This is a genomic window from Streptomyces sp. NBC_01352 (assembly GCF_036237295.1).
Classification (GTDB): domain Bacteria; phylum Actinomycetota; class Actinomycetes; order Streptomycetales; family Streptomycetaceae; genus Streptomyces; species Streptomyces plumbiresistens.
This window is the reverse complement of the sequence record NZ_CP108354.1, coordinates 2,903,078-3,018,420: the sequence shown is the minus strand read 5'-3', so window position 1 is coordinate 3,018,420 and position 115,343 is coordinate 2,903,078. Positions and strand designations below refer to the sequence as shown.

100 protein-coding genes and 4 pseudogenes (2 of these 104 running past the window's edge) are annotated in these 115,343 nt (G+C 71.6%); 40 read left to right on the top strand and 64 right to left on the bottom strand.

The features are described from left to right. A protein-coding gene (locus tag OG252_RS14250) for a DUF4349 domain-containing protein (protein WP_329336399.1) crosses the window boundary here: on the bottom strand, positions 1–819 show its 5' portion. 195 nt of this gene lie to the left of the window's left edge; the window shows 819 of its 1,014 coding nt (coding positions 1–819); the start codon lies at positions 817–819; its stop codon lies beyond the left edge, outside the window. A gap of 158 nt (positions 820–977) precedes the next feature. Between OG252_RS14250 and hemG the strand changes: the two genes are divergently transcribed. After that, entirely contained in the window at positions 978–2,429 is a 1,452-nt protein-coding gene (gene hemG / locus OG252_RS14245) for a protoporphyrinogen oxidase (RefSeq protein ID WP_329336397.1), read from the top strand. A gap of 4 nt (positions 2,430–2,433) precedes the next feature. Then, positions 2,434–3,165 carry a hydrogen peroxide-dependent heme synthase gene (hemQ, locus tag OG252_RS14240; protein ID WP_266432507.1) on the top strand — a complete coding sequence of 244 codons (732 nt, stop codon included), beginning with the start codon at positions 2,434–2,436 and terminating at the stop codon, positions 3,163–3,165. A gap of 19 nt (positions 3,166–3,184) precedes the next feature. Here the strand turns inward: hemQ and OG252_RS14235 are convergent, their stop codons facing one another. The 6 genes and pseudogenes from OG252_RS14235 to OG252_RS14210 form a co-directional block, all read right to left on the bottom strand. Further along, complete coding sequence (locus OG252_RS14235) at positions 3,185–4,810, bottom strand: alpha/beta hydrolase (protein WP_329336396.1); 1,626 nt, start codon at positions 4,808–4,810, stop codon at positions 3,185–3,187. A 127-nt stretch (positions 4,811–4,937) separates the two neighbouring features. Continuing rightward, positions 4,938–5,720, bottom strand: a complete 783-nt coding sequence (locus OG252_RS14230) for a TIGR04222 domain-containing membrane protein (RefSeq protein ID WP_329336394.1) — start codon at positions 5,718–5,720, stop codon at positions 4,938–4,940. Positions 5,721–5,817: 97 nt separating this feature from the next. Beyond that, positions 5,818–6,618, bottom strand: a complete 801-nt coding sequence (locus OG252_RS14225) for a DUF4142 domain-containing protein (protein WP_266432502.1) — start codon at positions 6,616–6,618, stop codon at positions 5,818–5,820. Positions 6,619–6,973: 355 nt separating this feature from the next. Next, positions 6,974–7,147, bottom strand: a pseudogene (locus OG252_RS14220) (integrase core domain-containing protein); the annotation flags it as partial. Between the two features lie 337 nt (positions 7,148–7,484). Beyond that, positions 7,485–8,789: a DUF692 domain-containing protein gene (locus tag OG252_RS14215; RefSeq protein ID WP_266432500.1), complete on the bottom strand. Its 1,305-nt coding sequence runs from the start codon at positions 8,787–8,789 to the stop codon at positions 7,485–7,487. Positions 8,790–9,003: 214 nt separating this feature from the next. Next, positions 9,004–9,720, bottom strand: coding sequence for an aminoacyl-tRNA hydrolase (locus OG252_RS14210; RefSeq protein WP_266432498.1), 717 nt, complete (start codon positions 9,718–9,720; stop codon positions 9,004–9,006). 44 nt (positions 9,721–9,764) lie between these two features. Here OG252_RS14210 and OG252_RS14205 point away from each other — a divergent pair, with 44 nt between their 5' ends. Continuing rightward, the gene (locus OG252_RS14205; RefSeq protein WP_266432496.1) at positions 9,765–9,944 is read left to right on the top strand and encodes a hypothetical protein; all 180 of its coding nucleotides are present in this window, start codon (positions 9,765–9,767) and stop codon (positions 9,942–9,944) included. Here the strand turns inward: OG252_RS14205 and OG252_RS14200 are convergent. The 9 genes and pseudogenes from OG252_RS14200 to zapE all read right to left on the bottom strand — a co-directional run bounded on the left by OG252_RS14200 (position 9,886) and on the right by zapE (position 19,506). Then, on the bottom strand, positions 9,886–10,797 hold the full coding sequence (locus OG252_RS14200) for a polysaccharide deacetylase family protein (protein WP_266432494.1): 912 nt from the start codon (positions 10,795–10,797) through the stop codon (positions 9,886–9,888). The two genes, OG252_RS14205 and OG252_RS14200, sit on opposite strands and share 59 nt — an antisense overlap. A gap of 60 nt (positions 10,798–10,857) precedes the next feature. Beyond that, on the bottom strand, positions 10,858–12,372 hold the full coding sequence (locus OG252_RS14195) for an FAD-dependent oxidoreductase (RefSeq protein ID WP_266432492.1): 1,515 nt from the start codon (positions 12,370–12,372) through the stop codon (positions 10,858–10,860). Positions 12,373–12,400: 28 nt separating this feature from the next. Continuing rightward, positions 12,401–13,223 (bottom strand): annotated as a pseudogene (locus tag OG252_RS14190) (polyphosphate kinase 2 family protein). Positions 13,224–13,243: 20 nt separating this feature from the next. Continuing rightward, positions 13,244–14,662 carry a PhoX family protein gene (locus OG252_RS14185; protein ID WP_329336389.1) on the bottom strand — a complete coding sequence of 473 codons (1,419 nt, stop codon included), beginning with the start codon at positions 14,660–14,662 and terminating at the stop codon, positions 13,244–13,246. 93 nt (positions 14,663–14,755) lie between these two features. Then, positions 14,756–15,556 carry a slipin family protein gene (locus OG252_RS14180; protein WP_329336388.1) on the bottom strand — a complete coding sequence of 267 codons (801 nt, stop codon included), beginning with the start codon at positions 15,554–15,556 and terminating at the stop codon, positions 14,756–14,758. 102 nt (positions 15,557–15,658) lie between these two features. Further along, positions 15,659–17,122 carry a SulP family inorganic anion transporter gene (locus tag OG252_RS14175; RefSeq protein ID WP_329336386.1) on the bottom strand — a complete coding sequence of 488 codons (1,464 nt, stop codon included), beginning with the start codon at positions 17,120–17,122 and terminating at the stop codon, positions 15,659–15,661. 8 nt (positions 17,123–17,130) lie between these two features. Beyond that, the gene (locus OG252_RS14170) at positions 17,131–17,709 is read right to left on the bottom strand and encodes a carbonic anhydrase (protein WP_266432486.1); all 579 of its coding nucleotides are present in this window, start codon (positions 17,707–17,709) and stop codon (positions 17,131–17,133) included. A gap of 86 nt (positions 17,710–17,795) precedes the next feature. Further along, positions 17,796–18,188, bottom strand: a complete 393-nt coding sequence (locus OG252_RS14165; protein ID WP_329336383.1) for a hypothetical protein — start codon at positions 18,186–18,188, stop codon at positions 17,796–17,798. A gap of 205 nt (positions 18,189–18,393) precedes the next feature. Further along, positions 18,394–19,506 carry a cell division protein ZapE gene (zapE, locus tag OG252_RS14160; RefSeq protein ID WP_345568312.1) on the bottom strand — a complete coding sequence of 371 codons (1,113 nt, stop codon included), beginning with the start codon at positions 19,504–19,506 and terminating at the stop codon, positions 18,394–18,396. Positions 19,507–19,543: 37 nt separating this feature from the next. Here zapE and OG252_RS14155 point away from each other — a divergent pair, with 37 nt between their 5' ends. The 4 genes from OG252_RS14155 (at position 19,544) to msrB (ending at position 23,061) form a co-directional block, all read left to right on the top strand. Continuing rightward, a complete protein-coding gene (locus tag OG252_RS14155; protein WP_329336380.1) occupies positions 19,544–20,452 on the top strand; it encodes a pyrimidine reductase family protein in 909 nt (302 codons plus the stop codon). A gap of 222 nt (positions 20,453–20,674) precedes the next feature. After that, complete coding sequence (locus tag OG252_RS14150; RefSeq protein WP_266432478.1) at positions 20,675–21,148, top strand: indole-3-glycerol phosphate synthase; 474 nt, start codon at positions 20,675–20,677, stop codon at positions 21,146–21,148. 87 nt (positions 21,149–21,235) lie between these two features. After that, the gene (gene murC / locus OG252_RS14145; protein WP_329336377.1) at positions 21,236–22,627 is read left to right on the top strand and encodes a UDP-N-acetylmuramate--L-alanine ligase; all 1,392 of its coding nucleotides are present in this window, start codon (positions 21,236–21,238) and stop codon (positions 22,625–22,627) included. A gap of 29 nt (positions 22,628–22,656) precedes the next feature. Beyond that, entirely contained in the window at positions 22,657–23,061 is a 405-nt protein-coding gene (gene msrB / locus OG252_RS14140) for a peptide-methionine (R)-S-oxide reductase MsrB (RefSeq protein ID WP_266432474.1), read from the top strand. 18 nt (positions 23,062–23,079) lie between these two features. Here msrB and OG252_RS14135 read toward each other — a convergent pair whose 3' ends face one another. The 4 genes from OG252_RS14135 to OG252_RS14120 form a co-directional block, all read right to left on the bottom strand. Further along, the gene (locus OG252_RS14135; protein ID WP_266432472.1) at positions 23,080–24,081 is read right to left on the bottom strand and encodes a GNAT family N-acetyltransferase; all 1,002 of its coding nucleotides are present in this window, start codon (positions 24,079–24,081) and stop codon (positions 23,080–23,082) included. Further along, positions 24,078–25,403, bottom strand: a complete 1,326-nt coding sequence (locus OG252_RS14130; protein ID WP_329336373.1) for an MFS transporter — start codon at positions 25,401–25,403, stop codon at positions 24,078–24,080. The genes OG252_RS14135 and OG252_RS14130 overlap by 4 nt, the downstream gene beginning before the upstream one ends. Then, on the bottom strand, positions 25,400–26,686 hold the full coding sequence (locus OG252_RS14125) for an ATP-grasp domain-containing protein (protein WP_329336371.1): 1,287 nt from the start codon (positions 26,684–26,686) through the stop codon (positions 25,400–25,402). Before OG252_RS14125 ends, OG252_RS14130 begins: the two co-directional genes overlap by 4 nt. 63 nt (positions 26,687–26,749) lie before the next feature. Further along, entirely contained in the window at positions 26,750–27,997 is a 1,248-nt protein-coding gene (locus OG252_RS14120) for an ATP-grasp domain-containing protein (protein ID WP_329336369.1), read from the bottom strand. A gap of 170 nt (positions 27,998–28,167) precedes the next feature. Here OG252_RS14120 and OG252_RS14115 point away from each other — a divergent pair, with 170 nt between their 5' ends. Both OG252_RS14115 and OG252_RS14110 read left to right on the top strand, forming a co-directional pair. Then, positions 28,168–29,607 (top strand): coproporphyrinogen-III oxidase family protein, encoded by a 1,440-nt coding sequence (locus OG252_RS14115; protein WP_329336366.1) that lies wholly within the window; start codon positions 28,168–28,170, stop codon positions 29,605–29,607. Further along, positions 29,604–30,722 (top strand): DUF1152 domain-containing protein, encoded by a 1,119-nt coding sequence (locus OG252_RS14110; protein ID WP_266432462.1) that lies wholly within the window; start codon positions 29,604–29,606, stop codon positions 30,720–30,722. The genes OG252_RS14115 and OG252_RS14110 overlap by 4 nt, the downstream gene beginning before the upstream one ends. Positions 30,723–30,756: 34 nt before the next feature. Here the strand turns inward: OG252_RS14110 and OG252_RS14105 are convergent, their stop codons facing one another. Continuing rightward, on the bottom strand, positions 30,757–31,800 hold the full coding sequence (locus OG252_RS14105; RefSeq protein WP_329336364.1) for a LacI family DNA-binding transcriptional regulator: 1,044 nt from the start codon (positions 31,798–31,800) through the stop codon (positions 30,757–30,759). A gap of 187 nt (positions 31,801–31,987) precedes the next feature. Between OG252_RS14105 and OG252_RS14100 the strand changes: the two genes are divergently transcribed. Then, positions 31,988–33,055, top strand: coding sequence for a glycoside hydrolase family 5 protein (locus OG252_RS14100; RefSeq protein ID WP_329336362.1), 1,068 nt, complete (start codon positions 31,988–31,990; stop codon positions 33,053–33,055). A 75-nt stretch (positions 33,056–33,130) separates the two neighbouring features. Here the strand turns inward: OG252_RS14100 and OG252_RS14095 are convergent, their stop codons facing one another. Further along, complete coding sequence (locus OG252_RS14095; RefSeq protein WP_266432456.1) at positions 33,131–34,174, bottom strand: lysylphosphatidylglycerol synthase transmembrane domain-containing protein; 1,044 nt, start codon at positions 34,172–34,174, stop codon at positions 33,131–33,133. A gap of 295 nt (positions 34,175–34,469) precedes the next feature. On the opposite strand from OG252_RS14095, the gene OG252_RS14090 reads away from it, so the two are divergent. Next, positions 34,470–35,954: a glycoside hydrolase family 3 N-terminal domain-containing protein gene (locus OG252_RS14090; RefSeq protein ID WP_266432453.1), complete on the top strand. Its 1,485-nt coding sequence runs from the start codon at positions 34,470–34,472 to the stop codon at positions 35,952–35,954. Between the two features lie 18 nt (positions 35,955–35,972). On the opposite strand, the gene OG252_RS14085 is transcribed toward OG252_RS14090, so the two are convergent. Next, the gene (locus OG252_RS14085; RefSeq protein WP_329345140.1) at positions 35,973–37,190 is read right to left on the bottom strand and encodes a glycoside hydrolase 5 family protein; all 1,218 of its coding nucleotides are present in this window, start codon (positions 37,188–37,190) and stop codon (positions 35,973–35,975) included. A gap of 82 nt (positions 37,191–37,272) precedes the next feature. On the opposite strand from OG252_RS14085, the gene OG252_RS14080 reads away from it, so the two are divergent. The 4 genes from OG252_RS14080 to OG252_RS14065 are packed head-to-tail and all read left to right on the top strand — an operon-like array spanning position 37,273 to position 41,007. Beyond that, a complete protein-coding gene (locus OG252_RS14080) occupies positions 37,273–38,310 on the top strand; it encodes an N-acetylglucosamine kinase (RefSeq protein ID WP_329336359.1) in 1,038 nt (345 codons plus the stop codon). After that, positions 38,307–38,531 carry a hypothetical protein gene (locus OG252_RS14075; protein WP_329336357.1) on the top strand — a complete coding sequence of 75 codons (225 nt, stop codon included), beginning with the start codon at positions 38,307–38,309 and terminating at the stop codon, positions 38,529–38,531. Before OG252_RS14080 ends, OG252_RS14075 begins: the two co-directional genes overlap by 4 nt. Further along, positions 38,528–38,752 carry a hypothetical protein gene (locus tag OG252_RS14070; protein ID WP_329336357.1) on the top strand — a complete coding sequence of 75 codons (225 nt, stop codon included), beginning with the start codon at positions 38,528–38,530 and terminating at the stop codon, positions 38,750–38,752. Before OG252_RS14075 ends, OG252_RS14070 begins: the two co-directional genes overlap by 4 nt. Positions 38,753–38,757: 5 nt before the next feature. Then, positions 38,758–41,007, top strand: coding sequence for a glycoside hydrolase family 3 N-terminal domain-containing protein (locus OG252_RS14065; RefSeq protein ID WP_329345139.1), 2,250 nt, complete (start codon positions 38,758–38,760; stop codon positions 41,005–41,007). A 4-nt stretch (positions 41,008–41,011) separates the two neighbouring features. On the opposite strand, the gene OG252_RS14060 is transcribed toward OG252_RS14065, so the two are convergent. The 6 genes from OG252_RS14060 to OG252_RS14035 form a co-directional block, all read right to left on the bottom strand. Continuing rightward, a complete protein-coding gene (locus tag OG252_RS14060; RefSeq protein ID WP_266432449.1) occupies positions 41,012–41,890 on the bottom strand; it encodes a carbohydrate ABC transporter permease in 879 nt (292 codons plus the stop codon). After that, complete coding sequence (locus OG252_RS14055) at positions 41,887–42,921, bottom strand: carbohydrate ABC transporter permease (protein WP_329336349.1); 1,035 nt, start codon at positions 42,919–42,921, stop codon at positions 41,887–41,889. The genes OG252_RS14060 and OG252_RS14055 overlap by 4 nt, the downstream gene beginning before the upstream one ends. A 2-nt stretch (positions 42,922–42,923) precedes the next feature. Next, positions 42,924–44,294 (bottom strand): extracellular solute-binding protein, encoded by a 1,371-nt coding sequence (locus tag OG252_RS14050; RefSeq protein ID WP_266432445.1) that lies wholly within the window; start codon positions 44,292–44,294, stop codon positions 42,924–42,926. Between the two features lie 175 nt (positions 44,295–44,469). Further along, the gene (locus tag OG252_RS14045) at positions 44,470–45,096 is read right to left on the bottom strand and encodes a peptidyl-prolyl cis-trans isomerase (RefSeq protein WP_329336347.1); all 627 of its coding nucleotides are present in this window, start codon (positions 45,094–45,096) and stop codon (positions 44,470–44,472) included. Then, entirely contained in the window at positions 45,093–49,337 is a 4,245-nt protein-coding gene (locus tag OG252_RS14040; protein WP_329336344.1) for an NEW3 domain-containing protein, read from the bottom strand. Before OG252_RS14040 ends, OG252_RS14045 begins: the two co-directional genes overlap by 4 nt. A gap of 116 nt (positions 49,338–49,453) precedes the next feature. Continuing rightward, positions 49,454–50,344 carry a MurR/RpiR family transcriptional regulator gene (locus OG252_RS14035; protein WP_266432437.1) on the bottom strand — a complete coding sequence of 297 codons (891 nt, stop codon included), beginning with the start codon at positions 50,342–50,344 and terminating at the stop codon, positions 49,454–49,456. A gap of 151 nt (positions 50,345–50,495) precedes the next feature. Between OG252_RS14035 and OG252_RS14030 the strand changes: the two genes are divergently transcribed. The 3 genes and pseudogenes from OG252_RS14030 to OG252_RS14020 all read left to right on the top strand — a co-directional run. Then, the gene (locus OG252_RS14030) at positions 50,496–51,260 is read left to right on the top strand and encodes an SIS domain-containing protein (RefSeq protein ID WP_329336342.1); all 765 of its coding nucleotides are present in this window, start codon (positions 50,496–50,498) and stop codon (positions 51,258–51,260) included. 269 nt (positions 51,261–51,529) lie between these two features. After that, positions 51,530–52,759 (top strand): RNA-guided endonuclease InsQ/TnpB family protein, encoded by a 1,230-nt coding sequence (locus OG252_RS14025; protein ID WP_329336340.1) that lies wholly within the window; start codon positions 51,530–51,532, stop codon positions 52,757–52,759. Between the two features lie 67 nt (positions 52,760–52,826). Further along, positions 52,827–53,156: pseudogene (locus tag OG252_RS14020) on the top strand (SAM-dependent methyltransferase); the annotation flags it as partial. A 46-nt stretch (positions 53,157–53,202) separates the two neighbouring features. Here OG252_RS14020 and OG252_RS14015 read toward each other — a convergent pair. Beyond that, complete coding sequence (locus OG252_RS14015; RefSeq protein ID WP_329336338.1) at positions 53,203–53,622, bottom strand: hypothetical protein; 420 nt, start codon at positions 53,620–53,622, stop codon at positions 53,203–53,205. 60 nt (positions 53,623–53,682) lie between these two features. Beyond that, entirely contained in the window at positions 53,683–55,002 is a 1,320-nt protein-coding gene (locus tag OG252_RS14010; protein ID WP_329336336.1) for a hypothetical protein, read from the bottom strand. 113 nt (positions 55,003–55,115) lie between these two features. Here OG252_RS14010 and OG252_RS14005 point away from each other — a divergent pair, with 113 nt between their 5' ends. Further along, entirely contained in the window at positions 55,116–56,375 is a 1,260-nt protein-coding gene (locus OG252_RS14005) for a molybdopterin-dependent oxidoreductase (protein ID WP_329336335.1), read from the top strand. A 319-nt stretch (positions 56,376–56,694) separates the two neighbouring features. Here the strand turns inward: OG252_RS14005 and OG252_RS14000 are convergent, their stop codons facing one another. From OG252_RS14000 to OG252_RS13990, 3 genes are read right to left on the bottom strand one after another with little or no spacing between them, the layout of a single operon-like run. Beyond that, positions 56,695–57,468 (bottom strand): class I SAM-dependent methyltransferase, encoded by a 774-nt coding sequence (locus OG252_RS14000; protein ID WP_266432425.1) that lies wholly within the window; start codon positions 57,466–57,468, stop codon positions 56,695–56,697. Beyond that, positions 57,465–58,085 (bottom strand): TIGR04282 family arsenosugar biosynthesis glycosyltransferase, encoded by a 621-nt coding sequence (locus OG252_RS13995; protein ID WP_329336334.1) that lies wholly within the window; start codon positions 58,083–58,085, stop codon positions 57,465–57,467. The genes OG252_RS14000 and OG252_RS13995 overlap by 4 nt, the downstream gene beginning before the upstream one ends. Further along, positions 58,082–58,807: a glycosyltransferase family 2 protein gene (locus tag OG252_RS13990; protein WP_425587725.1), complete on the bottom strand. Its 726-nt coding sequence runs from the start codon at positions 58,805–58,807 to the stop codon at positions 58,082–58,084. Before OG252_RS13990 ends, OG252_RS13995 begins: the two co-directional genes overlap by 4 nt. A gap of 103 nt (positions 58,808–58,910) precedes the next feature. On the opposite strand from OG252_RS13990, the gene OG252_RS13985 reads away from it, so the two are divergent. The 6 genes from OG252_RS13985 (at position 58,911) to OG252_RS13960 (ending at position 64,395) form a co-directional block, all read left to right on the top strand. Further along, positions 58,911–59,615 (top strand): response regulator transcription factor, encoded by a 705-nt coding sequence (locus OG252_RS13985; protein WP_329336331.1) that lies wholly within the window; start codon positions 58,911–58,913, stop codon positions 59,613–59,615. 2 nt (positions 59,616–59,617) lie between these two features. Further along, positions 59,618–60,730 carry a sensor histidine kinase gene (locus OG252_RS13980; protein ID WP_266432419.1) on the top strand — a complete coding sequence of 371 codons (1,113 nt, stop codon included), beginning with the start codon at positions 59,618–59,620 and terminating at the stop codon, positions 60,728–60,730. A 70-nt stretch (positions 60,731–60,800) separates the two neighbouring features. Further along, positions 60,801–61,796: a branched-chain amino acid ABC transporter permease gene (locus tag OG252_RS13975; protein WP_329336329.1), complete on the top strand. Its 996-nt coding sequence runs from the start codon at positions 60,801–60,803 to the stop codon at positions 61,794–61,796. A 10-nt stretch (positions 61,797–61,806) separates the two neighbouring features. Next, on the top strand, positions 61,807–62,799 hold the full coding sequence (locus OG252_RS13970) for a branched-chain amino acid ABC transporter permease (RefSeq protein WP_266432415.1): 993 nt from the start codon (positions 61,807–61,809) through the stop codon (positions 62,797–62,799). Further along, entirely contained in the window at positions 62,789–63,652 is an 864-nt protein-coding gene (locus OG252_RS13965) for an ABC transporter ATP-binding protein (protein WP_329336326.1), read from the top strand. The genes OG252_RS13970 and OG252_RS13965 overlap by 11 nt, the downstream gene beginning before the upstream one ends. 2 nt (positions 63,653–63,654) lie before the next feature. Then, positions 63,655–64,395 carry an ABC transporter ATP-binding protein gene (locus OG252_RS13960; RefSeq protein WP_329336324.1) on the top strand — a complete coding sequence of 247 codons (741 nt, stop codon included), beginning with the start codon at positions 63,655–63,657 and terminating at the stop codon, positions 64,393–64,395. A 43-nt stretch (positions 64,396–64,438) separates the two neighbouring features. Here OG252_RS13960 and OG252_RS13955 read toward each other — a convergent pair whose 3' ends face one another. The 4 genes from OG252_RS13955 to OG252_RS13940 form a co-directional block, all read right to left on the bottom strand. After that, on the bottom strand, positions 64,439–65,698 hold the full coding sequence (locus OG252_RS13955; protein ID WP_329336322.1) for an ABC transporter substrate-binding protein: 1,260 nt from the start codon (positions 65,696–65,698) through the stop codon (positions 64,439–64,441). 154 nt (positions 65,699–65,852) lie between these two features. Beyond that, positions 65,853–66,842 carry an NAD-dependent epimerase/dehydratase family protein gene (locus OG252_RS13950; protein WP_266432406.1) on the bottom strand — a complete coding sequence of 330 codons (990 nt, stop codon included), beginning with the start codon at positions 66,840–66,842 and terminating at the stop codon, positions 65,853–65,855. A 98-nt stretch (positions 66,843–66,940) separates the two neighbouring features. Then, positions 66,941–68,377, bottom strand: a complete 1,437-nt coding sequence (locus tag OG252_RS13945) for a sensor histidine kinase (protein ID WP_266447995.1) — start codon at positions 68,375–68,377, stop codon at positions 66,941–66,943. A 5-nt stretch (positions 68,378–68,382) separates the two neighbouring features. Next, positions 68,383–69,141, bottom strand: coding sequence for a response regulator transcription factor (locus OG252_RS13940; RefSeq protein ID WP_266432404.1), 759 nt, complete (start codon positions 69,139–69,141; stop codon positions 68,383–68,385). 91 nt (positions 69,142–69,232) lie between these two features. Here OG252_RS13940 and OG252_RS13935 point away from each other — a divergent pair, with 91 nt between their 5' ends. The 8 genes from OG252_RS13935 (at position 69,233) to OG252_RS13900 (ending at position 77,586) form a co-directional block, all read left to right on the top strand. Beyond that, positions 69,233–70,570 (top strand): ferredoxin reductase family protein, encoded by a 1,338-nt coding sequence (locus tag OG252_RS13935; protein WP_266432402.1) that lies wholly within the window; start codon positions 69,233–69,235, stop codon positions 70,568–70,570. 10 nt (positions 70,571–70,580) lie between these two features. Next, positions 70,581–71,279 carry an FMN-binding protein gene (locus tag OG252_RS13930; protein WP_266432400.1) on the top strand — a complete coding sequence of 233 codons (699 nt, stop codon included), beginning with the start codon at positions 70,581–70,583 and terminating at the stop codon, positions 71,277–71,279. Between the two features lie 5 nt (positions 71,280–71,284). Next, positions 71,285–72,025 (top strand): FAD:protein FMN transferase, encoded by a 741-nt coding sequence (locus OG252_RS13925; protein WP_266432398.1) that lies wholly within the window; start codon positions 71,285–71,287, stop codon positions 72,023–72,025. A 172-nt stretch (positions 72,026–72,197) separates the two neighbouring features. Further along, positions 72,198–73,679, top strand: coding sequence for an alpha/beta fold hydrolase (locus OG252_RS13920; protein ID WP_266432396.1), 1,482 nt, complete (start codon positions 72,198–72,200; stop codon positions 73,677–73,679). Between the two features lie 51 nt (positions 73,680–73,730). Then, the gene (locus OG252_RS13915) at positions 73,731–74,975 is read left to right on the top strand and encodes an RES family NAD+ phosphorylase (protein WP_266432394.1); all 1,245 of its coding nucleotides are present in this window, start codon (positions 73,731–73,733) and stop codon (positions 74,973–74,975) included. A gap of 84 nt (positions 74,976–75,059) precedes the next feature. Further along, a complete protein-coding gene (locus OG252_RS13910) occupies positions 75,060–76,217 on the top strand; it encodes an ABC transporter ATP-binding protein (protein ID WP_266432392.1) in 1,158 nt (385 codons plus the stop codon). Then, positions 76,214–76,921 (top strand): ABC transporter permease, encoded by a 708-nt coding sequence (locus OG252_RS13905; protein ID WP_266432389.1) that lies wholly within the window; start codon positions 76,214–76,216, stop codon positions 76,919–76,921. Before OG252_RS13910 ends, OG252_RS13905 begins: the two co-directional genes overlap by 4 nt. Beyond that, positions 76,918–77,586: an ABC transporter permease gene (locus OG252_RS13900; RefSeq protein ID WP_266432387.1), complete on the top strand. Its 669-nt coding sequence runs from the start codon at positions 76,918–76,920 to the stop codon at positions 77,584–77,586. Before OG252_RS13905 ends, OG252_RS13900 begins: the two co-directional genes overlap by 4 nt. Before the next feature lie 69 nt (positions 77,587–77,655). On the opposite strand, the gene OG252_RS13895 is transcribed toward OG252_RS13900, so the two are convergent. From OG252_RS13895 to OG252_RS13880, 4 genes are read right to left on the bottom strand one after another with little or no spacing between them, the layout of a single operon-like run. Further along, positions 77,656–78,255 (bottom strand): GTP-binding protein, encoded by a 600-nt coding sequence (locus OG252_RS13895; protein WP_266432385.1) that lies wholly within the window; start codon positions 78,253–78,255, stop codon positions 77,656–77,658. Beyond that, positions 78,242–78,688: a DUF742 domain-containing protein gene (locus OG252_RS13890; RefSeq protein ID WP_266432383.1), complete on the bottom strand. Its 447-nt coding sequence runs from the start codon at positions 78,686–78,688 to the stop codon at positions 78,242–78,244. The genes OG252_RS13895 and OG252_RS13890 overlap by 14 nt, the downstream gene beginning before the upstream one ends. Positions 78,689–78,725: 37 nt before the next feature. Continuing rightward, the gene (locus OG252_RS13885) at positions 78,726–79,202 is read right to left on the bottom strand and encodes a roadblock/LC7 domain-containing protein (RefSeq protein WP_266432381.1); all 477 of its coding nucleotides are present in this window, start codon (positions 79,200–79,202) and stop codon (positions 78,726–78,728) included. Next, entirely contained in the window at positions 79,199–82,408 is a 3,210-nt protein-coding gene (locus OG252_RS13880; RefSeq protein WP_266432379.1) for an ATP-binding protein, read from the bottom strand. Before OG252_RS13880 ends, OG252_RS13885 begins: the two co-directional genes overlap by 4 nt. A 388-nt stretch (positions 82,409–82,796) precedes the next feature. On the opposite strand from OG252_RS13880, the gene OG252_RS13875 reads away from it, so the two are divergent. Next, positions 82,797–83,753, top strand: coding sequence for an ABC transporter substrate-binding protein (locus OG252_RS13875; RefSeq protein ID WP_266432377.1), 957 nt, complete (start codon positions 82,797–82,799; stop codon positions 83,751–83,753). A 100-nt stretch (positions 83,754–83,853) separates the two neighbouring features. On the opposite strand, the gene OG252_RS13870 is transcribed toward OG252_RS13875, so the two are convergent. The 8 genes from OG252_RS13870 to OG252_RS13835 all read right to left on the bottom strand — a co-directional run bounded on the left by OG252_RS13870 (position 83,854) and on the right by OG252_RS13835 (position 92,168). Beyond that, entirely contained in the window at positions 83,854–85,035 is a 1,182-nt protein-coding gene (locus OG252_RS13870; protein ID WP_266432375.1) for a sialidase family protein, read from the bottom strand. Beyond that, a complete protein-coding gene (locus tag OG252_RS13865; RefSeq protein ID WP_266432373.1) occupies positions 85,032–85,811 on the bottom strand; it encodes an HpcH/HpaI aldolase family protein in 780 nt (259 codons plus the stop codon). The genes OG252_RS13870 and OG252_RS13865 overlap by 4 nt, the downstream gene beginning before the upstream one ends. A gap of 38 nt (positions 85,812–85,849) precedes the next feature. Then, complete coding sequence (locus tag OG252_RS13860) at positions 85,850–86,830, bottom strand: aldo/keto reductase (RefSeq protein WP_266432371.1); 981 nt, start codon at positions 86,828–86,830, stop codon at positions 85,850–85,852. A 195-nt stretch (positions 86,831–87,025) separates the two neighbouring features. Further along, entirely contained in the window at positions 87,026–87,877 is an 852-nt protein-coding gene (locus OG252_RS13855; protein ID WP_266432369.1) for an ABC transporter ATP-binding protein, read from the bottom strand. Next, the gene (locus OG252_RS13850) at positions 87,874–88,731 is read right to left on the bottom strand and encodes an ABC transporter ATP-binding protein (protein WP_266432367.1); all 858 of its coding nucleotides are present in this window, start codon (positions 88,729–88,731) and stop codon (positions 87,874–87,876) included. Before OG252_RS13850 ends, OG252_RS13855 begins: the two co-directional genes overlap by 4 nt. A 3-nt stretch (positions 88,732–88,734) precedes the next feature. Continuing rightward, positions 88,735–89,658: an ABC transporter permease gene (locus tag OG252_RS13845; RefSeq protein ID WP_266432365.1), complete on the bottom strand. Its 924-nt coding sequence runs from the start codon at positions 89,656–89,658 to the stop codon at positions 88,735–88,737. Positions 89,659–89,660: 2 nt separating this feature from the next. Beyond that, the gene (locus OG252_RS13840; protein WP_329336306.1) at positions 89,661–90,590 is read right to left on the bottom strand and encodes an ABC transporter permease; all 930 of its coding nucleotides are present in this window, start codon (positions 90,588–90,590) and stop codon (positions 89,661–89,663) included. 3 nt (positions 90,591–90,593) lie between these two features. Next, positions 90,594–92,168 (bottom strand): ABC transporter substrate-binding protein, encoded by a 1,575-nt coding sequence (locus OG252_RS13835; RefSeq protein ID WP_266432361.1) that lies wholly within the window; start codon positions 92,166–92,168, stop codon positions 90,594–90,596. Between the two features lie 221 nt (positions 92,169–92,389). Between OG252_RS13835 and pdxA the strand changes: the two genes are divergently transcribed. The 3 genes from pdxA to OG252_RS13820 all read left to right on the top strand — a co-directional run bounded on the left by pdxA (position 92,390) and on the right by OG252_RS13820 (position 96,291). Beyond that, on the top strand, positions 92,390–94,675 hold the full coding sequence (gene pdxA / locus OG252_RS13830) for a 4-hydroxythreonine-4-phosphate dehydrogenase PdxA (protein WP_266432359.1): 2,286 nt from the start codon (positions 92,390–92,392) through the stop codon (positions 94,673–94,675). Between the two features lie 62 nt (positions 94,676–94,737). Then, positions 94,738–95,550, top strand: coding sequence for a DeoR/GlpR family DNA-binding transcription regulator (locus OG252_RS13825; protein ID WP_266432357.1), 813 nt, complete (start codon positions 94,738–94,740; stop codon positions 95,548–95,550). Between the two features lie 60 nt (positions 95,551–95,610). Then, entirely contained in the window at positions 95,611–96,291 is a 681-nt protein-coding gene (locus OG252_RS13820) for an SDR family NAD(P)-dependent oxidoreductase (RefSeq protein ID WP_329336302.1), read from the top strand. 221 nt (positions 96,292–96,512) lie between these two features. On the opposite strand, the gene OG252_RS13815 is transcribed toward OG252_RS13820, so the two are convergent. The 11 genes from OG252_RS13815 to OG252_RS13765 all read right to left on the bottom strand — a co-directional run bounded on the left by OG252_RS13815 (position 96,513) and on the right by OG252_RS13765 (position 112,007). Then, positions 96,513–97,949: an aldehyde dehydrogenase family protein gene (locus tag OG252_RS13815; protein ID WP_266432352.1), complete on the bottom strand. Its 1,437-nt coding sequence runs from the start codon at positions 97,947–97,949 to the stop codon at positions 96,513–96,515. Next, positions 97,946–99,478, bottom strand: coding sequence for a GMC family oxidoreductase (locus OG252_RS13810; RefSeq protein ID WP_329336299.1), 1,533 nt, complete (start codon positions 99,476–99,478; stop codon positions 97,946–97,948). Before OG252_RS13810 ends, OG252_RS13815 begins: the two co-directional genes overlap by 4 nt. 198 nt (positions 99,479–99,676) lie before the next feature. Further along, positions 99,677–99,814 carry a hypothetical protein gene (locus tag OG252_RS13805; RefSeq protein WP_266432348.1) on the bottom strand — a complete coding sequence of 46 codons (138 nt, stop codon included), beginning with the start codon at positions 99,812–99,814 and terminating at the stop codon, positions 99,677–99,679. Positions 99,815–100,105: 291 nt separating this feature from the next. After that, on the bottom strand, positions 100,106–103,330 hold the full coding sequence (locus OG252_RS13800; RefSeq protein ID WP_443068404.1) for an amidohydrolase family protein: 3,225 nt from the start codon (positions 103,328–103,330) through the stop codon (positions 100,106–100,108). A gap of 612 nt (positions 103,331–103,942) precedes the next feature. Beyond that, a complete protein-coding gene (locus OG252_RS13795; protein ID WP_266432344.1) occupies positions 103,943–104,920 on the bottom strand; it encodes a helix-turn-helix domain-containing protein in 978 nt (325 codons plus the stop codon). Positions 104,921–105,106: 186 nt separating this feature from the next. Further along, the gene (gene hpaD / locus OG252_RS13790) at positions 105,107–106,111 is read right to left on the bottom strand and encodes a 3,4-dihydroxyphenylacetate 2,3-dioxygenase (protein WP_266432342.1); all 1,005 of its coding nucleotides are present in this window, start codon (positions 106,109–106,111) and stop codon (positions 105,107–105,109) included. Then, a complete protein-coding gene (hpaE, locus tag OG252_RS13785; protein WP_266432340.1) occupies positions 106,108–107,595 on the bottom strand; it encodes a 5-carboxymethyl-2-hydroxymuconate semialdehyde dehydrogenase in 1,488 nt (495 codons plus the stop codon). Before hpaE ends, hpaD begins: the two co-directional genes overlap by 4 nt. Then, entirely contained in the window at positions 107,592–108,524 is a 933-nt protein-coding gene (dapA, locus tag OG252_RS13780; RefSeq protein WP_266432338.1) for a 4-hydroxy-tetrahydrodipicolinate synthase, read from the bottom strand. Before dapA ends, hpaE begins: the two co-directional genes overlap by 4 nt. Then, positions 108,521–109,966 (bottom strand): fumarylacetoacetate hydrolase family protein, encoded by a 1,446-nt coding sequence (locus OG252_RS13775; protein WP_329336295.1) that lies wholly within the window; start codon positions 109,964–109,966, stop codon positions 108,521–108,523. The genes dapA and OG252_RS13775 overlap by 4 nt, the downstream gene beginning before the upstream one ends. Beyond that, on the bottom strand, positions 109,966–111,432 hold the full coding sequence (hpaB, locus tag OG252_RS13770) for a 4-hydroxyphenylacetate 3-monooxygenase, oxygenase component (protein WP_329336293.1): 1,467 nt from the start codon (positions 111,430–111,432) through the stop codon (positions 109,966–109,968). Before hpaB ends, OG252_RS13775 begins: the two co-directional genes overlap by 1 nt. A gap of 71 nt (positions 111,433–111,503) precedes the next feature. Next, positions 111,504–112,007: a flavin reductase family protein gene (locus OG252_RS13765; RefSeq protein WP_329336291.1), complete on the bottom strand. Its 504-nt coding sequence runs from the start codon at positions 112,005–112,007 to the stop codon at positions 111,504–111,506. Between the two features lie 246 nt (positions 112,008–112,253). Between OG252_RS13765 and OG252_RS13760 the strand changes: the two genes are divergently transcribed. After that, on the top strand, positions 112,254–112,799 hold the full coding sequence (locus OG252_RS13760; RefSeq protein ID WP_329336289.1) for a MarR family winged helix-turn-helix transcriptional regulator: 546 nt from the start codon (positions 112,254–112,256) through the stop codon (positions 112,797–112,799). A 180-nt stretch (positions 112,800–112,979) separates the two neighbouring features. Here OG252_RS13760 and OG252_RS52340 read toward each other — a convergent pair. Continuing rightward, positions 112,980–113,066, bottom strand: a pseudogene (locus OG252_RS52340) (hypothetical protein); the annotation flags it as partial. A 134-nt stretch (positions 113,067–113,200) separates the two neighbouring features. Between OG252_RS52340 and OG252_RS13750 the strand changes: the two are divergent. Further along, complete coding sequence (locus OG252_RS13750) at positions 113,201–113,341, top strand: hypothetical protein (RefSeq protein ID WP_266432329.1); 141 nt, start codon at positions 113,201–113,203, stop codon at positions 113,339–113,341. Positions 113,342–113,431: 90 nt separating this feature from the next. Here OG252_RS13750 and OG252_RS13745 read toward each other — a convergent pair whose 3' ends face one another. Then, positions 113,432–113,947 (bottom strand): MarR family winged helix-turn-helix transcriptional regulator, encoded by a 516-nt coding sequence (locus OG252_RS13745; RefSeq protein ID WP_266432328.1) that lies wholly within the window; start codon positions 113,945–113,947, stop codon positions 113,432–113,434. A 141-nt stretch (positions 113,948–114,088) separates the two neighbouring features. On the opposite strand from OG252_RS13745, the gene OG252_RS13740 reads away from it, so the two are divergent. Then, positions 114,089–114,439 carry a DoxX family protein gene (locus tag OG252_RS13740; RefSeq protein WP_266432327.1) on the top strand — a complete coding sequence of 117 codons (351 nt, stop codon included), beginning with the start codon at positions 114,089–114,091 and terminating at the stop codon, positions 114,437–114,439. Between the two features lie 90 nt (positions 114,440–114,529). Here OG252_RS13740 and OG252_RS13735 read toward each other — a convergent pair whose 3' ends face one another. Next, positions 114,530–115,343, bottom strand: the 3' portion of a protein-coding gene (locus OG252_RS13735) for an alpha/beta hydrolase (RefSeq protein WP_329336285.1). Its footprint extends 20 nt past the window's final position; only the last 814 of its 834 coding nucleotides appear in the window; the start codon falls outside the window, past its right edge — the gene reads right to left on this strand; its stop codon occupies positions 114,530–114,532.

Here is a 115,343-nt window from a genome sequence, read left to right as displayed (position 1 = left end):
GATCCAGCGCAGCATCGTCACGAGCGCGTCCCAGCCGCCCGTCAGCGCGTCGAGGACCCCGGGATCCTCGTCCTCCTTCGGGGCCACCTTCACCGGCGTCTCCGACAGGTTCAGGGTGATGGTCGCCAGGCCGGCGCGGTCCTTCAAGGACGCCTGCCGGGCCAGCAGCGACTCCAGGTCGGCCTGGCGGGTGCTCAGCTCGCCCTCCAGTGTCACCACGTCGCTCAGCTTGGTGGCCTGGTCCATCAGCTCGCGGATCCGCGCCACGCTCGCGCGCTGCGAGGTGATGCGGCTCTCCACGTCGACGACCTGGTCGGTGACGTCCTGCGCCTTCGCCGTGCGCTCCAGGAGCTTGCCCGAGCCCTCCAGGTCGGCGAGGACCTCCTCGTACTCGTCGACCGGCACGCGCAGCACCACGTGCGTCTGCTCGTGGCCCTCCTCGTCCCGGGACGTGGTCTCGTTGCCGACGTAGCCACCCGCGTTCTCGATGGTGGTGCGGGCCTCGGCGAGGGACTTCGACACGTCCTTGACCTGCACGGTCAGGGAGGCGGTACGGATGATGTGGTTCGTGGAGATCTTGGGCGGGGCGGTCGCCTTGGCGCCGCTGCCGCTGTCGCTGTCCGCGGCGCCGCCGGGAGCGGCCTCCTTCGCCTCGCTCTGCGCGGCGGCCTCGTCTTTCAGCGCGCCGGCACCGGAATCACTGCTGTCGGCACCACCGCTGCAGCCGGTCAGCGCGAGGGCCGCGGCCAGCAGGACCCCGGCCAGGGTCTGGACGGGTCGTACGGAACGTCGTGGTCGTACGGAACGTCGTGTGCGCATGTGGGCGTACCCCCGAGGGTTGTGACGACTGACGCTCCTTCGACGCCGGACCCCACCCGAACGTTGGCGGGAAACGGTCCCGATGCGGTCACGGTCGGGACTCGTGAAGGACACCGGGGCCCCGCGGCGGTGTCAGTGCGGTCTGAGAAAGTGGGCACATGAGCGCAACGGGTACGGGCAGCGGGCATGTCGTCGTCATCGGAGCCGGGATCGCGGGGCTGGCCGCCGCCCACCGGCTGCTGCAACGCGGCGCGCGCGTCACCGTGCTGGAGGCCACCGGCCGGGTCGGCGGCAAGCTGCTGCCCGGCGAGATCGCGGGCGCCCGTGTCGACCTCGGCGCCGAGTCGATGCTCGCCCGCCGCCCCGAGGCCGTCGCCCTGGCCCGCCAGATCGGCCTCGCCGACCGCCTCCAGTCGCCCGCCACCGCGACCGCCTCCCTGTGGACCCGCGGCGCCCTGCGCCCCATGCCCAAGGGACACGTCATGGGCGTCCCCGGCACCGCCGCGGCTCTCACCGGCGTGCTGTCCGACGAGGGCCTCGCGCGCATCGAACGCGACGCCGACCTGCCCCGCACGGAGGTCGGCGAGGACGTGGCGGTCGGGGAGTACGTGGCGGCGCGGCTGGGCCGCGAGGTCGTGGACCGCCTCGTGGAACCGCTGCTCGGCGGGGTCTACGCGGGCGACGCGTACCGCATCTCGATGCGCTCGGCGGTCCCGCAGCTCTTCCAGGCCGCGCTCACGCACGACTCCTTGACGGAGGCCGTCCGCGAGATCCAGTCCAAGGCCGCCGCCAACCAGCAGACCGGGCCGGTGTTCATGGGCGTCGAGGGCGGGGTGGGGACCCTGCCGCTCGCGGTCGCGGAGTCGGTGCGGGAGCGCGGGGGCGAGATCCGTCTGAAAAGCCCCGCGCACGGCCTGCACCGCGCCGGCGACGGCTGGGAGGTCCTCGTCGACGACTACTTCGAGGAGGCCGACGCGGTGGTCCTCGCCGCCCCCGCTCGGGACGCCGCCCGCCTGCTGTCCGGGCCGGCTGCCGACGCCGCCGCCGAACTGCGCGCCGTCGAGTACGCCTCCATGGCCCTGGTCACCCTCGCCTACCGCCGCGCCGACGTCACCCTCCCCGAGGGCAGCGGCTTTCTCGTGCCGCCCGTCGACGGGCGCACCATCAAGGCGTCGACGTTCGCCTCCCAGAAGTGGGGCTGGATCGCCGACGAGAACCCGGATCTGCTCGTCCTGCGCACCTCCGTCGGGCGGTACGGCGAGACGGAGATCCTCCAGCGCGAGGACGCCGACCTGGTGGCCGTCTCCCGGCACGACCTGCGCGAGGCCACCGGCCTGGACGCCGCCCCTGTCGAGACCCGCGTCACCCGATGGAACGACGGGCTGCCGCAGTACCCCGTCGGCCACCACGCGCGCGTGGCCCGCATCCGCGAGCACGTCGGCAAGCTGCCGGGCCTCGCGGTCTGCGGCGCGGTGTACGACGGCGTGGGCATCCCGGCGTGCATCGCGAGCGCGTACGCGGCCGTCGACCAGCTCCAGGGTGACCTGCGCGCTGTCGAGGAGCTCACCGCCAACCCGGTGCAGAGTCTGCACGGAGGAGCGGGAGAATGAGGCCATGAGTGACGACGCCCCCACCACCGACCCGGCCCGGATCCCGAACAAGGGCAAGCTGGCCAAGGACCTCAACGAGGTCATCCGCTACACCCTCTGGTCCGTCTTCAAGCTGAAGGACGTGCTCCCCGAGGACCGCGCGGGCTACGCCGACGAGGTCCAGGAGCTGTTCGACCAGCTGGCCGCGAAGGACGTGACGGTCCGCGGCACCTACGACGTCTCGGGCCTGCGCGCCGACGCCGACCTCATGATCTGGTGGCACGCGGAGACCGCCGACCAGCTCCAGGAGGCGTACAACCTCTTCCGCCGCACCAGGCTGGGCCGCGCGCTGGAGCCGGTGTGGTCGAACATGGCGCTGCACCGCCCCGCCGAGTTCAACCGCTCGCACATCCCGGCGTTCCTCGCCGACGAGACGCCGCGCAACTACATCAGCGTCTACCCCTTCGTGCGCTCCTACGACTGGTACCTGCTGCCCGACGAGGACCGCCGCCGCATGCTCGCCGACCACGGCAAGATGGCCCGCGGCTTCCCGGACGTGCGCGCCAACACGGTCGCCTCCTTCTCCCTCGGCGACTACGAGTGGCTCCTCGCCTTCGAGGCCGACGAGCTGTACCGCATCGTCGACCTCATGCGCCACCTGCGCGCCTCCGAGGCCCGGATGCACGTCCGCGAAGAGGTCCCCTTCTACACGGGGCGCCGAAAGGACATCGGCGAGCTGGTCGCGGGCCTGGCCTGACCGGCCAAGGGCCGGGCACTCAGCGTGCGGCTGCGGCCCTGGCGGCCGGCGTCTTCCGGGAGTCGGCCGCCGGCCCGGGCCGCGGCTCCGGGCGTGGTGCGCAGGCCGCGCGCCGCACCGGGAGACGGCCCTCCAGCAGATACGCGTCCACGTGGCCGTTGACGCAGGGGTTCGGCCCGCCGACGATGCCGTGCGTGCCGGAGTCCCGCTCGGTCACCAGCACGGAGCCCGACAGCCGCCGGTGCAACTCCAGGGCGCCGTCGTACGGGGTCGCCGCGTCCCGCTCGCCGGCCAGGATCATCGTCGGCGGCAGCTCACCCGGACCGGTCCGCACGTCCAGGGGCTGCTGCCGGGGCGCCGGCCAGTAGGCGCACGGCAGGTTCATCCACACGTTGTCCCAGGTCTCGAACGGCGCCACGCGCGCGAGGCGCGTGTTGTCCCGGTCCCACACCCGCCACTCGGTCGGCCAGGGCGCGTCGTTGCACTCGACGGCCGTGTAGACCGCGTGCGCGTTCTCCGCCTCGGCCGCGGCCTCCGGATGCGGCCCGGCCTGCTGGATCAGCGGCTTCGGGTCGCCCTTCAGATACGCAGACAGCGCCTGCGCGCGGTGCGGCCAGTAGTCGTCGTAGTACCCGGCCGTGAGGAACGCCCCCTGCAACTGCCCGGGCCCGACCTTCCCGCCCGCCGGCTCCACGGCCAGCCGTGCCGCCGCCTTCTCGTAGCTGCGCAGCACCTTCTGGGCCGTGTCGCCCAGCCCGTACACGTCGTCGTGCTTGGCGATCCACTCCCTGAGGTCCGCCCAGCGGCCCTCGAACGCCGCCGACTGGCCGAGGTTGTTGCGGTACCAGATCTGGTCGGGGTCCGGGTTCACCGCCGAGTCGAACACCATCCGCCGTACGTGCGAGGGGAACAGCGTCGCGTACAGCGCCCCGAAGTAGGTGCCGTAGGACGCGCCCATGAACGTCAGTCTCTCCTCGCCCAGCGCGGCGCGCAGCACGTCCAGGTCGCGGGCGTTGTTGAGGGAGGTGTAGTGCCGCAGCGCGCTGCCGGCCCGCTGCGCGCAACCGCGCGCGTACGCCTTCGCCTGCGCGATGCGCTCCCTCTTGTACGACTCCGAGGGATGGGTCGGCGCCGGCGAGGGCGCCTTGTGGAACCGCTTGGGGTCCTCGCAGGACAGGGGCGCGGAACGGCCCACCCCGCGCGGCGCGTAGCCGACGAGGTCGTACGCCGCCGCCAGCCGCTTCCACTCGGGGAGCGCGCCGATCAGCGGGAAGTACAGACCGGAGGCGCCCGGCCCGCCCGGGTTGTAGACCAGGGCGCCCTGCCGGGGCACCCGGCGCTTGCTGTTGTGCGGGTCCTTGTGGGTGGCCCGGGTCCGGCTGACGGTCAGTTCGATCCGCTTGCCGTCGGGACGGGCGTAGTCGAGCGGGACGGACACCGTGCCGCACTGCACGCTGCCGGGCAGGTCCTCCCCCTTGGGGCAGGCGCCGAAGTCGATGCCCGCGGCCCGGGCCCGCGCCGCGGCCACCGCGGTACCGCGCACCTCGGCCGCGCCCGGCACGGCCGGGGCGCTGTCGGCCGGGGCGGCAGCGAGCGTGGTCAGGAGCAAGGACCCGGCAGCCGAGTAGAGGGCGGGGGCTCTCATCGCGTATCCCTTCGGTGCACGGCAGCAACAAAAGGGATATTTCGTTCCGTTGTGGGCGAAGGCAAGCACCGCCCGCCCGGTGTCGGACCCAATGCCTCCGTGCGCCCCCTGCGGGGCCCGCCGTCCGCTACCGCGCTTCGCGCCGGTACGGCTGCTCGCCGCCGTGGGCGAAGGCCGCGCGCAGGTCCGGTTCGCCGATCGCGCGGATGCCGTGGACGGCGACGGAGGTGAGATCCGTACGGTCGCCCCCGCCGGGTCGCCTGGTGAGGGCGCCGAGGAGGCGCTGGCCGGCCGGGGAGGCCCAGCGCGAGTACGGGTGGACCTCGATGCGTGCGATCGCGAGGCAGCTCAGGGTGAGCGCGAGCGGGAGCCCGAACCAGAGGGCGATCAGGTGCCGCGGCATGTCCGACTGGGCCGGCGTCAGCAGCGCGGCGGCGCCCAGCGCGGCGACGGCCACCACGGCGAGCTGCACCTGACGGACGCCTGCCGCGACCCCCGCCCGGGCTCCGTCGGGCACGGCGAGCCCCGCGCTGACCAGCCGGTCGGCGATGCCGCGCACTGCGTCCGCGGCGGCGGCGGTGGCCCGTACCGGGGCGATCAGCGACTGTCCCTCCGGCCCGATGGCCCCTATCACCGACCGTTCCAGGTCGTCCCGGCCGCGCGGGTCGACCACGGTCGCCCAGCCGGTGTGGGCGAGCAGCAGCCGCCGTTGGCGCGCCATGGAGACGAGGGCCAGGTCGGCGACCCGTCCGGGCCCGCCGGACAGGAACGCGGCCTCGTACAGCGTCAGATCGCGTACCCGGCCCGCGTCCGCGTCGACGGCCGCCGCGCGTACGGCGGCCAGGCACAGCCGCGTACACGCCGTGCCGGCGGCGGCCCAGGCCAGCAGCAGGAGAAGGACCCAGTACATGTGGATTTTCTATGCGACCGGGTCGGGGCGGCGCCATGCCTTGTTCACGATCCGGACCAGGAGTTGCCGGTATGTGACGTTCCGGTCGGTATCGCGGTCACTGATCCGGTGGGGAGGGCGGACTGGTGGCGGGCGGGGGGAGCGGATAGCTCGGGGATGCCGCCGGGGTCACCGGGGTTGCCGGGGTCACGGGGATCGCCGGGTTCGGGTCGGCGAGCGGGGCGGGCGGGGCCGGGGAGTTGGTGAGCGGGGGAGTGGAGCCGGCGGCCATGTCCTGGGCGAGGGCGTCGAAGTCGACGTAACCGGTGGCCTCCAGGACCTTGATGTGGTCCAGCACGGTCGTGTTCGCGTCGTCGGCGAGGGCCCGCACCAGGGAGTTGCGGGTACTGGCGCGCACCTGGGCGACGACCGAGAACACCTTGCCGTGCGCCAGCCGCAGGATGTTGGCGAAGTCCCGGTCGTAGGGCACGCCCTGCGCCGCGGTCAGCGTCTGAAGCCACTGCTTCTGCTGCTCGTTGGGCTCGTTGGGCAGTTCGAGACCGAGCTTGGACGCGACGTCACGCACGCGTTCGTCCAGGAACATGTGCCCCTCGATGAGGTGCTGTCCCGCCGTCTTCACGGCCTGGGTGGTGCCCTTCTGCTGCGCCTGCTGTCCCGCGGGCAGCTCCCACAGTCCGGCCAGCCGGACCTTCGTGACGAACTCGCGGTCGAGCCCGGACAGTGGACCGTACTTCGTCGACACGGTCTCGGCGTTCAGCACGTCCACGCCGGTCCCGGAACGGTCGGCGTACGACCAGATCGGGAAGATCAGCGCGACGAGGGTCGCGGTCAGGCAGGTGATGATGAGACCGGTGCCGGTGAATATGCCTCTGCCGTTGATGGGGGGTCGGGGTCGCATGGTGCCTCCTGCTTGCGGCACCGCACGCTAGTGCGTTTCGGGTGCGGGATTGACATGTTACTGCGGGGTCTACGCCAACTGCCGTACGGGGGCGAATGGTCGTATCGGGGGCTTTGCGGGGCCGATGGGGGAGGGGAGTGGGGTGCGTTTCGGGACAAAGGCGGGTGAGGTGCGGGCGGGGTGTGCGCTGTCGTTGAGAGGTGTTAACCCCGGCACAGTCGGGGGTGGGGGGTGCGGCTAGTCGGGGTGCGGGGTGTGGCGTAGGGCGGTTGGGTGGTTGGCCGGTGTGGTGGCTGGGGCGGTGGGGTGCGCGGCCCGGCGTGGCGGGGTGCCGCCCGCGCCCACCCGTGCCGCCCTAGGTGTATTGACCCGGAGCGTTGTTGACACGGCTGATGGGTGGCTTGCCTCCGAGTGCGGTGTGGCAGCGGTGGTGGTTGTAGGTGTGCAGGAAGTCTGCCAGGGCGTCGGTGCGTTCGGTGTTGCTGGTGTAGGGCCGCAGGTAGGCCCATTCGTCGAGCAGGGTGCGGTTGGGCTGGGGTGGGCCGTGGGCCGTGGGCCATGCGCATTGCCAGGAGGCGCGCCTGCGCTGGCGGGCTTGGCACCCGCGGCCTGACGGGCTCGGCGCCCGCGGGTTGGCGGCCCGGTGCCTGTGGGTTGGCGGGCTGGGGTTCCGTGGCGGTGAGTATCGCCAGGAGGCGCGCCTGCGGATTGGCGGGCTTCGCGCCCAGGGTTGGCGGGTTGGGCTGCCTGTGGGGTGGCCCGCTTGGGTTGCCCACGGATTGGCGGGCTGGGCTGGTCTTGGATTGGCGGGCTCGGCTGGCCGTGGTTGGCGGCCGGGGTCGGCCACGGGCGGCCGTGACCTGCGCTCAGCGTCGCAGCAGTGCCCGGCGTGTTGCTCGGGCCAGTCTTGCCGTCGGTCGTGGGGAGCGCGGGGTTGAGCCCGAGCGGTCGAGCCACCACTCGCGCAGGGCGCGTCGGGTCGCCGGGTTCTCCAGGCGGCCGGTGAGCAGGACGTGTTCGGCGAAGTCCAGGGCGTCGCGGCGGTAGCCGGCGGTCATCGGGTGGCCGGGGGCGTAGGCGAGGAAGGTGGGGCGGTAGGCGGTGCCGAGGATCTCCGGGAGTTCCGGGGCGATCTTGGCCACGACGTCCGCACGCTTTCCGGCGAGGGCCCGTGCCTGCACGCCCAGTCGTACCCGGTCGAAGTCCTCCGGTACGGGTGTCCCCGCGACCAGCGCGGACAGCAGGGCCGTCTGGGCGAGGGCGAGGCGCTGGCGGGTGAGGTCGTCGGCGGTCGTGGCCGGTGACGAGGGGGCGAGCCTCGGCGGGCCGGCGGGCGCGGGCTTCGCGCCGCCCTTGGCCAGCGCCTCCCGTATCGACCCCAACTCGCCCTCCAGCTCGGCCGGTTCGGGGAAGTTCTCGTCCCGCTCCAGCAGGACGCCCGGCGGGGACACCCGGGACGCGAGGTCGGTCAGGATGTCGAGGACCGGGCGGGGGACCGGGTGGGCGTGGCTGTCGTGCCAGACGCCGTCGCGTTCGAAGCCGCCCGCGACATGGACGTACGCGATGGCCTCCAGGGGCAGTTCGGCGAGCGCCTCGGCCGGGCCCTCGCCGCGGTTGACGTGGTTGGTGTGCAGGTTCGCCACGTCGATCAGCAGACGTACGCCGGTCCGGTCGGCCAGCTCGTACAGGAACTGTCCCTCGGACATCTCCTCGCCGGGCCACGAGATGAGTGCGGCGATGTTCTCGACGGCGAGCGGCACCGGCAGCGCGTCCTGCGCGATGCGGATGTTCTCGCACAGCACGTCGAGGGCGTCCCGGGTGCGCGGGACGGGCAGCAGATGGCCGGCTTCCAGGCGCGGGGAGGCCGTCAGGGGCCCGCCCGCCCGGACGAACGCGATGTGCTCGGTGACCAGCGGCGAGCCCAGCGCCTCGGCGCGCTCGGCGAGGGCGGTCAGCCGGGCCTCGTCGGGGCGGTCCGCGCCGCCGAGGCCGAGCGAGACGCCGTGCGGGACCACCGTGACCCCGCGTTCGCGCAGCCGCAGCAGCGAGTCGGGGAGGTGCCCGGGACACACGTTCTCGGCCACGACCTCGACCCAGTCGATGCCGGGCATGCGCTCCACGGCGTCCGCGATCTCGGGCCGCCAACCGATGCCCGTTCCCAGTCGCTTCATGGTCCCCTCCTCGGCTTCCTCCGGATCCGCGGTGCCGCCTCCTCGGGCGTGACGGGGGTATGGCCCCGCCGGGCGGCCCCGAACCCCTCCGCACGCTCCTTCAGAGCAACATTTGAGGTTCGGCCGGGCCTCGGGCAGTGCCTGGAGATACGCGGGAGCCACCCCCGCTGTTCAATCAGCGGGCGAAAACGAGCGGCCGATACACCCCCGCCGGTCAGCGCAGTGCCGGGTGGTCGGCGACCACCGTGCACGATCCGGGTGCGATCTCGGTGAACCCCGCATCCCGTACCAAGGGCAGCCCGATCTTGGTGAGTTCGCCCCAGCGGCCGGGGTCCGCGGTCCGCACGGCCAGCGGGAAACCGGCGTCACGCCATGCAGCCCGCTCCTCCTGCGACAGCTCCCACCAGGCGAGCTGGGCACCGTGCCCGGCCTGCGCCATCGCCTTGCCGGCCGACATGTCCAGCTCCGGGTTCATCCACAGCACGGGCACCGAGCCGTCCGCCGCCAGGGGCGGCTCCGGGTCGTCGAGGTCCGTGCCGGACACCTGGAGCCGGGCCAGGTCCTTCGGCCAGCCGTCCAACGGCACCGGCGGGAAGACCCTGACCTCCGCGGACTTCCCGGTGACGGTCACGCCGGGCAACGCCTCGGCCCGCCGCCACTCCGCACCGCGGGCCCGCCGCACGACCTTGCGGATCCGGGCGTCCTGCCATGCGCGCACGGCCTCCGCCCATGCGCCGTCCCCGAGGGACCGCTCGTCGCTCAGCATCACCAGTACGGCACGGGCGGCGGTCTCCAGCGCGTCCGTACGGGCCGGGGGAGCGCCCCGCTCGATACGCACGACGAGCGGCAGCACGAACTGCGGTGCGATGTCGCGATCACCGGGCTCGGACCGGAAGGGGCTTTCGTTCACGGGCGTCGACTCATTGCTCACCCGCACAGTCTGCCAAGCGGGGGACGGGAACCTACCCTGGGTGTATGAGCGAGGACTACTGCACGATCCGCGAGGCGCCGACACCGCCGAAGGCGGACGGGCCGCCGTACGCGGAGTGCGTCCAGTGCCGGAAGCCCACGGAGTACCCGGAGTCGTACAAGGGGATCACCCTGTGCCCGGTGTGCGAGTGGCAGGAGGCGCAGCGGACGGCCTGCTCGGGCTGAGCGCCGCGTCCTCGATGAGCTCGGACACCTTCACGAACCGGTACCCCCGCTTCCGCAGTTCCGGCACGATCGCGCGTACGGCCCGCTCGGTCGCCGGCGCCGCACTGCGCGTGCAGTGCAGGACGACGACCGACCCCGGCCGCACCCCCTCCAGGACCTGCCGGGCCACGGCGTCCGCGTCCGTCGCGAACGCGTCCCCGCCGACCACGTCCCACTGCACGGCGGTGACCCCGGCCGGGGTCAGCGCTTTCAGGGCCCGCCGGTCGTAGCAGCCGCCGGGAAAGCGGAAGTACGGCATCGGATCGGGCACCCCGGCCTCGCGGAACGCCCCGTACGCCCGCTCCACGTCCGCGCGCATCCGGTTCTCGGAGACGGTCGGCAGCCCGTAGCAGTCGTCGGTGAAGGCGTAGTGGCTGTAGGAGTGGTTGGCGACCTCGAAGAGCGGGTCCCGGCCGATGGAGCGGGCCTGGGCCGGGTACTCCTCGGCCCATCGGCCCGTCATGAACACCGTGGCCGGCACCTTCAGCGCGCGCAGCGTCGCGATCAGCCGCGGATTGTCGAACCGCTCGCCCGCCGCCGCCCGTGGCCCCTGGCCGGCGGTCATGTCGGCGTCGAAGGTGAGCGCGACGGTCCTGTCCGAGGCGCGGCGAGGGCCGTTCTCGAAGACGGGGGTCAGGCCGGCCGGGCCGGGGGCGAGGGTCGGCGGCCGGGACGGGGTCGCCGAGGACGCGGAGGGGGCGGGGCGAGCGGGCTGGGGCGGCTGGGGTGCCTGAGGAGTGCCGCAGGCGGCGAGAGCAGCAAGGGCGGCGGCAAGGCCGCAGGCGGTGGTGACACGACGTACGCGAGTGATCACCGTAAGAACGTATGATGATCATCTCTCTATGGGTGCAGGCCCGGCTGGGATGTCACCCGGTCAGATGTCCCGCTGCTCCAACGGCCGCGTCGCCGGCCCCTGGACCACCTTGCCGTCCGTGTCGAAGCGCGAGCCGTGGCACGGGCACTCCCAGGCGCACTCGGCCGCGTTGAAGGCGACCAGACAGCCCATGTGGGTGCAGCGCGGCGAGAGGGCGTGCAGATGACCGGCCTCGTCCCGGTACACCGCGAGCCGGTCGCCGTCGGCGCGGACGACGGCGCCCTCGCCGGGCGGCAGCGCCTCGACCGGCGGCGGGGGCCGCAGCCGGTCGCCGACGAAGTGGCGGGCGACCTGCGCCTGGTGCTTGAGGAACGACGGCGCCTCGCGGACGGTCGAGCGCAGCCGGCGCGGGTCGTACAGCTCGCTCCACGCGCACTCCTCGCCGGTGATCTGCGCCGTGAGGAGACGGCCCGCCATCATCCCGCCGCTCAGGCCCCAGCCGCCGAAGCCGGTGGCGACGTAGGTGTGGTGGGCGCCCGGGTGCATCGGGCCGACGAGCGGGACGGTGTCCGTGGGGTCGTTGTCCTGGGTGGCCCAGGCGTGGGTGAGGGTGACGTCGGGGAAGTGCTCGGCGGCCCAGTCGGACAGGTGCTGGAAGCGGGAGCGGGTGTCGCCGGTGCCGGGCGTGAAGTGCTCCCCGGTGACGATGAGCAGCCGGTCCTCGCCGTGCGGTGCCGTACGGACCGACCGGGTGCCCTCGTCCGGCGTGATGTACATGCCGTCCGGGTCCCGGTCGGCGCCGATGGTCCCGGCGACGACCAGCTCGCGGCGCGGGGAGAGCCGGGTGAACAGCAGGGCGCGGTCGAAGACCGGATAGTGCGTGGCGACCACGACGTCCCGGGCGGTCACCCGCGCCCCCGCGTCGGTGGTCAGCCGGCACGGCTCGCCCTCCTCCAGGCCCACCACCGTCGTGTGCTCGTACACCTGCCCGCCCCGCGCGACCAGGTCGTCGGCGAGGGCCAGCAGGTACTTGCGCGGATGGAACTGCGCCTGCCCGGTGACCTTCACGGCGCCCGCCACGGGGAACGGCAGCCCGGTCTCCGTGACGAAGGAGGCCGGCAGCCCCGCCTCCCGCGCGGCCGCGGCCTCGGCGCGCAGCTCGTCGGTCCGGCCCGGGTCGCAGGCGTACGTGTACGCGCTCCGGCGCTCCCAGTCGCAGTCGACGCCCAGCTCCTGCGCGGTCTGCGCGGCCCGCTCGATCGCCTCGGACTGCGAGCGGGCGTACAGCCGTGCCCCTTCGGGACCGCGGGTGCGCCGCAGCTTGTCGTAGATCAGGGTGTGCAGGGCGGTGAGCTTGGCGGTGGTGTGCCCCGTGACGCCGGCCGCCACCCGCTCGGCCTCCAGCAGCGCCACGCGCCGCCCGGCCCGCGCCAGCTCCCAGGCCGTGCTCAGCCCGGCGACTCCGGCGCCGATCACGGCCACGTCCACCTCGATGTCGTCCGCCAGCGTGGCGCGGTCCGGGCCGTGTGCGGTCTGAAGCCAGTACGAGCCGCTGACGTGCGGGTTCTCGGTCATGCGGGCCGGGTACCCCGTCCGGCCCGGTTCACTGCGCGAGCAACCGCCGGCGGCACTGAGCCACGTCGAAATCGGGCTTCGGATACCGCGGGTCGAGCTCCCGGAGATGCTCCAGGAGCAGCAACGCCTCCTGGAACGCGGGCCACAGCGCTCGGTCGTCGATGTCGGACGGGCTGAACTTCCAGTGCTTGTCCGGGCGGTCGAGGCGTTTGACCAGGCGGCGCCGCTGCTCCTGGAAGGAGATGTGCAGGAAGCCCTTGATGACGGTCGTACCGTCGTCGGCCAGGGACTTCTCGAAGCGGTTGATCTGGTCGTAGCGGCGCTCGATCTCGTCGCGCGGGGCGAGCTCGCGGACCCGGGCCACGAGGACGTCCTCGATGGGGGTCCCCCGCGGGAGCGAAGTCGAGCGTGGGGGAGCGAGCGGTCGAAGATGCCCAGCTCGCCGGGGTGCGGGAGGGCCTGCTCGACCCGCCACAGGAAGGGATGCGCCCGCTCCTCGGCGGTGGGTGCCTGGAACGCCCGGACGCGGCAGCCGGCGGGGTTGCAGAAGCCGATCACGTGCTTGATCGTGCCGCCCTTGCCGCTGGTGTCCATGCCCTGGAGGACGAGCAGACCCGGCGCCGGTCGCCCGCCCTGCTCGCCGCGAACAGGCGTTCCTGCAGGTCGGCCAGGTCCTCGCCCATGCGGGCGGTGGCCGCCTTGCCCGCGGACTTGTCCCCGGGGCCGAGAGGGACGGAGTCGGTGTCGTAGGAGGACAGATCGACCCGCTCGCCGCCCGGCACGCGCAGCAGCTCACGGAGACCGGCCTTCTTCTCCTTACGGGACTTCCGCCGGGAGTCCTTCTCGGCCACGGGGCACCCCTTCCGCTCGGCTACTTACGCCACGGCCCCGTCACCGCGAAGGTCGTCCCGGGCGTGTAGCAGTTGACGTACATCGTCCCGCCGTCCGGGGAGAAGGTCACTCCGGCGAACTCGCCCCACTCCGGTTCCTCCGGAGTACCGATGTTCTGGCGGTTGCGGGCCATCGCGTAGACCTCGCCGCGCCGGGTGACGCCGTAGACGTGCTGGGCGCCGTTGCCGTCCTCGCAGACCATCAGGCCGCCGCTGGGGGCGAGACAGATGTTGTCCGGGGACTCGCCGGGGAGCTGGATGTCGGTGTCCGGGCCGAAGACGATCACCAGGGTCAGCCGGCGCTCGGAGGGGTCGTAGCGCCAGATCTGCCCGAAGTGATCGGCCGCCGAGCCCTCCGCGCTGCGCGCGAACGACGACACGAAGTACACCGACCGGCCGCCCCAGTAGCAGCCCTCCAGCTTCTGCGCGTGCGTGATGCCCTTCGGGCCGAAGTCCTGGAGGCGGATGGGGGTTTCGGCCGCGAGCGGGTCCGGTACGTCGACCCACTCGACGCGGCCGAAGCAGGCGCCCGTGTCCTGGATCGAGGACAGGTCGGGTACGCCGGGCACGCGCATCGCCTGGAGCCGGCCGCCCTCGCGCAGCGAACCGGGTCCGCCGAGCGGCTTCTCGGGCAGGAAGCGGTAGAAGAGGCCGAAGGGCTTGAGGAAGGCGTCCTCGGTCTCGTAGACGATGCCCCGTTTCGGGTCGACGGCGATCGCCTCGTGCTGGAAGCGGCCCATCGCGGTCAGCGGTACGGCACCGGAGCGGTGCGGGTCGACCGGGTCGACCTCGAAGATGAAGCCGTGGTCCTTGGTGTAACCGTTGGTGCCCGCCTTGTCCTCGTTCTCCTCGCAGGTCAGCCAGGTGCCCCACGGGGTGGGTCCGCCCGCGCAGTTGACGGCCGTACCGGCGATCGCGACCCGCTCGGACAGCACCCTGCTCCGGGAGTCCAGCGTCAGCGTCGTACAGCCGCCCTTGCCGGCCGGGTCGTAGGTCAATCCCTTGACCGTCGGGACGGCGAGCGTGGCGGTGTTGCGGTTCTCGTGGTTGCGGACCAGATGGACCCGGCCGTTTCTGCCGGCGAAGGCCGACATGCCGTCGTGGTTGGAGGGAACCGTGCCCTCGCCGGAGCGCAACGGGTCGCCCTCGCGGGACAGGACCCGGTAGCGGAAACCTTCCGGCAGATCGAGCAGGCCCTTCGGGTCGGGGACCAGCGGGCCGTAGCCGGTGTAGCCCAGGGGCTGTGCGGCGGCGGTGCCCGCGAAAAGTTCGGAGAGGTTTCCGGCGAAGGCGATCGAGACGCCCAGGGCGCCCGTGCGGGCCAGTATCTGACGGCGGGTCGACGTGTCGGCTGTCGAGGCGGAGGCCGGTTCGGAGGCGGACGTGGTGGTCTCGGACATGGGGCAGCAACCTTCCTGCTGGCGGACAGGAACCTGTGACCCCGCCGTGTCTACCACCTGCCGACCGCCGCGGGAACCACGCGCGTAGACGTGTCACTTCCCGATCGGCTTCTGGGACGCCTGCTCCACAGGCGTCTGCTGTGCCCGCTCCAGGAAGCGCAGCAGCTCCACCGGGAACGGCAGGACGAGGGTCGAGTTCTTCTCGGCGGCCACCGCCACCACCGTCTGCAACAGGCGCAGTTGGAGCGCGGCGGGCTGCTCCGACATCACGCCGGCGGCCTCCGCGAGCTTCTTGGACGCCTGCAGTTCCGCGTCCGCGTTGATGATCCGGGCCCGCCGCTCACGGTCCGCCTCGGCCTGACGGGCCATGGAACGCTTCATGGTCTCGGGCAGCGACACGTCCTTGATCTCGACGCGGTCGATGGTCACGCCCCACTCCACGGCCGGGCTGTCGATCATCAACTCCAGCCCCTGGTTCAGCTTTTCGCGATTCGACAGCAGGTCGTCCAGATCGCTCTTGCCGATGATCGAACGCAGGGAGGTCTGCGCCATCTGGGAGACCGCGAACTTGTAGTCCTCGACGCGGACGAGCGCGTACGCCGCGTCGACCACCTTGAAGTAGACGACCGCGTCCACGCGCACCGTCACGTTGTCCCGGGTGATGCCCTCCTGGGCCGGCACCGGCATTGTGACGACCTGCATGTTCACCTTGTGCAGCCGGTCCACGAGCGGGACGATCAAGGTGAATCCCGGCGGTCGCACCTCACCGGCGAGCCGCCCGAGCCGGAAGACCACCCCGCGCTCGTACTGCTTGACGACCCGCGCCGCCGAGGCGATGTAGACGGCCCCGGCACAACCGGCGGCGATGCCCGCCGCCAACAGTTCCTCGAGCATCCCGGCCTCCTCGTCGAGAGGTCCGCTCTGTCTGCTCCTGCAACGATATGCCCGGTGCCTGGTCCGGGGCCACGATCGGCCCCGGACCAGGCACCGGTGTGCTCACGCGGCGGTGACCCGCACGGGGTCCGTGCCGACCGCGCTGTGCCGCTCGGCCCAGTTCTCCAGGGCCGTACGGCAGGCGTGGTCGAGGTGGTGCAGCCCGGACAGGTCCAGCTCGACCGGGCGGTCCTGGGGCAGCGACTCCAGATCGTCGAGGATCTTCGGCAGCCGGAGGAAGGTCGCGTTGCCCGACAGGTACGCCTGGACGGGGCCGGCGCCCTTGTCTATGACCTCCAGCTTGATGTGCGAGGCCTCCCAGGCGGTCTTGGCGACCGCCAGCGCGAGACCGATGAGCACGCCCTCGAACATGCTGATCGCGACGATCGACACGGCCGTGACGACCAGGATCAGCGCCTCGCCGCGGTGCTCGCGCCACAGCGCCACGATCTGGCGGACGGGGATGAGCTTGGCGCCGGCGTGCACCAGGATGCCCGCCAGGGCCGGGATCGGGATGTACGCCAGGACGTTCGGCAGCAGGGCCGCGAACAGCAGCAGCCAGACGCCGTGCATCACGCGGGACGCCTTGGTCTTCGCGCCCGCCTGGACGTTCGCGGCGCTGCGCACGATCACCGCGGTCATCGGCAGCGCGCCGAGCACGCCGCAGAGCGCGTTGCCGGCGCCCTGCGCCACGAGCTCCTTGTCGTACGCGGTGCGCGGACCGTCGTGCAGCCGGTCCACGGCCGCCGCGCTGAACAGTGACTCGGCGGACGCGATCAGCGTGAACGCGACGATCGTGCCGAGCACGCCGACGCTCGCGAGTTCGCCGAAGGCGTCCATCGACGGCGGCTGGATGGAGCCCAGCAGTCCCTGCACCTCGACGGTGGCGACCGGCATCGAGAAGACCAGGGCGGCCAGGGTCGCGAGACCGACGGCGGCGAGCGGTCCGGGGACCGTGCGCAGCTGCTTCGGCATCCGCTTCCACAGCACGAGCACGGCGATGGTGCCCACGCCGAGGCCCAGCGAGGCCAGCGCCCCGGTGTTCTGGACGGCGTCGGCGAGGGCGCCGGGCAGCCCGGCTATTTTGCCGAGGCCGGAGGCCGGGGCCTCGGCGTCCACGACCGAGTACAGCTGTCCGGCGATCAGGACGAGCCCGATTCCGGCCAGCATGCCCTCGACGACGGAGACCGAGATGGCCCGGAAGTAGCGACCGAGCTTCAGGGTGCCCATGAGGATCTGGAGCAGCCCGGTCGCGAGGACGATCACGCCGAGCACGGGGAGGCCGTACTCCTGGACCGCCTCGAAGACGAGCACGGTCAGACCCGCGGCCGGTCCGGAGACCTGCAGGCTGCTGCCCCGCATGAGGCCGGTGACGATGCCGCCGACGATGCCGGTGACCAGGCCCAGTTCGGCCGGGACCCCGGAGGCGACGGCCACGCCGACGCACAGCGGGAGGGCGACGAGGAAGACGACGAGGGATGCGGCGAAGTCCTGCCGCAGGTGAGGGAACTTGGTTCGCAGGTCCATGGCCGTCCTCACAGTGCCCGGAAGGCGTCGGAGGACACGTCGTGGGTCAGCACTGACCCCGTGTGCACCTCGTAGTACCAGGCGTGGAGGGTCAGTTGACCGTCCGTCAGTTTCTTGTCGATGAAGGGATACGAGCGCAGGCGCAGCACCTGGGCGAGGACGTGGCTCTGCACGCCCTCGGCCACGGTCGGGTCCTCGACCGCCCCGGCGGGGCGGGGCGTGGCCCGCGTGAGCCAGTCACGCACGGCCGGTACGGCGGTCAGGTCGTCGCCGCGCACCAGGGCGCCGACGGCGCCGCAGTGCGAGTGCCCGCAGACCACGATGTCGCGGACGCCGAGCACCTCCACCGCGTACTCGATGGTGGCCGCCTCGCTGGTGGGGTGCTCGGAGGCGTACGGGGGGACGATGTTGCCCGCGGTGCGCAGCTCGAAGAGCTCGCCGGGGCGGGCGCCCGTGATCAGCGCCGGGACGACCCGGGAATCGGAGCAGGTGATGAAGAGGACCTGCGGAGACTGGCCTTCGGCCAGCCTGGCGAACTCCTCAGGGCGCTGTCCGAACGTGCGGGCGTTGTCGATGAGGGGCTGCATGTGTGGTGACTCCTCCTGGCGCGCCGAAGGGCGCGTCGGACGTACATGACAGATGTGGGGGATGTGACTGCGTGCTGTCGGCGCTGTCAGCAGCGGAAGACCTGAAGTGCGGCCGGGGCGTGGGATGTCGGGGGTCTTGACATCCGCAGGGCGCCGGGCACGGCAGGTTTGCTCACGGCCGCCGGATCCTGGACCAGCAGCGGTCGCTCGGGCCCTTGGGGCGCGAAGTCGACGGCGCGGTGCCGGTCGCGGTTGCGCAGGGGACCGGTCGGGTCCTCGGCGGGGTCGCAGTGGCGGTACGTGACGGACTCGTCGCGCAGTGCCTTGCCGGAGAGCTTGGTTCCGGGCTGGGCTTTGGCCTCTGCCTGACGGGCCGTATGCGCGGATGCGAAGGACGTGGAGGGTGCGAAGAACTGGAGGGCGAGCAGGACGGCGGCGAGGGTCGCTATCACGGTCCGTACCGTCGTACCTCGAAACATGCGCCCCCCTTCAGGCAGTTCTCGTCTCTGGTCCTTTGCCGGTCCTTCTCTAGCCCAAGCCAACGATTGGTCAATGACTGGTCAAGAAACACCTTAGCCCGGCAAAGTTGTTTGCAGGGTTAACTTAACGTTTCGACCTGAAGAGAGGCTGAAGCGGGCAGGGTGGCTGGCGTGAACCCGCTCTTGATCTTGGGCAGTTGATGCGCTAGGAGGGCTCGACCAGGCTCTTCGCGTCCCGGGCCAGCGCGGTGAGTCGCGAGATCGCCCGGAAGTACTTCTTGCGGTAGCCGCCGTTCAGCATGTCCTCGCTGAAGAGCCGGTCGAAGGGCAGCCCCGCGGCCAGGACCGGGACCTCGCGGTCGTAGAGCCGGTCCGCGAGCACGACGAGCCTGAGGGCCGTCGACTGGTCGGGAACCGGCCGCACGTCGGTGAGGCAGACCGCCTTCAGATCGTCCGTCAGGGCGCCGTAGCGGCTGGGGTGGACGCGGGAGAGGTGGTCCAGGAGCTGCGGGAAGCCGTCGAGCGAGGCGCCCGGCGTGCGGTGCGCGGCCCGGGTGACCTGCTCGTCGGTGAACGGCGCCGGCGCCTCGGGCAGGCCGCGGTGGCGGTAGTCCTCGCCGTCGATGCGCAGGGAGCGGAAGTGCGCCGACAGACCCTGGATCTCGCGCAGGAAGTCGGCCGACGCGAACCGGCCCTCGCCGAGCTTGCCCGGCAGCGTGTTGGAGGTGGCGGCGAGGGCGACGCCCGCGTCGACGAGCTTGCCGAGCAGGGTCGATACGAGGACGGTGTCGCCGGGATCGTCCAGCTCGAACTCGTCGATGCACAGCAGACGGTGGCCCGAAAGGGTCTGGACCGTCTTCTGGAAGCCGAGGGCGCCGACGAGGTTCGTCAGCTCCACGAAGGTGCCGAACGCCTTGAGCGCGGGCTCGGCCGGGGTGGCGTGCCAGAGGGAGGCGAGCAGGTGGGTCTTGCCGACGCCGTAGCCGCCGTCGAGGTAGACGCCACGGGGGCCGGCCGGGGTCTTCGGCGCCTTGCCCTTCCCGAGGCCCAGGAAGCCGCGCCTGACCTTGCCGGCGCCGGAGGCGTGCGCCCCGCCGAGCCCGGCCGCGAAGCCCTCGAGGACGCGCACGGCCTCGGTCTGGCTGGGCTGGTTCGGGTCCGGGATGTACGTCCCGAAGCGCACCGAGTCGAACCGCGGCGGCGGCACCATCTCGGCGACCAGCCGGTCCGCGGGGACATGCGGCTCACGGTCGCACAGGGACAGCGGGGCGGTGTCGGCTATGGGGCCGAATCCGGACGCGGCGGGGGAGGTAGGCACGGTTACCCATGCTAATGGTCGTGCCACACTGCACGACATGCGACGCCTGTTCCCTGTGACCGATGAGACAGAGGCCCGGACCCCCGGTGAGGCTCCCCCCGGCGAGGGGGCGGTGGGTGTGCGTGAAGGCTCCGGAGGTGATGGTGCCGGCGGGGTCGGCCGGTCCCACCTGGTCGACCGTGAGTGGAGCCTCGCCGAGCTGGCCGCCGCCTACGCCTATCCCGAGCTGGGCCCCCGGGGAGCGGCCGGGGCGGCCGGATCCGGGGCCGGCTCCGCTGGTCCGGAGGCCTGGCTGCGGGCCAACATGGTGTCCACGCTCGACGGGGCCGCCCAGCACGACGGCCGTTCGCAGCCCATCTCCAGCGCCGCCGACATGCGGATCTTCGGCACCCTGCGGGCCCTCGCGGACGTGGTGATCGCGGGCGCGGAAACGGTACGCCAGGAGGGATACCGGCCCGCACGCGCGCGTGCCGAGTTCGCGGAGATGCGGGAGGCGGCCGGGCAGGGGCCGGTCCCCGCGATCGCGGTGGTCAGCGCCGGCCTGAACCTGGACTTCTCGCTCCCGCTGTTCACCTCGCCCCTGGTGCCCACCCTGATCCTCACGGGCGCCGCCGCGGCCCCGGACCGCATCGCGGCGGCCGAGAAGGCGGGCGCCCGGGTCGTCGTCGCCGGTGACGGCGTCGGCGTCGAGCCCGCCCGTGCGGTCCGGGCCCTCGCCGAACTCGGCCACACCCGGCTGCTCACGGAGGGCGGCCCGCGGCTGCTCGGCCAGCTGGTGGCCGCCGGGGTGCTCGACGAGCTCTGCCTGACCGTGGCCCCGATGCTCACGGCGGGGGACGCGCAGCGCATCGCGGGCGGGCCCTCGGTCGCCGTTCCGCAGCGGTTCGCACTGGTGTCCCTGCTGGAGGAGGAGGGCTTCCTCTTCAGTCGCTACCGACGGCCGTGAGCCTGCCGGTAGCGGCGGCCGTGAGCCCGGGGCCACCTGGCCGTGACGGGCCCGGTTGCTCCCGAAACCGGCTCGATCGACCCCTTCGGGAGCGACTCGGCGGAATCTGCCGTTCCGTTTCGTTTTCGACGGGCACACTGAAACCGGCAGTACCTGTGCGATCGCGGGGCAGGATGGTTTCCGCAGGGCCTCGCACGGCCCACGGAGGAGAAGGGGCGCCCGGTGTTCACAAGCGTTTTGATGATCGAGAAGGCCCTTACGTCCGCCGACGTGGAGTTCGTCACCACCTTGCACGGGGACGAACCGGTCGCCTTCCACGTCCTGCTGCAGCCGCGCGGCGACCAGGCGGACCGGCTGCTGCGGGCCATCGACGACGTCGCGCTCGGCGAGATCGACGAGGCCGCGCGGGAGCTCGAGACGGCGGAGGGCGAGAAGGTGAAGGGGCTCGCCGAGCAGGCGCTCGACGTGTCCCTGCGTGCCCTGCGGGCGGCGGGCAGCGAGGCGGAGGGGCGGCTGATCGAGGCCCATCCGCTGGACGCGCTCAAGTCCCTGGTCGGCGAGATCGACGCGGACGAGGTGATCGTGCTGACGGATCCGCACTACGTGGAGGAGTTCTTCCACCGGGACTGGGCGTCGCGGGCGCGGCACAAGGTGGGGGTGCCGGTGCTGAAGCTGTTCTCGCACAGCAAGGCCTGACGCAACCGGCTGTCCTTCGCGTGGGCCACGGGTCAGTAGGGTGGGTGGCCGAACCGTCGCCGCACCAGCACGTACAGGGAGACACACATGGCACCCGGCCTTCCCACCGCCATGGACCGACCGCACTTCATCGGCATCGGCGGGGCCGGGATGTCGGGGATCGCCAAGATCCTCGCGCAGCGCGGGGCGAAGGTGGCGGGCAGCGACGCGAAGGAGTCCGCCACCGCCGAGGCACTGCGCGCGCTGGGCGCGACCGTGCACATCGGGCACGCGGCGGAGCACTTGGCGGACGACGCCACGTGCGTCGTCGTCTCGTCGGCGATCCGGGCCGACAACCCGGAGCTGGCCCGGGCGGCCGAGCTGGGCATCCCGGTGGTCCACCGCTCGGACGCGCTCGCCCGGCTGATGGACGGCCTGCGGCCGATCGCGGTGGCGGGCACGCACGGCAAGACCACGACCACGTCGATGCTGGCCGTGTCGCTGAGCGAGCTGGGCCTGAAGCCGTCGTACGCGATCGGCGGCGATCTGGACGCGCCCGGCTCCAACGCGCTGCACGGCGAGGGCGAGATCTTCGTCGCCGAGGCGGACGAGTCGGACCGCAGCTTCCACAAGTACGCGCCCGAGGTGGCGATCATCCTCAACGTCGAGCTCGACCACCACGCCAACTACGCCTCCATGGACGAGATCTACGAGTCCTTCGAGACGTTCGCGGGCCGGATCGTGCCCGGTGGCACGCTGGTGATCACGGCGGACCACGAGGGCGCGCGGGAGCTGACGCGGCGGCTGGCCGGGTCGGTGCGGACGGTGACGTACGGGGAGTCGGAGGACGCCGACGTACGCGTCCTGTCCGTGACGGCGCAGGGCCTCAAGAGCGAGGTCAGTGTCCTCCTGGACGGCCAGGAACTCACCTTCACGGTCTCCGTGCCCGGCCGTCACTACGCCCACAACGCGGTGGCGGCGCTCGCGGCAGGCGTGGCGCTGGGCGTGCCGGCCGCCGAGCTGGCCCCGGCGCTGGCCGCGTACACCGGTGTGAAGCGGCGCCTCCAGCTGAAGGGCGAGGCGGCGGGGGTCCAGGTCATCGACTCCTACGCCCACCACCCGACGGAGATGACGGCGGACCTGGAGGCGATGCGCGCGGCGGCCGGCGGCGCCCGGATCCTGGTCGTCTTCCAGCCGCACCTCTTCTCCCGTACGCAGGAACTCGGCAAGGAGATGGGCCAGTCGCTGGCCCTGGCCGACGCGTCGGTCGTCCTGGACATCTATCCGGCCCGCGAGGACCCGATCCCGGGCGTGACGAGCGAGCTGATCATCGAGGCGGCGCGGGTCGCGGGCGCGGACGTGACGCCGGTGCGCGACAAGGGCGCGGTGCCGGAGGCCGTCGCGGGAATGGCGAAGCCCGGTGATCTCGTTATCACCATGGGCGCGGGTGACGTGACGGACCTCGGCCCGCAGATCCTGGACCGTCTCGCACGGAAGTAACTCGCACAGAAGCAAAGGGGTTGGCCTTCATGTCGTACGACGTCGACAAGCCGGACGAGCAGTGGCGCGCGGAGCTGACCCCGGCGGAGTACGCCGTGCTGCGGCAGGCCGGCACGGAGCCCGCCTTCGTCGGTGAGTACACCGACACCAAGACCGAGGGCGTCTACTCCTGCCGGGCCTGCGGCGCCGAACTCTTCACCTCCACCACGAAGTTCGAGTCGCACTGCGGCTGGCCGTCCTTCTACGACCCGAAGGACACCGACGCGGTCGAGCTCATCCAGGACCGGTCGCACGGGATGGTGCGGACCGAGGTGCGGTGTGCCCGGTGCGGGTCGCATCTCGGGCACGTGTTCGAGGGGGAGGGCTACCCGACCCCCACGGACCAGCGGTACTGCATCAACTCCATCTCGCTGCGTCTGACCCCGGAGGCCTGACGCCTGACGCGGGCGTGCCTACCGGAGTGCGAACAGGCCGGTGACCTCGGCCCCGCGCAGCTGCTTCGCGCGGATGGCCTTCATCCCCGCGTGCAGGGTCGTGGTGCCCTCCTGGTAGGCGGCCTCGATGGGCAGGTAGTAGGTGAGGTTGAAGTAGGCGAACGGGGCGGAGCAGGACGGGTCGGTGCCGACGGCGCGCAGCCATGTGGTGCCGCCGAAGTGGTAGTAGAGGCTGAAGGCGGCCATGCGTTGCCCGTCGTAGGCGGCTGTCACCCGGGCCTGCTCGCCCATGGCCTCGGCCTGCCGGCCCAGCAGACGGGTCATCAGGCCCGCGTCGTCGGCCGTGTGTCCGTGCGCGGACTGGAGGGCCGCCAGCAACTGCCCGGCCTCCCGGAAGCAGTCGCCGAGCAGCAGGTGACGGATGCTCAGCCCGGCGTCGCGGAACGCCGCACGTTCGTGGCGCACCGCGACCCGGCGCTTGGAGGGCAGGGAGGCGAGGTAGTCCTCGAAGGAGCCGCCGGGCAGCGGGATGGCGGCGTCGTCCTCCATCCGCTGCGGCGCGGCCTCGTCGTACACCGCGCCCAGCTGCTCGGCGGCGGTCTGGGTCAGATACGGCCACCAGTGCGTGGTGTCGTGGCGCTCGGCGTGAGTGCGCGCGCAGTCACGCAGCAGGGCCAGGCAGGCGGTGCGCCGCTCAGGAGACAGGCCCGGGTCGGTCAGGGGCGCGTTGTGGTACCCGCGGCGGGCACCGGCGAGCACCCGCGGTCCGGGCGGGCCGGACAGCTCCAGCAGGTCCGGGTCGTAGAAGTCGTTGGGTTCGCTGTGGACGAGGTAGAGGGGGGCGGCGGCGAGGAGTGTGCCGTCCCCGTCATGGACCAGGGCGTACGACGCGGTCGCGGTGGGATCCGACTCCTCTCCCAGCAGCCAGCGGTGGGAGAGGTACAGGCCCGCGGAACGGGCGAGCCGGTCCCAGTCGTCCGCCGGGACCTCGCGGAGAGTGGAGGTGATGTGGGCTTTCACGGTGATGTCGGACTCTCCTCGGGATCGGTGGGGGCGGTGGCCGCCGGGCGCAGCGGCCGCAGGGCGGGAACCGCCAGCAGCGCCAGGAGACAGGCAGCGCCCTGAACCACCCACGGCACGAGGCCGCCGGCGGCCAGGAGGGTGGTGAACAGCACGGGGGCCGCGATGTTCCCGGTCGACCAGGAGAGCTGGTAGAGGCTCTGTTTGCCGCCCCGGGCCGCCCCCGGGGTGAGGGTGACGGAGAGTTCGTTCAGGGCCGGCGAGCAGAAGATCTCGGCGAGGCTGAACAGCACCATCGCCAGCAGCAGTGCGGGCCATGCGGGGATCGCGGTGCCGGGCAGCGCCGGTGCGGCGAAGGCCAGCATGGCGGCCGTGAGGAGCCCGTAGCCGAGGGCGATGGCGTGCCGTGGCTGCGCGGGTGCGGCGTGGGCGGTCAGTGGGCTGGTGAGGGTGGAGACCAGGACCGTGTTCAGGATGAGCAGGAGGCTCGCGGTCCACGCCGCCAGCCCCAGGACGGTGGTGGCGTACAGGGCGATGAGCACGGCCAGCATCGACTGGGACAGCACGAAGGGGAGGGCGCAGGCGACGAGGAGGAGGTAGCGGCGGGTGCCGTCGTCGCGTGGCCCGTCGGGCTCCCGGCCGCGGCTCTCGGCGTCCCCGGAATCCGGCTGCGGACCGGCCCGCGGCGCGGGCGGAGTCGTCACGGGCACGCGGGCGAAGCAGACCGCGGCCAGCAGGTACAGCGGGGCGGCGGCCACCAGCAGGCCGGTCAGGGCTCCGGTCCCGTACAGCGCCAGGGCACCCGCGGCCAGCGCGGCGCCGGCGCCGATGCCGATGTTGCGCAGGCTTCCGGTGAACGCGAACCAGGCACGGATCTCCCCGGCCGGTGTGGCCTGGGTGATCAGCGTGCGCTGCGCCGTGTAGTACGTGTTCACCCCGGACTGCACCAGGAAGTAGGCGCAGACGATCTGCCAGGGACGGTGGGCGAGGAGGAAGGTGAGGAATCCCGCGGCGGTGACCACGTTGGCCACGACGGTCGGCTGCCGGGGGCCGAAGCGGTCCATGAGGCGGCCGGCGAGGAAGACCGAGGGCAGGGCGGCCAGTTGACCGACCGTCACGGCGGCGCCGACGGCGGGGGCGGACAGACCGCGCACCGTGGTGAAGTACAGCAGCCCGAGGGGCAGCAGCATGCCGCTGCCCACGGAGTCGACGAGGTTGCCGGTGACGAACCGGCCGTACCCACGGACGGCGGGCAGCCCGAGGGCCCGCGCCAGCGGGCCGGGACGGGCGGGCGCGGGCGCGGCGGCGGTGTCCGGGGTCATGAGGCGCGGAGCAGGGTCCGGATCTTGTCCAGCACCTCCTGCCGGGGGAAGCCGGTGACGGCGTGCAGGTCCTCCAGTGCCTTGACGGTCTGCTGCTCCTCGCCGTCGGTGAGGGTGAAGACGACGATGTCGCCGTGGTCGGTGCCGTCGATGAGAAGTTGGTGCGCGGTGACGAGGTCCACGCGGTCCGCCAGCTCCTCGCGGGCGCCCCGCGGCAGTCGTTCGGGCGAGAGGAACTCGACGGCCCAGCGGGTGCGGCGGACCGGGCCGGGCGCGTACCTGCCGAGCGCCATGTCGGTCAGGGCGGTGAAGGTGTTGGTGTCGGAGGCGGCGCAGGAGAGCGTGGTGGCGCCGCCGATGCGGGGGTTGATCTCCAGGACGACATACCGGCCGCCGCTGTAGATCATGTCCACGTTGACGGAGCCACGGACGCCCAGCTCCTCGCAGAGGGCGACCAGCCGGGCGGCGACGGGCTCGAACGCCCGGTCGGCCTCGGGCCGCGGCCCGCACCAGCGCAGGTCGGCGAAGGTGAACACCGGTTCGGGGCCGGCGGTGCCGGTCCAGCACACCGGCAGGACCCGGTAGGCGCCGGGCTCGCCGACGATGTCCACGGAGCACAGGTCCCCGCTGACGCACTCCTCGACGACGGCCGACACGGGCGGCGGGTCGAGGAGGTAGGCGTCCAGCGCCGCCGGGTCGGGCACGGCCCGGATCCCGAAGCTGGTGGAGTCCCACAGCGGCTTGGACAGCAGCGGGTAGCCGATCCGCGCGGCCTGGGCCCGCAGCGCGTCGGCGTAGGCGGGGATCGCGAGGCCCCGCCCGGCCAGGAGGTCGGAGTCGGCCCGGAAGCCGCGTGGGACGTCGAGACCCGCGCGGACGAGGAGCTGCTTGGTCTCCCATTTGTCGCTCAGCAGCGCGGTGGCGGCGAGCGGGGTCACGACCGTCGGTACGCCCTCGGCGTCGAGCAGTTCCTTCGCGGTCGCGTCGCGCAGGGCGTTCTCGCACGGCAGGGAGATGGAGACCGCGGCGTCGGCTCCCCACCGCGTGACCAGTCCGGCCAGTTCGCGAGGGGTGACAGCCGGATCGACGGCCTGGCGGCCACCGGGGAAGTCGTCGTCCCCGGCCTGTCCGTGGGTGTGGAACAGCCGCGCCTCGATGCCCTCGCCGGCCAGATCCCGGACGGTGCGCTGGATGTAGGGGTCGGCACGCTGGATGTCGACGGACCTCAGGAACGCGATCTTCCGCACGGTCCGGGGCGGGGTGTCCCGCTCGGCGTTCTGCATGGGCTTCCGCTCTGCTCTGGGGACGGGCGAGGTCACTTCACTTCTGTTCTGGGGACGGGTGGGTCACTTCACCCGCAACCTGGTGCCGGCGATCGCCCGGTCGGCGAGGCGGCGGGCCTCGGCGGGGGAGTCGGCCACGGCCACCACGTGACCGATCCGGCCGGAGCTGTCCGCCGGTTCGGGGACGGGGTCCCCGGGACGCACCTCGATCTCGCTGTGGGTGCCGGGCACGTCGGGCACCCGGACGAGTTCCAGCACCCCGGCGCGCTCGGGGAGCAGGAAGCGGATGGCCGCCGCCCGTTCCCGGGTCGCCCCGGTGTCGGGCAGCCGGCCCGCCACGGCCTGGAGGTAGGCGACGGCTTCGCTGATCCCGGTCGCGGCCTCGACGATCTCGCAGATGTTGTCACCGGGCAGCCGGGCCCCCGTCTCGATCACGACCGGCGTGTGGGATCCGGGCGGGATCTTCACCTCCGTGTGCGCGATGCCGTTGCGGATCCCGACGGCGAGAGCGGCGCGGGCCGCGGTGTGCTGCACCGCCCGGGTCAACTCGGGCGGCAGTCCGGCCGGGCAGGTGTGCCCGGTCTCGACCCGGTACCGTCCGGAGGTGGTGTCCTTGGCGACCACCGGCAGCGCGTACGGGACACCGTCGGCGACCACGGTCTCGGCGGAGTACTCCGCGCCCGGCACATAGCTCTGCAGCAGCACCCGCGGGTCCAGCGGCAGCCCGTGCGGCATCGCCCGCGTGAACCGCCGGGCAGCGGCGACCGCGTCGTCGAGCCCGTCGGGCCCGGCCACGACGCTGACGCCCCAGGACCCGCCCTGCTCGGCCGGTTTGACCACCAACGGCCAGCCCAGCGCGGCATCGGCCGCGGCCCGGTGCGCCTGCTCGGCGTCGGCGGCCACCGCGCCCGCCGGGACCGGAATCCCCGCCGTCCGGAAGGCCTCGGCCATCACGATCTTGTTGCGGGCGGCCTGCGCGAGGGCCGGGTCGTTGCCGGGCAGTCCGAGCCGTGCCGCCAGTGCCGCCGCCAGCGGGGTGAAGAGCTCCCAGCAGGCCGCGACCGCGCCGATCCGGTGCTCCCGGCAGTAGGACTCCAGGTCGTCCAGCGCCCGGTCCGGGTCCGTCAGGTCGGTGAAGCAGACACCGGCCAACGCCCGGGCCGGCCAGGGGGCGTAACTCTCGTGGACGTCGCGGTGCGTGGCGCCGTACAGCCGCAGTCCGAGCCGGTCGGCGGCCTCGGCCAGGAACGGACCGGCGTTCCCCATCGGTTCGACCACCATCACGCCGGTGGCGTTCGGCTCTTCGCTCATTCGACGTCAACTGTCGCCGGACATCGATGACTTGAAGGTTTCCCCAACGTAAACACCTTTCGAGAACGCCGAGTTGATGCACTCACCCTATGGCCTCAACAAATTGTTGCATGTTCGAATGCGCAGGCACGGTAACGCACGCACGGCAGGCCCGACCAGAGGGATCCAACGTGAACAACCTGCGCAACGAGCTCGCCCAGTACATCGAACAGGGCGTCATACCGCCCTACCAGTACTCCTACCCGCCGCGCTCGACCTACCGGCCCCTCGACGAGGGAGCCTGGGACGCGCGCGAGGTCTGGGCGCGCGACCTGAGCAACCATCAAGTCCCCGAGCTCAACCTCTACCTGCACGTGCCCTTCTGTCGCTACAAGTGCGGCTTCTGCAACCTCTACACGGTCATCTCCACCGACCAGGAGCTGTACGACGCCTACACCGACGCGCTCTGTACACAGATCCGCGACCACGCCGAGGTCATCCAGGCGCGCCGGCTGCGCACCGTCTACATCGGCGGCGGCACCCCCTCCCTGCTCGGCACCCGCCACTTCGAGAAGATCTTCGACACCCTCGGGTCCGTCTATCCCAACTGGCGCTCCACCGTCGAGGAGGTCGCGGTCGAGGCCACTCCCGACTCGATCGTCGCGGACCCGGAGGGCTTCGGCCGGTTACTCCAACTCGGCCTGACCCGGGCCAACATCGGCATCCAGTCCCTGGTTCCCCAGGAGATCCGGGAGGCGGGGCGCGGCCAGGCGGGCGAGGACACCATCCGCCGGGCCGTCGGGATCGCCCACGAGCGGGGACTGCCCGACCTGTCCACCGACCTCATCATGGGCTTCGCGGGACAGACCCCCGAGTCCTGGCGGCACTCGGTGGACGAACTGGCCAAGCTGGCCCCCACCACCGTCTCCACCTATTTCCTGACGGTGCGCCCGGACGCATGGTTCTCCCGCACGGGCTCCTACCAGTACATGTGGAAGCCCGAGCTGTACGAGCGCTACGACTACGCCCGCGAGGTGTTCACCGCGCACGGCTACGTCCAGGAGGGCTCGGTCCGCTACAAGAAGCCCGGCCGGGGCGGCTACGTGCAGAAGGTCCTCACCTTCCACGGCGTTCCGCTGCTCGGACTCGGGGTCGGCGCACGCTCGTACACCTCGGTCCTGGACTACATGACCGGGAGCGTCAAGCCGTCCCTCACGGAGGTCGCGCAGTACATCGACCAGGCGAAGGCGCACACCCTGCGCCCCACCACGGGCTTCGTCCTCACTCCGGAGGAACGCGCCCGCAAGCGGCTGGTGCTGGACACCTTCGACCTCGACCTCGCCGAGCTGGACCGCTCCGGTCTCGACGCGATCACCGACGAGGTGGCCGCGGTGCTGGACGCGGCGGAGTCCAACGGGCTGGTGCACCGGGTCGGCCCGGGCCGGATCCAGCTCACCCCCAAGGGGTTCAAGTACCGCGACGTCCTGTCCTGGATGTTCTACTCCGGCCGGGTCAAAGACCTGGACCGCGAGTACTACGAAGGGCTGCACGAGGTCAACGCGCGGGCCCGCAGGAACATGGGAACTCCGGTACGCATCACCGGAATCACCGGTGCGCGGGAGACCGCGTGAGCGACCTGTTCATCGCGGCGGGCGGGGGCGGAGACCCGATCGGGACCGCGATCACCGCGATCGCCATGAGCGCGCTGCTCACGACTGCCGGCCCGGGCGGGGCGCACGGCACCGCCGGCCCGGACCTGCCCGTGGTCGCCACCTACTCCTGGGAGCGCCCGGAGGTCGATCCGACTCCCGGCCCGCTCGGCGTACGGGACTTCACCGGACTCCTCGACCGTCCCGAAGGGCACGTCCTGACTCCCGCCGCGCGGGCGGTCGCCCCGGCCGGATCCACCCTCCCCCGGCTCGCCGCGGACCTGCCGGTACGGCTCGTGCTGCTCGACCCGTACGAGGGGCTCGCCGGTCTGGCGGCGCGGATCCGGCGGCTGGCCGAGGCCTGCGGCCCCGGCCGGGTGCGGATCGTCGACGTCGGCGGCGACATCCTCACCCACGGCGACGAGGACACCCTGTGCAGCCCGCTGGTCGACGCTCTGGTCCTCGCCGCCTGCACCCTCGCCGACGTCGACGCCACCGTGCACATCGCCGGCCCCGGGACCGACGGGGAGATCCCCCAGGACGTCCTTCTGGACCGACTGGACCGACTGGACCGACTGGCCGGCACGGACGACCGGTCAGCACCGACCCCGGGGCACGCGCAGGCGGCCTACCGCGCCCTGGCCTGGCATCCGTCGGAGGCATCGGCCCTGTTCGCCGCGGCCGTCCTTGGAGTGCGCGGCACCGTGCGGACCGTGGGGCGGGCGATCCCGCTCACCGACGCCTCCGCGTACGTCCGGAACACGGGCCTGGAAGCCGCCGTTGCGGAGAACCCGGTGGCGCGGGGCCTGCTGGAGTCGCGTCCCAGAACCGTGGACGAGGCGGCCGACCTCTCGGCACAGCTCACGGGCATCCACGAGATCGCCCGCGAACGCCGCCCCACCGCGCCGCCCACCCCCTCGGCGGCACCGTTCCCGGCCGACGCGCACCGGGCACGGGAGCGGATACGGGCACAGGCCGGCGACGTGAGCCACGTGACGTCCCGCTTCGCCACCCGGGCACTGGGCCTGCCCTGGCAACGCATCCCCGAGGTACGCACCCTGCTCGGCGACGACGGCCCCGTCCACGCCCTGCACTGACCGCCCACGCGTATCCGGAGCGTCCGCGCCTTGGCTATCGCGGTGCCGCCGTGCTGTTCCTGACGATGAGGCTGGTCGGTACGAGGTCGGTCCCGGGCCGGGGATCGCCCTGGGTGCGGATCTGCTGGAGGACGCCCTGCACGCAGCGGCGGCCCACCTCGGCGAAGTCCTGGTGGACGGTGGTGAGGGGCGGGACGAAGAAGGCCGCGTCGGGGATGTCGTCGAAGCCGACGACGCTGACGTCCCGGGGGACGGACAGGCCGCGTTCGTGGAAGGCGCGCAGCAGGCCGAGGGCCATCTGGTCGTTGGAGGCGAACACGGCGGTGCAGTCGCCTTCGTCGGCGAGCGCGAGGCCGGCCGCGTAGCCCGACTCGGCCGACCAGTCGCCGTACAGAGGCGGCGGCACCGGGCACCCGGCCTCCTCCAGGACCGCGCGCCAGGCCTGCGTGCGGCGCTGGCCCGCGAACGACGTCTCGGGGCCCGTCACATGCCACACCGTCCGGTGGCCCAGGTCGAGCAGATGGCGTACGGCCTTCCGCGCGCCGTCGGCCTGGTCGGTGTCGACCACGCTGTGCCGGTCGCCGGCGTCGGAGTCCACGACCACGACATGGACGCCGGGCGGCAGTTGGACCGTGGCGGCGTCGAGCAGGTGGATCTCCATGATGACGATGACGGCGTCGACGGCCAGCTCGCCCATGCGCGTGAAGGCCCCCAGCACGTTGTCCTGGGTCGGGACGTCGATGGGGATCAGCGTGATCGCGTACCCCTCGGCCGCGGCGTGCGTGGCGATCGCCTCCACGGTGCGGCTGTTGCCCGTCGAGGACAGGCTGAAGAGGATCACGCCGATGGTGTTGAACTGGCCGTACCGCAGGGCGCGGGCGGCGCTGTTGGGCCGGTAGCCCAGCTCGCGCATCGCGGCGAGCACCTGCTCCCGGGTCGAACTGATCACGCCGGGATGGCCGTTGGAGACCCGCGAGACCGTCTGGGACGAGACGCCCGCGAGCTGGGCCACATCGGCCATGGAGACCCGCTGCTTGCGGCGCCCGCCGGGCACGCCCGAACCGCCCCGTTCCACCACTGGTGCCTCCTTCGACCCATCCGCAGCTGTTGCGCAACGCACCGGATGTTACGTGTGGGAAACCTTGACGACCGCTGGGTCGGATGTCACGATTCCGGCGCCGCCAAGTTCACGTAAACATCACCCTGGACCCCCACCTCTTGTCCAGCATGTTTACGTAAACATGCTGACCTGAAAGGGTACGTCGATGCGCAAGACCCCCACCAGCACCCGCTTCACGCCCCGGTTGCGTACCGCCTTCGTCGCGGTCGCCCTCGCCGCGATCAGCGGCACCACCCTCGCCGGCAGCCCGGCCTCCGCCTCCGCCGCCTCGCCGATGACGGACACCACTCAGTTCAAGGGCGTGAACTGGGCCGACCCGCGGGACAACTTCGCCGACGACCTCCTCCAGCTGTCCGGCCTGTCGACCTCCGACACCTACGCCCAGACCTACACCAAGGCGAGCCGGATCATCTCGGCGTTCCGCGCGAACCTCGGGGCCAACACGGTGCGGCTGCCCATCAACCCGTACACGGTCAACGGCAGTTACTGGAAGTCGTACCGCGGGGTCATCGACGCGGCCTCCGACAAGGGCTTCAAGGTCATCGTGTCCTACTGGGAGGGGACGGGCGCCCAGAAGGACGGCTTCATCGACGACGAGACCACCTACTGGCCCATGTGGAACAACGTCGTCAAGGCCTACAAGAACGACAGCCGCGTCTACTTCGAGCCGATGAACGAGCCGCACGGCTACACCGACACCGAGTGGGCCGACAAGGCCGCGCAGTGGCTGTCGACCTACCCGTCGGTCCCGCGCAACCGGATCTTCGTCAGCGGCGCCGGCTACAACGACCACGTCACCTCGGTGTGCGCCGACCCGCGCCTGAAGGGCACCTACCTGTCGCTGCACCACTACGGGTTCTGGAAGGAGTACGCCACCTACGACCAGTGGGTGGCCGACCTGAAGGTGCGCATCGGCGACTGCGCGAACCGGACCGTCGCGGACGAGTTCGGATCCCCGATGACCACGGGCCTGAACTACAACGTGCCGACCCCGGACAACAACTTCGTCAACTTCCTCCAGGCTGTCACCGACACCTTCCGCGAGCTCAAGATGGGCTCCGTGTACTGGCCGGGCCTGCGCACCGACGACACCTACTCCCTCCAGACCCTGACCGGCGACCCCGCCAGCCCCTGGCTGGCCACCACCAACCAGTCCGGCGCGGACCGGCTCGCCTGGGCCTGGGGGCGCGGCAAGGCCGTCCAGCAGCCCTGACCCTGCCGGACCGGCCCATGTGACCCCCGCGACCTGACGCGGGGGTCACAGGCCGTCGAGAGCCCTGCGATGTCCTCACAGCACCTTGCGATGGACGAGCGCCGACAGGACGAGCGCGCCCGGGATCAGCGGCAGCCAGATCGTCACCACGCGGTAGCCGATGACGGTCGCCGTGGCGAGGCTCAGGGGCGCGCCGAGTGCGGCCATCGTGAAGACCAGGGCCGCGTCCACGGGGCCGATGCCGCCCGGTGCGGGGACGGCCCCGGCGACCGCGCCCGCGGCGAGGAACGCGAGGGTGACCTGTGCCCAGCTCAGCGGCAGGCCGAGCGCGGCGCCGACCGAGGCGATCACGCTCGCCTGGAGGAGCGGGGTGGCGGCGGCCCCGCCCCACAGGGCGAGGACGCGGGCGGGCCGGGTGTGCAGCAGCCGGGCGTCGGTCAGGGCGGTGCGTACGAAGGTGAGGGCGGGGCGGCGCAGCGGGGGTACGGCCGCCGCGACCAGGGCCGGTGCCGCGAGACCGAGGGTCACGGCCCCGGCTCCCAGGAGCAACGTCCTTTCGTCGGGGGCGAGTCGGTCCAGCCGCAGCAGGTCGGGGGAGGTCGCGAGGAAGACGAGGAGCACCAGTGTCTTCGCGATCGGGCGGACCAGTACGTAGAGGGCGAGGGAGGCGGCGGCCCGGGGCAGGGGGATGCCCCGGCCCAGCAGGAAACGCAGCGTGACCGCGTGGGCGCCCATGCTCGCCGGGAGCACGTGGTTCGCGGCGCCGGCGGCGAACTGGGACGCGAGCAGCAGGCCCGGCGGCAGTCGGTCGGGCAGGGCGCCCTGCCGTACGCACGCGGCGGCCACCCAGCCGAGGCAGGTGAAGAACACCGCCGCCAGCAGCCACCACGGGTCGGCGGCGGCCAGCCGGGCGGCGCCGTCGTACACGGTGTGCCAGTCGAACACCGCCCATGCCCCGATCAGCAGGAGCGGGAGCAGGCTCAGCGCCTTGGGGAGGAGGCGCGCGAGGGCTGGGGACCGGGCGGGGCCGGCGGTGGGGTCGGGAGCGGGAGCGGGAGCAGGGTCAGGAGCGGAGGCGGGGAGCGCTCCGGGGGGACCGTCGAGCGGGAGCAGGGACACGGCGCACGTCGTCCTTCCGCGTCGCGCTCCGCGCGGTGCGGCGCGGGGCGCGACGGATCCGAGGCGATGCAGGGGCGGTACAGCAGGCGAGCAGACGAGCAGGTGGGGACCGCTGAGTCTTTCCCGTTCGGTGTGACGCCGTGGTGACCGGAAACCGACGGGGCGTGGGCGTGCGGCCGTCGGAAGTGAGTTTGCCCAGGGCGCCGGGGTCTCAGTCCCGGTGCGCCCCGGGCCGGTGAATCACCAATCCACAGGACTGTTGACTTTTGGCTGAATGAGCCAGAGGATTTCGGGGGTGAGCCACCCCGAAGGCGTGACCCTCAGTACCGCCCGTACCGCGCTCCCCGTCGACCTGGACGAGGCGGCCCACCGCTGTCTGGTCGCCGGGTTCGACGGCACCACGGCCGTCCCCGACACCCTGAAACGGCTGATCGACCGAGGTCTCGGCGCGGTCATCCTGTTCACCCGCAACGTGCGGGACGCGGAGCAGGTGCGCCGGCTCACCGACACCCTGCGGGCCCTGCGCCCCGACCTGCTCGTGGGCATCGACAACGAGGGCGGCGGCATCGGCCACCTGGTGAGCGCCGGCGCCCCCGAGGTGCCCGGCTCCTTCGCCCTCGGCGTCGCCGACGACCTCGACCTGACCGCCCGGTGCGCCGACGCGCTCGCCGGTCATCTGGCGACACTCGGCATCACCGCGTCCTACGCGCCGGTCGCCGACGTCCAGCACCTCCCGGACAACCCGATCGTGCGCACCCGCGCCTTCGGCACCGACCCGGACCTGGTGTCCCGCCACACGGCGGCCTGGATCGCCGCCACCGAGGCACGCGGCATCGCCTCCTGCGCCAAGCACTTCCCCGGCCACGGCGGCACCGTGACCGACAGCCACCACGAGCCGGCCGTGGACCCGCGGCCGTACGACGAACTCGACCTCACGCCCTTCCGGGCCGCCATCGCCGCCGGTGTGCCGATGCTGATGAGCGCCCATGTCGTGTTCCCGGCGCTGGACGCCAACCGCCCCGCCACCCTCAGCCGCCGCATCCTGCGCGACCTGCTCCGCGACGAGCTCGCCTTCGACGGCGTCCTGGTCAGCGACGCGCTGGAGATGAAGGCGATAGCCGACCGCTACGGCGAGGCGGCCGGGGCGCGGATCGCGCTGGCCGCGGGGGCGGACCAGGTCATCGTCGCCGTACCGGATCTCGAGGTCACGCTGGGCTGCCGGGACGCCGTGCTCGGAGGGCTGGGCAACGGGACCCTGCCGGAGGAGCGGGTCGGGGAGGCCGCGGGGCGGGTGCGCCGGCTCGCGGAGCGGTATGCCGCGCCCGCGACCGAGGTCGCCGCGTGGGACGCGGGGGCGGGGCTGGAGGCGGCCCGCCGGGCGGTACGGAGCCGCAGTGGTCCCGCCCCCGTGCGCGGCGCCCATGTCGTCGACCTGTTCCCGCCGCCGCACCCGGCGCTCAACTGGGGCGGCGAGGACCTGCTGACCGAGCTGCGTGCCGTCGACCCCACCGCCACGGGCACCTGCGTCACCGGAGAGCCCGCGGACCCGGCCGCCCTCGTCGACGGCATCGCGCGCCTGGCCCGGGACACCCCCCTGGTCGTCGCCACCTGCGACGCCGGGCTGCACCCGTGGCAGGCGGGCCTGCGCGACGCCCTGCTGGCCCGGCGGCCGGACGCGGTACGCGTGGCCACCGGGCTGCCGGACGACGGCACCCTGTGCTCGTACGGGCGCGGGAAGGTGAATCTGCGGGCGGTCGCGGAGGTGCTGGCGGGGGTGTGACGTGCCGGAGGTGACGCCTCACGGCAGGCGTACGACGTCCTTGATCCCGCGCGCCGCAAGGTAACCCTCGTCGTCCGCCCGCGACGCCAGTACCACCGCCGGCCGGACCCCCTCCGTGCGCAGCCGCATCCACGCCTCGAAGTACGCGCCTCCCGGGCCGGACACGGAACGGGTGGCGGGCGTGCAGTCCAGGACCAGGGCCGTCTCGCGCGGCCCGGGTGACGGCGGCAGGTCGCGCAGGTCGGCGACCGTGGCGGCGAGGGCGTCCGCGATCGGCTTGCGGCGGCCCGTCGCGTCGAACAGGCCCAGGGTGTACTCGAGCTCCGGATAGTCGGCCAGGGAGCGGTCCACGTCGTGGGAGCACCACCACGTCACGCCCCACAGGTTCGCGCACTCGGCCGCGTTCCGTACGGTCGCCCGCGCGAACTCCGGTGCGTCGGCGGCCGGGATGTGCGGCTCGGGGGCGCCCGTCTCCTGGACCCAGACCGGTCGGGCCGGGTCGACCGCGTACGCCGTGGCGAGTTCCGTGCCGTACTCGGCGAGGTGGTGCACCTGGGGGGAGGCGGCGCCGTAGCGGCGGGCGCAGTCGCCGGAGAACACCCAGGGGTGGACGGTGGTCAGGTCGCCCTTGTGGGCCGAGGCTTCCGGGGAGAACGGGTGGTCGTCGCCGTACCAGGCCGCGTCGTACGCGGAGTGCGTGACCAGGTGACCGGGGCGCACGCCCGCGCGGGCGGCGGCCAGCAGGGTGTCGAGGTAGTGGTCGACCTCCTCGGCCGTCACCGGGTTGTGCTCGACCAGGTTGTTGAGCTCGTTGCCGAGCTGGAGACCGATCAGGTTGGGGCGGCCGGCGAGGGCGCGGCCCAGCTTGCGCAGGAGTTCGGCCTGTGCCTCGATGGCCTCGGGGTCGGTGAACACGTTGCGGTGGTGCCAGCTGCGGGTCCACTCCGGGTAGAAGTCGAAGCTGGACAGATGCCCCTGCACGCCGTCCACGAGGACGTCGAGGCCCGCCTCCGCGGCCAGGTCGACGAGCTGCGCCAGCTGGTCGACGGCGGCGGGGCGGATGAGCGTGCGGTTGGGCTGCAGGAGCGGCCACAGGTGGAAGACCCGGACGTGGTCGAGGCCGAGCCCGGCTATCTGGTCCAGGTCCTCCCGGGCGTGCACGGCGTCGAAGTCGTGCCAGGAGTGGAACCAGCCGCGGCGGGGCGTGTAGTTGACGCCGAAGCGGAGTGTAGGGATGGGATCCTCCTCGAGTCCGGGGCTTGTCCTGTGTGAGTACCGCTCTTGTGCTGCGCGAATGTATCAACCACCATAGTCAGTGATGGGCAATGATTTGAACCAGAAGTGTGGTGACGTCGAGGGCGGTGAGCTCGTCGTCGGCCTCGACGCGGGCGGCACGCGTACCCGTGTCGTGCTCGCCGCCGCGGACGGCCGCCTGCTGGGCGAGGGCGCCGCCGGGCCGGGCAACGCCCTGACCGTCCCGATGCCGCAGCTCATCGAGCATCTGGCCGAGGCCGTCGCCGCGGCGGTGCCCGAGGAGGCGCGCGGCCGGGTCGTCTCGGTGGCCGGCGGCTTCGCGGGCGCCACGGCGGCCTCCCCGGACGACCCGGGGCACGTCAACGCCCGGTCCGCCCTCACGTCGGCCCTGCGGCGGCTCGGCATCCCGGCCGGTCCGGTCGGCATCTGCAGCGACATCGAGGCCGCCTTCGCCGCCGCGCCCGGCACCCCGGCCGACGGCCTCGCCCTGGTGGCCGGCACCGGCGCGGTCGCGATGCGCATCGCCGACCGCCGGGGCACGGTCACCGTGGACGGCGACGGCTGGCTGCTCGGCGACGACGGCAGCGGCTTCTGGATCGGGCGTACGGCCGTACGGGCCGCGTTGCGCATGGCGGACGGACGGGGACCGGCAACCGCCCTGGCCGCGTCCGTGGGGCGGGCACTGGGACTGCCGGGCGGCGTGCTGCCGGGTGACGACGAGGATGACCGCGGGGCCGGCTGGACTCGCCCCCACCGCGAGGCCTACCGCATGCACCTGCTCCCGGCCGTCATGGCCGACCCCCCGATCCGGCTCGCCCGGCTGGCCCCGCTGGTGGCCGAGGCGGCGCGGGAGAAGGACGCGGTCGCCGAAGCCATCCTCGAAGAGGCCGCCGACCAACTGACCGAGACCGTACGGGCGTTGAACCCCCACCCCGGCGAACCACTCGTCGCCACCGGCGGCCTGCTCGGCCCCGACGGCCCTCTGACGCCCCTCCTGGCCCCTCGCCTCGCCGCCCTCGGTCTCACCCTCGACTGGGTGGTCGACGGCTGCCGGGGTGCCGTGGCCCTCGCCCGGCTCGCTCATGGTGGTGGCAGCCGATGAAAGTCATGGTCGGCCAACTGACCGATGCTGTACGGGCGTTGATCCCCTACCCGGGCGAACCGCTCGTCGCCACCGGCGGTCTGCTCGGTCCCGACGGCCCTCTGACGCCCCTCCTGGCCCCTCGCCTCGCCGCCCTCGGTCTCACCCTCGACTGGGTGGCGGACGGCTGCCGGGGTGCCGTGGCCCTCGCCCGGCTCGCTCATGGTGGTGGCAGCCGATGAAAGTCATGGTCGGCCAACTGACCGATGCCGTACGGGCGTTGATCCCCTACCCGGGCGAACCGCTCGTCGCTACCGGCGGTCTGCTCGGTCCCGACGGCCCTCTGACGCCCCTCCTGGCCCCTCGCCTCGCCGCCCTCGGTCTCACCCTCGACTGGGTGGCGGACGGCTGCCGGGGTGCCGTGGCCCTCGCCCGGCTCGCTCATGGTGGTGGCAGCCGATGAACGACATGGTCTACCGCGACCCCACCGCCCCCGTCGACGACCGGGTCCGCGACCTGCTATCCCGGATGACCCTGCGCGAGAAGGCCGGCCAGCTCAACCAGCGGATGTACGGCTGGGACGCCTACCGCCGCACCCCCGACGGCGGCTTCGAACTCACCGAGGACCTGCACGCCGAGACCGAGCGCTTCGCCGGGCTCGGCGCCCTCTACGGTCTCCAGCGCGCCGACGCCTGGTCCGGCGTCGACCACACCAACGGGCCCGGTGCCGAGGACGGCGCCGCCCTCGCCGATCTCGTGCAGCGGCATGTCGTCGAGCGCAGCCGGCTCGGCATACCGGCGCTGTTCGTCGAGGAGGTGCCGCACGGCCACATGGCCCTCGACGGCACGGTCCTGCCCGTGAACCTGGCCGTCGGCGCCACCTGGGACCCCGGCCTGTACGAGTACGCCGCCGCCCACGCCGCCGCCGAACTGCGGGCCCGCGGCGGCCACGTCGCCCTCGTGTCCGCGCTGGACATCGCCCGCGACCCGCGCTGGGGCCGTACGGAGGAGTGCTTCACCGAGGACCCGTACCTGGCGGCGCGGCTCACCGAGGCGCTGGTGCGGGGCATGCAGGGGGAGCACGCGGCGGGATTCGCCGCCGACAAGGCCCCCGTCGTCCTCAAGCACTTCGCCGGACAGGGCGCCACCGTCGGCGGCCGCAACTCCGCCGAGTCCGAGCTCGGGCCCCGCGAACTCCACGAGATCCACCTCCCCGCCGCCCGGGCCGGCATCCGTGCCGGAGCCGCCGCCGTCATGGCCGCGTACAACGAGGTCGACGGGATGCCCTGCTCCGGCAACAGGGCCCTGCTCACTGGGCTGTTGCGGGAGGACTGGGGCTTCGACGGGCTGGTCATGGCGGACGGACTGGCCGTGGACCGGCTGGCCCGCATCACCGGCGACCAGGTCTCCGCGGGCGCCCTCGCGCTCAACTCCGGTGTGGACCTGAGCCTTTGGGACGAGGGCTTCACCCACCTGGAAGAGGCGGTCGAGCGCGGGCTGGTGAGCGAGGACGTGCTCGACACGGCCGTCGCGCGGGTCCTGCGGCTCAAGTTCCGTCTCGGCCTGTTCGAACAGCACACCACGCCCACGGACTTCCCGGCCCACGGCAGGGACGTGAGCACGACGCTCGCCCGGGCCGCGGTCACCCTCCTCCACAACGACGCCGGTGTCCTGCCCATCGCGGCGGGCGTCTCCCGTATCGCGGTCCTCGGACCCCAGTCCGCCACCACCGCCCACCAGTCGGGCGACTACACCGCCCCGCAACGCCCCGGCACCGGCACCGGCGTTCTCGACGGGCTGCGGCGACTCGCCCCGCCCGGCGTCGACATCCGCCACGCCCGCGGCTGCGCCCTCACCGGCCAGGACCTCTCCGGCATCCCCGAGGCGGTCGCCGCGGCCGCCGCCTCCGACCTGGCCGTGCTGGTGCTGGGCGGCAGCAGCGCGCGCACCCCCGACACCGACTTCGCGGCCAACGGGGCGGCCCGGACAGCCGTCTCCGAGATGACCTGCGGCGAGGGCGTCGACCTCGCCGGACTACGGCTCGGGAAGGCCCAGCACGCCCTGCTCGACGCCGTCACCGCGACCGGCACCCCCACGGTCGTCGTCCTGATCCAGGGCCGCCCGCACGCCGTCCCCGAGGCGGCCGAGCGGGCGGCGGCGCTGCTCACCGCCTGGTACCCGGGCCCGTGGGGCGGCGAGGCGATCGCCGAGATCCTCCTCGGGCTCCGGGAACCGACCGGCCGCCTCCCCGTCTCCGTCCCGCGCTCGGCGGCCCAGCTCCCCGTGTACTACAACCACAAGGACAACGAGTACGGCGCCTACGTGGACGACAGCGCCGCACCGCTCTACTCCTTCGGGCACGGGCTGTCGTACACGAGCTTCGCGTACGGACCGCCGCGGCTGTCCGGGCACACCGTCGAGGTCGACGTCACCAACACGGGGGAACGGCAAGGGCGTACCGTCGTCCAGCTCTACATCCGGCGGCTGGTCACCCCCGTGTGGCCGCGCACGCTCGAACTGCGCGCGTTCCGGGCCGTCGACCTTCGGGCGGGCGAGTCCCGCACCGTCGCCTTCTCGCTCGGCGACGACCAACTCGCGCAGGTCGGCGCCGACTTGGCGACAGCCGTGCTGCCGGGGACGCTGGAGATCCGGGTCGCGCAGTCCGCGGGGGACGCGCTGACCGCCGTACCGGCGACCCTGCGCGTCCCCCTCGGCTGAGACGTCAGAGCTTCACGGCCCCCGACGACACGCCCTTGTAGAACCACCGCTGCGTGATGATGAACAGCACCAGCACGGGAATCACCGAGATCACCGAACCGGCCATCACCAGCCGCTGGTCGTAGCCGAACGACGACGACTGGAGGCGGGACAGCCCCAGCGTCAGCGTGAAGTTGTCCTCCGTGCGCAGCACGATCAGCGGCCACAGGAAGTCGTCCCAGGCGCTGATGAAGGTGTTGATGGTGACGACCAGGATCGCGCCGTACGCGGACGGCAGGTACAGGTACCGGAACCGCTTCCACTCGCCCGCCCCGTCGAGCATCGCCGCGTCCTCGATCTCGCGCGGCACGGCGAGGAACGCGGCCCGCATGATCAGGACGTTGATCGCGGCGACGAAGCCGGGCAGCCAGACCCCGACCAGGTTGTCGACCAGGCCCAGGTCGCGGATGCTCAGGAACAGCGACACCATGATCGACTCGAAGGGGAACATCATGGACGCCATCAGCACGACCCAGACCAGCTTGCGTCCCTTCCAGCCGGGCTTGGAGAGCATGTAGCCGGCCATGGTGGAGAAGACGAGCTGGCTGGCGATGGAGATGACGGCGACGAAGAAGCTGTTCCTGATGTACGTCCACACCGGGACCTGGTCGAAGACCTGCCGGTAGGCGCGCAGGCTCGGGTGGTGCGGGAACAGTGAGGCGCCGGAGCCGAAGACGTCCTCGGTGGGCCCCTTGAGCGACGACAGCAGCTGCCACAGCAGCGGGCCGACGGTGATGAACAGGACGAAGACCAACAGCAGGTAGCGGACGACGAGTTCGCGGGGGCGGCCGTAGTCGCGCCAGCGCGGCACGAGCCGCCGGGGTTTGTCCACGGCCGTGGTCATGACTCGTCCTCCTTGGTCAGGCGCTGGGCGAGCAGCGTGAGGCCCAGGGTCAGGGCGAACAGGGCGACGCTGACCGCGGCGCCGTAGCCGGCGTTGCCGGTGAGCGGGTCGAGGCCGACGTCCCGGATGTAGAAGGGGAGCGTGCGGTCGGCGCCGCCGGGGCCGCCGGTGGAGCCGCCGAGCATGTAGATCTCGGTGAAGACCCGCAGGGAGCCGATGCCGGTGAGGGTGCCGACCAGCATCATCGACTGGCGCACGCCCGGCACGGTGATGTGCCAGAAGCGGCGGATCGCGCCCGCGCCGTCGACGGCGGCCGCCTCGTGGAGTTCCTTCGGGACGTTCCCCAGCGCGGCCAGGTAGAAGATCATGTACCAGCCGAGGCCCTTCCAGATCGTCAGGCCCATCGCCGACAGCAGGATCAGCCACGAGTCGGACAGGAAGGGAATGGCCTCCCGGATGATGTGGGCCTTCTCCAGCCAGGTGTTGACCAGTCCCTGGTCGCTCAGCAGCCACTGCCAGCTCAGGCCGACGACCACGCTGGAGGCGAGGACGGGTGTGTAGAAGGCGGAGCGGAAGAAGCCGATGCCCGGGAGGTTCTTCTCCACGAGGATCGCCAGCAGCAGCGGCAGCAGGATCATCAGGGGGACGACGATCACCGCGTACAGGACGCTGTTGCGGGTCGCCAGCCAGAAGTCCGAGTCGCCGAACATCCGGGTGTAGTTGTCCAGCCCCACCAGGTTGTAGGTGCCGCCGAGCGGTTTGGCGTCGGTGAAGGACACCAGGAGCGTGTTGAGGAAGGGGAAGATCCCGAAGACCGTCGTGCCGACGATCGCCGGGGCCATCCACAGCCAGGGCAGCCACCACCGGCGGTACAGGGCCGCGCCCCCCGCGTCCGCGGTCGGGCCAGGAACCACGGAGCGGAGGGCGCGGCGCAGGCGCCCCGGCGGGCGGTGCGAGGAAGTGCCGGGGCTCGGGGCGCCCGCCCCCGGGGAGGCGGGAACGGGCGCCTGGTCGAGGGTGTGCTGAGCCATCGTCAGCTGCCCTGCTCGATCAGCTCGTTGCCCTTGGACTGCGCCTCCTTGAGGGCGTCCTCGGCGCTCTTCTTGCCCTGCATGGCGAGCTGGATCTGGGCCGAGAAGGCGTTCAACTCGCCCGGGGTGAGGGCGACTTCGTCGGCCGTCGCGGTCTTGCGGTCACTGGCGACGATCTTGCGGGCCTCGGCGAAGGGGTCGCTGCCCTCGACCGACTGGAAGAACGGGTCGTCGAGCGAGGCGGTGGTGGACGGGAAGATGACCACGTTCGGGTCCTTCGCCCACTCCAGCTGGTTCTGCGCGTTGGTCAGGAACTGCGCGAAGGCGAGCGCGGTCGGCGCGTTCTTGCTGGTGGCGGCGGTGCCTATGTACTGCGGGGCGCCGACGGTGTGACCGAGGTCGTCCAGCATGAAGCGGGCGACGCCGGTCTTCTTGTAGACGCTCGGGTTGTTCTGCTGGATGAAGCGCAGGAAGTTGGGGTTGGTCGGGCCGTAGACCAGCTTGCCCTGGCCGAAGACGTTGGCCGGGTCCTGGGTGGAGGAGAGGGAGTCCCTGGGCATCCCGCCGGCCTTGTAGAGCTTCGTCATGGCCTCGACCCACTGCACGGTCTTCGGGTCGTCGGCGAAGGTGAACTTCTTACCGTCGGCGGAGAAGATCTTGATGCCCATCTGCTGCCAGTCGGCCGGGATGCGCAGCTGCGGGTTGGCGAGGAGGGCGAAGTACTTGCCGTCCGAGGCCTTGGCCACCTTCTCGGCGTCGGCGAACAGGCCGAGGACGGTCGTCGGAGGTTTGGCCGGGTCCAGACCCGCTTCCTTCATCAGGTCCGTGTTGAAGGTCTGCACGATGCCGCCGGAGTACCAGGGCAGCACGCTGTGCACCTTGGTGCCGGAGGCGTCCGCGTACATGCTCGACTTCCACAGCGCGGGGACGAACGGCTTGCCCGCGTCCGGGGCCTTCTTGTCCAGGTCCAGCAGGTAGCCGTTCTTGGTGAGCGCGATCGCCGTGTTGACGTTGATGTTCACCACGTCCGGCAGCGTGCAGCCCTGCGCGTCCGCGACCAGGCGCTGGGTGAAGGTGGCGTCGCCCGGGTCGTCGATCCACTTGACCTTGGTGCCGGGGTGCGCCTTCTCGAAGGCGGCGATGACCCCGTTGAAGTAGCCCCCGAAGTCCTTCTTCAGGTTGGTGGTCTGGAAGGTGATGTCGCCCTTGACGTCGCCGGTGAGCTTTCCCGACCCCACGTTGCCCTTGTCGACCTTGCAGCCGCCGGCGGTGGCGTCGCCACTGTCGGAACCGCCGGACAGACCGCAGCCGGCGGCGGCCAGGGAAAGGGCGGCGATACAGGTGAAGGTGCGGGTCAGTCGTCTTGCGCGCATGTCGTGTGTCCTCCAGCAGACCGGTCAGCCAGGGATGCGGGCTGGTTCAATCAACCAACTTCGACTCCGATTGATGAAAATGTGGACCAGAATTCATCGGAGGTCAATGGGTTGCCGTGTTGCGTTTAGGTTCCGTCCGCGATCAAGTCGCTGATCAGGACGGCGCGGTGCGGCCTCAGTGCCGGTGTTCGTGGTCCGGGTGCGAGGGATCGCCCGGATGCTCGTACCCGTGCGCGTACACCACGCCCGCCCGCGCCCGGTCCAGCCAGTCGAAGAAGGCCCGCCGGCCCGCCGCCCGCCGCAACTCCCGTGCCACGCCCTCGCGGACGTCCTCGTACGGCAGGAAGTCCCCGGCGACCGCCCCGCCGAAGGGGTCGGCGCCGCGTCTGAGCGCCTCCGGGGTGAGGAAGCGGTCCCGGTTGCGCTCGTAGTAGTCCCGTACGGCCGCCTCGGGGACGTCCTGCTCCCGCTCCAGCCGGTCGAGCAGGACCCGTGCCGCCGGGGAGTGCGCGAGCGCCGCCGCGACGATGCTGCCGAGGTCGGCCACGTCGGTCTCGGCCACCGCGAGCACCTGTGCCGGGGACACCTCCGCCGGCGGCTTCAGCCCTCGGTCCGCGCAGGCCCGGCGGGCGAGTTCGTCGGTGACGACCACCTGGGTCGCCCAGCGCCTGCGCTGCCGTTCGGCCCGGGCGAGGGCCTCGGGCCGGGTCTCGCGGTCGCGCGCCGGAACGGCCCGCAGCAGGGCGTCCACCCGCTCCTTCGCGACCCCCTCGCCGTCCACCACGGCCGCATGCCCGGTCATCGGGTCACCTCCAGCTCGACCGCCTCCGTGTAGGCGACGCACCCGTGCCAGGCGACCTTCGCCATCAGCCAGTACGACCCCGGCGGCACCGCCGAGCCGTCCACCTCGATCACGCACTCCCGCCGCTCCCCGGCGCCCACGGTGAACCCCTGGAGGCCCGGCCCGACCCCCGGCCAGGTGCCCCAGGACGACACGGCCCACAACTGGCCGCTCACCGGCCCGAGGGTGGTGTTGCGCAGGGTCACCGGAACCAGGGCGCGCTCGTCCCGGCGCACGGTGAGCCGATCGACTCCCAGCGTCGACACCAGACTTGGCCCGGACTGCCCACCCGGAACGTCCAGCGCCACCACGTCCTCGTACGTCTGCCCGCCGTACGACAGCCGGGCCGCCAGCCAGTGCCGGCCGGGCTCGGCACCGGCCGGCGGGGTCACCGTGACCTCGGCGAGGCTGAACCCGCCGGGCCCCAGCGCGTACGGCAGTTCGGCGGGCTCGGCGGACCAGCCGGGCGGCACCTCGAAGGCCACCGTGCCCGCGACGGGCGCGTCGGTCAGCTCCGAGGCGACCCGGACGGTCGCGGTGACGGGGCCGGAGGCGGTGAGCGCGGTGGGCGAGACGTACACGGCCACCGGCAGGTTGCCGCGCGGGGCGGGCCCGGAGTTGTGGAGCCAGTAGCGGGTGTGGACGGGCTGGGCGGGCTCGTGGGCGGCGACGCCGGGATCGGGCTCCGGCCGGCCGCCCGGTGCCGGCGTGGCGAGGAAGGTCGCCACCTCGAAGCCGGTCAGACCGACGTCCAGGCCCCCTTCCCGGTCCGGGGCCAGCCGTTCGCCGGGCCTCTCCAGTACGTCCGCACGGGTGCCCTGCGCCCACTTGGTGGGCCCGTGCACGCGCGCCCGCACCGGCCGCCCGTTCACCTCGTGCATCCGGACGACGATCCCGCGCCCCGGGTCGGCGGGCGCCACGCTGCCCCGGGCGAGCGGGGAGCCGAGCGGCTTGAGGGCGTCGAGCAGGACCTCGCGGGCGGGCTCCACCGTGAGCAGGGAGATGTGCCGGGGCAGGGTCTCGGCCCCGCTCTCGGCACGCAGCCGCGCGGTGAGCGGACGGTTGAACTCGTGCCCGCGCGCGGGCAGTCGCTGCTCCCGCCAGTCGCCCTCGCCCGCCACGACGGCGTAGTCGAAGGAGTGCGACCAGCGCTGGAGCTGGAAGGCGGACCCGTCGGGGGCCGTGCGGCGCGGCGGGTCGACCCAGATGCCGGAGGGCCAGCCGGTGCAGGAGCGCATCAGGGACATGTAGAGGTCGCCGGAGGCGGTGACCACGCAGCCGGGCGTGCCCCGGTTGAGGACGGCGAAGCCGCGCCCGTCCCAGGCGTCGCCCGGCGGCAGCGCCTCGCCGCCGCCCGCAGCGGTGGCCGTGACGGTGAAGTCGTCCAGGTCGGCGATGAGCGCGTCGACCGCCTTGGCGTCGTCCCCGGGCCCGGCCCCCGCCACCACGAGCAGCGGCAGCCGCTCCAGGTCGCGCAGGTCGGCCCCGGGCACCCACTCCTCGCGCAGCCCGGCGCGCGGCGCGACCCACACCGCCGCCACGCCCCGCTCCGCCAGCTGCCGGGCGAGCTCCCGCCCGGCGGCCGGGTCCCAGCCCAGCGCCTCGGCGACCACGGAGTTGCGCTCGGGACCGCCGACGGCGATCCGGATGTCGGGGAGGTTGGAGTCCACCTCCAGGTCGCCGTAGCGGGGACCCCCGGCGATGGTCGAGGTCGCGGTGACGCCCGCGCGGACCAGGGCCGCCGCCAGCGGGGTACCCAGCTCACCGGCGGTGTCCCAGTCGGCGTACACCAGCTCGGCGACCCCGATCGCACGGTGGCCGACGAGTTCGCCGGACTCGTCCCGCACCGCGACCCGCGCGGTGGAGCCCAGTCCGAACCAGGTGTTGGCCGGGTTGTCCAGCGTCCAGGGGAACCGTTCGCTGTCCACCTCCACGAACCCGAACCCGCGTCCGATGACGGCGTCCGCCACCTCGTGCACCGGCAGCCCGCCCCGCACGTCGGACGGCCAGCGCACCCGGATCAGCCGGTCGGCGCCGTCGTAGCCGTCGACGGTCGTGGAGACGTCGAGCCGGTCGACGCCCGTCCACAGGGTCAGCCGCTGCGTGTACCGGAACAGACCGAGGTCGGCGCGGACGCTGATGCGGGACCCGGCGGGGGAGTGCTCGACATCGATGTCGGCGGTGACGTCCCGGCCGCGGGCGGCGGTGGTCCCGGTCGGCGTGAGGTGCCACGGCCCCTCGCCGAAGCGCGGGTGCCTCGGGTACTCCTCCTGTACGACGAGCTCGTTGCCGATGTCGCCGGGGCGCAGCAGCTCCCGGCCGCCGTTCCCGTCCCCGTCCTCGGCGAGCGCGCGCAGGCTGCTGACGCCGCCGCCGCGCGCGGGGTCGACCGTCACCTCGTAGAACTCGTTGCGGATGGTCAGGCCCTCGCCGCGGGTCCACCCGGGTGCGGAGCCCGCAGAGAGGGGGAGTGCCTTGAGGCCCATGCCGGGCACCTCCGGTACGACGACCCGGAGGCGGCCGTCCTCCTCGCGTACGGCGGGCAGCGGCCGGAAGTCCTCGCCCAGCGGCACCAGGCCCGGATCGTCGACGGTCAGCACGTCCCGCCGTTCCCAGGTCGCCGAGTTGAAGACGACCAGGTCGGCGCCGGTACCCGGGGCGACCTGGTCGGCCAGGGCCTGGGTCGCGTCGGCGTGCACGGTCTCGGCGAGGTCGTACAGCTCCCGCCAGCCGGTCAGCAGGTCGATGTAGACCTGGTCGGACTCGGAGCCGGTGATGGCGTCGTGATGGGCGCCGTAGACCAACTGCCGCCAGGCCTTGTCGAGCGCCGCGTCCGGATAGGGGTGCCCGGCGACCAGCGAGGCCAGCGTCGCCCAGGCCTCGGCGTCCGCGAGGAGCGCCTCGCCGTGCCGCTGGGCCTGCTTGGTGTCGATGTAGGAGACGTCCTTGCCGGTGTAGACCGGGTTCATGTCCCGGGTCTGCGGAGACGCCCTGCGCCCCTCCGCCTCCAGTTCCGCACGCACGGCGGCGAAGAAGTCCCGCGGGATCGCGCTGACGAAGCGCGGCCAGACGTACCGGTCGTTCCAGTCCCGGTGGATGCCCATCACCCAGCGGCACGGCGGCGCGTAGTCCCCGCCGACCGGGAGCAGCACGTTGCGGGTGAGCGCGACCTTCTTGAGCCCTCTGAACAGTTTGAGCGCGGCCGCCTCCGCCTCGGGCAGGGTCGGCGCGTTGTCGATCGCCCAGCCGGCGCCGTAGTGGTTGACCATGTAGGCGGTCAGCAGCCCGCGCCCCGAGGGCGCGATCCAGCTGAACTCGGCCGGGAACTGCATCCGCCGGGGATCGCGGGGCTCCTCCCCGAACACCGACAGCGTCGGCCCCCACTGGTGGAACGGCCCCCGCGCCCATGAGCTGGAGGTGACCCCCGCGTCCGCCATCAGCCCCGGGAACTGCGGATCGTGCCCGAACGCGTCCAGCTGCCAGGCGGTCTCCGGGGACGCCCCGATGATCCCGCGCTGGAACCCGTCGCCGTACAGGGCGTTGCGTACGGTCGCCTCCGCGCCGGTGAGGTTGGTGTTCGGCTCGTTGTAGGTGCCGCCCATGATCTCCACGCGCCCGGTGCGGATCAGCTCGCGCAGAAAGGCCCGCTCCTCCGGGAAGGCGTCCCAGTACGGCTTGAGGTAGTCGACCTCCGCCAGCACGAAGGTGTACGCCGGGTCGCGCCGCGCCAGATCGCAGTGCGCCCGCACCAGGCTCATCCCGGACTGGCCGCGCGAGTCGAAGGTGCGGGCGGGCAGACCGGTGAGCGCCGGTTCGTCGGCGACGTCCCAGGTCTCGGTGTAGGCGGCCTGGGTGTTCCACCAGACAGGGTCGTAGTGGAAGTGGCTGACCATGAACATGGTCCAGCCGGGCTCGGCGGCCGTGAACTCACCGGTGTGCTGGGTGAGCCGGTCGCCGTCGGCGGCGGTGACGGTGATCTCGCGCCGCTCACCGACGGCCAGGTCGGTGTGCACGGGTATCTCGGCCCGCACGGTGCCGTCCTCGGCCGTCTGCACGACGGCCACTCCGGTGATCCCGGGGCCCTCGACGCTGAGGCGGACGGTCCGGCCGGGGGTGTGGCTCAACTCGACGGCCACCACCTGGCGTGGCTGCTCGGTGGTTCCGACGAAGAGCTCGGTCGACTCGACAGAGGACACGCGCATGGGTGGGGGCTCCTACGAGGATGCTCGGGGGAGCCCCATCGTGGCACCGGAACGATGATTCAAACAACCATCTCTTTGTTTTTCCGGTGGCTCATCCATACGCCCGTGGCTCGGGCTCAGCGTGCGCGGCGGTTCTTCACCGCATGCTGCGGGGTGATGTGGTCGGTCAGCGCCAGCGAGGAACTCGCGCGCTGGTAGGTGAGCTGCGCGACCCGGACGTAGAGGCAGTCGATGAGGACGAGCACCGAGTGCCGGCCGCCGATGCTGCCCGTGCGGCCCGGGAAGATGGTCTCCGAGGAGGACGAGATGAGCCGGATGTCGGCGGCCTTGGCGAGCGCCGAGCGTGGGTCCGTGGTGATGGCGACCGTGGTGGCGCCGCGCTCCTTGGCCATCTCGAACGGTTCGAGGGTCTCCCGGGTCGCCCCGGAGTAGGAGATCCCGATGGCCACGTCCGCCGGGGTCAGCAGGGCCGCCGAGGTGGCTGCCCCGTGCACCTCGGTCCAGCCGCGGACCGAGCAGCCGATGCGGAACAGCCGCGTCTCCGTCTCCTGCGCCACCGCGCCGCTGCCGCCGACTCCGTACACGTCGATGCGCCGGGCGCGGGCCAGGGCCTGGGCCGCGCGCTCGATCGCGTCCAGGTCGATCCGGTCGATGGTCTGCTGGATGGCCCGCAGGTCCGCGGTGCCGACGACCTGCACGACCCGTTCGAGGTCGTCCTCGGGGGAGATCTCCGGGCCGATCTCGGCGCTGCCCCAGTCGGAGACCTCGCCGCGGCCGCGCTCCTGGGCCAGCTCGATCAGCAGGTGCTGGTACGAATCGAGGCCGATGGCCCGGCAGAACCGGGTCACCGTCGCCTGGGAGGTGCCGGTGCGGCGGCCCAGCTCGGCGGCCGAGCAGTGCGTGACGGCGGCCGGATCCTCCAGGATCAGCTCGCCGACCTTCCGCAGGGAGCCGGCCAGCCGCGGCAGCTCGGTACGGATGAGAGTGGTGACGTCCGTCGGGGGCATGGGAAGAATGTACCAGCCACCGTTCAAGGGTCCGATTGAATACCAGGACCCTCGTGTGATTTATTGATTCACCGCTGGGGAGTCATAGGGTGGTTCAAGCCATCACTACGAGCCATCAGTACATGAGCCATCAGCACATGGGGAGTGTCGCGTGTCCGTCGAGTCAGTCAGTGCCCAGGGTTTCGCTCGGCAGAGCCTGGCCGTCCTCCAGCACATCACCGAGTCCGCCCGCGAGGACGTGGCCCGCGCCGCCGACCTGATAGCACGGTGCGTCCGCTCCGACGGCGTGATCCAGGCCTTCGGCACCGGCCACTCCCAGGCGATGGTCCTCGAGGTCGCCGGCCGCGCAGGAGGTCTGGTGCCCACCAACCGCCTGAGCATCGCCGACCTCGTGCTCTACGGCGGCGACGACCCGAGCGTTCTCGACGACCCGCTCCTGGAGCGCCAGGCAGGTGTGGCCGCGCGCCTCTACGAGCTCGCCGACCCGCACCCCGAGGACCTCTTCGTCATCATCTCCAACTCGGGCGTCAACAACGTCATCGTCGAGATGGCCCTCCACGCCAAGGAGCGGGGCCACCGCATCCTGGCCATCACCTCCCTCAGCCACACCCGCGCCGTCCCCGCCGGCCACCCGAGCGGCAAGAAGCTCGTCGACCTCGCCGACGTCGTCCTCGACAACGTGGCCCCACGCGGGGACGCGCTGCTGGAGCTTCCGGGCGGGGGTGCGGTGTGTGCTCTGTCCACGCTCACCGGCGTGATGCTGGTGCAGATGGCGGTCGCGGAGGCGTCGGCCGTTCTGCTGGCGGCCGGGGAGCAGCCGCCGGTGTACGTCTCGGCCAACGTGCCCGGCGGCTTCGAGGGCAACCTGGAGCTGGAGAAGCGGTACGCCGGACGGATCCGGCGCACCGCGAGCTGATCAGCTGGTCTCTGGTGAGGAGGTGCCGGCGTTCACGCCGGGGAGGAATCGCATCCCGTGACATTGACGCTGAGCGTCGCCGCATTCTGCTTCCCGGGCGCGGAGCGGCGCTGTGGCTTGCCCGGTGGATCCGGGTGCGGGCGAACGTGTGTGCCCGTGTTCGCTGATGGGGGTGGTCGTGGCGGGAGAGGGGCGCGGGTGTGTGGATCTCGTACGTATGGTCGTCGGGCAGGGCTCGGGTGGCCGGAACGTGGGCGGGGGGTGAGGATGTGGCACAAGCAGCGGGGACCGACGGGGCGGGGCATCCCCGGTACACCTTCCGGCTTCGCGTGCCGTCCACCGCCCACAGGCTGCTGCTGGCGGAGTGGGACCGGTGCCGGTGGGTGTGGAATGAGTGCGTGGCCAAGTCGCAGCAGGTCCATGCCTGGAACAAGACCCGTCCTGAGGACACCGACAAACGCACCTGCGGCCCGGCGCAGCTCGACAAGATGCTGACCATGGCTCGCAAGGTGACACCCTGGCTGCGGGAAGGCAGCTCGGTCCCGCAGCAGCAGCTCATCCGTGACTTCGTCAAGTCCAGGGCCAAGGCACAAAAGGACATTCGTGAGTGCGTCCCGCAGCACCGCCGGGCGGGGATGCCGCAGTGGAAGAAGAAGCGCGAGGCGCTGCCAACGCTGAACTACACCCGGCGCGGTTTCCGTCTCAAGGACGGCAGGCTGCACCTGGCCGGAGGCATCGCCTTGACGGTGGTGTGGTCGCGAGACCTTCCCTCCGACCCCTCCAGCGTGCGCGTCTATCGGGACAGCATCGGGCACTGGTACGCCAGCTTCGTCGTCCGAGCCGAGGTGCAGCCGCTCCCCGAGACCGGCCGCGTGATCGGCATCGACTGGGGTGTGACGCAGACCGCGACCACCACCAGCGACATCCATGACCTCCCCCACGCCCAGCACGGGCGGAAGGCCAAAGAGAAGCTGACCCGGTACGACCGGATGATGGCCCGCCGCAGACCGAAGAAGGGGAAGACCGGATCGAAGGGCTTCGGCGAAGCGAAGCGACTGCGCGCCAAGGCACATAAGAAGGTCGCCCGCCAGCGCCAGGACACGGCCCGCAAGTGGGCCAAGTGCGTCGTCCGCGACCACGACGCTCTGGCCGTCGAGGACTTCAAACCGAAGTTCCTCGCAAAGACCACCATGGCCAAGAAGGCCGCCGACGCCGCCATCGGCGCCACCAAGCAGGCCCTGATCGAGATGGGCCGCAAGCACGCACGCCGCGTGCACCTGGTACACCCCGCGCACACCACGATGGACTGCGCGCACTGCGGAGCGAGAGCCAAGCACGCACTGCCGCTGGGAGAGCGCACCTACACCTGCACCGCCTGCGGAACCGCGTCCCCACGGGACAAGAACTCGGCCCGCATGATGCTCATCCGGGCTGGTCTCAACCCGGCTGGTGTTGAGGGCGTAAGACCACCTGGGGCACCGCCCCGGATGGCTGCCTGAGCCAGGAATCCCCTCCCCCGGGGAGGGGAGGATTCAACGGGTAGTTGTCCCAGACCAGGACGCGCGCACCTGTGACGCCGTGTACTCGATCTTTGGTGTCGCGTGGTTCAGTGACCCGAGGAAGCTTTTCGCCCTCGTCCGCCAACGGCTGAACCTCGGGGGTGTCTTCGTCTTTTCGCAGCCGCCGGGCAGCCTCGGTGCGTACGGCCTGCAGGGCATGTACAAGGGCGGCTTCGCCGGTCCGGCGATGTACACCTACCGGTTCAGCTACACGCACGCGATGTGGCGGAGCCTCCTTCTCTCGGCGGGGCTTCGTCGAAGTCGTGACCTGCTTCATGAGGCGCCGAAGCCTGATCACATCGGAACCTCAGATTGTCCAAGCAGGGTCCCGGAGTAGAGACCGCGGCTCTGTGCAGAACCGGTGAAGTCCCGCCCCGGGCGGCTCAGTCCCGCCGCGCCACCAACCGATCCGCGTTGGACAACCTCAGCCGGTCGGACAAGGGCTTCACTGCGAAGCGGTCCTGGGCCGTGCCGAGGAGGAAGGCCGGGATGCCGGCGATCAGCAGGGCCGAGCAGGGGGCGTTGGAGGGTGTTCGGCGGGGAGGGGAGCCAGGGGAGGAGGTCGCTGGGGGCTCTTGTCCTTCGTCCGGCGTCCTCATCTGCGACGAGTCACCTCCGGCCTCGACACGGTCACCCGGCGCGCCCTCCTCGCCGGACTGGTGGGCGACCAAGGCGACCTGTCCCTCGTCCTCGTCACCCACGACCTGGACACCGCGTGCCTTGCCCACCGCGTCGCCGAAGTGGACGCGGGCGAACTCGTCGAGCAGGGATCGGCGGAACAGATACTGACGGATCCTCAACACCAATTGCCGTCTCCCTCATGGAGACGACAGCACATCTGGAGTCGGAAGACGGCTCGACCGTCACCACCCGGTCAGCAGCAGGTGGTTGAGCAGCAGCGCCAGGACCGCCTGCGCCGCCAGCCACCCCCGCGCCCCCGTCAGCCACGCACACGCCGGCAGCAGCCACATCGCGAACGGCAGCCAGATGCGTTCCGTCTCCGCCTTGCTCATGCCGGACAGGTCGGCGACGAGCAGGGCGAGCAGCGCGGCGAGCACGAGCACCCCGAGACGGACGTCGGGGCTGGTACGGGGCCTGCGGGCCAGGGTGACACCGGTCCGCCGCAGCCCCGCCACCGTCGCCGGGCCCACGATCAGCACGGTGCACGCCAGGTTGGCCCACACCCAGTAGCCGTACGGCCGCACCCCGCCCGACCCCTGGTAGTAGCGGCGGACCAGCAGCCGGTACGCCTCCCACCAGTCGAACCCGGCGAGGGTGAACGCCGCCGGGACGACCAGGAGACCGGCCAGCGCGAAGAGAAGGGGCCTCACGCGGTGCCGGCCCAGGAGGAGGACGGCGCCGGCGATCACGGCGAACAGCGTCAGGCCGTACGACAGGTACAGCGTCAGGCCGAACAGCAGCCCCGAGGCCGGCCCGGTCCACCCAGGCCGGTGTCCCGTCACCGCCAGGGCGAGGAACGCGACCGCCCACGCCGCGACCGCCGCGAAGTACCCGTCGGCGGAGGTGCCCACCCACACGGCGGCCGGGGCCAGGACGAGGAAGGGCGCGGCACGGCGGGCGAGCGACTCGTCCGCGAGGGTCCGTACGGCGACCAGGACCGCGATCGCCGCCGTCGTGCCGACGGTGATGCACCAGGCGCCCGCCCAGCCCCCGCCGCCGAGCCCGACCCGGTCGAGGAGGACGAAGGTGAGGGTGGCCCCTGGGGGATGACCGGCGACATGGGCGGGCCAGTTGTCCGGCGCGTCGATCAGGATGTGGTGGTTGAAGTCCGCCAGTGCGGCCGGGATGTCGTGGAAGCGGTCGATGACCCGGAGGTACTCGTTCCTGGTCGTCAGCTGCTCGGCGACGCCCCGGTGCCAGCCGTCGACGAGGGCGAGTGACCAGGTCCAGGCCAGGCCGGCGCCCCAGACGGCCAGGAGCAGCGCGCGCCAGCGCAGCCGGCCGGCCAGGGAGGGGCCGTACGCCACGACCGCGATCCCGACGGCCAGGGCGGCCGGGGTCCCGGGGCCGACGTGCGGATCCCAGGTCGCCAGGAGGGGCGGCCATCCGACGCGGAGGGTGCCGTCCCGCTCCTGGACGGCGGTGCCGACCAGGACGGCGGCCGCCACGAGCAGCGCGGCGGCCAGGGCCGCGTACAGGTCACGTCTCAGATCGCGGTTCACGCCGAAACGCTAGGTCGCGAGGGCTCGCCCGGACGGCTGACAGGCGCGGACGTCAGAGATTCGTCATGGTTCGCGGGCCGGTTCCCGGGGTGGCCGGGGCCTACGGTCGGGACATGGCCCGCACCTCCTCATCGCCACGCTTCCCCTCGTCGCCGCGCACTCCCTTCTCACCCGCGTTCTGGCGCAGCCCGCTGCGCGGTCCGTGGTTCACCTCGGTGCTCGGTGTCGTGCTGCTCGGCGGGATCACCGTGCTGTTCGTGACCGGGCTGCTGTCGTACGCCGCCTACAACCCGAACCTGTCGCCGGTGAACGACAAGACGCCGGACAAGGGGATCCTCGGCTTCTACCTCTTCGCATGGCCGACCGACCCGCACTGGCTGTACCGCCTCAACCAGGGCGTCCACGTCACCCTCGGGATCACCCTGATCCCCGTCCTGCTGGCCAAGCTGTGGTCGGTCGTGCCGAAGCTGTTCACACTCCCGCCCGCGCGGTCCCTCGCGCACGCCCTGGAGCGGCTCTCGCTGGTGCTCCTGGTCGGCGGCGGGCTCTTCGAGTTCGTGACCGGGGTGCTCAACGTCCAACTGGACTACGTCTTCCCCGGCTCCTTCTACCCCCTGCACTTCTACGGCGCCTGGGTGTTCTTCGCCGCCTTCGTCGTCCACGCCGCGCTGAAGACGCCGATGGCGCTGCGCAATCTGCGTCAACTGCGGGAAGAGAAGAGCGACTTGGTGTCCCCGGATCCCGTCGAGCCCACCGTGTCCCGGCGCGGCGCCCTCGGGCTGGTCGGCGGCGGCTCGCTGCTGCTCTTCGCCACCACGGTCGGGCAGAACTTCGACGGGCCGTTGCGCAGGACCGCCCTCCTCGCCCCGCACGGCGGCGCCGAGCCGGGCACCGGACCGGGCGGCTTCCAGATCAACAAGACGGCCGCGTACGCCGGGATCGACGCGGCGGAGGCGAGCGAGGAGGCATGGCGGCTGGTCGTCGCCGGGCGGGCCGGGACCGTGCGGCTCAGCCGGACCGACCTGCTCCAACTCCCGCTCCACAGCGCGGCGTTGCCCATCGCCTGCGTGGAGGGCTGGTCGACCTCCGACCAGTGGTGGCGCGGTGTGCGGCTGCGGGACCTCGCCGCCCTCGTCGGGTACGACGATCCGCCCGACGTCCTCGTGGAGTCACTGCAACGACGCGGCGCCTTCCGGCGGGCCGCCCTGCGCGCCAACCAGGTCGCGGACCCGCGCTCCCTGCTCGCCCTGTTCGTCAACGGCGAGGACCTGACCCCCGACCACGGCTATCCGGCGCGGGTCATCGTGCCCGCCGCGCCCGGGGTGCTCAACACCAAGTGGGTGGCCCGGATGACGTTCGGAGGAGACCTGTGAGGCGCCCCCGCCCCCGCCCCCGGCTCGCTGTCGGCAGTCCGCTTCAACTCCTGCTGCTCGCCTGCTCGTTCGCCCTCGCCGCCTACGCGGGCGTGCGGCTGCTCGCGGGGGACTGGTTCGGGGTCGCGCTGTGGATCGTGGGCGCGGCCCTCCTGCACGACCTGGTGCTGCTGCCGCTGTACGCGGTGCTCGACCGGGCGCTGGTGAAGGCGGCGGGCCGCCGACGGGAGTTGATCATGTACGTCCGCGTGCCCGCCGCCCTGTCCCTGCTGCTCCTGCTCGTCTGGTTCCCGCTGATCAGCGGGCGGGTGGCGGAGCGTTACCCCTCCGCCACCGGCCTGTCCGCCGACGGCTTCCTGACCCGCTGGCTGCTCATGACGGCCGCGCTGTTCGGCGGCTCGGCGCTGCTGCTCGTACTGCGGCTGCGCAGGGCGACGAAGGACCGGCCGCCGGCCGCCCACTGACTCCCGGCACACCAGCCCGCGCGCTCCGCGTGCCGCAGCAGGGCCGGTGTGCCGAGCCGCGCCCAGGGGAACGGGCTGCCGACCGCGCCCCGGGCGTCGGTCACATGGACCAGTACGCGTTCGTCGAGGTCCAGCTCCGGCACCGTCTCGGCGATCAACAGGCCGCCAGGACACAGCAGTTCGTGCATCCGGGCGAGCAGTGCCCGCGGGTCACCGCCGATGCCCACGTTGCCGTCGATCAGCAGCGCGGTGCCCCAGCGGCCCTCGCCGGGCAGTGGCTCGAAGACCGAGCGCCGCAGTGCCGGTCCGCCGAGCGCCCCCGTCCGGGAGACGGCCGCCTCGCTGACGTCGATGCCGAGCACGCGTCGCCCCCGCGCACCGAGGGCCGCGACCAGGCGCCCCGGTCCGCAGCCGACGTCGAGCACGGCGCCCTCGCAGCGCCGCAGTACCTCCAGGTCCGCCGCGTCGGCGTCCGCGCACCAGCGCTCCACCTCCAGCGGGAGCAGCCAGCCGTCGGCGCGGCGCAGGAAGAGCGGGCCGCGGCCGGTGCGCAGGGCGTCCGCGTAGGGGTCGGCGGACCAGGGTTCGGCGAGGGGCGCCCGCTGCCGGGCGATCCGTACGGTGCTCATCGGGTCCCGGCCGCGCTGAGCCGGGCCAGCTCCGCGGCGAACCGCCCGCCGGGCGCGGTCCGGGCGACTGCGTCCGCGTCGCCCGCCGTGTCCACGTCCCTGAGGCTGGGCAGGTCCCGCACCCGCATTCCGGCGAGCCGCGCACGCTGCACGGCCCCCGTCGAGGGCGTCGACATCGGCACCCCCGACAGCAGCGCGGGGTCCGGTGCGGCCAGTCCCAGCGCCCAGAAGCCGCCGTCCTCGGCGGGCCCGAAGTACGCGTCGCAGTCCGCGAAGTCCACGGTGAGCAGCTCAGGCGTCACCTGCGGGGTGTCCATGCCGATGAGCAGGGCCGGTCCGTCGCAGCCCGCGAAGGCGGCGGCCAGCCGTTCGTCGAGGCCGCCCGCGCACTGTCGTACGACCTCGAAACCGGGCGGCAGCCAGGGGCCGGGCTCGCCCTCCAGGACCAGGACCCGGCGCCGTGCGGGCGTCCGCGCCACGGTGTCCAGGGTGTCCGCCAGGGCCGCCTCCGCGAGCGTGGCCGCCTGCCTGGGGGTGAACGGCGGGGTCAGCCGGGTCTTGACCCGGCCCGGACGGGGCTCCTTGGCGATGACGAGGAGGGTGGGCGAGTGCGTCACGCGCGGACTCCCTTGTCGGTGACCGTCCCGGTCTCGTTCAGTACGCGGCTCATGTCCCGTACCGCCTGCCAGGTGCCGCGCCAGGTGCCGGTCACCTTGGAGGCGCCGGTGCGCGGGCGGTAGGGGACGTCGTGCTCGGCGATCCGCCAGCCCGCGTCGGCCGCGCGCACGACCATCTCCAGCGGATAGCCGCTGCGCCGGTCCGTGAGGCCGAGGGCGAGCAGTGACTCGCGGCGGGCGGCGCGCAGCGGGCCGAGGTCGTGCAGGCGCAGCCCGGTGCGGCGGCGGAGCAGCCGGGTCAGGGCGAGGTTGCCCGCCCGGGCGTGCGGCGGCCAGGCGCCGCGGGTCTGCGGGCGGCGTCGGCCGAGGACCAGGTCCGCCGTACCGGCCGCCACCTCGCGCACGAACGGCGCCAGGTCGGCCGGGTCCAGGGACGCGTCGCAGTCGCAGAAGCAGACGAGGTCGGCCGTGGCCGCCGTCAGGCCCGCATGGCAGGCGGCGCCGAATCCGCGCCGCTCCTCGTGCACGACGCGCGCGCCGAGGGCCTGCGCGATGCGGGCCGAGCCGTCGGTGGACCCGTTGTCCACGACCAGCGCCCGCCAGCCGGGCGGGATGCGCTCCAGCACCCACGGCAGCGCCGCGGCCTCGTCGAGACAGGGGAGCACGACGTCCACGGACACGGGGTCCGGAACAGGATCGGAAGAGGTCGTCACGGCTCTCACCCTACGAGCGCGAAACGGGCATACCGGACCTCGGCTTCTTACGAAACGCGGACGTCGGAAGACCGGGACCCCGGCGGAGCGCCCAGGATGCGAGGCTGGCGGCATGGAGCAGCAGCAGTTCGAACGGGCCGGCGCCCGGGTCCTCGTCGTGGACGACGACCCGACCGTCGCCGAGGTCGTCTCCGGGTATCTCGACCGGGCCGGATACGTGGTGGACCGTGCCGGGGACGGGCCCGACGCGCTCGCCCGGGCCGCCGCGCACTGGCCGGACCTCGTCGTCCTCGACCTGATGCTGCCGGGCATGGACGGCCTCGAAGTGTGCCGCCGGATGCGCGGGCGGGGCCCCGTCCCGGTCATCATGCTCACCGCGCGCGGCGACGAGGACGACCGCATCCTCGGCCTGGAGGTCGGCGCCGACGACTACGTCACCAAGCCCTTCAGCCCCCGTGAACTCGTCCTGCGCGTGGAGTCCGTACTGCGCCGCGCGCGCCCCGCCCAGCCGTCGGGAACCCTGCGGGCAGCCGGGCTCTCGGTCGACCCGGCGGCCCGCCGCGCCGCCAAGAACGGCGCCGAACTCGCCCTCACCATCCGGGAGTTCGACCTCCTCGCCTTCCTCCTGCGGCACCCCGGCCGGGTCTTCAGCCGCGAGGACCTGATGCGCGAGGTGTGGGGCTGGGACTTCGGCGACCTGTCGACCGTGACCGTCCATGTCCGACGGCTGCGCGGCAAGGTCGAGGACGATCCGGCCCGACCCCGTCTGATCCAGACCGTGTGGGGCGTCGGCTATCGCTTCGAAGGCGAGGCGTGAGCATGAGCGACACCCTCCTCATCGCCCTGTTCGCCTTCCTCGGCGCCGCCGCCGTCGGCGTGCTCGGCGCGGGCGTGCTGCTCCTCATCCGGCGGCGCTCGGTCGTCGCGCACCTCGCCGTGGTCGCCTCCGTCGCCGTCACCGCGATGCTCGCCGGCACCCTCGCCGTCGCGCAGGCGATGTTCCTGTCCGCACACGACCTGAAGGTCGTCACCACGGTCGTCGCGATGGCCGCCGTGGTCTCCCTGGCCACCGCCCTGCTGCTCGGCCGCTGGGCCGTCGGCCGCAGCCGCGCCCTGGCGCTCGCCGCCCGGTCCTTCGGCGACGGTGGCGACTTCACTTCGCCCGACGGCCCGTCCACCGCCGAACTCGTCGAGCTGAGCCGGGAGTTGGAGGCGACCAGCGCGAAGCTCGCCGAGTCCCGGGAACGCGAACGTGCCCTGGAGACCTCCCGGCGCGAACTCGTCGCCTGGATCTCGCACGACCTGCGCACCCCTCTCGCCGGCCTGCGTGCGATGTCCGAGGCCCTCGAGGACGGCGTCGCCACCGACCCCTCCCGCTACCTCAGGCAGATCCGCACCGAGGTCGAACGCCTCAACGGCATGGTCGGCGACCTCTTCGAGCTCTCCCGCATCCACGCCGGGACGCTGGCGCTGAGCACGAGCCGCATCTCCCTGTACGACCTCGTCGGCGACGCGCTCGCGGGCGTCGACCCGCTGGCGCGCGAGTGCGGGGTACGGCTGGTCGGCGACGGGGTCGAGCCGGTGCCGGTCGAGGTGGACGGCAAGGAGATGAGCCGGGTGCTGGGCAACCTGCTCGTGAACGCCATCCGCCGCACACCCGCCGACGGCACGGTGGCGATCGCCGCCGAGCGCCGCCCCGACGGGGTCGTCCTGTCCGTCACCGACGGCTGCGGCGGCATCCCCGAGGAGGACCTGCCCCGCGTGTTCGACACCGGGTGGCGCGGCACGCACGCCCGGACCCCGCCCGCCGGCGCCGGTCTCGGCCTCGCCATCGTGCGCGGGATCGTGGAGGCCCACCGCGGGCAGGCCACCGTACGCAATGTCAACGGCGGCTGCCGCTTCGAGGTGACACTGCCGCCCGCCGAGGTCTGACCCTCGTGCCACAGGTCCAAGCCGTCTTACACTGGGACGTAAGGGACCTTCGTGACATATCGGAACCGCCGTGCGCTCTCAGCGGATGTTCGTACTGGCCCTCGCCCTGGTCCTCGTGTCGGTGCCCGCGCTCTCCGCGCGCGCACAGGGTGAGGAGATCCCGCGCGGCCCCACCTTCGCCGCGCGCGCCCTGCAGGCGCTGATCGACGGTATCCAGTTCGGTGTCATCATCGCGATCACCTCGGTCGGACTCTCGCTGATCTTCGGCACCATCCACCTGATCAACTTCGCGCACGGCGAGTTCGTCACCATCGGCGCCACCTTCGCGTTCTTCCTCAACGCCTCCGCGGCCGGTCCGGGCTGGCACCTGATCCCCGCCGCCCTCGCCGCGGTGGCCTTCGGTGCTCTGCTGGGCGCGGCCGTCGACCGGGGACTGTGGCGGCCGCTGCGGGCCCGGGGCACCGGGCTCATCAACATGTTCATCGTCACCATCGGGCTCTCGCTCGTGCTGCGGCACGTCGTGCTCGTGCTGTACGGAACCCGGCCCGCCTCATACGCGCAGTACGACATCCAGAGCACGATCGGCCTCGGACCGGCCAGCATCACCCCCCGGGACCTCACGGTCACCCTGCTCGCCGTGCTGGTGCTGCTCGGCGTCGCCATGCTGCTGCAGAAGACACGCATCGGTACGGCGGTCCGGGCCGTCTCCGCCAACCGCGATCTCGCGGAGGCCACGGGCATCGACGTACAGCGGGTGGTGCTGTTCGTGTGGATGCTCGGCGGCGCCCTGGCCGCACTCGGCGGGGTCTTCTTCGGCCTCGTCGAGATCGTCACCTGGGACATGGGCTTCAAGCTGCTGCTGCTCATGTTCGCGGGGATCATCCTGGGCGGACTCGGCTCCGCCTACGGCGCGATGGTCGGCAGCCTCGTGATCGGCATCGTCGCCCAGATGTCCACCCTGTGGTTCCCGGTCGACCTGCAGTACGCGTGGGCGCTGCTGGTCCTCATCGTCGTCCTGCTCGTCCGGCCGCAGGGCATCCTCGGCCGGGCCGAACGCGTCGGGTGAGGGGTGCGCCATGGACTTCTCGGCCATCCTCTCCGACGCCCTGCGTTCCGGCATCGGCCCGATCGCCGCCGTCTACGCACTCGCCGCGATGGGGCTGAACCTGCACTTCGGATACACCGGCCTGCTGAACTTCGGCCAGGTCGGCTTCATGCTGGTCGGCGGCTACGGGCTCGCCATCACGGTGGCGACGTACGACGGCCCGATGTGGCTCGGCGTCCTGGGCGGCATCGCCTGCGCGATCGTGCTGGCCCTGCTGCTCGGCCTGCCCACCCTGCGGCTGCGCGCCGACTATCTCGCGATCACCACCATCGCGGCGGGGGAGACGCTCCGGCTGTTCTACCGGTCCAGCTGGGCCGAACCGGTGACCGGCGGGGTGTTCGGGCTGCAGAGGTTCGCGAGGGACTTCTACGACCTCAGTCCCATCGAACGCGGCAGGTACGGCGTGTGGCTGGTGGAGTTCAGCGCCCGTGACCTGTGGGTGATGATCGTGGGATGGGCGCTGGTGCTCGTGGTCGGCGGTCTGCTCGCCCTGCTGATCCACAGTCCGTGGGGCCGCGTCATCCGGTCGATCCGTGACGACGAGGTCGCCGCACGCAGCCTCGGCAAGAACGTCTACGCGTACAAGATGCAGAGCCTCGTGCTGGGCGGCGTCATCGGAGCGGTCGCGGGCATGCTGCAGGCGATCCAGGTGCAGTCCGTGAACCCGGACAACTACGACCCGGGTGTCACGTTCTTCCTCTACACGCTGCTCGTGCTCGGAGGCGCCGGGCGGATCCTCGGGCCGGTCGTCGGCTCGATCCTGTTCTGGTTCGTCCTCAGCTTCCTCGACAGCGCGCTGCGGCAGGCCATCGACGCCGAGTACATCTCGCCGGACCTCATCAGCACCTCGGAGGTCGGCGCGGTGCGCTTCGCCCTGGTCGGGGTCGCCCTGATCCTTCTTGTCGCGTTCAGGCCGCAGGGCATTCTCGGCAGCCGGAAGGAGATGCTGCTCAGTGACCGCTGACAGGGGTGTGTCCGACGCCGGCCGGCTCTCCGGGATCGTTCCCGAGCCCGGCGTACGCAAGCCCGACCCCCTGCTGGTCCTGGACCAGGTGACCCGTACATTCGGCGGCCTCGTCGCCGTGCGGGTCGAGCACCTGGAGATGCAGCGCGGGGCCATCACGGCGCTCATCGGTCCCAACGGCGCCGGCAAGACCACGCTGTTCAACGTGATCAGCGGGTTCGACCGGGCCGACGGCGGCAGTTGGTCGTTCGACGGACAGCCCCTCACCGGCTCCCCGGCGCACCGGGTCGCGCGGCGGGGACTGGTCCGCACGTTCCAGCTCACCAGGACACCCGCCCGGCTCACCGTGATGGAGAACATGCTGCTCGCCGCGCCCGGCCAACGCGGCGAGCGGACGCTGCCCGCGCTGCTGCGACCCCTGTGGCGCGGGCAGGAGCGGGACTTCGAGCGCCGGGCCGACGAACTGCTGGACCGGTTCCGGCTCGCGCCCCTGCGCGACGACCATGCCGGCACGCTCTCCGGCGGTCAGCGCAAACTGCTGGAACTGGCCCGCGCGCTGATGGCCCGGCCCGTCATGATCATGCTCGACGAGCCGATGGCCGGGGTGAACCCCGCGCTGACCCAGTCGTTGCTCGGGCACATCACCGAACTGCGGGACGAGGGACTGACGGTGTGCTTCGTCGAGCACGACATGGACGTGGTGATGGGCATCAGCGACTGGGTGGCCGTCATGGCCGACGGCCGCCTGGTGGCCGAGGGCCCCCCGCACACGATCGGCAAGAACGCCGCGGTCGTGGACGCCTACCTGGGCAAGCGGCACGACGAACCGGGGACGGCGACCGAGGAGGAGTAGCCATGACCACCGAGGACCGGGAACCGGTGCTGGCCGCCGACGACATCGTCGCCGGATACGTCCCCGGCGTCGACGTACTGCGCGGATGCAGCATCGAGGTGCGCCCGGGCGAGGTGGTCGGCGTGATCGGCCCCAACGGCGCCGGCAAGTCCACGCTCGTCAAGGCCGTCTTCGGGCTGCTGCGGGTGCGCGGCGGGAGCGTGCGGCTGCGCGGCGAGGAGGTCACCAACCGGCCGGCGCACGAGCTGGTCCGGCGGGGCGTGGGCTACGTACCGCAGCTGCAGAACGTGTTCCCCGCGCTGTCCGTCGAGGAGAACCTGCGGATGGGCGTCTATCTGCGGCCCAAGGACTACGCGCGGCGCGCCACGGCGGTGGAGGAGCTCTTCCCCCTGCTGGCCGACCGCCGCAGGCAGAAGGCCGGCGCGATGTCCGGCGGCGAACGCCAGATGCTCGCGATGGCGCGCGCGCTGATGATGGAGCCGCAGCTGATGCTGCTCGACGAGCCGTCGGCCGGCCTGTCACCGCTCCATCAGGACCACGTCTTCGACCGGTGCAAAATGATCAACAGCGCGGGCGTCGCCATCCTCATGGTCGAGCAGAACGCCCGCAGATGCCTGCAGATCTGCGACCGCGGCTACGTCCTCGACCAGGGCCGCAACGCGTACACCGGTACGGGTACGGCCCTGCTGCACGACGAGAAGGTGATCGAGCTCTACCTCGGCACGCTCGCCCGCGTCCGTTGACTCCCGCTCCTGCCGTTCCTGCCGTTCCTGCCGTTCCTTCCGGTCACTCCTGGGCCGTGCTGGTCTCGGTCCGCAGGGTCTGCAGTTCTCCCTTGGCGTTGTAGCCGTACACCTCGATCGTCGCCTGGCCGGGCTCGCCCGTGTCGGTGAAGTCGAGCGGACCGCTCACACCGTCGTAGTCGATGTCCTTGCCGTCGGCGATCAGCTCCTTGCAGGCGGCGAACGTGGTGCACTTGTCGCCGTCCTTCGTGATCCCGTTGATCTCCTCCACGAAGTCGGCAGGGTCGTCGGACTCCGCCTTCTCGGCGGCGAGCGCGATGGTCGTCACGCAGTCGAACACCTGCGGAGCGAACTGCAGCTCCTTCAGCTGCGGCGCGAACTTCTTGAGATCGTTCACGTACTTCTCGTTCGTCTCGGACGCCGGTGCGGTCCCCTTCATCCCGTCGAGCCTGCCCGGCTGGTTCGGGGCGACCAACCGCGGCAGCTCCTCGCTGCGCAGCCCGTCGGTGCCGTAGACACCGATCCGGTCGGGCCCCAGTCCGGACTCGATCATGGCCTGCAGGATCTGCGTGCCCTCCTCGAACGAGATCACCACGGCGGCATCCGGCCGCGAGTTCTCCACCTGCTGCACGATCTGGTCGAAGTTCGTCGACTTCGGGTCGTACGTCTCGGCGAGCGTCACCGTCGCACCGCCGTCCTCGAGTGCGTTCCGGGTGCTCTCCAGCAGACCGCGCCCGTAGTCGTCCGCCCGTGCGATCAGGGCCACCCGGTTGTGGCCGTCACCCCGGATTGCCTTTGCCAGGACAGGCCCCTGCAACGAGTCGCTCGGGACAGTACGGAAGTAGAACCCGTCATCCTCGTAGTCGGTGAAGGTGGGTGCGGTGTTCGACCCCGAACACTGCACGACACCCGCTCCGGTCACCCGGTCGATGAACGCCAGCGACATACCGGAGGCCGCGGCGCCGATGAGCGCGTCCACGCCCGATGCGAGGACCCGGTCGGCCGACTGCACGGCGACGGCCTCCTGGCCCGCCTCGTCACCGGAGACCACGGTCGGCAACGGCTCGCCCAGCACTCCGCCGGCGTCGTTGATCGTCTTCATCGCGAACTTCACGGACTCGATCATCGGGGGGCCGAGGTAGGCCAGCTGTCCCGTCTCCGACAGGACATAGCCGAACTGGAGCTCACCATCGCCCGGTTCGGCCGGGACGGCGGACCGCGCGGTGCCCGTCGTACCGCAGAGAGCTATCACAAGAGCGGCCGCGCTCGTGAAGACCGCGGACCGCCGTATCGACGCTTTCATCTCCGCCTCCACTGGGTACAGGCGGCGGTGGTCGACTGGCCGGCCATCCGCCCGCCATCTGTATATGAGCGTAGATCCAACCCGGACGCACGAGAAGTGAAAATTGTCAACTTTTGTGAAGGTCTCCCAGTACCTAACGCGACGATCACGACGATCACGTCGACGACGCGAACTCCCGCATCCCCTCCGCGAACTCCACCCCGGCCTTCCACCCCAGCTCGGCTCGCAGCCGTGAGGAGTCCGCCGTGATGTGCCGTACGTCCCCCAGCCGGTACTCGCCGGTGACGACCGGCTCCGGGCCGCCGTACGCGGAGGCCAGCGCCCGGGCCATCTCGCCGACCGTGTGCGGCTCGCCGCTGCCGGTGTTGTACGCGGTCAGCGCGCCCTTGCCCGCCGGAGCCTCCAGCGCCGCCACATTGGCCGCCGCGACATCCCGTACGTGCACGAAGTCCCGCCGCTGGCGGCCGTCCTCGTAGACCCGCGGGGCCTCGCCGCGGGCGAGCGACGAGCGGAAGAAGGAGGCGACGCCCGCGTAGGGGGTGTCGCGGGGCATGCCGGGCCCGTACACGTTGTGGTAGCGCAGAGACACCGCCGCCCCGTCCGTGGCCCGCGCCCACGCCGCCGCCAGGTGCTCCTGGGCGAGCTTGGTCGTCGCGTACACGTTGCGCGGATCGACCGGGGCGTCCTCGCCGACCAGGCCGGGCGCCAGCTCGGCCCCGCACCGCGGGCAGCGGGGCTCGAAGCGTCCCGCGTCCAGGTCGGGGACGGAGCGCGGGCCGGGCCGGACCACCCCGTGCCGGGCGCAGGTGTAGCGGCCCTCGCCGTACACGACCATCGACCCGGCGAGGACCAGCCGCCGTACGCCCGCGTCGGCCATGGCGGTGAGCAGCACGGCCGTACCGAGGTCGTTGCGGGAGACGTACTCGGCGGCGTCGGAGAAGTCGACGCCCAGGCCGACCATCGCCGCCTGATGGCACACGGCGTCCACGCCGGTCAGCGCCTGGCGGACCGTCGAGGGGTTGCGCACGTCCGAGGCCGGGTCGGCGCGGACGTCGTACACGAGGGGCTCGTGTCCGTGGGCCCGCAGGGCGTCGACGACCTGGGACCCGATGAATCCGGCACCGCCGGTGACCAGTACACGCATGCGGCCACGCTAGGGCCGTGAGCGGCCCGGACGACCCGGCCGCGCCCGGCACGTCACGGCTTCGTAAGACTCACCGGACCCCACTCACCGGACCCGACTCAGCGGACCCAACTCAGCGGAAGTGCCAGCGTGAACACCGTCGCGCCCGGCTCGTCGCTCAGCTCGACCGTGCCGCCGTGCGCCGCGACCAGGGAGCGGGCCACCGCGAGGCCCAGGCCGCTGCCGCCGCGGTCACGGCTGCGGGCCTTGTCGACGCGGTAGAAGCGGTCGAAGACGCGGGCACGGTCGGCGGGCGGGATGCCGGGGCCCGCGTCCGCGACCCGCACCAGAGCCCGGCCGGGCTCGACGCTGACCCGCACGCTCACCTCGGTGCCCGCCGGGGTGTGTACGGCCGCGTTGGTGAGCAGATTGTCCAGGACCTGCCGGATGCGCTGCGGATCCAGGCGCAGCGGCAGCGTCTCGGGGTCGGCCGTCACCGTCAGCGGATGGTCCGGGTGGCTCGCGCGGAACGCGTCGGCCGCGTGGTCGACCAGCTCCGCCAGGTCCGCCTCCGTGATCCGCAGCGGGGCCTCCACCTCGGCCGCGTCCAGGCGGGCGAGCAGCAGCAGGTCGTCGAGGAGGAAGCCCATCCGGGCGGCCTCGGCGCGCAGCCGGGCCAGGTGCTTGTCGCGTTCCCCGGGGGCGTTGGCGGCGGCGTACTGGAAGAGGTCCGCGTAGCCCCGTACGGACATCAGCGGGGTGCGCAGCTCGTGCGAGGCGTCGGCGACGAAGCGGCGCAGCCGCTGTTCGGCCTCCGCGCGGACCGCGAGGGAGTCGTCGATGTGCTCCAGCATCGTGTTGAACGCCGTGCGCAGCTCGTCCACCTCGGGACCGCCGTCCCGGCCGTCGGCGCGCAGCGGCAGCCGGGCCGCCGACTCGGTCAGGTCGTGGGAGGTGATGCCGTGCGCGGTGGAGGCCATGTCGCTCAGCGGCTGCAGACCGCGCCGCAGCAGCTTCCGGCCGAGCACCACCAGTGCCCCCGCCGCGAGGGCGAACGCGATCACCTGCACGGTGATCAGCCGGTCCACGGTGTCCTCGATGTCCTGCATGGGCGCGGCGCTGACCAGCACCACCCCGGGCTCGACCTCGCAGCCCCGCAGCCGGTACACGCCCTCTCCGTCGATCTTCACGGTGCGCATCAGCTCGGTGTCGGAGTCGGCCATGGTCTCGGCGAACGCGGTGAGCGGGCGGATGTCGTGCGGGATGTCGGCGGGCTCGCGCAGCACGGCCGAGCTGCCCGACACGTCGTACACCGCGGCGAACCAGCCCCAGTACGGCTTCTGCGTCACCGTGCCGTTGGCCGCGGCGTCCTTGGACTGCACGGTCTGGACGACCTTCAGCTGGTAGCCCAGCTGGCTGTCCAGATAGTCGCGCATGTACATGGTCAGGGCGTAGCCCACGACGCCGAACACCACCAGGGACAGCGCGCCGACGCCCAGCGCCAGCCGGGTGCCCAGGCGCAGCCTGCGGTAGGTCTGCCGCAGGCGCCGCAACAGGGCGTTCACTCCGCGGCCTGCCGGACCACGTAGCCGAAGCCCCGGACGGTGTGGATCAGCGGTGCCTTGCCGTCGTCGAGCCCGTCGAGCTTGCGCCGCAGCCGGCTGACCACCAGCTCCACGACGTTCGAGCGGCCCCCGAAGCCGTACTCCCACACGTGGTCCAGGATCTGCGCCTTGGTCAGCACGGTCGGCGACTTGCGCATCAGGTAGCGCAGCACCTCGTACTCGGTCGGCGTGAGCGTCAGCAGCTGCTCGCCGCGCCGCACCTCGCGGGTGTCCTCGTCCATCGTCAGGTCCGCCACCTGGAGCACGGACCGCTGGAAGCCGGGCCCGGCGCTGCGCCGCAGCACCGTACGCAGCCGGGCCATCAGCTCCTCCACCGCGAACGGCTTGACCAGGTAGTCGTCACCGCCCCGGGTCAGCCCCGCCACCCGGTCGGCCACCGCGTCCCGGGCCGTGAGGAACACCACGGGCACCATCGTCCCGGACCGCCGCAGCCGGTCCAGCACGCCGAAACCGTCGATGTCGGGCAGCATGAGGTCGAGCACCACGATGTCCGGATGGAACTCCGCGGCGCGGCTCAGCGCCTCCTCGCCCGTGTTCGCGGTGACCGCGTCCCAGCCCTCGTAGCGGGCGACCGTCGCCACGAGGTCGGCGATCGGCGGGTCGTCGTCCACGACGAGGAGTCGTACTTTGTCCACCTCCACATAGTGCGTCACGCGATCGGCCGAGCCAGAGGGGGGCCGTCCTCGTGGCCACATCGATAACCACTTGAAAGTCGTACGACAGTAAATCGACAGCTCGCGGCGGGGAAGCTCGGTAACCCAGGACCCGGATCAAGGAGCTCTGTCCGTGACGACCGTCCAATCGCCCCCTGCGCCCCCCACGGCGATCCGCCCCAGGGTGGTCGCCCGCACGGGCCTGTACGCCGTGCTGGCCGCGAACGTGGCCGTGGTGACCTTCTTCTTCACCCAGGCGGGATTCGCGTCGAACGCCCTCATCGTGCTGGGCCGACTGGCCGGTCTGTACGGCGCGCTCCTGATGGCCTTCCAGCTGGTCCTGGTGGCCCGGCTGCCGTGGCTGGACCGCCGCATCGGCATGGACCGGCTGACCTCGTGGCACCGCTGGACCGGCTTCGGCATCCTGTTCACGCTGCTCGCGCACGCCGTCTTCATCAGCTTCGGTTACGCCGAGTCCTCCGACCTGGACCCGGTCAGCCAGCTGGTCGACCTCGCCGAGACCGTCGAGGGCGTGCTCCGCGCGGTCGTCGCCCTGGCGATCATCATCGTGGTGGGGGCCGTCTCCGGCCGCTACGCCCGGCGCCGCCTCGCGTACGAGACCTGGCACTTCATCCACCTGTACACCTACGCCGCCGTGGTGCTGGCCTTCACCCACCAGGTCGCCGTCGGTACGACCTTCACCGCGTCGTCCGCCGCCACCACCTACTGGTACACGATGTGGGGCGTCGCGCTCACCTCGGTGTTCGTCGGCCGCCTGGTGCTGCCGCTGTGGCGGAACTGGCGCCACCAGCTGCGCGTCACCGCCGTCGTCCCCGAGTCCGACAACGTCGTCTCGGTCTACATGACCGGCCGCGACCTCGACCGGATGCCCGCCCGGGCCGGCCAGTTCTTCCTGTGGCGCTTCCTGACCCCGGACCGCTGGTGGCAGGCCAACCCCTTCTCCCTGTCGGCCGCGCCCGACGGCCGCACCCTGCGCCTGACCGCCAAGGCCGCGGGCGCCGGCAGCGCCGCCCTGCGCCATGTGAAGGTCGGCACGCGCGTCTTCGCCGAGGGCCCCTACGGCGCCTTCACCGCCCTGCACCGCACCCGCCCGGAGTCCGTCCTCATCGCCGGCGGCGTCGGCGTCACCCCCATCCGCGCCCTCCTGGAGGAGCTGCAGGGCCACGCCGTCGTCATCTACCGCGTCGCCACCGACCGGGACGCGGTCCTCTACGACGAACTGCGCGAACTCGCCCACGCCAAGGGCTGCGAGCTGCACCTGGTGACCGGTCCGCCCGTCCCGGACAAGCTGGCGCCGGGCGAGCTGGCCCGGCTGGTGCCGGACATCGCCGACCGGGACGTCTTCCTGTGCGGGCCGCCGCCCATGATGAACGCGGTGCTGGGCAGCCTGCGCGAGCTGAACGTGCCCAAGCCGCAGATCCACTTCGAGCGTTTCAGCCTGGCGGGATGAGGAAGTCACCGTGAAGCGAGCCATACCTGTCGTCGTCCTGAGCATCGCGGGCCTGGTCCCCGTCTGGCTCTACGAACCCTCGGCCGGCACGTCCACCGTCCAGGTCGCCACGCCCGCGCCTTCCGTGTCCTCCTCGTCCGGGTCCTCGGACTCCTCCTCCACCGTCGTCTCGGGTCCGACGGTCACCACGGAGAAGGGCCCCGTGCAGGTCGAGGTGACCTTCGCGGGCCAGGAGATCACCGCCGTCAAGATGCTCCAGCAGCCGAACCATCCGCAGACCACGGCTGCCGTCCCGAAGCTGATCGCGGAGACGCTGGAGGCGCAGAGCGCGGACATCGACACGGTGTCCGGCGCGACGATCACGACCGAGGGCTACAAGGAGTCCCTCCAGGCCGCGATCGACGAGAACGCCTCGGCGGCGTCCGCCGCGCCGTCCGCCTCGGCCGCTGCGTCCCAGGTGGTCGCCGGCCCCACGGTCACCACGGAGAAGGGTCCCGTGCAGGTCGAGGTGACCTTCGAGGGCGACGAGATCGCCGCCGTGCGGATGCTCCAGCAGCCGAACCATCCGCAGACCACGGCCGCGGTGCCGAAGCTGATCGCTCAGACGCTGGAGGCGCAGAGCGCGGACATCGACACGGTGTCCGGTGCCACGATCACGACCGAGGGCTACAAGGAGTCCCTCCAGGCCGCCATCGACGCGAAGGGCTGACCGTCATGCACCGCGTCGAACACGTCATGGGCTTCCCGGTCTCGCTGCGGGTCGACGACGAGGGCATCCCGCCGTCGGCCGCGGACGCGGTCTTCGCGTGGCTGCACGAGGTCGACGCCCGGTTCAGCCCGTTCAAGCCCGACAGCGAGGTGTGCCGGCTCGACCGGGGCGAGCTGTCGGCCCGGGACACCAGCGCGGACCTGCGCGAAGTCCTCGACCTGTGCGAGGAGTACCGGGCCGCCACCGGCGGCGCCTTCGACGTACGGCTGCCCGGGCGCGGTCTCGACCCGTGCGCGGTGGTCAAGGGCTGGTCCGTGCAACGGGCGGCGGACCTGCTGAGGGCGGCCGGGGCGACCCGTTTCTGCCTCAACGCCGGCGGCGACGTGGTCACCGCCGGCGGACCCTGGCGGGTGGGCGTACGACACCCCGAGCACGCCGACAAGCTGTGCACCGTCCTCCAGCTCACCGACGGGGCGGTCGCGACCTCCGCCCGCTACGAGCGCGGCGACCACATCCTCGACGGGCGCACCGGGCGTCCGGCGACCGGACTGCTCTCGCTCACCGTCGTCGCCTCCTCCCTGACGATCGCCGACACCACGGCGACCGCCGCGTTCGCGATGGGCGCGGCGGGCGTCGAGTGGGCCTCCGACCGGCCCGGCTGCGAGGTGTTCGCGGTGGACGCCGAGCGCCGGGTCCTGCGTACGCCGGGCTTCCCGGTGGCGCCGGCGGAGTCGCGGGCGGCGTAGACGCGGTCACGCCCCGCCGCCATCGGGATGATGCGGCGGGGCGTCGCCGTGCCGGCGTCGACCGACGCGTCCGGCTTCCTCGGCACGACGGTTGGAGCTGGGCCGGGATGGCTATATTCCTGGGAACGGAATCCGGCTGCCCGGGGCGAGGGACGCATTATCAGGGGGAAACATGCGCAGGGCCGCGATCGTGTTCGTCCACGGGTTGTTCTCCTCGTCCGCCACCTGGCGTGACCTCAAGGCCCAGTTATCCGGCACACCCGGCATTGCACAGGATTTCGATTTACTTTTCTTCGACTATGCCACGCCCCGGCTGTCGTGGAACCCGCTGCGCAAAATGCCGAACATCGACACCGTCGCCGAGAGCCTCAAGAGCTATCTCGCCGACCAGCCGATCTCCCACGAGCGCCTGGTGATCGTCACCCACAGCCAGGGCGGACTCGTGGTCCAGCGGTTCCTGTCGCGGATGCTCGCCGAGGGACGCGGCTGGGAACTCGCCCGCATCCGGCGCGTCGTCATGTTCGCCTGTCCCAACAACGGTTCCGAACTCTTCCTGCTGCTGCGCCGCGGCCTCATGGGCGTCACCAGGAACAGTCAGGAGCGGGAGCTCAGGCCCCTTCAGGCCTCGGTGCAGGAGACCCAGCGCCGGGTGATGACCGGCGTCGTCCACGCCCAGTACGTGTCGCGGGACCGGTGCCCGATCCCCGTCGTCTCGTACGCCGGCGAGAGCGACAACGTGGTGTCGCCCTCCTCGGCGGTGAGTGTCTTCCCCGAATCCGCCGTGATGCCGGGCGACCACTTCTCCGTCATCAAGCCGGGCGAGGACGGACGGCTGCTGCGCGCCCTGCTGGGAAATCTGGAAAAGGCCCTGCGGGAGCCCTTCCCGGAGGAGTCCATATCCAGTGCGCCCACCTATTCACAGGTGGGCGCGCACGGCGAGGAGTTCCTCGCGGAGCACCAGCTGTTCGGCCCGGTGGCCGTGCCCACGAGCCCTTGGGCCACCACTCAGTTCTTCATTCACGGGGGTCCGCTCGAACAGCTCTCGGACATTGACGTCATCGTGTCGTCGGAGAACATCTATCTCCAGATGTCGCAGTTCTTCAAGTCGTCGACGTCCGGCAGCCTCCGCCGGGCCGCCGCCATCAAAGGGGCCGGCGGTGAGATCCTCGAAGACGTGGCCGGCGACAGCCTCATCGCGTGGCTGCGCGACCACGCCCGCTACGGCCTCCCCGTGCAGATCGGCACCATCGCCCCGACCCCGTCCGGCGCGCTGGCCGAGCGCAACGTCTCCCGCATCTATCACGCGGCCATCGTGACCCCCGTCGACGGCACCAGTGACTACACGGTCAACCCGCACGCCATCACCCGGGCCACGCACAACGTCTTCCTGCTGGCCCGCAGGGAACGCCACGAACTGGACCTGCCGCTCAGCTCCATCTGTCTGCCGCTGTTCGGGTCCGGCCGGGGTGGCATCACCCTGTCCCGCAGCTTCGACCTGGTCTGGGAGGCGCTGATGACCGAGCTGTCCAACGACAGCTCCTGGAGCATCCACTTCGCGACCCGCAGGCGCCGCAGTTACGACATGCTCAAGGAGCGGCTGCTGGCCAAGAAGCAGGAGAACGAGGCCCGGTGGGTCAACCGTGGCGCTGTGTGACGTCCGGTGATCCGCGGTGCCGGGCCCACCGGGCCGCTGTACCGTGTAGGGATGGAAAGCGCCGAAGGCGACAACGAGGCCGCGTCCTGGGAACCGGCCGTTGGCGCCCGGGAGTTGTGCTTCGAGCACATCCACGACGACCTTCTCGAGAAGCAGCTCTGGGAGACCGCGTTCCGGGGCGCGTGCTCCTTCTGCCCCGAGGGCGCACCCGGGCACGCTCCCGAGCACGCGCTTGTGGCTGCGCGGGACCGGATGAGGGTCGTTCGGGTGTCCCAGCTCGCCGAGGCGGTCCTTGCGGCGATATCCGACGGTGACTGCGACGCCCCGGCCGACGAGGTCGTGGAGTGGGCGCACGGCGATTCGCACAAGGTGCCGCCCGATCCCGCCCAGACCGTCGCGGAGGCCTGTGCCGCGGTGGTCGACGACGACGTGCTGAAAGCCGTCAAGGACTACATCGACCAGAAGAACTGGTACGGGGATCCCGTCCCGTTCGTCTCCCGGTCCAGCACGATGCGGGACAGCTGGGCGAGCTTCTGCCGCACGGTGGTGGAACGCGACCTCGACTTACCCGGCAGTGACCCCTCACCCGGCTCGGACCGGGACCTGCTGGATTCCCTCATGGGGCGGATCGCCGGGATAATCCGGGACGCACGCCTGATCAGGACCGTGGAACCCGGTGAGAAGATCTGGCGCGGCCGGATGCGTGCGGACGACGTGCTCCCGCGCTACCGGGCCACCGACATCGGCTCCGCACCCCCCGAGCGCGCGGCGGAGAACCGCATGAGCCGCGCCGGCGTCTCCCTGTTCTACGGATCCGCCGACAGCGACACGGCCGTCGTGGAGATCTCCGCGCGTGACGACCGCCCCTTCGCCGCCGTGGCCGCCTTCGAGGTGACCCGACCGATCAGGGTGGTCGACCTCGTCGACATCCCGGAGCCGCCGAGCCGGTTCGACCGGGAACAGGCCACGCGCCGTGACTCCCTCGTGTTCCTCAGGGACTTCGCCCGGGACCTGAGCAGGCCCGTCTTCTACGACGGCCGCAATCACCGGGACTACCGCCCCACCCAGTACGCCACCGACTACTTCCGCGAGTCGCCCGGCCTGCGCGTCGAGGGCATCCGCTTCCGCTCCGCTCACAACGGAGGCGTGAACTACGCACTCTTCGTCGACATGACGCAGTGCCTGGCATCCGACGCGGCCGACGGCCACGGCACCCTGCGGCTGATCGAAGGGTCCGAACGCGTGGAGCCACGCAGCCAGGTTGCCCGACGAAGTGCCGAAACACGAGCCGTTTAGACTCTCCCCGCAACGGCCTGCACGCTGGTACGACCGTGACCGAAAATCGGCAGCGTCTGCCAAATCCGAGGGGTATTCGGCGCTTTGATACGGATAGATTCAGTCACCAAGAGGTACCCGGACGGCACGGTGGCTGTCGACCGGCTCTCTCTGGAGATACCCGACCGCTCGATCACCGTCCTCGTCGGACCCTCGGGCTGCGGGAAGACGACGACCCTGCGCATGATCAACCGGATGGTCGAGCCCAGCGAGGGCACCATCCTCCTCGACGGCAAGGACATCCTGCAGCAGCCCGTCAACACGCTGCGCCGGTCCATGGGTTACGTCATCCAGAACGCCGGGCTCTTCCAGCACCGCACGATCGTCGACAACATCGCCACCGTGCCCCGCATGCTCGGCTGGGGCAAGGACAAGGCCCGAGCGCGGGCACGTGAGTTGATGGAGCGGGTCGGCCTCGACGCCGCACTCGCCAAGCGGTACCCCTACCAGCTGTCCGGCGGGCAGCAGCAGCGCGTCGGTGTCGCGCGGGCGCTCGCCGCCGATCCGCCGGTGCTGCTCATGGACGAGCCGTTCTCGGCCGTCGACCCCGTGGTGCGCAAGGGGCTTCAGGACGAACTCCTGCGCATCCAGGAGGAGTTGGGCAAGACCATCGTCTTCGTCACCCACGACATCGACGAGGCCGTCAAGATCGGCACAATGGTCGCCGTGATGCGCACCGGCGGCAAACTCGCCCAGTTCGCGCCGCCCGCCGAGCTGCTGTCCGACCCGGCCGACGCCTTCGTCGAGGACTTCCTCGGTGCCGACCGCGGCATCCGCCGGCTGTCCTTCTTCCCCTCCGCGGGCCTCGACCTGCTGACCACGCCGATCGTCGCGATCGACTCCACCGCCGAGCAGATCGCCGCCCGCGACACGGACGACGTCCCCTACCTCCTCGTCACCGACCTGGACGGCCGGCCCCTCGGCTGGAGCGAACCGCGCGACCTGACCGCCGGCGCCGTCGAGGCGGAGCAACTCCTGCCGTACGGGCGGCCGTTCGTCGCCGGTACGGACTCGCTGCGGGCCGCGCTGGACTGCGCGGTGCTCTCGCCCACCGGCTGGGCCGTCGCCGTGGACGCCGAGGGCCGGGCGGCCGGGGTGGTCTCCCAGCGGACCATCGGCGAGGCGATCCGCGGCGCCCACGCGGAAGGCCGTAAGGACGGCAACACCGCCAAGGCCGCACGCGTCGCACGGGTCGCCGAATGAACGGCTTCTTCGACATCCCCAGCGACCTCCAGCACAGCTGGCTCGGCCTCATCGGCCTGCATCTGCGCGAGGCCCTGCTGCCGGTGCTGGCCGGGCTGCTGATCTCGCTGCCGCTCGCCCAGCTGTGCGTGCGCTTCCGCTGGCTGTACCCGCCGGTGCTGTGGATCACGACCGTGCTGTACGCGATCCCCTCGCTGGCCTTCTTCGTGCTCCTCATCGACTACACCGGCCAGACCGAGCTCACGGTGATGATCCCGCTCACCGTCTACAGCCTCGTCGTCCTGGTCCCGTCGATCGTCGACGGCGTCCGCTCGGTCCCCCAGGAGACCCTCGCCGCCGCGACGGCCATGGGCTTCGGGCCCGTACGCCGTTACGTCCAGGTCCAGTTGCCGATCGCGGTGCCCGCGATCATCGCCGGGCTGCGGGTGGCGACCGTGTCCAGCATCAGCCTCGTCAGCGTCGGCACCCTCATCGGGAACCAGGGCGCCCTCGGCAACCTGCTCAACGACGCGACCATCTACAACCGGCCCGAACTCGCCGTCAACGCCGTGCTCACCATGGCCGCCCTGGCCATCATCTGCGACGCCCTGCTGGTGGGCCTGCGCCTGCTGCTCACGCCGTGGATGCCGCGCCGGGCGCACACGAAACCGAAGGCCGACCGGCCCGACCCGGCCGCCCTCGCCCTGGAGGACGCAGCCCGGTGAACCTGATCAACTTCATCAACGCCTTCTTCAGCGACAGCGCCCACTGGACCGGCTACGACGGCATCCCCACCCGCGTGGGCGAACACATCCAGTACACCCTGCAGGCGCTCGTCCTCGCCGCCGCGATCGGGCTGCCGGTCGGCCTCGTCACCGGTCACACCGGGCGCGGCGGCAACGCCCTCTCCCTGATCGCCACCGCGGGGCGGGCCCTGCCCACCTTCGGCCTGCTGGTGCTGATGACCCTGATGCTGGGGTTCGGCCTGGTGAACGTGATGATCCCGCTGGTCGTGCTCGCCGTCCCGCCGATCCTGGTCACCACCTACGAGGCGATGCGCTCCGTCGACCCGTCGCCGGTGGACGCCGCGCGGGGCATGGGGATGAGCGAGGCCCAAGTGCTCTTCCAGGTCGAACTGCCGGCGGCGCTCCCGCTGATCCTCAGCGGTCTGCGCTCCGCCGCCATCCAGATCGTCTCCACGGCCACCATCGCCGCGTACGTCTCGCTCGGCGGCCTCGGCCGGTACATCGTCGACGGCCTCTACCAGCGCAACTACGAGAAGGTCGTGGGCGGCGCCACGCTGGTCGCCGGGCTGGCGCTGGTGACACTCGCGTTGTTCTGGGCGGTGTACCGGACCGCGGTGTCACGCGGGGTACGCGGAAGCGGCTGATCGAGGAACGGGTGATCGAGGGCCCGGGGTGGTCGGGAGATCCGCGCCCCGGACCCTGTCACGTGTCAGTCAGCCCTCGGTGCGCGCCAGGGCCTGTTCCAGTACGACGAGCAGCGCGTCGCGCACCGAGCCGCGCTCGCGGGCGTCGAACACCACGACCGGCACGCGGTCGTTGACGTCGAGCGCCCAGCGGACCTCCTCCATCGTGTGCTCGACCCGCCCGTCGAAGGCGTTCACGGCCACCGCGAACGGGATCTGCTTGTGCTCGAAGTAGTCGACGGCCGCGTAGCAGTCGTCGAGGCGGCGGGTGTCCACGATGACGAGCCCGCCGATCGCACCCTCGACGAGGTCGTCCCACATGAACCCGAACCGCTCCTGGCCGGGCGTGCCGAACAGGTACAGCTTCAGGGTGGGGTCGATGGTGATGCAGCCGAAGTCCATCGCGACCGTGGTGGTGGTCTTGCGCGGGGTGTGGCTGAGGTCGTCCACGCCCGCCGCGACCTCGGTGATCGCGGCCTCGGTGGTCAGCGGCGCGATCTCGGAGATCGAGCCGACGGCGGTGGTCTTGCCCACCCCGAAGCCGCCCGCGATCACCATCTTGACCGGCAGGGGAGGTCTTGCTGCGGCCTGCGCGGCCGCGGGGCGGGTGGCCGGTTCAGTCGGTGTCACGGAGAACCCCTCGGGAGTCGGGGATGGCCCTGAGGCCATCGATAACCCTTCGCAGGACGGATGCGTCGTGGATGACGCCGGAGTCGGGCACATGCACCGTCAACTGCCCCGCCGCGCGCAGGTCCTCGGAGAGGATCCGGACCACGTTCAGGTGCAGCCGCAGCCTGGCCGCGATCTCCGCGATGGACTGCGGGCGGCGGCAGGCGGCGACGATGTCGTGCTGTTCGAAGGAGAGCCGGTCGAGCCCGGCGAGCCCCTCGGCGGTGGCCACCACCTGGGTCTCGACGGGCATCGTCCGGCCGTTGGCGCTGGGTGCCACCCGGCCGGCGGTGACCAGGAACGGCCGTACGGCGGGGACGTGGCCGACCGGGTCGGGGCCCGGGGGCGTGGTGCCGTCCTCGCCGGCACTGCTGGGAGTGCGGCCGTCCGCCATGGGTCGTTTCTTCCTCCTCGGCCGGGCGGGCGCCCGGTCAGCGCTTCGACGAGGCGCCGACGCTGTTCTTCAGTTCGAGCACCAGCTGGGGACTGAGCGCGCTGCCCGCCCGGTTGGCGAACAGCGTCATCTCGTAGGCGATGTTGCCGAGTTTGGCCTCCTTGTCGGTGACGACACCGAGGACGGCGCCGCTGCCGACCGCGGAGACCAGGACGTGGCCGCCCTCCAGGTCGATGATGACCTTGTTGAGGCCGCCGAGACCGTAGTTGCCGGAGGCACCGGCTGCCAGGCTGGTGATGCCGGAGACGATCGCCGCGAGGCGCTCGGAGTCGGCGTGCTCACGCAGCTCGGACACGGCGATGAGCAGACCGTCGGAGGAGACGGCGATGGCGTCGACGACGCCTGCCGTCTCGGTCGCGAAACGATTCAACAGCCACGTGAAGTCGGCTGCGGCGGCCTGCAGTTCGGCCGGCGTGGTGCCTCCCGTCGGAGTGTCACCTGTCGACGTGCTCACTGCTCCGCTCCTTCCGGGGAGTGGTTCTGGTGGTGCGGGGGGTTGGGTGCGGTCGCGCTGTCGCGGTGCACGGGATAAGGGGTGGTGGCGGTGTCGTTTCCACTGTCGCGGTGGGCGCGCTCCACGGCCGCCTCGAACTCGTCGAGCGCGTCGCGGACGGCGTCCGCGTCGGTGGCACGGGGCGCGGCCTGCCGGGCCGCCTGCTGGTCGGGGTCGGTTCCGAAGGTCGTACGAAGGGTGGCACCCCGGACGCGGCGGCGCAGGGGCCGGGCCCCGGGGGCGTCGTCGGAGGCGGGCGTGGGCGTCCCGGCCGTGGCCGCCTCGCCGGCGCGGGCCCTTGGAATGAAAGGGGCGTCGGCGGGCTGGGAGCCGTCGGGTGCCTTGCCCTTCGGGCCGGGGACGGTGGACTCGCCGCCGAGGGTGGCTGACTCGCGGTCGGGGATCGTCGGTGTGGCGTCGCGGGCGGGGGCGGTCGATGTGCCGTTGGGACCGGCGGCGGTTGACGTGCCGTTCGGGTCCGAGGTCGCCGAGGTGTCCGTGCCGAGGGTGGCTGGCTCGCGGTCCGGGTTGGGGATCGTCGGTGTGGCGTCGAGGCCGGGGGCGGTCGATGTGCCGTTGGGACCGGCGGCGGTTGACGTGCCGTTCGGGTCCGAGGTCGCCGGGGTGTCCGTCGGGGCGGTGTCGCGCCGGGGCACCCTGCGGGGGAGCGGGGCGGGCTCGTCGTCGCCCGGGGCGGAGCCGTTGGGGGAGGCGGTGCGGGCGGTGCGTACGGGCTCGTCCGCCGTGGAGCCGACACCCGGCCCCGCATCGGCGGAGCCCGCGCGACCGGCCTCGGCGGCCGAGGCCGCCGCTGCCGCCGGTATCCGACCGGCACCCGAGACCGACCCCGAGCTCGCTTCCGACCTCGAATCCGAAGCCGAACCGGAGCCCGCGGCCGCACCCGCTCCCGTACCGGAACTCGAGCCCGAACCGGCGGTCGTGGCCGCGGCCTGGCTCGCCGCCGAGCCCGAACCGGAGCCCGCGGCCGCACCCGAAGCCGACCCCGAACGCGCCCCCGTCTCCGGACCCGAAGCCGAACCCGCCTCCGAACCCGAAGCCGCCCTCGGCCCCGAAGCCGAACCGGCCTCCGAACCTGACCCTGAAACCGCCCCCGCCTCCAACACCGAAGCAGATCCCGAAGCCAACGCCCGTCCCGTGCCGCCTCCCGCCGAACCGCCGGAGGCACCCGTGCCGCCCCCCGCCGAACCGCCGGAGGCGACTGCCACCGGGCTCATCGTCAGCAGCAGGGACGACGGGATGGCCACCTCGGCGGTCACGCCGCCGCCCGGTGTGCGGGACAGGGTCACGCTCACCTCCCAGCGGCGCGCCAGCGTGCCGACCACGAACAGGCCGAGGACCTTCGTCGGGACGAGGTCGAGGCGTTCGCGGCGGATCAGGCGGGCGTTCTCCTCCTCGAGTCGCTCGGTGCTCATGCCGAGGCCGTGGTCGGCGACGATGACCAGCGCGCCCTCGGCGCCGTCGCGGACGGTCACCTCGACGGGGCTGCCGGCGGGTGAGAAGGAAACGGCGTTCTCGACGAGTTCGGCGACCATCAGCGTGAGGTCGCCGATGATGTCGGGCTCGACCATGGCCTCGGTCCCGGCGTGCAGGTGCACCCGCTGGAAGCCCTCGATCTGGCCGAGCGCGGCCCGTACGACGTTGGTGAGCGCGAGCGGCCCGGAGTCGAGGACGGTCTCGCGGATGCCGGCGAGCAGCATCAGGCTGTCGGCGTTGCGGCGCAGGCGGACCGCGATGTGGTCGATGGAGTAGAGGCGCTCCAGCAGGGCGGGGTCGGTCTCGCCCCGCTCGACCGCGTCGATCAGCGCCAGCTGCCGGGCGGTCAGGTTGCTGACCCGGCGGCCGACGTTGCCGAACATCTCGGCGACGTTGCGACGGCTGAGCACCTGGCGTTCCAGCAGCGCGGACGCGGTGGTCTGTACGTGGTTGAAGGCGTCGGCGAGGTCGCCGATCTCGTCCTTCGCGGTGACCGGGATCTCGCGCAGCCGGACCGGCCCGTCGTCCTCGGTGTCCTCGTCGGCGACGCGGGCGAGTTCACGGCCGGCGACGTCGGCGACCTCGCGGGCCGCTCCGGTGAGTGCCTGCACCGGCCGTACCACCGAGCGCCGCACCAGCACCGCGAAGGCGATCCACACGGCGAAGAGGAACAGCGCGAGGCCCAGCAGCAGGACGGCGCGCCAGGCGGCCTCGCTGGAGGCGGAGTCGGCGCGGTCGGCGATCTGGCCGATGAGGGACGAGGTGATCTTCAGCCGGGTCTCGGACTGCATCCGGTAGTCGCGGTAGGAGCCGAGCGCCTCGGTGAAGGCCTCGCGGATCTGCGTGGGCGTACCGGCCTGGAGGTTGCCGGGGTCGATCTGCAGCTCGGCGTAGTGCCGGCCGATCGTCGCCTGCGCGGAGTTGTGCTCGATCCCGCCCAGCTCGTCCGCCTGGGCCTCGGTCGCGAACCGGGCGAAGCGGTCGGCCTGGTGGGTGTACTCGTTCTCGAAGCCGACCGCCCCGATGAACTCGATCTGGGCGTTGCTGTCGCCGGTGCGCGCGGAGAAGACGGCCGTCTCGAAGGCGCTGTGGGCGGCGTCGGCGCGCAGCAGGGAGTCCAGCAGGTTGCCGGTGAAGGTGCCGGCGAGGTCCGCGTTGTGGTCCAGGCCGAGGCCGTCGATCAGGCCCTTGGAGGCGTTGGTGTAGGCCGGGTCGATGTTGTCGGCGGGCAGATAGCCCTGCTCGACGGTGTCGCGCAGGCTGGTCAGGCCGTTGATCTCGCGCAGCGACTGGGCCTCGGTGTCCGGCAGCCGGTCGTCGAAGGTGTCGCGTACCTTCTCCACCTGGGAGTCGACCGCGGCCTGCGCCTTGCGGTAGTCGGCGGTGGAGGGGCGGGCCCCCGTGGGCGCGGCCTCGTGCCGCACGGACAGCAGGATGGCCTGTTGGTGCTCGGTCTCCACCCGGTCCACCAACTCGGCGACCTGCGCGCTGTCCCGGACCAGCTGGGCCGCGGCGTTCGCGGTCCGTGCCTGGTCCACCTGGTCGGCGATGAGGTAGGCGAGGAGCGCGGCGAGCACGGCCAGTGGCACGCCGACCAGGACGTTGAGTTTGCGGCGGAACGGCCAGCGGTCGGCGAATCCCCGAACGCCACCCCGGGGCTCGTTCGTGGACACCAGGCCTCCTTCGTGACCGATTGTGATCGCTTACGGACCGGTGCGCCAAGGCACCCGAGTCGGTGTGACGCTATGGGCACTGGGGTGGGACAACACCTGTGCGGCCCCCGCACGCCACTGTGACCGGCGCCAACTTCCGCGAGACTACAGCCTCTTCGGACGCCGGTTAGCGCCACCCTGAGTCAAGAATCCATTACGAACCGCTCCGCTTCGGCGGGTTCCGTGCGGGTCCGTTCATTCCTCCTTCACAACCGGCAACTCATTGAAGCCAATTGGTGACCAGGCTGCTCTTGACTGACCAAGAACCGGCTGGATTGGATCAGCGCATAAGAGCTTTCGAGCAACCATCTCCGAGCAATCACCCCACCCTCAGTCCGGAACGGGAATCGTGACTTCTACAACCGCACACAGCAGGTCCTTCAGGACACATCCCGGCGTGGCCGCCGTCGCGCTCGCCGCCGCCGCGGCCCTGCTCGCGGGATGCTCCTCCTCCGACGACACGTCCGACCCGCTCGCTGGGGAGAAGGCGGACGGCGGCACCGTCGTCGTCGGTTCCAACAACTTCGCCGAGAGCATCCTGCTCGCCGACATCTACGGCGAGGCCCTGAAGGCCAAGGGTGTCAAGGTCACCTACAAGCCCAACATCGGCAGCCGCGAGACCACGTACGGCCTGCTGAAGAACGGCTCCATCACGGTCCTGCCGGAGTACAACGGCTCGCTGCTCGCCTATCTGGACCCGAAGGCGGAGCAGAAGACGGCCGAGGCGGTGAACGCGGCCGCGAAGGCCAAGCTCGACGCGAAGCTGACGCTGCTGGACTCGGCGCCCGCCGAGGACAAGGACTCCGTCAGCATCAACGCGGAGACCGCGAAGAAGTACAACCTGACCGCCCAGTCCACCCTCGCGGACCTCAAGGACATCGCTCCCGAGCTGGTCATCGGCGGTTCGCCGGAGTTCCAGACCCGGCAGCAGGGCCTGTTGGGCCTGAAGTCCGCGTACGGCCTGGAGTTCAAGTCGTTCAAGGCGCTCGACGCGGGCGGCCCGCTGACCCAGGCGGCCCTGACGAAGAACACCGTGCAGGCCGCGGACATCTTCACCACGGACCCGACCATCACCAAGGAGAAGTTCGTCGTCCTCCAGGACCCGAAGAACCTCTTCGGCTTCGCGAACGTGACCCCGCTGGTCTACAAGTCGGGCCTCTCCCAGGAGGGCGTGGCCGCCCTCAACGAGGTCTCGGCCAAGCTGGACACCAAGGCGCTGCTGGAGATGGACTCCCAGGTGCAGCTGGAGAACAAGGACCCGCTCGACGTCGCCAAGGCCTGGCTGAAGACGGTCGGCCTGGACTGACGCCACCCACCATCGCCCGGACGTCCCGCCGAGGCCGGCGCGGGTGCCCTTCCGACACGGAGGGCACCCGCGCCGGCCCAGGCCACCAGGACCGGCTCGGTCAACGCCCGGCGGACGCGCTCCGCGGGGCGAGCCTGATGTGGCGGATGACCTTTCGGTGGTGCGTGTAGGCGATGTGGAGGGCACCGTCCGGTGTCTGCGTTATCGAGGGGTACGACAGTTCGCGGTTGAGGCCGTCGCGGGAGTTGTTGGTGAGGCAGTGGCCGTCGCCGGTCACGAGGTCGGCGCGCAGCGGCCAGGTTCGGCCGCCGTCGGACGAGAGGGCGAGGCTGAGCGGCGCACGCGGGGCACCCCAGAACGCCGTCGAGGGGGTCTGCCGTACCGCCGTCGTCACCGAGCCGTCCGAGGCTTTGCCGTCGGCGAGTGAGCCCGTGTCGTCGATCTCGTCGTAGAGGGAGACGCGGCGGGCGGTCGCGTCGGCGGCGCTGCTGTGGTTGTAGACGAGCGCCAGGCGGCCGTCGGCCAACGGGACGTACTGGATCGAGGAGTTGTTGTTCGGCAGCTCCAGCGGCTGCGGCTCGCTCCAGGTGTCGCCGTCGTCCAGGGACACGGACCGGTGCACGGCGTCGGCGCGCCGGCTGCGGTAGAGGGCGAGCAGTGAGCCGTCCGGCAGCCGGTGGACGTTCATGTGGACCAGGCCCGTGGAGCCGGGCACGGGCTGCTCGGACCAGGTGCCGCCGTCGTCGTCGCTGATCATGACGGCGCTGGTGTCGAGGTCGCCCGACCACTTCTCGCCGGGGGCGGTCCGGCAGCGGAAGACGGGCAGCAGCAGGCGGCCGGTGGGCAGGACGACGGGTGGCTGGCGGACGAAGACGCCGCCGAGGCCCGGGGTCGCGGGGAACAGGGTGCGGGTCGCCTCCCAGGTCGTGCCGTGGTCGTGGCTGACGCGCAGCCGTACCTCGGCGGTGTCCTGGTCCCCGCCTCGCTGGGCGGTGTGCAGCAGCCACAGGGCGCCCGAGGGCATGGGGAAGAGCACGGGGTTCTGTTCGGAGCGTGCCGGGTCGTCCGAGAGGCGGACGGGCTCCGTCCACGTCGTGGTGCCGGGCGCGAGCCTGGAGAACCACACGCTGATGTCCGCCATGCCCTCCTGCGTGCCGCCGAACCAGACGCAGCCGAGGTCCCCGCCGGGCAGCACGGTGAGGTTGGCGGCGTGGCTCTGCACGGTCGGTGCGGGCAGCGTGGTGTCGGTGCGGTCGAAGCCGTCGAGGAGTCGGTTGGTCACAGTGCCTCTCCAGGGGTCCGGGCGGAGGCCAGGTGTTGGCGGGCGGTCTGTTCCAGGTGCACCAGGTCGCAGGCGACGGTCGCGAAGGTGAAGCCCTCGGCGAGGCGCTTGGCGGCGCTCGCCCCGTCCGGGTTGTGGATGCCCGCGGCGATTCCGGCGGCCGCCGCCGCCTCGCGTACGGCGGTGAGCGCGGCCTCGAAGGCATCGGCCAGGTTCGGGTCCGTGGACGAGGCGCCGCCGAGGGCGATGCGCAGGTCGGAGGGGCCGACGTAGACGCCGTCCAGGCCCGGCGTCGCGCAGATCGCCTCGACGTCGGCGAGTCCTTCGGCCGTCTCGATCATGGCGAGGACGACCGTGCTGTCGTGTGTGTCGGCCGGGTCGGGGCCGATCCTCAGCGCCGAGCGCATCGGGCCGTAGGAGCGCCGGCCGAGGGGCGGGTAGCGGACCGCGGCCACGGCCTCGGCGGCCTGCGCGGCCGTGTCGACCAGCGGCACGATCACTCCGGTCGCGCCCGCGTCGAGGGCACGGCCGATCGGGGCGGGGTCGTTGGCCTCCACCCGGACCAGGCCGACGGCCGTGGAGCCCCGGCTGTCGATCGCGAGGAGGTTGTTGAGCATGCCGGAGTAGCCGAACAGGCCGTGCTGGGCGTCCAGGGCGACGTAGTCGTAACCGAGGCGGGCGATGCGTTCGGTGGCCACGGGCGCGTCCATCAGGCACCAGTAGCCGAGCAGTTGCTCGCGGGCGCGCAGGGCGGCGGTGAAGTCTGCGGGGGTCATGGGCAGGTGTTCCTTCGCAGGGGATGTGACACAGGCTCTCAGCGGTTGTAGGCGGGCATGGGGCCGCGCAGGCCGGCGCCGACCTCGTCGCAGGCGGCGGTCACGTCGGGGGGCAGTGGTCCGGCCTGCGCGGCGGCGAGGTTGGCGCGCAGGTGGTCGGTCCGGGAACCGCCGAGCAGCAGGGCGTCGGTCGAGTCCCGGTCGAGGAGCCAGCGCAGGGCCAGTTCGGCGAGCGGGACGCCGGCGCCCTCGGCGATACGGGTCAGTTCGGCGACCGCGGCGAACAGGCGCGGATCCCAGTAGCGCTTCCGGTACATGTCCGCGAGCCGGGAGTCGGCGAACCGTCCGGCCTCGGGGGCCTGCTCGTAGCGGTGCCGTCCGGTGAGGAGGCCGCCGCCGAGGGGGTTGTAGACCATGGTGCGCAGACCTGTGACGGCGGCGTACTCGACGTACTCCTCTTCTACGCGGCGGGCGAGCAGATTGTGCAGTTGCTGCGCCACGACCGGGCGTGGGGCGCCCATCTCGTCGGCGACGCGCACCAGTTCGGCGATCTGCCAGGCGGCGTAGTTGGAGACGCCGAGCGCGAGGACCTTCCCCTCGGCGACGAACTCGGCGACGGTGGCGAGGGTCTCGGCGAGGGGTGTGGCCCGGTCGGGCTGGTGCAGATAGAGCAGGTCGACGCGGTCGGTGCCGAGTCGCTTGAGGCTGCCTTCCAGGGCGGCCCGCAGGCCGGGGGCGGACAGCGGGGCGTGCTCGCCCTGGTCGGGGTGCGGGATGCCGGCCTTGGTGGCGAGCACGATCCGGTCGCGGTGGGCGGGGAGCAGCTCGGCGAGGATGCGTTCGCTCTCGCCGCCTGCGTAGCCGTTCGCGGTGTCCACGCCGGTGATGCCGGCCTCCAGCGCCGTCGCGAGCATGTCCGCGGCGCCGGCCCGGTCGACGGTGTCGCCGAACGTCATGGTGCCGAGGACGAGCCGCGACAGGGGCACGGGTACGTTCGGCAGGTCGATGCCGGTGGTCACTTGCCGGTTCCTTCCGGTGAGGTTGTAAGGGGGGCGTGCGGCTGCGGTGCGGCTGTGGTCGAGGCCGCTGAGCGCTCCGCTGGTTATGCGGTTCGTTTACCGCGGGTCGGTGGGGGCTGGTCGCGCCCACGCGGCGGTAGCCGCATATTCAGCACAGCCCCGCGCCCCTTACAGGGCACGGTTCCGCAGCCGACTTCACGGGGCACTGGTACGGGGCTTGAGTCCCCGTATCTTCGTGGGGTCGAGCGCCGCGCGGCGCAGCGCGCGGGTGTAGGGCTCGGTGGGGGCGGCGAGGACGTCGGCGGTACGGCCGCGCTCGACGACCCGTCCGGCCTTCAGGACGACGACGTCGGTGCTGATCTCGCGCACCACGCCGAGGTGGTGGGCGATGACGATGTACGTGATGCCGGTCTCCTCTCGCAGTTCGCGCAGCAGATCGAGGACCTGGGCCTGCACGGACACGTCGAGGGCCGAGGTGGCCTCGTCGCACACCAGCAGGTCGGGTTCCGAGGCCAGGGCGCGGGCGATGCCTATGCGCTGGCGCTGTCCGCCGGAGAACTCGTCGGGCCGTCGTTCGAGTGCCGAGGCCGGCAGCCCTACACGGTCGAGCAGTCCGGCGGCGCGGCGGCGCCGTTCGGACTTGTCCGTCACCCCCGCGACGCGCAGCGGTTCGGCCACGATCTCCAGGGCGGTCAGGTGCGGGGCGAGGGATCCGTAGGGATCCTGGAAGACCATCTGGACGCGGCGCCGCAGCGGCCTCAGGCGCCGCTCGGGCAGCGCGGCCAAGTCGGTGCCGTCCAGCACGATCCGCCCGGAGTCGGGCTTGAGCAGCCGTACGATCGCGCAGGCGATGGTCGACTTGCCGCTGCCCGACTCGCCGACGACGGCGAGTGAGCCGCCGCGGGGCACGCTGAAGCTGACGTGGTCGACGGCGCGCACCGGGCCGGCCGGCGTGGGGTAGTCGACGACGAGGTCCTCGACGGCGAGAAACGTCGACACGTCGGCCGACGCGTCGTGCGCGTCCGGTGTTGCTGCTGCCTGGCTCATCGGGCGGCTCCCTGGGGGGTGTTCTCGTCGAGCCCGTCCTCGTCCCAGGGCCCGAGGCTCGGGACGGCCGCGAGCAGTTTCCCGGTGTACGGGTGTGCGGGCCGCTCGACGATCTGCTGGGCCGGTCCCGACTCGACGAACCGGCCCTCCTTCATGACGTGGATGCGGTCGGACACCAGCCGGGCGACGCCGAGGTCGTGGGTGATCATCAACATGCCCACCCCGGTGCGTTCCTGAAGCTCCATCAGCAGGTCGAGGACGCTCGCCTGGACGGTGGCGTCCAGGGCGGAGGTGGGTTCGTCGGCGACCAGCAGCTCCGGTTCGGCGGCCAGTGCGACGGCGATGAGGATGCGCTGGAGCATGCCGCCGGAGAACTGGTGCGGGTACGCCTTCCAGCGCGTTTCGGGCTTGCTGATCCGGACCTGGTCCAGCAGGTGGGTGCCGCGCTCGCGGGCCTCGGCCCGGGACAGACCGGGGTGCCGCAGTCGGAGGGCCTCGCCGAGCTGCCGCCCCACGGTGTGGACGGGGCTGAGCGCGGTCATCGGGTCCTGGGGGATGAGGGACACGGTACGGCCGCGCGCCCGCCGGGCCGCCCCGGGGTCGGTGACGACGTCCTCGCCACCGATGCGGGCGGTGCCGGACAGCACCGCGAGTCCTTCGGGCAACAGCCGCAGCACGCCCATCGCCGTGGTGGACTTGCCGGAGCCGGACTCCCCGATGAGCGTGACGGTCTCGCCGCGTTGGACGGTGAAACTCACGCCATCGACGGCGCGGACCACACCACGATGGGTGACCAGTTCGATCTGCAGGTCCTCGACCTCCAGCAGAGGGGCCCGTGAGCTGTCCTCGGCCATGGCTCAGGCTCCCTTCACGGGCTTGGTCGTCTTGGTCGTACGGATGCGGTCGCGCAGTCCGTCGCCCATGAGGTTGACGCCGACCACGAGGAGGGCGATGACCAGGCCGGGGAGTGTGACCAGCCACCAGGAGGTGGTGATGTAGTCCTGGCCGTCGGAGATGATGCGGCCCCAGGTGGCGAACGGCCGCTGAGGGCCCGCGCCCAGGAAGCTGAGGGCGCTCTCCAGGAGCACGGCCTGGGCGAGCAACAGCAGGACCACCAGGCTCGCCGGGCGCAGGACGTTGGGGATGATGTGCCGCCCCAGGACCGACCAGCTGCGCATACCGAGCAGACGGGCCGCCGCCACATACGGTTTCTCGCGTTCGACGAGGACCAGGGAGCGGGTCAGCCGGGCCACTTCCGGCCACTGGGCGATCGCGATCACGCAGGTGATGACGGTGACCGAGGGGCCGAACAGGGCGACGACGAGCAGTAGCATCATCAGCAGGGGCAGCGCCATCTGGGCTTCGAGGAGCCGGCTGACGACCGTGTCGATCCAGCCCCCGAAGTAGCCGGCCGCCGAGCCCGCGGCGATCCCGATGAGCCCGGAGACGACGACGGCGAGGATGCCCACGGTCAGCGACACCTGGCCGCCGTGCAGGATGCGGGAGAGCAGATCGCGTCCGAGCTGGTCGGTGCCGAACAGGTGCCCGTCGGTGAGCGGCGGCATCCGGCGCCCCGCGAGGTTCTGGGCGTCCGGGTCCGGCAGCGGCAGCAGGCTCGCGAGGGCCACCGGCAGGGCGACCAGCGCGGTGCACAGGGCTCCCGCCCACAGCTTGAAGCGGGCGCTGCGCCGCTGCCTGGTGGCGGTGGCGCGGGCCAGGTGCCGGGCGGTGACGGCACTGGACCGGGTGCTGCCGGCGGACGGTGTGAGCGTGGCGGACATGGTCAGGCCGCCTTTCCGAGTCGGACCCGCGGGTCGAGGAGCGGGTAGGCGAGGTCGACGAGGAGCTGGACCAGGATGGCGAGGGTCGCCGTGACCAGGACGGTCGCCTGGATGAGCGGGTAGTCGCGGGTCTCCAGGGCGCGGACGACGAGGGAACCGACGCCGGGCCAGCCGAAGACGACCTCGACCAGCACGACGCCGTTGAGCAGTGCCGCGAAGCGGGTGCCGATCGCGGTGACCAGCGGGACGGACGAGTTGGCGAGGGCGTACCGCCAGGTGAGGGCCCGTTCGGAGACACCGCGCGAGCGGGCCACGGTGATGTACGGCGAGGCGAGTGCCGTGGTCATCTCGCGGCGTACGAGCCGTGAGACGAGGGCGAGTTGGAGGACCGCGATGGTGACGGTCGGCAGGACGAGGCCGCTCCAGGAGGTGAAGCCGGAGGCGGGCAGCACCGGCAGCAGCACGGCGAAGACGGTCAGCAGCATCACGCCGGTCCAGAAGTCCGGCATGGACTGTCCGGTGATGGTCAGGACGTTGGCGCCGAGTTCGCGCGAGCTGTCGGCGTGGCGGGCCATCCACACCCCGAGCGGGACCGCGACGGCCACGGTGACGGCGATCGCCGCGAGGGAGAGCGTGATCGTGTACGGCATGCGGTCCAGGACCACGCTGAGGGCGGAGTCGCGGAAGGAGAAGCTGGTGCCGAGGTCGCCGTTCAGCAGGTCGCGCAGGAAGATCCCGTACTGGGTGATCAGTGGCTTGTCGAGGCCGAACTGGGCGCGGATCCGCTCCAGGTCTTCGGTGGTGGCGCTCGGCGGCGCGTATGCGGCGGCGGGGTCTCCGGGGGCGAGCCGGACCAGCACGAAGACCGTGGAGATGGTCAGGAAGACGGTCAGCAGGCTTTGGCCGAGACGGCGGGCGAGGTACTTGGTCACGGCTCAGCCCTCCAGCCGTACGGCGGTCAGGTCGTAGGAGTTGATCGGCAGCAGCCGGACGCCGTCGACGCGGGCGCGGCGGGCGAGCACGGTCTTCGGCACGAAGGCCCACATGGCCGGCCAGGTGTCCCACACGGAGTGCTGGGCGGCGGCCAGCTTGCGGTCACGGGTGGCGGGATCGGTCTCGGTGGCCGCGTCGGACAGCTGTCGGGCGATGCGGGGGATGACGTAGCCCATGAACGCGTCACCGGTGCGCTCGTCCTTGGCCGTGCCCGCGTACATCGCCTGCAGCATGGTGGTGGCCTGGCCGGTGGTGCCGGGGAAGCCGTTGCCGATGACGTCCCAGTCGCCTCCCTTGCCCTGGCGCCACTTGAGGATGTCGCCGCCGGGCTCGAACTGCTGCAGGGCGGCGCGCACACCGACGTCCTTCAGCATCTCCGCGACGGCCTCCATCACGGAGGCGTCCGCGGCGAACTCGCCCGACTCCCAGATGATTTTGATCCGCAGCCCCTCGGCGCCCAGGGACCTGAGCAACTGCCGCGCCCGTGACGGGTCGTAGGCGTATCGGCCGGTGCGTTCGGCGCCCTGGAGACTGAGCGGGACCACTCCCTGGGCCTGCTCGGCCGAGTCGGTGAGCACGTCCCGGACGAGGGACTCGCCGTCGATGGCGTACGTCAGCGCCCGGCGCACCCGGGCGTCGGCCAGCGGATGCCCCCGCGGCTTGCGGAAGTTGTAGAAGAGCTGGCAGATCCGCACCCCGGCCGTCTGCTCCAGATGCACGCCTGGCAGCCCGGTGAGCTGTTCGGCGGAGTCGGGGGTGATGGTGTCGATGACGTCCAGTTCGCCGCTGCGCAGGGCGACGACCCGGCTCGACTCCTCCGGTACGAAGCGGACCCGGACCTGTTCGACGGGCGGCCGCCCGCCCCAGTAGTCCGGAACGCGGGCCAGGGTGTACTCGCCCGCGCCGCTGTTGGCGCCAATCACCCGGTAGGGGCCGGTGCCGACGCCGGAGCGGAGTTCCTCGGGCCGGTTGTCCTTCGCCGGGGTGATGAGGATGTTGGCCATCAGCCGGTCCAGGATGGGCACCGGTTCGCGGGTGTGGAGAAGGAGGGTGCGTTCGCCCGTCGCCTCGACCTCGGGGAGTTCGGGGAACAGGCCGAGGATGAACGAGCCGGCGACCTCTCCGTACAGCCGCACCGCGGTGGCCACGTCGTCGACGGTCACGGGCCGGCCGTCGGAGTAGCGGATCCCGTCGCGCAGGCGGACGCTCCAGGTGGTCGGCGCGGTCATCTCGAACCGGTCGGCGAGGACCCGGGTGAGTCGCATGTCCGGACCGATGGCCGTGAGGGCCTGACGCACGGCCCGCTGTACGGTCACCGCGGCGTCGAACTGGTTGAGCTTGTTGTCCAGGCTGACCAGCGAGCGGTTCAGCCCGAGGGTGAGGGTGCCGGGGCCGGGGGTGCCGGTGGGTCCGGCACAGGCGGTCAGCGGGGAGAGAGCGAGACCGGCACCGCCCGCCGCGCCCCAGCGCAGCAGGGTGCGACGGCTGGGCGTCTCACTCGGAGGAGTTCGGGTCATCGTCGACCTCTCGGGGTTTCTTTGTGCGGGCGACCGGCTCGGGACGGCCTCCGGTCCCGCGGGACGCCGTCGGTTGCCGTCGGTTTCTGTCGCGCCGGAAACCGTTCCACGGTTGCGCGGATCACGCAAGAGGTCTCGCGCACATCGCGCAGGATGTGCCATCATCGAGCGCCGAGGCCGCCCCGCGTGTCTCTCTCCGACCACCGGCCCAGGAGGATGATGTGCCCTTCCCCTCCACCTCCCCCCTCCGCGAGGGGACGGCGCCGCGACGCGTCCTCGCGCTCGCCGACGACCTGTCCGGGGCGGCGGAGACCGCGGTGGCACTCGGCGTGCCGGGCCGGATCGTGCTCGGTCCGGCGTCCTTGGACCCGCACGCGTACGGCGAGGCCCTCGTCGTCGACCTCGACTGCCGGTCCCTGCCCGCGGCCGACGCGGCCCGCCGCGTACGCGAGGCACTGCGAGCCGTGCCCTCGGACGTTCTGGTGCTGAAGAAGGCCGACTCGCTGCTGCGGGGCAACCTCGCCGCCGAGACGGCCGCCTGCGCCGAAGGAGCCGAGGGCGTCGTCGTCGCCACCGCCCTGCCCGCCCTCGGCCGCACGGTCCGTGGCGGTGTCGTCCATCTCGACGGCGTCCCCCTGCACAGCACGGACGCCTGGCGGGCGGAGAGCACCGCGCCCCCGCCGTCGATCTCCGCCGCGCTCGGGGACGCCCGTACGACGCTCGTCCCGCTGGAGGCGGTACGGGGCGACGCGTTGCCCGCCGTGTTGCGCGCGGCGGTCAGCGCCGGACAGCTTCCGGTGTGCGACGCCGAGACGGACGCCGACCTGGACCTGATCGCGGGGGCGGCGCTCGACTGCGGTCCCGGTGTTCGCCTGGTGGGCACGAGCGGCCTCGCCGCGGCGGTCGGCCGCCTGCTGGGACGTACCGAGGGGGCGTGGGCCGCGACCACGGCGGGACAAGCGGCTCCGGCTCCGGCAGGGGGGCGCCGGGAACGGCCCCTCGTGGTCGTCGTCGGCACCGCCGATCCCTCTGCGCCTGCGCAGATCGCGCAACTCACGGAGCGCGGTGCCCGCCATGTATCCGTGAACGCGGACGTCCTGGACTCCGCCGCCATGGAGGGCATGTCGGACGATGTCACCGTCCTCAGCATCGACAGCGGCCCGGGCATCCGGCCCGGTTCGGCCCGCCGCCTGGTGTCCGCACTCGCCCGCCTCACCGCCGACCGCGCGGGCGATGCCGACCTCGTCCTGACGGGTGGCGAAACCGCCCGCCACGTCCTCGACGCGCTCGGCGTTGCGCACCTGACGCCACTCGGCCAGATCCACCACGGCGCCGTCCACGCACTCACACCCGACGGACGCCACGTCGTCACCCGGCCCGGCAGCTTCGGCGACACCGATTCCCTGCTGCGGATCGCCACGGCGCTCCGGCCGGACCTCCCCCACCTCCCCCACCTTCCACCGCAAGGAGACCTCCCGGTGAACGCGATCCCGACCGCCGACAACCACCGTTCCCTGCCGCTCATCGCGGTGACCATGGGAGACGGCGCGGGCATCGGCCCCGAGGTGATCGTCCCGGCGCTGCTGCACCCGGACACCCTCGCCCGCTGCCGCCCCGTCGTCATCGGTGACGCCGGGCGGCTGCGGCAGGCCGCCGCGATCCTGGGTGTCGACTGCGACATCGTCTCCGTGACCGCCCCGGGCGAGGCCGAGTTCCCACCGGGCCGCGTCAACGTCGTGGACCTGGACCTGCTCCCCGCCGACCTGCCCTGGGGCGAACTGTCCGCCCTCGCCGGCGAGGCCGCCTACCAGTACGTACGGGTGGCCGCGGACCTCGCGTTGAAGGGCGCCGTGCACGGCATCTGCACCGCGCCGCTCAACAAGGAGGCCCTGCACTCGGCCGGGCATGTCTACCCGGGCCACACCGAGTTGCTGGCCCACCTCACCGGCGTGGACGAGGTGTCGATGATGCTGTCGACGCCCCGGGTGAAGGTCATTCACGTCACCACCCACATCGGCCTGATCGACGCCGTACGGCGCATCGAACCCGGCCTGGTCGAGCGCACGGTGCGGCGCGGTCACGACGCGATGGTGCGGGCCGGTGTCGCGAAGCCGGTGATCGGCGTCTGCGGCATCAACCCGCACGCGGGTGAGAACGGACTGTTCGGCTACGGCGAGGAGGAGGAGAAGATCGTCCCCGCCCTCGACGTGCTGCGCGCGGACGGCATCGACGCCCGCGGCCCCCTCCCGGCCGACACTGCCTTCTTCCTCGCCGGGCGCGGCGACTACGACCTGATCGTCGCGATGTACCACGACCAGGGGCACGGCCCGGTGAAGGTGCTGGGCATCGAGGCGGGCGTCAACCTGACCGTGGGACTGCCCGTCATCCGCACCTCGGTGGACCATGGAACGGCCTTCGACATCGCGGGCAAGGGCGTGGCCGAGGCCGGTAGCATGGTCGAGGCCGTGCGCCAGGCAGCCGAGATGTCGTCCGCAGCGGTCCGCTGAGACCGCCGCTCGCAGTCCGCAGTCGCAGTCCGCAGTCCGCGCAGAGAAGGACTCCACGACAGATGTCTCCCCTCGGATCCAAGGCCCGGCGCGAACGGATCCTGTACGTGGCCACCACGACCGGCCTCACCAGCGTGGAGGAGTTGTCGCGACGCTTCGGTGTCACGCCCTCCACGATCCGCCGCGACCTGGCCAAGCTGACCGCCGACGGCCGGCTGGCCCGCACCTACGGCGGCGCCATGGCGCTGACCGCCCATCCCGAGGCGTCGCTCCGGCAGCGTACGGGCGAGGCGTTCGAGGAGAAGCGGGCCATCGCACGCCGCGCCGCCACCGAGGTGCGCGCCGGTGAGACGGTGCTGCTGGACGCCGGATCGACCGTGGGCGCCCTCGCCCACGAACTGCGCTCGGCGAAGGAACTGACGGTCGCGACCACGGGGTTGACGGCTCTTCAGGAACTCTCCGACGTCGAGACGGTGCACGTCGAGTGTCTCGGCGGCACGCTGCGGCCGCTGAGCCAGGGCTTCGTCGGTCCGCTGACCGAGGCCGCACTGGAACGGATGACCTTCGACCGGGTCTTCCTCGGTACCGACGGCATCTCGCCCGAGCACGGCATCTGCGAGGCCGACCTGCGCCAGACGCGGCTGAAGGAACTGATGGCCCGCCGCGCCGACCATGTGTACGTCCTCGCGCACGCGGCGAAGCTCGGCCGCCGCCCCTTCCACGCCTGGGCGAAACTCCCGGACGGCTGGACCCTCGTCACCGACGACGGCGCCGACCCGTCGATCGTGGCCGAGTTGCGCGGGCGAGGCGTCGAGGTGGTGCTGACCGAGGTGCCGGCATCCACCGACCCGGAGCACCGGACATCGCCCTCATGACCTCGGCGGAGAGCGCCGAGCACGTCGGCACACGGGCCGGGCGGGTGTTGCGGGTGTGCCATGACTGAGACGCGGCGCGCCCTGGTCACCGGCGTCAGCTCGGGAATCGGCGAGGCGATCAGTGGTCGCCTGCTGCGGGAGGGATGGCAGGTCACCGGGCTCAGCCGCCGCCGTCCGGTACCCGCGCCGGGGCTGACCTGGCTCGCGGCGGATCTGGCCGAGCCCACCGAACTGATCCGGGTCCTCGACGGCGTACCCGCCCCGGACGCCATCGTGCACGCCGCCGGGCTCCAGCGCTCGGCGCCGCTGGGTGAACTGTCCGCCGACGACGGCGAGTTGATGTGGCGGGTGCACGTCCAGGCCGCCACGATCCTCGTCGACACCCTCGCCGACCGGCTGCCTGACGGGGCCCGCGTGGTCCTCGTCGGCAGCCGCACCGCCACCGGCGTACCCGGCAAGAGCCAGTACGCCGCGACCAAGGCCGCCCTGCCCGCCCTCGCGCGCTCCTGGGCCGCGGAACTGGCCGTCCGCGGCATCACCGTCAACGTGATCGCCCCCGGCCCGACCGACACTCCGATGCTGTCCGACCCCGGCCGCGCCCGCACGCCCCCGGCGCACCCGCCCCTGGGCCGGTTCGTCTCTCCCGACGAGGTCGCCGGCCTGACCGCGTTCCTCCTCGGCCCGGACGGCGGAGCGATCACCGGCCAGCAACTCGTCCAGTGCGCCGGGGCCTCACTGTGACATCTGCGCGCCGGGGATGTCGCTGCTGGGCGCCCGGAACGTCGTCGCGGGCACTGTGCACCCGCGCGGGTTTGATCGTGGAGCCGGGGCGACGACGAGATCCTCGTTCGGGTGTCCGGGTGTCCGGGTGTCCGGGTGTCCGGACGGACAGGCTACGCATCATCCTCAGGATCGTGCGGTCCGAACCCGCCGGGGCTGCCTGTCCGCGCCGGGCGGGTACCTCAGGCGAGCGAGGTCCACACGCTCTTGACCTCCGTGTACGCATCGATGGCTCCGCTGCCCATCTCCCGGCCCCAGCCGCTGGCCTTGAACCCGCCCCAGGGGGCGGAGGCGTCCACGGGGTTGGGCATGTTGATGAACACCGTGCCCGCGCGGATGGAGCCCGCCACGCGGTGCGCCGTGCCCACGTCGCGGGTCCATACGGCCGCCGCCAGGCCGTACTCGCTGTCGTTGGCGCGGGCGACGGCCTCGTCCTCCTCGTCGTACGGCAGGATCGACAGCACCGGGCCGAAGATCTCCTCGCGGGCGATGCGCATGTCGTCCCGTACACCCGTGAACACGGTCGGCTGGTAGAAGAAGCCCGGCAGGTCGTCGACGGGGGACCCGCCGGCGAGCAGCTGGGCGCCTTCCTGGACCCCGCTGCGCACCAGTGCGTGGACGTGGTCACGGTGTTCGCCGGTGACCAGGGGGCCGAGTTCGGTGTCGGGCGCGCTGCCCGCGCCGAGTCGCATCCCGCTGACGGCCTTGGCACAGCGCTCGGCGAACTCGTCGGCGAGGGAGCGGTGGACGAGGAACCTCGTGTAGGCGGCGCACACCTGGCCGCTGTTGAGGAGCGCGCCCTGAAGACAGCCCGCCACGGCGGCGTCCACGTCGGCGCCGGGCAGTACGAGGCTCGGTGCCTTCCCGCCGAGTTCGAGCGAGACCCGCTTGAGGTTGCCGGCGGAAGCCCGGACGATCTCTTTGCCCGTCTCGGTCGAACCGGTGAAGGAGACCTTGTCCACGCCGGGGTGCTCGACGAGGGCCCGGCCGGCCTCGGGACCACCGGTCAGCAGGTTGATGACGCCGTCCGGCACACCGGCCGCCCGGCACAACTCGACGAGCCGCACCGTGGTCATCGGGGTCTGTTCCGCGGGTTTGACGATCACGGTGTTCCCGCAGGCGAGAGCCGGTGCGATCTTCCAACTCGCGATCATGAGCGGGAAGTTCCACGGAGTGATCAGCGCGCACACGCCCACCGGCTCGCGCTTGGTGTACTGCAGCACGCCGGGGATGGACAGTGGCGCCGTCTCGCCGTAGATCTTGGTGACCCAGCCGGCGTAGTGGCGGAAGTGCTCGGCGGCGGTGGCGACGCTGACCGCCATGGAGACGCCGAGCGGCTGGCCCTGGTCGCGCGTCTCCAACTCGGCCAGTTCCTCGGCGTTTTCTTCGATGAGGTCGCCTATGCGCCACAGGATCCGGGCGCGCTGGGCCGGGGTGAGTCCCGCCCACTCCGGGCTTTCGAAGGCGGTGCGGGCGGCCCGTACGGCCGCGTCGGCGTCCGCGGTACCGGCCAGGGACACCTGGGCGTGGGGTTGTCCCGTCGCCGGGTCCAGGGTCTCGAACTCCGCGCCGGAGGCCGCGGCTTGCCACTCGCCACCGATGAAAAGGGTGTTGGTCACAGCTGTGCTCCCAGGATGAGGTCGGCGCAGCGCTCGCCGATCATGACGGCAGGTGCGTGGGTGTTGCCGGAGGTGACGGAGGGCATGACGGAGGCGTCCGCGACGCGCAGGCCGGCCACGCCGTGGACGCGCAGCTGCGGATCGACGACCGCCATGCGGTCGATGCCCATACGGCAGGTGCCCACCTGGTGGTGATAACTGAGGAGGGTCCGCTTGATGTACGCGGCGACCTCCGCGTCCGTACGCACGTACGGTCCGGGTGCGACCTCGCGGGCCCGCCAGTCGCCCAGCGACTTCTCCTCGCCGATCTCCCGCACCTGCTGCACGGCCCGCACCATGGCCGCGAGGTCCGACGGCTCGGAGAAGTAGCCGGGGTCCAGGACGGGAGCCTGGGTGGGGTCGGCCGAGCGGAGCCACAGGCGGCCCCGGCTGAGCGGACGGATCGTCCCGGCGAGGACCGAGAAGCCGTGGCCCTCTTCCGGAACGTTCATGTCGGGCACCGGCAGTGGCAGGTGGGACATCAGCGGCTGCAGGTCCGGCACGGCCAGCGCCGGGTCGGACTTGGCGAAGTAGTGGGCTTCCAGTGCGTTGGCCGTGCCCTGCGGTACCGGCCGTGCCGACTCCCACACCACCGGAGCGAGGGTGTGGTCGTGCAGGTTCGCACCCACTCCCGGCAGGTCCGCGATCGCCCCGATCCCGAGGGTCCGCAGCTCGTCCGCCGGCCCGACACCGCTGAGCAGGAGCAACTGGGCCGATCCGATGGTGCCGCCGGAAAGGATCACGTCTCCTTCGCAGCTGATCTCCGTCGTACGGCCTTCGCGCAGCAGCTCGACGCCCCGCGCCCGGCCATCGTCCACCAGGACGCGCGTGACCGCCGCGCCGGTCATCACTGTCAGCAGCGCGCTGTCGAGCACCGGCTCCACGAAGGCGGTCCACGCGCTGACGCGCCTGCCGTCGCGGATGTTGCGGTGCAGCAGGTTCACACCGAGCTGGTCCTGGCCGTTGCAGTCGTCGTTGTAGGCGATCCCGTAGTCCTGGCATGCCTCGATGAAGGCGGTGGTGACCGGGTTGGGGGAGTGGTTCCGGCTGACGGGCAGCGGACCGCCGGCCCCGTGGTAGTACGACGCGCCGTCCTCGAAGTCCTCCGAGCGTTTGAAGTACGGCAGCACCTCGTCGTACGACCAGCCCGCAGCTCCCTGGTAGGCCCAGCTGTCGTAGTCGGCCCGGTTGCCGCGGACGTAGATCATGCCGTTCAGGGCACTGGAGCCGCCGAGGACCTTGCCGCGCGGCCAGAACACCTGGGTGCCGGAGGCATGCCGTTGGCGTTCGGTGGTGTACGCGTGGTCCTGCGGGGAGTTCCACAGCTCCCACAGGCGCCCGGGGTCGTGGATGGCCGGGTTGTCGTCCCGGTCGCCCATCTCGATCAGCAGGACGGTCCGGCCGGCGTCCACGAGTCTGCGCGCGAGCGCACAGCCCGCGGAACCGGCGCCCACCACGATGTGGTCGTAAACGGTGTGTGTTGCTCGCATGACGGGAGGGTCACAGACGGACGGGCTGCCCGCTTGTGCCGTCGTGCACGGGCTGTTGCGGAGGCGGGCACGAACGGCTGTGCGCGGGCGGAGGGGCCGGCCCTGTGGCCGGGCGCACGTGTCCCCTGCGGGTCTATGGGGCGACCTGTCAGCTGTGGCGGGAGTCGCAGAAAGGGGCAGTCGCAGAGAGGGGCGGGGTCAGGACACGGCGGGTGCACTCGTGGCTCGCTCCGTGGCGCCGGCGCGGACCGCCGCCGCGTTCTTCCTACGCAGGACGGCGGGAGCCGTCTTCTGCAGCCCGAACGCGAGCAGCGTCTCACGGCCTACGCGGATCACGGCGGAGGCGTCGCGCCTGCCGACCGTGGTGCTTCGGCCCGGACGATCAGGACGGCTCCGGCGGTCGGTACGCCTTCCGGGGGGCCCAGCTCCGTGTCACGAGGCCATCGCCGGCCCGTGCGGCAGGAGATGGCCCCGGCGAAGTCGGGTTTTACACGCTGTTCAGCACGGAGGTTTCCTCAAGTCGGGGGTGTGCGGGTTCAGATGGCGGCCGGGGCGGCGGTCGGCGGCCGGGCCGTCGGCCTTGGACTGGCGGGGCATCAGCAACGCGAGTGCTCCGCCGGACAGCCCCTAGACGTCGAAGGAGTGCCGGGAGCAACAGGGTTCGCGGCGCAGCTCTCGGCTGACGGTGAGCCAGTCGGTGTGGTCTGCGGTGCGTTGTTCAGCCGACTTGGTGGCGAACGCGTCGACCAGGTCGTCCTGGCGGTGCACAACGCCGTCGCGCATGACCCACGAGGTACGGATCAGGTCATCGAAGTCCTGGAAGGGGTTGCCGTCGATCGCCACGAGATCGGCGAGCTTGCCCGGTTCCAGGGTTCCGAGGTCGTCGCCGACCCCGAAGAGTTCCGCGGGGACGGAGGTGGCCGTGCGCAGCGCTTGTGCGGCGGACAGGCCGACGGAGTGATGCAGAACGCGGAGGCCAAGATGGAGTTGGAGGCCAGTGGGGGTCAGGGGAGCGTCGGTGCCCAGGGCGACTGTGCCGCCGTCGGCGACGATCTTCCGGAAGACGGCCGCGTCCTGCTGGAGGGCGCGGGTGGCGGCATCGCTGGGCGGGGTCGCCGCGATTCCCTGGACGAAGGCGGTGTCCCATGGGGGCATGAGCGTGGTGACGCGGGGGTCCTTGGCCGGCGAGGGGTCTGCCATGAGCAGCGCCAGAGCGATGAACGGCGTGACAATGATCTTGAAGTCGCCGCCCGCGTACATCTCGTGGACGTCCTGGTAGGCGTGCCCGGTCGGGGAGAGGGAGTGTCCGTACTCGGCACGCTCGGTGGCCTGCAGATGAGAGGTGAGGTCCTGGCCGACGGCTGCGCCTGGTGACAGGAAGTGGCTTCCGGAGAGGACCCCGAGTTCCTCGTGAGCGGTTCGGACGGCCTCCCGCATGATCCAGGTAGGGGCGCGTACGTAGGTCTTGACGAAGTCGTAGTCGAGGTCGACCGCCCGTTCCAGTGATCGCCTGACGCCGTCCCGGGTCCGGTGGGCCCTGCCCATGCTGTAGGCGACCCGGCTGCCGTCGATCAGCTCGCCGGTGGCGAACAGCCGCGGTCCGGTCATGCTGCCCGCGGCCACGGACTCTCGGATGCGTACCGCCTCGTGGGCGAAACCGCCCAGCGAGACACTGCTGGTGATGCCGTAGGCGAGCATCAGGCTGTTCTGCCGGCCGCCGTAGGTGTACTGCCACGGGTGCATATGGGAGTCCCACAGTCCCGGGATGACGGTGGAGCCGGACGCGTCGATCAGCTTCTCGCCCGCCGCTGCCCGGGCGCGGTGGGGTTCGACGGCGGATATGCGGTTGCCGCGGACAACGATGTCGACATCCTCGCGGACCGTCTCGCCGGTCCCGTCCCACAGGCGTCCGACGTGCACTCTGGTGACGTCGGAACGGGAGGGCAGGCAGCGGCGGTACTGCAGCGGCACCGGGATGGTGCGTCGGCCGGTGCCGTCGCGTTCGATGAGCCTGAGCCGACCGCTCGATTCGTAGAGCAAGCTGCCGGAGTCGCCCGACCAGGAGGGGTGGTCGGCCGCTTCGTCGGTGAGGCGCGATGGATCACCGGCGGGTGTGCCGTCGGGGTGCACCGGCATGACCCACAGCGCGGACTCCATGATGAACGCCATGGCCGAGCCGTCCGGCGACCACACCGGGCCGCCGTGACCACGGTCGGACAGGGAGGCGTGCGGTGCGGGCAGATGGGCGGTCCACTGCCCGGTACCGGTGTCGACGACGCGGATGACGTTGTATCCCTCGCGGAACCGGGAGTTGAGCCGGTTGCGGTCGCAGAACGCGATGTACTTGCCATCGGGCGACCAACTCGGGGGGCCGGGCAGGCCGTTGGCACCGAGCGGCGCGACGAGCGTCTCCTCGCTCCCCGTGGCCAGGTCACGGATGAGGAGGTTGCCCGTGGAGTCGTGGCAGGCGAGTCGGGAGCCGTCGGGGGAGATCACGGGGTGCAGGCGGCCTCCGGTTGCCAGCACGTCGGCGCGATCGCTGCCCAGCCAGTGACGGTGGACGCTGATCAGGCTGCTGCCGTCCGCGTCTCCTTCACAGGAGAACAGGACGCTCTCTCCGTCCGGTGCCCAGGACGGCATCTGCACATAGGCGGACGCGTGGGCCTGCACCAGCTTCCGGGGACGACCGCCGATCGGCATCACCCACAGGGCATTGAGTGCGGCGAAGGCAACCGACTTCCCGTCGGGCGAGAGCACCGGAAGGTGGATTCCCCGCACCTCACGGTCGGCCGACGAGTCGAAGTCGTAGCGCTTGTGGCGGTACTCCGGCCGGGAGAGGCTCAGCGACGCCGTGAAGGGGACATGTTCCGGCGCGGACTGAGCGGTGCCCGGATGCCGGACCCTCACCTGCCCGTCGGCGACATAGAAGAGCTCACCGTCCGGGGCCCAGCAGGGCGGGAACGGAGAGACGTCCTCACCGTCGGTCACGGCCTCGCCGTCCACCATGAGGACGGAACTCGCCGCATTGAAGGGCGCGGCGAAATCGCCCACGTGGACGTAGGCCACCCGGCCGTCCGTGGCGACCGCCGGACCCACCAACGTGCCCGCGTCCACCGTACGTTCCACCGACACCTCCCCGCCCCCGGCCGGGACAGAGGCCAGGGCCCGTCCGCCCTTGGCTCCGGCTCTGACGAACACCAGCCGGGTGCCGTCCGGGTGCCAGACCGGGTCGTAGTCCTCCGCATCGGCGTCGTCGGTGAGCTGCGCCAACTCGCCCGACCGCACATCCACCGTCCAGATGCCGTAGGAACTTCCGGCTACCGGATCCCCGCCGCGCTCGGACGAGAACGCGATCCGCGAACCGTCGGGCGACCAGGACACACCCCGGTCGTCCCAGGGTCCGGATGTCAGCTGACGCAGACCGGAACCGTCCGCCGCCATCGTCCACACATGGAACCCGCCCCCCTGATACGCGCAGACGGCGATCCGCGAACCGTCGGGCGACCAGGCCACACGGGCCGGTTCCAGGTCCGCCGAGGTCAGTGCCGTCGCCGTCCCGCCCGCACGCGGAACCGACCACAACACACCCTGCACCGCGGCGATCAGCGGGCCGCCGACGGGCGAGGCGGTCACGAACGCATTGGTGCCGGCGGTGAAGTCATAAGTCCTGGCCGGTGCCGAAAGCGCAGCCGCACCGTTGACGGAGGAGGAGACGGGAGAGGAGGAAACAGAAGAGGAGGAAACAGAAGATGCCGAGGCTTGTCCGGAAGGCAGCGAAACGGTTGCGCCGGCCAGCCCGCCCAACCCGGCCCTCAGAGCGCGTCGACGAGACAATTCATCGTGCTGATCCATCAATCCTCGCAAGTAATCATTGCATCGGCAGTGCCCCGGCAGACGGGATCGGGCGTGGCTGGCCACTCTTTCTCCGTCGGCCGGACACCTGCCGACACCTCTTTCTTTCTATGGAAGTGCCGTGCGGTGACCGGGCCCGGCGGTCGCTCCCGTGACAGGGAATCGGCCGCCGGGCCCGTCCAGCGCGCCAATCCCCGTCCCCACGGGTCGGCACGCGGCGGGGCCGTCCTCCTCCGCTTCGGGATACGGCCCCTGCTCTTTTCGCGATGACTGGCGCCGGTATGCCGGGCTACCGGTATGCGCTGAACGTGCCGCGCAGGCGGCGTCGTTGAGGAGCGCGGCCACTGTCCGGCCGGCGCTCCAGGCCTCGGTGATCGCAATCGCCACGTCATCCTCCTGCGGTGGGGCGCGAGTGGACTGATCACGTCCGACGCTACGGAGGGAGGCCTGGAAGCGGATCCGCCACCGTATCCGTCAGCACGTCACCAGGCTCACAACACCGCAGGCCGGCCCCACGCTACGAGCCCGGGGAAGACCGTGAAACGAGCTGAAACCCTCACCGAACACTCCCGCCTGAAACAGCAGCGCGGTCAAAGATCAGGCTGAGGCCCGCTAAGCGCCCAGCGCCGTGCGCCCGGCCCCGCGTGCCTGTGAGCGTGCCTCTGACGGGCTCATGCCGTAGGCGCTCCTGAAGGCGTGGCTGAAGTGGGCGGGGTCGGGAAAGCCCCAGCGGCTTCCGACGGTGGCGACGGGCGTATGGGCGAGCGCGGGGTCCGCGAGGTCGCGCAGGCACTCGGCGAGGCGACGCTCCCGGAGCCAGCCCGAGACCGTGTATCCCCGCTCGGCCAGCAGCTTGTAGAGGAAGCGGCGCGAGATGTGGTGGGCGGCCGCGATCCGGTCGGGGCCGAGCCCCGGGTCGGAGAGCCGCTGTTCCATGTACGTGAGGATCCGCCGGGCCAGCAGCTCCCGCCCGTCGTCCTGCTTCGTCACGTGCACGGCGCACCGCTCCGAGAGCATCGCGCCGACCAGGTCGACCACGCTGTCCGCGAGCCGCTGCGTGCCGAGCGCGTCCAGTTGCCGCACCTGCCCGGCCAGTCCGCACAGGAACGGGTGCACCACGGGTCCCAGTCCGTCGCCGCACGACACGGTGGTGGCGATCATGCGGGTCAGGTCGCGTTCGGGCAGCCGGAGCAGGACCCTCGGGAACATCAGCACGAGGGTGCGGTACGGCTGGTCGAAGTCGAGTGTGTACGGGTGCCGGGTGTCGTAGATGGCCAGCTCGCCCGGCTCGAGCAGGGCCTGGCGGTCCGCCTGGGTCAGCATGCACCGCCCGGCCAGCTGAAGACTCACCTTGACGAAATCGGCCGGGTCGGAGGCGATGTGCTTACGGGTGTGGGCGACGCCGTGCGGATCCGCGGCCACGACAGACACCTGCACCGCGCCGAGCTGGGCGGTGTGCAGGGAGGCGCGGAAGTCGGGAACCTCGCGCGGCAGCGCTTCCAGCGGCACGAAACTATGGCCGACCGCTTCCCGCCAGAACTCGAAGCGTCCTGCGGAGGTGTCGTCCGACGGAGTCGTCATCGAGGGCATGGGTCTCCTCTGAGGGCCCTTCGGCAAGCCGGCAGGTAGGCGTGCCGCCGGATACTAACCGTCGTATCCGGTTTTCACAAAGTGCGATGAATGGGGTGGATGGGAAGATCTTGTGCCTGTCGAGGGCGCGGTGAGGGGCCCCGGAAGGGCGCGAAGCACCTCCGGTCCCCCTCACCGCCCGCAGCATCAGCCGAGGCCGTCCGCACCCACCTGAACCGCGGACTCGTCGAGGACGGTGTCGGTCACGGGCCGCGGGCGTCCGTCCAGGTCGAGGACGGGGACGGCCTCCTTGTACCAGGACTCGATGACGGCGTTGCCCCAGAAGTCGCGGCGGCGGTCGTCGCGCACGTTCCAGCGGTACGTCTCGTGGTCCGGGTCACCGGTGTAGTAGTCCGAGGTGTAGATCTCCACGCGGTGGCCGTCGGGGTCCCGCAGGTAGAGGTAGAAGGCGTTGGAGACGCCGTGCCGACCGGGGCCTCGTTCGATGTGGTGCTCCTTGTGCAGCGAGCCGAAGAGGTCGGCCGCGCGCAGTACCTGGTGGGACTCGTGGGTGGCCACCCCGACGTGGTGCAGGCGCGGCCCGGCACCCCCCGTGAAGGCGACGTCATGGACGGTCTGCTTGCGGTACATCCAGGCCGCGTACAGCTCGTGCTCGTCACCCTCGATCGTTTCCGAGCAGCCGAAGCCGAGGGACTTGTAGTGGGCGTAGGCGGCCGGGATGTCGGGGGTGCAGATGTTGAAGTGGTCCAGGCGGGCGATCTCGGCGCCGTGGCGGATGTCGTAGCGCTGGATGAGGCGCTCGGCGCGGGCGATCTCGTGGAAGAACTCCACGGGGAAGCCGAGCGGGTCGATGACGCGGACCGCGTCGCCGACACCGTGCGTTCCCTCGCCCTTCTTCAACCGCTTGACCGGGCAGCCGAGTTCGGCGAAGAACTTCTCCGCCTTGTCGACGTCCTCAGGTGTGCGGACGCGATAGGAGATGTGGTCGAGGGCCGCGATGTCGCCCTTGCGCAGCACCAGCGAGTGGTGGGTGAGTTCGTCCGTGCCGCGCAGGTACAGCGACTCGGCGTCCTCGTACTGCACGTGGAAGCCGAGCATGTCGACCCAGAACCAGCGGGCGGCACCGAGGTCGGTGACGGCGAGCTGGGCGTAGGCGGACCGGACGACGTCGGGGGCGTTCGAGACGGTCATGAGGTGGCTCCGAAGCGGGGGGTGTGCACCTCGGCGAGGGCGACGTGGACGATCTTCGATTCGGTGTAGAAGTCGATGCTGTGGGCGCCGCCCTCGCGGCCGACGCCGGAGGCCTTGACCCCGCCGAAGGGGGTGCGCAGGTCACGGACGTTGTGGGAGTTGATCCAGACCATGCCGGATTCGACGGCGTGCGCGATGCGGTGGCCGCGCTTGATGTCCGAGGTCCAGACGTAGGCGGCCAGACCGAACTGCGTGGCGTTGGCGAGTTCCACGGCCTCGGTCTCGTCGTCGAAGGGCGCGACGGCCACGACCGGGCCGAAGATCTCCTCCTGGAAGATACGGGCGTCGCGTTCGACGTCGGCGAAGACGGTGGGCTGGAGGTAGTTGCCGTCGGCGAGGTGGTCGGGGCGGCTGCCACCGGCTACCAGCCGGGCCTCCTTCCGGCCGATCTCCACGTAGTTCAGGACGCGTTCGTAGTGTTCGGGGTGTACCAGCGCGCCGACCTCGGTGGCCGGGTCGGAAGGGAGCCCGACGCGTACGTTGGCGGCCCGCTCCGCCAGTCGCCGGGTGAACTCCTCGTACAGCGGGCGCTCGACGAGTACGCGTGAACCGGCCGTGCAGCGCTCCCCGTTGAGGGAGAACACGCCGAACACGACCGAGTCCAGCGCGGCTTCCAGGTCGGCGTCGGCGAAGACGACGACCGGGGACTTGCCGCCCAGCTCCATCGACACCGTCTTCAGGTGCTCGGCGGAGGACCGGATGATGTGCCGGCCCGTGTCGGAGGAGCCGGTGAAGGAGATCAGCGGCACGTCCGGGTGGTCGACGAGGGCCTGGCCGGCCTCCTCGCCGATGCCGTGGACGATGTTCACCACCCCGGCGGGCACGCCTGCGTCTTCGAAGATCTCCGGCCACAGCGACGCGGAGAGGGGGGTCCACTCGGCCGGCTTGAGGACCAGCGTGCAGCCGGACGCCAGCGCGGGTGCCAGCTTCCAGCTCTCCAGCATGAACGGGGTGTTCCACGGAGTGATCAGGCCGGCGACTCCCACCGGTGTGCGCACCACATAGCTGAACTGGTCGTCGCCCTGCCGGAACGCCTCCTCGCCGAGGGCCACGATGACGTCCGCGAAGTAGCGGAAGTTCTCGGCGGCGCGCCGCGCCTGGCCGCGGGCCTGCGTGATCGGCAGCCCGGAGTCGTACGACTCGAAGGCGGCGAGCCGGTCATGACGGGCCTCGACGGCGTCGGCGATCCGGTACAGGACACCCGCGCGTGCCCGGTTGGACAGCCCGGCCCACTCCGGGAACGCGACCCGGGCAGCCGTCACCGCCCGGTCCACGTCGGCCGCCGAGCCACGCGCGGCCTGTGCGTAGGCGGTGTTGGAGACCGGGTCGGCGACGTCGAAGGTGCGGCTGTCGGCCGCGTCCACCAGTTCGCCGCCGATCCAGTGCCGGATCACGGAGGGAAGGTGCTCAGGGGTGGTGCTCACTGCGCGGCTCCGATCTGCTGGGTGAGGTCTCCGCCCTCGCGGAGCAGTGCGCGGATCTTCGACAGGCCCGCGTCGGTGGGGGAGGTGAGCGGCGGGCGGACATGGGACGACGCGATACGTCCCTGCTGGTGCAGCACCCACTTCGCCGGCGCCGGGTTCGTCTCGACGAACAGGAGGTCGACGAGCGGGTGCAGGCGGTAGTGGATATCGCGGGCACCGTCGAAATCGCCCGCCTCCCACAGCTCGTACATCCGAGCCACCGCGCCGGGCGCGAGGTTGGCGACGGCCGATACGAACCCCGCACCGCCGAGCGCGAGCAGCGGCAGACAGAGCAGCTCGATGCCGGACCACACCAGCAGTGAGCGCCCGCAGGCGTGCAGCACGCGCGAGAAGTGCTCGAAGTCCTTGGTGGTCTCCTTGACGCCCACGAAGTTCTCGAAGTCGGTGAACAGCCGCTTCACCGTCTCGGGCGCGATGTCGACGGCCGTGCGCGAGGGCACGTTGTAGGCGACGATCGGCAGGTCGGGGAACTCCCGGGCCACCGTGGCGTACCACTGGTACAGCGCCTCCTGCGTGGGGCGCGCATAGTACGGCGTGATGACGAGCGCGGCGTCGGCGCCCAACTCCGCTGCGGCGGCGGTGAGTTCGAGGGTCTCGTCGAGCTTGTGGGATCCGGTCCCGGGCAGGAACGGGACGCGGTCGCCGATCTCCTCGACCGCCGTCCGCATCCCCGCGATCCGCTCGCTGACGCTCTGCGCGCTGGGTTCGCCGGTGGAGCCTCCCAGCGAGATGCCGTGCGAACCGGACTCCAACTGGAAGCGGATCAGCGCGCGCAGGCTGTCGTGGTCGACGGCTCCGTCCGCGGTGAAGGGGGTGATGGCGGGAGCGATGGAGCCGCGGATGGCGGACGGGTCGCTGCGGAATTTCATGTGGGCTCTCCTTGCGTGCTGCGCTGCTTGCGCCACCGCTCGTACATCTCGTGCCAGTCGGGGCCGAGGGGATACAGGCCGTCGATGTCGTGCCCGGCGCGCACCTGCTCGGTGATGAAGCGCTCCCGCTGCTCCTGCTCCCGGCAGTCGGTGATCAGGTCCTCGGCCAGCTCGGGCGGCACGACGACCACGCCGTCCGCGTCTCCCACCAGCAGGTCGCCGGGCTGCACGAGGGCTCCGCCGCAGGCGACCGGCACTCCCGAGTCCCACGGCACATGGCGGCGGCCGAGGACGGAGGGGTGGGCTCCGCCGTGGTAGACGGGCAGCCCCAGTTCGGTGACGGCGACGCTGTCGCGCAGACCTCCGTCGGTGACCACCCCGGCCGCGCCGCGCTGCTGGGCACGCAGCGCGAGGATGTCGCCGAGCGTGCCGGCGGATGTGTCCCGGCGGGCGTCCATGACCAGCACATGGCCGGGTCGCAGCTGCTCGATGGCCCGCTTCTGGGCGTTCATGCCGTTGCCGTACCGCTTGAACAGGTCCTCGCGCAGCGGCAGGTAGCGCAGCGTGTGGGCGACGCCGACCATCTTCGTGTCCGGCCGTGTGGGACGTACCCCGTCGATGGACATGTGCGGCAGCCCGCGCCCCCGCAACTGCGCGCTGAGTGTGGCGACCGCGACCGAACGCAGTCCTTGCTCGATGCGTTCGTCGAGCAGTGGCTCGGGTGTGTACGCGGCTCCGTGGGCGGCCTCGCGTTCCGCCGCATCCGTCCTCGGCATCGCTCCGTACGTCTCCAGGGCGGGCCCGGAGGCGATGGGGTTGCGCAGCCGCCCGGTGGACTGTCCGCTGCCGGTGACCTCGACCTCCACCGTGTCGCCGGGGGAGACGACGGACGCGCCGGCCGGAGTGCCCGTCAGGATGACGTCCCCGGGCTCCAGCGTGACCAGTCTCGACAGATCGGCGACTAGCTGTCCGAAGGGGAAGAGGAGCCTGTCGGTGGTGTCGTCCTGCACGAGTTCGCCGTTCACCCAGGTACGCAACCGGAGTGCGGCCGGGTCGAGTTGGCGGGCGTCCAGCAGCCGCGGCCCGATCGGCGTGAAGCCGTCGGCGCCCTTGGAGCGGAGGTTGGAGCCGCGGTCGGCATACCGCAGGTCGTAGACCCCGGCGTCGTTCGCGGCGGTCACCCACCGCACGTGGGACCAGCCGTCCTCCGGCCGCACCCGCTGGGCCCGGCTGCCGACGACCAGGGCGATCTCGCCTTCGAACCCGAGAAGTTCACACCCCTCCGGGCGGACGATGGCCTCCTTGGTGCCTGCCAGCGACGAGGGGGGCTTGAGGAAGTAGGACGGCTGGGCCGGGATCCGGCCGCGCTCCTTGGCCCGGCTGGGGTAGTTGAGATGGACAGCGATGATCTTCGACGGGGGGTTCCCCAGGGGGTGCGTCATCAGGAGCGCTCCAGGCTGTGCTGATCCAAGAAGTCCTGGACCTTGGCCTTGTACGGCTCGCGGTCGTACGACTTCACGTACGCGCCGGCCATGCGGACGGGGTCGCCGAAGAAGTAGTACTCGTACAGGGCCTGGCGGCTGGAGAAGGCGGAGATGCAGGTGTCCCAGACGAGACGGAACAGCTTCACGCGCTCGGCGCCGGTGAGGGTGGCCGACTGGAGGTAGGCCTCGATGTCGGCGGCCGCCGGGCCGGTGATGTCGAGTTCGGTCGGGGTGGCCATCAGGCCGGAGGCGCCGAGCTTGCGCAGGATCTGCGGGAAGCGCTGGTAGAGCTTGGGATAGAGGTTGCGGGCGGCGTTGAGGGGGGCCCAGGCCGGGGTCAGCACCCCGTACTCGTTGACCTCGGCGTCGGCTTCCGCCGCGCGCAGGAAGGCGCGCAGTGTCTCCAGGGTGGTGATGATCTCGGCGATGTCCTCCTGGACGTGCTGGAACTGCTCGATACCGATGGCCTCGGTGAGCAGCGTCACCAGTCCGAGGATGTACTCGGTCTTGGCGGTGGTGCGGGTGACGACCTGGTGGGTCATGTGCACCACGGAGGCCGTCTGGGAGTAGAAGCCGTTGCACAACTCGGCGTCACCGAGGGCGAAGCAGCGCTCGAAGGGCACGTGCACGTCGTCGAAGACGACCACACAGTCCGACTCCTCGAAGCGGGAGGCGAGGGGGTGGTCGTGGCGCGGGCGGTCGTAGTCGAGGGGCTCGCGGGCGATGTAGCGCAGGCCGGGGGTGTCGTTGGGGATGGCGAAGGCGTACGAGTACGGCTTGTCCTCGGGGGTGCCGCGGAGCACGGTCGAGGGGAAGACGAGCATCTCGTCGGCGAAGGGGGCGATGGTGGCGAGCATGCGCGCCCCGCGGATCACCACGCCGTTGTCGTCCTCCTTCACGATGCGTGCCGCGAGCTTGCCGCCCGCCTGCTGGGTGCCCGCCACGGACCGGTTGACCTGCGGCGGGATCAGCGTGTGCGTGCACAGCAGATCCTCTTCGCGGGCCTTCTCGTAGTAGCGGCGGATGTTCTCGCCGAAGGCGGGGTTGGCCTGGGCGAACCAATCGGCGGCCGAGGCGAGGGCCATCAGGGAGCTGTTCATGTAGTCGCCGGTGCGGCCCAGCATGCCGTTGCTGTGGTCGGCCCACACCTTGAACGCCTCACGGCGCTTGACGAGATCGTCGGGTGTGCGGGGAGTGAGGAAGGACGTGCCGACCGGCTGACCCGAGGTGGGGGAGGCGTACGTGAGGACGTCCTTGTGTTCGTCGCTGTGCTGGAGGTCGTACAGCTCGGCATAGGTCTGCACCACGTTGCGGAAAGCGGGGTGTTCCTGGATTCCTCCGGTGAGCGTCTCGCCCTGGATGTGCACGGTGGGGCGGGACTGGGAGAGGCGCTCGAGGAATTCCTTGCCGGTGCGTGCGGCCATGGTGGTTCTCCTGGGGAGTGGGGCGTGGGGTGGGGCTTGAGAGGGGGAGGGGGTGGGACGGACGGAAGGCTTCAGAAGAGGTGCTCGATGCCGTCGGTCGACTCGGTCGTGGACGCGAAACGGCTCCAGGCATAAGTCAGGGCGTCGCCGTCGCGGTGACCGAGGCCGGTGACGCGGCCGAGGACCAGGGTGTGGTCGCCGCCGTCGTACGTACGCCAGGGCTCGCACTCCACCCAGGCGAGCGGGTCGGCCAGCCGGGGGACGCGCGCGCCCTCCGCCCAGCGGGGCTCCGCGGTGCTCTGTGCCCCCGCGAACAGCCGGGCCAACGGCTCCTGTTCGGCGCCGAGGATGTTCACGCAGAAGGGCCCGTCGGCCAACTGGTCGTGGCAGCGGGCCCGGCGGGCGACGCTGACCAGGACCAGCGGCGGCTCGGCGGACACGGACGTGAAGGAGTTCATGGTGGCGCCCCGCGGACCGCTGTCGGTCGCGTACGACACCACCGTGACGCCGGTGGCAAAACGGGACATGCAGGCACGCAGCGCGCCGGGACTGGGGGGAGCGAGAGCTTCGGGCATACGAGGTTCCTTGGGATCGATCGCACATCGCGACGCACGGTCGGGAGGAGACCTGTCCCCTCGGCAGACCCAGGGGACAAAGCGGGACGACTGATACTCAGAGTATGTAATCAATGCTTTGATTAATTGGGGACCGTACTCCCGTCGGCATCTCGGGGGAAGCCCCCGGGTGAAGGTTTTTCACGGTCCGGAAACCTGGCCGACCTACGTGGCCGACCTACCTGGACCCCGACCTAGACTCCGACTGTGACCCAGGAACCGGAACCGCTGGATGCCGACCACCTGCACTTCTGGTCGTTCATCGACCACGCCGTCGACCGGGCCTCGCGGGAACTCCCCGGCATCGACCCGCTCGCCATGCGGCTGGTACTCACCCTCCACCGCGCGGCCAACATGCTCGTCTACGACCTCGAATCCGCCGTACACAGGCCTCGCGGCTGGTCATGGCCTGGCTTCCGAGTGCTGTTCGCCATCTGGCTCTCGGGCCCGGTCGAGGCGAAGAAGGTCGCGGAGCTGTCCGGCATGAGCCGAGCCGCCGTGTCGGCGCTGGTGAACACGCTGGAACGGGACGGCCTGGTGAGCAAGGAGCGCGCCTCGTACGACGGGCGCGCGGTCCAGCTCGGCCTCACCGAGGCCGGCCTGCATGCGATCACCACTGCCTTCCAGGCACACAACGCACGTGAACGGGAGTGGGCGGGCGCCCTCAGTGAGGACGAGCAGCAGACCCTCATCGAATTGCTCGGCAAGCTGACCGCGCACTCCGCGCACTTCGACGTCCGGCATCGGACCTGAGGGGTCTTCCCAGCGCAACGAGCCAATGGCAGGCGTCCTACCTGGCGGACGGCGACTGCTTCGCCGCCCAAGCCGCCTACCCGAGCCGACCGCACGTGCGGCACGGGCGCGCTCGACGCTCTGCTTCATGACGACGGTGGACGTCAGTTTCTGTACACCCGGCAGTCTGGTCAGATGCCCTTCGCAGAGCTTCAGGTAGTCGGCGAAGTCGGCGGCCACGATGTGCAGCAGGCAGTCGGGATCGCCGAAGAGGCATCGCGCTTGCAGGACGTTGGGGATTGCGGCAACGGCCTCGTCGAAGGCCGCCGGCGTCGACTGGTCCTCCCTCGTCGAATGCCCGAAACCGCCGACGGCTGCTCGATCTGTACGCCCTTGGCGCGCAGCTGCCCGAGGCTGACCGGTTGAAGAAGACCAACGACTCCTGGTGGACCGAGCGGCGAGTTGTCGGCTTCCGCGGCACTGCCTTCGCTTCGATCCTTCATCACAACTACCTGAACCTCATCTACGAGCAGGTTTGCGCGCAGGGCACGACGGCGTTGTAGAGAACGACGTCGGTCGTGCGGCGCGCGGTCGCCGAGCGTGAAGCGCTCCGCACCCCGGGCACGTTCACGTACTCAGCAGTCCGCGGTCGGCTAGGCGTCGCAGGCCCCGTCGTAGGTGGTGCGGACACGGGCCAGGAGTGAGCGCAGGGTGTCGCGCTCCTGCGGGGTGAGGTCGGCGAAGAGCTCGTCCTCGACGCGGCCGATGGAGGCGTCGAGCTTGGTGACGGCGGCCGTGCCCGCTTCGGTGATCTCGACGATGTGCCGGCGGCGGTCGGCCGGATCACGGCGCCGTCGTACCAGATCGCGGTCCTCCAGCGCGTTGAGGAGAGCGACCAGGACGCTGGGGTCCACGCGCAGCCGGGCACCGAGGTCGCGCTGGCCGAGCTGACCGCCGTCGAGGTACATCAGCACGACGGCTTGGCGGGGCGTGACCCCGGAGGCGGTGAGGGCCTCCCGGATCCAGGTGTCGGTGGCGCCACCATGCCGCGCCAGGAGCAGGGCGAGGCGGGAGTCGGGACCGGCGGATTCGGGTGTGTCGTCGCTGATGGGGGAGCTGACGGGAGCGCTGGTGGCGGGGGCGGTGCCCCCGGATCGTTCGCTGGCCATGGTCCGACCGTAGCAAGTCATCAAACAGTCGGTTGCAGTCAATCATTGAAGCACTTACATTATTTTCCGCGGCTCACCGCTTGCCGCCCCGTCTTCCTGGACCGATCGCGGTCCGGTCCTCTTCTCCCTCCGGAGTCCTCCGTGTTCATCGCCTATGTCGTCGTCGCTGTCGTGCTGTCCCTGCTCCTGGTTTTCTCTGCCGTTCCCGACATCACCGGCGACCCGAAGATCACAGATGGGCTCAAGGCGATCGGGGTGCCCGACAGCTGGTTCTTGCCGCTCGGCCTGGTCAAGATCGCGGGCGCTCTGGGGCTGCTCGCAGGCATCGTCTACCGACCGTTGGGCATCGCGGCGGCGATCGGTGTCGTCCTGTACTTCCTGGGCGCCGTGATCACGCACGTGCGTGGAGGCGACACGAAGGGGATGGGCATCCCGGCCGCCATCATGCTTGTTGCCGTGGCGCCGCTGGTGCTGGGGTTCGCGACGGTCTGATCGTGCGCCACGATCGCGATCGGACCAGTTCACGATCACTAGGGCCTCGATGATGCTCAGCAGGGCATCCCGGCCGATGCGAACCCGGCCTCACAGTGCGGCCTTGAGCGCCCGTGCCTGCCGGCGCCAGAACTCCCGTGAGATTTCGGCCTTGGGAAACACGAGGTCGAAGCCGTGGAAGGCGCCGGGGATGACGTCGAGTTCGCAGGGGACGCCGCTGTCGCTGAGCCGGCGCGCGTACTCGACGTCTTCGTCGTGGAAGAGGTCGAGGGTGCCGACGCCGATCCAGGCCGGAGGAAGACCGGTGAGATCCTCGCGGCGTGCCGCGGCCGAGTACGGGGAGACGTCCGGGCCCGCGACGGCGTCGCCGAGGTAGGACGACCAGCCGTACCGGTTGCTCTTGGGCGTCCAGACGCGCACCTTGAGGGTGTTCAGGTCGGTTCTCGTCGTCGTGCGGTCGTCCAGCATCGGGTAGAGGAGCAGTTGGAACACGGGGCGGATCTCGGCCCGGTCGTGGGCGAGCAGGGCGAGGGCCGCGGCGAGTCCGCCGCCTGCGCTGGCACCGCCGATCGCGATGCGGTCGATGTCGATGTGCAGCTCGTCCGCGCGCTCGGCCAGTCCGCGCAGTGCGGCGTAGGCGTCCTCGACCGCGGCGGGCGCGGGGTGGTCAGGGCCCAGTCGGTAACGGACCGCGGCGACGGTGATGCCGAGCTCGCGGGCGAACGCGATGTTCGTACGGTCGTCCTGCTCGGGGGCGCCGAAGATCAGCCCGCCTCCGTGGATCCAGAGCAGCGCCGGAGCCGGTGCCTTCAGGCCGGTCGGCTGGAAGACGCGGAGCGAGACGGAGGGCGCGTCCTTCGGCCCGGGCACGACGATCTCCTGGACCGTGACGTCCGGCCCCGGA

Coding starts and splice junctions, on each gene's coding strand:
- hemG (WP_329336397.1), top strand. CDS start 978: ATGAGCGCAACGGGTACGGGCAGCGGGCATGTCGTCGTCATCGGAGCC.
- hemQ (WP_266432507.1), top strand. CDS start 2,434: ATGAGTGACGACGCCCCCACCACCGACCCGGCCCGGATCCCGAACAAG.
- OG252_RS14235 (WP_329336396.1), bottom strand. CDS start 4,810: ATGAGAGCCCCCGCCCTCTACTCGGCTGCCGGGTCCTTGCTCCTGACC.
- OG252_RS14230 (WP_329336394.1), bottom strand. CDS start 5,720: ATGTACTGGGTCCTTCTCCTGCTGCTGGCCTGGGCCGCCGCCGGCACG.
- OG252_RS14225 (WP_266432502.1), bottom strand. CDS start 6,618: ATGCGACCCCGACCCCCCATCAACGGCAGAGGCATATTCACCGGCACC.
- OG252_RS14215 (WP_266432500.1), bottom strand. CDS start 8,789: ATGAAGCGACTGGGAACGGGCATCGGTTGGCGGCCCGAGATCGCGGAC.
- OG252_RS14205 (WP_266432496.1), top strand. CDS start 9,765: ATGAGCGAGGACTACTGCACGATCCGCGAGGCGCCGACACCGCCGAAG.
- OG252_RS14195 (WP_266432492.1), bottom strand. CDS start 12,372: ATGACCGAGAACCCGCACGTCAGCGGCTCGTACTGGCTTCAGACCGCA.
- OG252_RS14185 (WP_329336389.1), bottom strand. CDS start 14,662: ATGTCCGAGACCACCACGTCCGCCTCCGAACCGGCCTCCGCCTCGACA.
- OG252_RS14180 (WP_329336388.1), bottom strand. CDS start 15,556: ATGCTCGAGGAACTGTTGGCGGCGGGCATCGCCGCCGGTTGTGCCGGG.
- OG252_RS14175 (WP_329336386.1), bottom strand. CDS start 17,122: ATGGACCTGCGAACCAAGTTCCCTCACCTGCGGCAGGACTTCGCCGCA.
- OG252_RS14170 (WP_266432486.1), bottom strand. CDS start 17,709: ATGCAGCCCCTCATCGACAACGCCCGCACGTTCGGACAGCGCCCTGAG.
- OG252_RS14165 (WP_329336383.1), bottom strand. CDS start 18,188: ATGTTTCGAGGTACGACGGTACGGACCGTGATAGCGACCCTCGCCGCC.
- OG252_RS14155 (WP_329336380.1), top strand. CDS start 19,544: ATGCGACGCCTGTTCCCTGTGACCGATGAGACAGAGGCCCGGACCCCC.
- murC (WP_329336377.1), top strand. CDS start 21,236: ATGGCACCCGGCCTTCCCACCGCCATGGACCGACCGCACTTCATCGGC.
- msrB (WP_266432474.1), top strand. CDS start 22,657: ATGTCGTACGACGTCGACAAGCCGGACGAGCAGTGGCGCGCGGAGCTG.
- OG252_RS14130 (WP_329336373.1), bottom strand. CDS start 25,403: ATGACCCCGGACACCGCCGCCGCGCCCGCGCCCGCCCGTCCCGGCCCG.
- OG252_RS14125 (WP_329336371.1), bottom strand. CDS start 26,686: ATGCAGAACGCCGAGCGGGACACCCCGCCCCGGACCGTGCGGAAGATC.
- OG252_RS14120 (WP_329336369.1), bottom strand. CDS start 27,997: ATGAGCGAAGAGCCGAACGCCACCGGCGTGATGGTGGTCGAACCGATG.
- OG252_RS14100 (WP_329336362.1), top strand. CDS start 31,988: ATGCGCAAGACCCCCACCAGCACCCGCTTCACGCCCCGGTTGCGTACC.
- OG252_RS14080 (WP_329336359.1), top strand. CDS start 37,273: ATGGGCAATGATTTGAACCAGAAGTGTGGTGACGTCGAGGGCGGTGAG.
- OG252_RS14075 (WP_329336357.1), top strand. CDS start 38,307: ATGAAAGTCATGGTCGGCCAACTGACCGATGCTGTACGGGCGTTGATC.
- OG252_RS14070 (WP_329336357.1), top strand. CDS start 38,528: ATGAAAGTCATGGTCGGCCAACTGACCGATGCCGTACGGGCGTTGATC.
- OG252_RS14065 (WP_329345139.1), top strand. CDS start 38,758: ATGGTCTACCGCGACCCCACCGCCCCCGTCGACGACCGGGTCCGCGAC.
- OG252_RS14060 (WP_266432449.1), bottom strand. CDS start 41,890: ATGACCACGGCCGTGGACAAACCCCGGCGGCTCGTGCCGCGCTGGCGC.
- OG252_RS14055 (WP_329336349.1), bottom strand. CDS start 42,921: ATGGCTCAGCACACCCTCGACCAGGCGCCCGTTCCCGCCTCCCCGGGG.
- OG252_RS14050 (WP_266432445.1), bottom strand. CDS start 44,294: ATGCGCGCAAGACGACTGACCCGCACCTTCACCTGTATCGCCGCCCTT.
- OG252_RS14045 (WP_329336347.1), bottom strand. CDS start 45,096: ATGACCGGGCATGCGGCCGTGGTGGACGGCGAGGGGGTCGCGAAGGAG.
- OG252_RS14040 (WP_329336344.1), bottom strand. CDS start 49,337: ATGCGCGTGTCCTCTGTCGAGTCGACCGAGCTCTTCGTCGGAACCACC.
- OG252_RS14035 (WP_266432437.1), bottom strand. CDS start 50,344: ATGCCCCCGACGGACGTCACCACTCTCATCCGTACCGAGCTGCCGCGG.
- OG252_RS14005 (WP_329336335.1), top strand. CDS start 55,116: ATGGCCCGCACCTCCTCATCGCCACGCTTCCCCTCGTCGCCGCGCACT.
- OG252_RS14000 (WP_266432425.1), bottom strand. CDS start 57,468: ATGAGCACCGTACGGATCGCCCGGCAGCGGGCGCCCCTCGCCGAACCC.
- OG252_RS13985 (WP_329336331.1), top strand. CDS start 58,911: ATGGAGCAGCAGCAGTTCGAACGGGCCGGCGCCCGGGTCCTCGTCGTG.
- OG252_RS13980 (WP_266432419.1), top strand. CDS start 59,618: ATGAGCGACACCCTCCTCATCGCCCTGTTCGCCTTCCTCGGCGCCGCC.
- OG252_RS13970 (WP_266432415.1), top strand. CDS start 61,807: ATGGACTTCTCGGCCATCCTCTCCGACGCCCTGCGTTCCGGCATCGGC.
- OG252_RS13960 (WP_329336324.1), top strand. CDS start 63,655: ATGACCACCGAGGACCGGGAACCGGTGCTGGCCGCCGACGACATCGTC.
- OG252_RS13955 (WP_329336322.1), bottom strand. CDS start 65,698: ATGAAAGCGTCGATACGGCGGTCCGCGGTCTTCACGAGCGCGGCCGCT.
- OG252_RS13950 (WP_266432406.1), bottom strand. CDS start 66,842: ATGCGTGTACTGGTCACCGGCGGTGCCGGATTCATCGGGTCCCAGGTC.
- OG252_RS13940 (WP_266432404.1), bottom strand. CDS start 69,141: ATGTGGCCACGAGGACGGCCCCCCTCTGGCTCGGCCGATCGCGTGACG.
- OG252_RS13925 (WP_266432398.1), top strand. CDS start 71,285: ATGCACCGCGTCGAACACGTCATGGGCTTCCCGGTCTCGCTGCGGGTC.
- OG252_RS13920 (WP_266432396.1), top strand. CDS start 72,198: ATGCGCAGGGCCGCGATCGTGTTCGTCCACGGGTTGTTCTCCTCGTCC.
- OG252_RS13915 (WP_266432394.1), top strand. CDS start 73,731: ATGGAAAGCGCCGAAGGCGACAACGAGGCCGCGTCCTGGGAACCGGCC.
- OG252_RS13905 (WP_266432389.1), top strand. CDS start 76,214: ATGAACGGCTTCTTCGACATCCCCAGCGACCTCCAGCACAGCTGGCTC.
- OG252_RS13890 (WP_266432383.1), bottom strand. CDS start 78,688: ATGGCGGACGGCCGCACTCCCAGCAGTGCCGGCGAGGACGGCACCACG.
- OG252_RS13865 (WP_266432373.1), bottom strand. CDS start 85,811: ATGACCCCCGCAGACTTCACCGCCGCCCTGCGCGCCCGCGAGCAACTG.
- OG252_RS13855 (WP_266432369.1), bottom strand. CDS start 87,877: ATGAGCCAGGCAGCAGCAACACCGGACGCGCACGACGCGTCGGCCGAC.
- OG252_RS13850 (WP_266432367.1), bottom strand. CDS start 88,731: ATGGCCGAGGACAGCTCACGGGCCCCTCTGCTGGAGGTCGAGGACCTG.
- OG252_RS13845 (WP_266432365.1), bottom strand. CDS start 89,658: ATGTCCGCCACGCTCACACCGTCCGCCGGCAGCACCCGGTCCAGTGCC.
- OG252_RS13835 (WP_266432361.1), bottom strand. CDS start 92,168: ATGACCCGAACTCCTCCGAGTGAGACGCCCAGCCGTCGCACCCTGCTG.
- OG252_RS13825 (WP_266432357.1), top strand. CDS start 94,738: ATGTCTCCCCTCGGATCCAAGGCCCGGCGCGAACGGATCCTGTACGTG.
- OG252_RS13820 (WP_329336302.1), top strand. CDS start 95,611: ATGACTGAGACGCGGCGCGCCCTGGTCACCGGCGTCAGCTCGGGAATC.
- OG252_RS13810 (WP_329336299.1), bottom strand. CDS start 99,478: ATGCGAGCAACACACACCGTTTACGACCACATCGTGGTGGGCGCCGGT.
- OG252_RS13800 (WP_443068404.1), bottom strand. CDS start 103,330: ATGGATCAGCACGATGAATTGTCTCGTCGACGCGCTCTGAGGGCCGGG.
- OG252_RS13795 (WP_266432344.1), bottom strand. CDS start 104,920: ATGCCCTCGATGACGACTCCGTCGGACGACACCTCCGCAGGACGCTTC.
- hpaD (WP_266432342.1), bottom strand. CDS start 106,111: ATGACCGTCTCGAACGCCCCCGACGTCGTCCGGTCCGCCTACGCCCAG.
- dapA (WP_266432338.1), bottom strand. CDS start 108,524: ATGAAATTCCGCAGCGACCCGTCCGCCATCCGCGGCTCCATCGCTCCC.
- OG252_RS13775 (WP_329336295.1), bottom strand. CDS start 109,966: ATGACGCACCCCCTGGGGAACCCCCCGTCGAAGATCATCGCTGTCCAT.
- hpaB (WP_329336293.1), bottom strand. CDS start 111,432: ATGGCCGCACGCACCGGCAAGGAATTCCTCGAGCGCCTCTCCCAGTCC.
- OG252_RS13765 (WP_329336291.1), bottom strand. CDS start 112,007: ATGCCCGAAGCTCTCGCTCCCCCCAGTCCCGGCGCGCTGCGTGCCTGC.
- OG252_RS13745 (WP_266432328.1), bottom strand. CDS start 113,947: ATGGCCAGCGAACGATCCGGGGGCACCGCCCCCGCCACCAGCGCTCCC.